The 114,767-nt window shown below is 60.2% G+C and carries 102 protein-coding genes and 10 pseudogenes; 44 read left to right on the top strand and 68 right to left on the bottom strand.

All coding sequences use genetic code 11. The features are described 5' to 3' along the window. Nucleotides 1–180, top strand: a 180-nt coding sequence (locus P3T25_RS32840; protein ID WP_429361120.1) for a hypothetical protein, incomplete at its 5' end; no start/stop codon positions are given. A 38-nt stretch (nt 181–218) separates the two neighbouring features. On the opposite strand, the gene P3T25_RS32835 is transcribed toward P3T25_RS32840, so the two are convergent. The 3 genes from P3T25_RS32835 to P3T25_RS32825 form a co-directional block, all read right to left on the bottom strand. Further along, the gene (locus P3T25_RS32835; protein WP_429361118.1) at nt 219–923 is read right to left on the bottom strand and encodes a LuxR C-terminal-related transcriptional regulator; all 705 of its coding nucleotides are present in this window, start codon (nt 921–923) and stop codon (nt 219–221) included. 399 nt (nt 924–1,322) lie between these two features. Beyond that, nucleotides 1,323–1,496 carry a hypothetical protein gene (locus P3T25_RS32830; RefSeq protein ID WP_429361116.1) on the bottom strand — a complete coding sequence of 58 codons (174 nt, stop codon included), beginning with the start codon at nt 1,494–1,496 and terminating at the stop codon, nt 1,323–1,325. A gap of 446 nt (nt 1,497–1,942) precedes the next feature. After that, nucleotides 1,943–2,749 (bottom strand): transglutaminase-like domain-containing protein, encoded by an 807-nt coding sequence (locus P3T25_RS32825; protein WP_429361114.1) that lies wholly within the window; start codon nt 2,747–2,749, stop codon nt 1,943–1,945. 345 nt (nt 2,750–3,094) lie between these two features. Here P3T25_RS32825 and P3T25_RS32820 point away from each other — a divergent pair, with 345 nt between their 5' ends. Then, nucleotides 3,095–3,379, top strand: a complete 285-nt coding sequence (locus P3T25_RS32820) for a CsbD family protein (RefSeq protein ID WP_429361112.1) — start codon at nt 3,095–3,097, stop codon at nt 3,377–3,379. A 126-nt stretch (nt 3,380–3,505) separates the two neighbouring features. Further along, a complete protein-coding gene (locus tag P3T25_RS32815) occupies nt 3,506–3,856 on the top strand; it encodes a phage holin family protein (RefSeq protein ID WP_429361110.1) in 351 nt (116 codons plus the stop codon). A gap of 210 nt (nt 3,857–4,066) precedes the next feature. Here the strand turns inward: P3T25_RS32815 and P3T25_RS32810 are convergent, their stop codons facing one another. The 5 genes from P3T25_RS32810 to P3T25_RS32790 all read right to left on the bottom strand — a co-directional run bounded on the left by P3T25_RS32810 (nt 4,067) and on the right by P3T25_RS32790 (nt 9,789). After that, nucleotides 4,067–6,277: a sialidase family protein gene (locus tag P3T25_RS32810; protein WP_429361108.1), complete on the bottom strand. Its 2,211-nt coding sequence runs from the start codon at nt 6,275–6,277 to the stop codon at nt 4,067–4,069. 546 nt (nt 6,278–6,823) lie between these two features. Continuing rightward, nucleotides 6,824–7,132 (bottom strand): topoisomerase DNA-binding C4 zinc finger domain-containing protein, encoded by a 309-nt coding sequence (locus tag P3T25_RS32805; RefSeq protein WP_429361124.1) that lies wholly within the window; start codon nt 7,130–7,132, stop codon nt 6,824–6,826. Nucleotides 7,133–7,254: 122 nt separating this feature from the next. Beyond that, complete coding sequence (locus P3T25_RS32800) at nt 7,255–7,437, bottom strand: hypothetical protein (RefSeq protein ID WP_429361106.1); 183 nt, start codon at nt 7,435–7,437, stop codon at nt 7,255–7,257. A 246-nt stretch (nt 7,438–7,683) separates the two neighbouring features. Then, nucleotides 7,684–8,247 (bottom strand): hypothetical protein, encoded by a 564-nt coding sequence (locus tag P3T25_RS32795; protein WP_429361104.1) that lies wholly within the window; start codon nt 8,245–8,247, stop codon nt 7,684–7,686. A gap of 1,134 nt (nt 8,248–9,381) precedes the next feature. Beyond that, a complete protein-coding gene (locus P3T25_RS32790; protein WP_429361102.1) occupies nt 9,382–9,789 on the bottom strand; it encodes a MarR family winged helix-turn-helix transcriptional regulator in 408 nt (135 codons plus the stop codon). Nucleotides 9,790–9,874: 85 nt separating this feature from the next. On the opposite strand from P3T25_RS32790, the gene P3T25_RS32785 reads away from it, so the two are divergent. Further along, complete coding sequence (locus tag P3T25_RS32785; RefSeq protein ID WP_429361100.1) at nt 9,875–10,957, top strand: aldo/keto reductase; 1,083 nt, start codon at nt 9,875–9,877, stop codon at nt 10,955–10,957. Nucleotides 10,958–11,323: 366 nt separating this feature from the next. Here P3T25_RS32785 and P3T25_RS32780 read toward each other — a convergent pair whose 3' ends face one another. Beyond that, nucleotides 11,324–11,752, bottom strand: coding sequence for a hypothetical protein (locus tag P3T25_RS32780; protein ID WP_429361098.1), 429 nt, complete (start codon nt 11,750–11,752; stop codon nt 11,324–11,326). A 443-nt stretch (nt 11,753–12,195) separates the two neighbouring features. Further along, nucleotides 12,196–12,801 carry a TetR/AcrR family transcriptional regulator gene (locus tag P3T25_RS32775; protein WP_429361096.1) on the bottom strand — a complete coding sequence of 202 codons (606 nt, stop codon included), beginning with the start codon at nt 12,799–12,801 and terminating at the stop codon, nt 12,196–12,198. A gap of 173 nt (nt 12,802–12,974) precedes the next feature. On the opposite strand from P3T25_RS32775, the gene P3T25_RS32770 reads away from it, so the two are divergent. After that, nucleotides 12,975–13,745: an alpha/beta fold hydrolase gene (locus P3T25_RS32770; RefSeq protein ID WP_429361094.1), complete on the top strand. Its 771-nt coding sequence runs from the start codon at nt 12,975–12,977 to the stop codon at nt 13,743–13,745. A 377-nt stretch (nt 13,746–14,122) separates the two neighbouring features. On the opposite strand, the gene P3T25_RS32765 is transcribed toward P3T25_RS32770, so the two are convergent. From P3T25_RS32765 to P3T25_RS32755, 3 genes are all read right to left on the bottom strand, one after another. Then, on the bottom strand, nt 14,123–14,524 hold the full coding sequence (locus tag P3T25_RS32765; protein WP_429361092.1) for a GFA family protein: 402 nt from the start codon (nt 14,522–14,524) through the stop codon (nt 14,123–14,125). Nucleotides 14,525–14,693: 169 nt separating this feature from the next. After that, on the bottom strand, nt 14,694–15,488 hold the full coding sequence (locus P3T25_RS32760; protein ID WP_429361090.1) for a hypothetical protein: 795 nt from the start codon (nt 15,486–15,488) through the stop codon (nt 14,694–14,696). Further along, nucleotides 15,485–16,120 carry a hypothetical protein gene (locus P3T25_RS32755; protein WP_429361088.1) on the bottom strand — a complete coding sequence of 212 codons (636 nt, stop codon included), beginning with the start codon at nt 16,118–16,120 and terminating at the stop codon, nt 15,485–15,487. Before P3T25_RS32755 ends, P3T25_RS32760 begins: the two co-directional genes overlap by 4 nt. Nucleotides 16,121–16,374: 254 nt before the next feature. Here P3T25_RS32755 and P3T25_RS32750 point away from each other — a divergent pair, with 254 nt between their 5' ends. Beyond that, on the top strand, nt 16,375–16,581 hold the full coding sequence (locus P3T25_RS32750; protein WP_429361086.1) for a hypothetical protein: 207 nt from the start codon (nt 16,375–16,377) through the stop codon (nt 16,579–16,581). 377 nt (nt 16,582–16,958) lie between these two features. Here the strand turns inward: P3T25_RS32750 and P3T25_RS32745 are convergent, their stop codons facing one another. Further along, nucleotides 16,959–18,263, bottom strand: coding sequence for a purine-cytosine permease family protein (locus P3T25_RS32745; RefSeq protein ID WP_429361084.1), 1,305 nt, complete (start codon nt 18,261–18,263; stop codon nt 16,959–16,961). 35 nt (nt 18,264–18,298) lie between these two features. Next, nucleotides 18,299–19,759, bottom strand: coding sequence for an amidase (locus P3T25_RS32740; protein ID WP_429361082.1), 1,461 nt, complete (start codon nt 19,757–19,759; stop codon nt 18,299–18,301). Between the two features lie 223 nt (nt 19,760–19,982). On the opposite strand from P3T25_RS32740, the gene P3T25_RS32735 reads away from it, so the two are divergent. Then, entirely contained in the window at nt 19,983–20,720 is a 738-nt protein-coding gene (locus P3T25_RS32735; protein WP_429361080.1) for a response regulator, read from the top strand. On the opposite strand, the gene P3T25_RS32730 is transcribed toward P3T25_RS32735, so the two are convergent. From P3T25_RS32730 to P3T25_RS32705, 6 genes are all read right to left on the bottom strand, one after another. Continuing rightward, nucleotides 20,657–23,077: an ATP-binding protein gene (locus P3T25_RS32730; protein ID WP_429361078.1), complete on the bottom strand. Its 2,421-nt coding sequence runs from the start codon at nt 23,075–23,077 to the stop codon at nt 20,657–20,659. The two genes, P3T25_RS32735 and P3T25_RS32730, sit on opposite strands and share 64 nt — an antisense overlap. Further along, nucleotides 23,077–24,369: a cytosine permease gene (locus tag P3T25_RS32725; RefSeq protein WP_429361076.1), complete on the bottom strand. Its 1,293-nt coding sequence runs from the start codon at nt 24,367–24,369 to the stop codon at nt 23,077–23,079. The genes P3T25_RS32730 and P3T25_RS32725 overlap by 1 nt, the downstream gene beginning before the upstream one ends. Before the next feature lie 602 nt (nt 24,370–24,971). Further along, entirely contained in the window at nt 24,972–25,868 is an 897-nt protein-coding gene (locus P3T25_RS32720; RefSeq protein ID WP_429361074.1) for a hypothetical protein, read from the bottom strand. Nucleotides 25,869–25,879: 11 nt separating this feature from the next. Then, complete coding sequence (locus tag P3T25_RS32715; protein ID WP_429361072.1) at nt 25,880–26,092, bottom strand: hypothetical protein; 213 nt, start codon at nt 26,090–26,092, stop codon at nt 25,880–25,882. Nucleotides 26,093–26,097: 5 nt separating this feature from the next. Beyond that, nucleotides 26,098–26,421 (bottom strand): hypothetical protein, encoded by a 324-nt coding sequence (locus P3T25_RS32710; protein WP_429361071.1) that lies wholly within the window; start codon nt 26,419–26,421, stop codon nt 26,098–26,100. A gap of 427 nt (nt 26,422–26,848) precedes the next feature. Beyond that, nucleotides 26,849–27,082: a hypothetical protein gene (locus P3T25_RS32705; protein ID WP_429361069.1), complete on the bottom strand. Its 234-nt coding sequence runs from the start codon at nt 27,080–27,082 to the stop codon at nt 26,849–26,851. Nucleotides 27,083–27,189: 107 nt separating this feature from the next. On the opposite strand from P3T25_RS32705, the pseudogene P3T25_RS32700 reads away from it, so the two are divergent. Next, nucleotides 27,190–27,291, top strand: a pseudogene (locus tag P3T25_RS32700) (tautomerase family protein); the annotation flags it as partial. Between the two features lie 213 nt (nt 27,292–27,504). Beyond that, nucleotides 27,505–27,714, top strand: a complete 210-nt coding sequence (locus P3T25_RS32695; RefSeq protein ID WP_429361067.1) for a hypothetical protein — start codon at nt 27,505–27,507, stop codon at nt 27,712–27,714. Nucleotides 27,715–27,757: 43 nt separating this feature from the next. Here the strand turns inward: P3T25_RS32695 and P3T25_RS32690 are convergent, their stop codons facing one another. Continuing rightward, nucleotides 27,758–28,237, bottom strand: coding sequence for a MarR family winged helix-turn-helix transcriptional regulator (locus P3T25_RS32690; protein ID WP_429361065.1), 480 nt, complete (start codon nt 28,235–28,237; stop codon nt 27,758–27,760). A gap of 171 nt (nt 28,238–28,408) precedes the next feature. On the opposite strand from P3T25_RS32690, the gene P3T25_RS32685 reads away from it, so the two are divergent. The 3 genes from P3T25_RS32685 to P3T25_RS32675 all read left to right on the top strand — a co-directional run bounded on the left by P3T25_RS32685 (nt 28,409) and on the right by P3T25_RS32675 (nt 29,597). Then, nucleotides 28,409–28,828, top strand: a complete 420-nt coding sequence (locus P3T25_RS32685) for an organic hydroperoxide resistance protein (protein ID WP_429361063.1) — start codon at nt 28,409–28,411, stop codon at nt 28,826–28,828. Nucleotides 28,829–28,900: 72 nt separating this feature from the next. Beyond that, complete coding sequence (locus P3T25_RS32680) at nt 28,901–29,173, top strand: hypothetical protein (protein ID WP_429361061.1); 273 nt, start codon at nt 28,901–28,903, stop codon at nt 29,171–29,173. Between the two features lie 94 nt (nt 29,174–29,267). Continuing rightward, a complete protein-coding gene (locus P3T25_RS32675) occupies nt 29,268–29,597 on the top strand; it encodes a DUF4148 domain-containing protein (protein WP_429361059.1) in 330 nt (109 codons plus the stop codon). Nucleotides 29,598–32,217: 2,620 nt separating this feature from the next. On the opposite strand, the pseudogene P3T25_RS32670 reads toward P3T25_RS32675, so the two are convergent. Continuing rightward, nucleotides 32,218–33,548 (bottom strand): annotated as a pseudogene (locus P3T25_RS32670) (epoxide hydrolase family protein). Nucleotides 33,549–33,560: 12 nt separating this feature from the next. Between P3T25_RS32670 and P3T25_RS32665 the strand changes: the two are divergent. Together P3T25_RS32665 and P3T25_RS32660 are read left to right on the top strand one after the other, a co-directional pair. Beyond that, nucleotides 33,561–33,779 carry a hypothetical protein gene (locus tag P3T25_RS32665; protein ID WP_429361057.1) on the top strand — a complete coding sequence of 73 codons (219 nt, stop codon included), beginning with the start codon at nt 33,561–33,563 and terminating at the stop codon, nt 33,777–33,779. Between the two features lie 446 nt (nt 33,780–34,225). Further along, complete coding sequence (locus tag P3T25_RS32660) at nt 34,226–34,423, top strand: tautomerase family protein (protein ID WP_172172408.1); 198 nt, start codon at nt 34,226–34,228, stop codon at nt 34,421–34,423. A gap of 19 nt (nt 34,424–34,442) precedes the next feature. Here P3T25_RS32660 and P3T25_RS32655 read toward each other — a convergent pair whose 3' ends face one another. The 3 genes from P3T25_RS32655 to P3T25_RS32645 all read right to left on the bottom strand — a co-directional run bounded on the left by P3T25_RS32655 (nt 34,443) and on the right by P3T25_RS32645 (nt 37,405). Then, nucleotides 34,443–35,378 (bottom strand): SMP-30/gluconolactonase/LRE family protein, encoded by a 936-nt coding sequence (locus P3T25_RS32655; RefSeq protein ID WP_408519015.1) that lies wholly within the window; start codon nt 35,376–35,378, stop codon nt 34,443–34,445. Between the two features lie 16 nt (nt 35,379–35,394). Next, a complete protein-coding gene (locus tag P3T25_RS32650; protein ID WP_429361054.1) occupies nt 35,395–36,249 on the bottom strand; it encodes an SDR family NAD(P)-dependent oxidoreductase in 855 nt (284 codons plus the stop codon). A 241-nt stretch (nt 36,250–36,490) separates the two neighbouring features. Then, nucleotides 36,491–37,405 (bottom strand): LysR family transcriptional regulator, encoded by a 915-nt coding sequence (locus P3T25_RS32645; RefSeq protein ID WP_429361052.1) that lies wholly within the window; start codon nt 37,403–37,405, stop codon nt 36,491–36,493. A 206-nt stretch (nt 37,406–37,611) separates the two neighbouring features. On the opposite strand from P3T25_RS32645, the gene P3T25_RS32640 reads away from it, so the two are divergent. The 3 genes from P3T25_RS32640 (at nt 37,612) to P3T25_RS32630 (ending at nt 41,456) form a co-directional block, all read left to right on the top strand. Further along, nucleotides 37,612–38,667: an aldo/keto reductase gene (locus P3T25_RS32640; RefSeq protein ID WP_429361050.1), complete on the top strand. Its 1,056-nt coding sequence runs from the start codon at nt 37,612–37,614 to the stop codon at nt 38,665–38,667. Between the two features lie 281 nt (nt 38,668–38,948). Beyond that, nucleotides 38,949–40,028, top strand: a complete 1,080-nt coding sequence (locus P3T25_RS32635) for a Gfo/Idh/MocA family protein (protein ID WP_429361048.1) — start codon at nt 38,949–38,951, stop codon at nt 40,026–40,028. Nucleotides 40,029–40,109: 81 nt separating this feature from the next. Further along, a complete protein-coding gene (locus tag P3T25_RS32630; protein WP_429361046.1) occupies nt 40,110–41,456 on the top strand; it encodes an MFS transporter in 1,347 nt (448 codons plus the stop codon). Between the two features lie 673 nt (nt 41,457–42,129). On the opposite strand, the gene P3T25_RS32625 is transcribed toward P3T25_RS32630, so the two are convergent. Continuing rightward, nucleotides 42,130–42,672: a DUF3331 domain-containing protein gene (locus tag P3T25_RS32625; RefSeq protein ID WP_408518809.1), complete on the bottom strand. Its 543-nt coding sequence runs from the start codon at nt 42,670–42,672 to the stop codon at nt 42,130–42,132. Nucleotides 42,673–43,167: 495 nt separating this feature from the next. Continuing rightward, nucleotides 43,168–43,848, bottom strand: coding sequence for a response regulator transcription factor (locus P3T25_RS32620; protein WP_429361043.1), 681 nt, complete (start codon nt 43,846–43,848; stop codon nt 43,168–43,170). 381 nt (nt 43,849–44,229) lie between these two features. Here P3T25_RS32620 and P3T25_RS32615 point away from each other — a divergent pair, with 381 nt between their 5' ends. The 7 genes and pseudogenes from P3T25_RS32615 (at nt 44,230) to P3T25_RS32585 (ending at nt 54,345) form a co-directional block, all read left to right on the top strand. Further along, nucleotides 44,230–49,827: a trifunctional serine/threonine-protein kinase/ATP-binding protein/sensor histidine kinase gene (locus tag P3T25_RS32615; protein ID WP_429361041.1), complete on the top strand. Its 5,598-nt coding sequence runs from the start codon at nt 44,230–44,232 to the stop codon at nt 49,825–49,827. 208 nt (nt 49,828–50,035) lie between these two features. Further along, nucleotides 50,036–50,398: a response regulator transcription factor gene (locus P3T25_RS32610; RefSeq protein WP_429361039.1), complete on the top strand. Its 363-nt coding sequence runs from the start codon at nt 50,036–50,038 to the stop codon at nt 50,396–50,398. 682 nt (nt 50,399–51,080) lie between these two features. Further along, nucleotides 51,081–51,296, top strand: a complete 216-nt coding sequence (locus P3T25_RS32605; RefSeq protein WP_429361037.1) for a hypothetical protein — start codon at nt 51,081–51,083, stop codon at nt 51,294–51,296. Nucleotides 51,297–51,402: 106 nt separating this feature from the next. Then, a pseudogene (locus P3T25_RS32600) lies at nt 51,403–51,534 on the top strand (3-oxoacyl-ACP reductase); the annotation flags it as partial. 319 nt (nt 51,535–51,853) lie between these two features. Continuing rightward, on the top strand, nt 51,854–52,801 hold the full coding sequence (locus P3T25_RS32595; RefSeq protein ID WP_429361035.1) for an aldo/keto reductase: 948 nt from the start codon (nt 51,854–51,856) through the stop codon (nt 52,799–52,801). 151 nt (nt 52,802–52,952) lie between these two features. Beyond that, a pseudogene (locus tag P3T25_RS32590) lies at nt 52,953–53,105 on the top strand (3-phosphoshikimate 1-carboxyvinyltransferase); the annotation flags it as partial. 367 nt (nt 53,106–53,472) lie between these two features. Next, nucleotides 53,473–54,345 (top strand): IclR family transcriptional regulator, encoded by an 873-nt coding sequence (locus P3T25_RS32585; protein ID WP_429361033.1) that lies wholly within the window; start codon nt 53,473–53,475, stop codon nt 54,343–54,345. Here P3T25_RS32585 and P3T25_RS32580 read toward each other — a convergent pair. The 8 genes from P3T25_RS32580 to P3T25_RS32545 all read right to left on the bottom strand — a co-directional run bounded on the left by P3T25_RS32580 (nt 54,342) and on the right by P3T25_RS32545 (nt 62,883). Continuing rightward, nucleotides 54,342–55,460, bottom strand: coding sequence for a porin (locus tag P3T25_RS32580; RefSeq protein WP_429361031.1), 1,119 nt, complete (start codon nt 55,458–55,460; stop codon nt 54,342–54,344). The two genes, P3T25_RS32585 and P3T25_RS32580, sit on opposite strands and share 4 nt — an antisense overlap. 293 nt (nt 55,461–55,753) lie before the next feature. After that, nucleotides 55,754–56,740 carry a fumarylacetoacetate hydrolase family protein gene (locus P3T25_RS32575; RefSeq protein WP_429361029.1) on the bottom strand — a complete coding sequence of 329 codons (987 nt, stop codon included), beginning with the start codon at nt 56,738–56,740 and terminating at the stop codon, nt 55,754–55,756. Between the two features lie 52 nt (nt 56,741–56,792). Next, on the bottom strand, nt 56,793–58,244 hold the full coding sequence (gene hydA / locus P3T25_RS32570) for a dihydropyrimidinase (RefSeq protein WP_429361027.1): 1,452 nt from the start codon (nt 58,242–58,244) through the stop codon (nt 56,793–56,795). A gap of 365 nt (nt 58,245–58,609) precedes the next feature. After that, entirely contained in the window at nt 58,610–58,960 is a 351-nt protein-coding gene (locus tag P3T25_RS32565; protein WP_429361025.1) for a RidA family protein, read from the bottom strand. A gap of 39 nt (nt 58,961–58,999) precedes the next feature. Then, a complete protein-coding gene (locus tag P3T25_RS32560) occupies nt 59,000–59,872 on the bottom strand; it encodes an ABC transporter permease (protein ID WP_429361023.1) in 873 nt (290 codons plus the stop codon). Next, nucleotides 59,869–60,666, bottom strand: a complete 798-nt coding sequence (locus P3T25_RS32555; protein WP_429361021.1) for an ABC transporter ATP-binding protein — start codon at nt 60,664–60,666, stop codon at nt 59,869–59,871. Before P3T25_RS32555 ends, P3T25_RS32560 begins: the two co-directional genes overlap by 4 nt. Before the next feature lie 4 nt (nt 60,667–60,670). Then, nucleotides 60,671–61,423 carry an ABC transporter permease gene (locus tag P3T25_RS32550; protein ID WP_429361019.1) on the bottom strand — a complete coding sequence of 251 codons (753 nt, stop codon included), beginning with the start codon at nt 61,421–61,423 and terminating at the stop codon, nt 60,671–60,673. 137 nt (nt 61,424–61,560) lie between these two features. After that, complete coding sequence (locus P3T25_RS32545; RefSeq protein ID WP_429361017.1) at nt 61,561–62,883, bottom strand: hypothetical protein; 1,323 nt, start codon at nt 62,881–62,883, stop codon at nt 61,561–61,563. A gap of 869 nt (nt 62,884–63,752) precedes the next feature. On the opposite strand from P3T25_RS32545, the gene P3T25_RS32540 reads away from it, so the two are divergent. The 8 genes and pseudogenes from P3T25_RS32540 to P3T25_RS32505 form a co-directional block, all read left to right on the top strand. Beyond that, the gene (locus P3T25_RS32540) at nt 63,753–64,817 is read left to right on the top strand and encodes an ABC transporter substrate-binding protein (protein ID WP_429361015.1); all 1,065 of its coding nucleotides are present in this window, start codon (nt 63,753–63,755) and stop codon (nt 64,815–64,817) included. Next, a complete protein-coding gene (locus P3T25_RS32535) occupies nt 64,814–65,647 on the top strand; it encodes an ABC transporter ATP-binding protein (RefSeq protein ID WP_429361013.1) in 834 nt (277 codons plus the stop codon). Before P3T25_RS32540 ends, P3T25_RS32535 begins: the two co-directional genes overlap by 4 nt. 12 nt (nt 65,648–65,659) lie before the next feature. Next, nucleotides 65,660–66,490, top strand: a complete 831-nt coding sequence (locus P3T25_RS32530; RefSeq protein ID WP_429361011.1) for an ABC transporter permease — start codon at nt 65,660–65,662, stop codon at nt 66,488–66,490. A gap of 70 nt (nt 66,491–66,560) precedes the next feature. Further along, the gene (locus P3T25_RS32525) at nt 66,561–67,493 is read left to right on the top strand and encodes an acetamidase/formamidase family protein (protein WP_169488530.1); all 933 of its coding nucleotides are present in this window, start codon (nt 66,561–66,563) and stop codon (nt 67,491–67,493) included. 188 nt (nt 67,494–67,681) lie between these two features. Then, nucleotides 67,682–67,945: an FmdB family zinc ribbon protein gene (locus tag P3T25_RS32520; RefSeq protein WP_429361122.1), complete on the top strand. Its 264-nt coding sequence runs from the start codon at nt 67,682–67,684 to the stop codon at nt 67,943–67,945. Further along, nucleotides 67,894–68,523: a GlcG/HbpS family heme-binding protein gene (locus P3T25_RS32515; RefSeq protein ID WP_429361008.1), complete on the top strand. Its 630-nt coding sequence runs from the start codon at nt 67,894–67,896 to the stop codon at nt 68,521–68,523. Before P3T25_RS32520 ends, P3T25_RS32515 begins: the two co-directional genes overlap by 52 nt. Nucleotides 68,524–68,581: 58 nt before the next feature. Further along, nucleotides 68,582–69,568, top strand: a complete 987-nt coding sequence (locus P3T25_RS32510; RefSeq protein WP_408518824.1) for a 2-hydroxyacid dehydrogenase — start codon at nt 68,582–68,584, stop codon at nt 69,566–69,568. 52 nt (nt 69,569–69,620) lie between these two features. Then, nucleotides 69,621–70,016, top strand: a pseudogene (locus P3T25_RS32505) (NAD(P)-dependent oxidoreductase); the annotation flags it as partial. A gap of 138 nt (nt 70,017–70,154) precedes the next feature. Here the strand turns inward: P3T25_RS32505 and P3T25_RS32500 are convergent. From P3T25_RS32500 to P3T25_RS32470, 7 genes are all read right to left on the bottom strand, one after another. After that, nucleotides 70,155–70,532, bottom strand: a complete 378-nt coding sequence (locus tag P3T25_RS32500; protein WP_429361006.1) for a BON domain-containing protein — start codon at nt 70,530–70,532, stop codon at nt 70,155–70,157. 30 nt (nt 70,533–70,562) lie between these two features. Further along, on the bottom strand, nt 70,563–71,687 hold the full coding sequence (locus P3T25_RS32495) for a porin (RefSeq protein ID WP_429361004.1): 1,125 nt from the start codon (nt 71,685–71,687) through the stop codon (nt 70,563–70,565). 80 nt (nt 71,688–71,767) lie between these two features. Continuing rightward, nucleotides 71,768–73,405, bottom strand: coding sequence for a 3-(methylthio)propionyl-CoA ligase (locus tag P3T25_RS32490; protein ID WP_429361002.1), 1,638 nt, complete (start codon nt 73,403–73,405; stop codon nt 71,768–71,770). Between the two features lie 242 nt (nt 73,406–73,647). Further along, nucleotides 73,648–74,484: an SDR family NAD(P)-dependent oxidoreductase gene (locus P3T25_RS32485; RefSeq protein ID WP_429361000.1), complete on the bottom strand. Its 837-nt coding sequence runs from the start codon at nt 74,482–74,484 to the stop codon at nt 73,648–73,650. A gap of 5 nt (nt 74,485–74,489) precedes the next feature. After that, nucleotides 74,490–75,764, bottom strand: a complete 1,275-nt coding sequence (locus P3T25_RS32480) for an MFS transporter (RefSeq protein WP_429360998.1) — start codon at nt 75,762–75,764, stop codon at nt 74,490–74,492. Between the two features lie 83 nt (nt 75,765–75,847). Continuing rightward, the gene (locus P3T25_RS32475) at nt 75,848–76,903 is read right to left on the bottom strand and encodes a 3-keto-5-aminohexanoate cleavage protein (protein ID WP_429360996.1); all 1,056 of its coding nucleotides are present in this window, start codon (nt 76,901–76,903) and stop codon (nt 75,848–75,850) included. Between the two features lie 45 nt (nt 76,904–76,948). After that, on the bottom strand, nt 76,949–77,356 hold the full coding sequence (locus tag P3T25_RS32470; protein WP_429360994.1) for a carboxymuconolactone decarboxylase family protein: 408 nt from the start codon (nt 77,354–77,356) through the stop codon (nt 76,949–76,951). Between the two features lie 141 nt (nt 77,357–77,497). Here P3T25_RS32470 and P3T25_RS32465 point away from each other — a divergent pair, with 141 nt between their 5' ends. Continuing rightward, the gene (locus tag P3T25_RS32465) at nt 77,498–78,586 is read left to right on the top strand and encodes an AraC family transcriptional regulator (RefSeq protein WP_429360992.1); all 1,089 of its coding nucleotides are present in this window, start codon (nt 77,498–77,500) and stop codon (nt 78,584–78,586) included. A 376-nt stretch (nt 78,587–78,962) separates the two neighbouring features. On the opposite strand, the gene tnpC is transcribed toward P3T25_RS32465, so the two are convergent. The 5 genes from tnpC to P3T25_RS32440 all read right to left on the bottom strand — a co-directional run bounded on the left by tnpC (nt 78,963) and on the right by P3T25_RS32440 (nt 83,570). Further along, nucleotides 78,963–79,334 (bottom strand): Tn3 family transposase post-transcriptional regulator TnpC, encoded by a 372-nt coding sequence (gene tnpC, locus P3T25_RS32460; RefSeq protein WP_429360990.1) that lies wholly within the window; start codon nt 79,332–79,334, stop codon nt 78,963–78,965. 7 nt (nt 79,335–79,341) lie between these two features. Next, nucleotides 79,342–82,338, bottom strand: coding sequence for a Tn3 family transposase (locus tag P3T25_RS32455; protein WP_429360988.1), 2,997 nt, complete (start codon nt 82,336–82,338; stop codon nt 79,342–79,344). A 132-nt stretch (nt 82,339–82,470) separates the two neighbouring features. Next, nucleotides 82,471–82,596 (bottom strand): hypothetical protein, encoded by a 126-nt coding sequence (locus tag P3T25_RS32450; protein WP_429360986.1) that lies wholly within the window; start codon nt 82,594–82,596, stop codon nt 82,471–82,473. Nucleotides 82,597–82,944: 348 nt separating this feature from the next. Continuing rightward, nucleotides 82,945–83,286, bottom strand: a complete 342-nt coding sequence (locus P3T25_RS32445; RefSeq protein WP_429360984.1) for a type II toxin-antitoxin system RelE/ParE family toxin — start codon at nt 83,284–83,286, stop codon at nt 82,945–82,947. Beyond that, nucleotides 83,286–83,570 (bottom strand): type II toxin-antitoxin system Phd/YefM family antitoxin, encoded by a 285-nt coding sequence (locus P3T25_RS32440; RefSeq protein ID WP_211607566.1) that lies wholly within the window; start codon nt 83,568–83,570, stop codon nt 83,286–83,288. The genes P3T25_RS32445 and P3T25_RS32440 overlap by 1 nt, the downstream gene beginning before the upstream one ends. A 398-nt stretch (nt 83,571–83,968) precedes the next feature. On the opposite strand from P3T25_RS32440, the gene P3T25_RS32435 reads away from it, so the two are divergent. After that, nucleotides 83,969–84,235 (top strand): BrnT family toxin, encoded by a 267-nt coding sequence (locus P3T25_RS32435; protein WP_169489985.1) that lies wholly within the window; start codon nt 83,969–83,971, stop codon nt 84,233–84,235. Beyond that, entirely contained in the window at nt 84,219–84,518 is a 300-nt protein-coding gene (locus P3T25_RS32430) for a BrnA antitoxin family protein (protein ID WP_169489984.1), read from the top strand. Before P3T25_RS32435 ends, P3T25_RS32430 begins: the two co-directional genes overlap by 17 nt. Nucleotides 84,519–85,018: 500 nt before the next feature. Here the strand turns inward: P3T25_RS32430 and P3T25_RS32425 are convergent, their stop codons facing one another. The 6 genes and pseudogenes from P3T25_RS32425 to P3T25_RS32400 form a co-directional block, all read right to left on the bottom strand. Continuing rightward, a complete protein-coding gene (locus P3T25_RS32425) occupies nt 85,019–87,232 on the bottom strand; it encodes a TOTE conflict system archaeo-eukaryotic primase domain-containing protein (protein ID WP_429360980.1) in 2,214 nt (737 codons plus the stop codon). Between the two features lie 115 nt (nt 87,233–87,347). Next, nucleotides 87,348–87,548, bottom strand: coding sequence for a hypothetical protein (locus P3T25_RS32420; RefSeq protein ID WP_266261042.1), 201 nt, complete (start codon nt 87,546–87,548; stop codon nt 87,348–87,350). 7 nt (nt 87,549–87,555) lie between these two features. Next, nucleotides 87,556–87,894, bottom strand: coding sequence for a hypothetical protein (locus tag P3T25_RS32415; RefSeq protein WP_266261041.1), 339 nt, complete (start codon nt 87,892–87,894; stop codon nt 87,556–87,558). 213 nt (nt 87,895–88,107) lie between these two features. Beyond that, nucleotides 88,108–88,302, bottom strand: a complete 195-nt coding sequence (locus P3T25_RS32410; RefSeq protein ID WP_266261079.1) for a hypothetical protein — start codon at nt 88,300–88,302, stop codon at nt 88,108–88,110. A gap of 7 nt (nt 88,303–88,309) precedes the next feature. Beyond that, nucleotides 88,310–89,353 (bottom strand): PDDEXK nuclease domain-containing protein, encoded by a 1,044-nt coding sequence (locus P3T25_RS32405; RefSeq protein ID WP_429360978.1) that lies wholly within the window; start codon nt 89,351–89,353, stop codon nt 88,310–88,312. Nucleotides 89,354–90,432: 1,079 nt separating this feature from the next. Then, nucleotides 90,433–90,954, bottom strand: a pseudogene (locus tag P3T25_RS32400) (IS6 family transposase); the annotation flags it as partial. Between the two features lie 58 nt (nt 90,955–91,012). Here P3T25_RS32400 and P3T25_RS32395 point away from each other — a divergent pair. After that, nucleotides 91,013–91,732 (top strand): IS6 family transposase, encoded by a 720-nt coding sequence (locus P3T25_RS32395; RefSeq protein WP_408518838.1) that lies wholly within the window; start codon nt 91,013–91,015, stop codon nt 91,730–91,732. Nucleotides 91,733–92,503: 771 nt separating this feature from the next. Here the strand turns inward: P3T25_RS32395 and P3T25_RS32390 are convergent. From P3T25_RS32390 to P3T25_RS32360, 7 genes are all read right to left on the bottom strand, one after another. Next, nucleotides 92,504–93,373, bottom strand: coding sequence for an alpha/beta fold hydrolase (locus P3T25_RS32390; protein ID WP_429360975.1), 870 nt, complete (start codon nt 93,371–93,373; stop codon nt 92,504–92,506). Between the two features lie 84 nt (nt 93,374–93,457). After that, nucleotides 93,458–94,702 (bottom strand): 3-(3-hydroxy-phenyl)propionate transporter MhpT, encoded by a 1,245-nt coding sequence (gene mhpT / locus P3T25_RS32385; RefSeq protein WP_429360973.1) that lies wholly within the window; start codon nt 94,700–94,702, stop codon nt 93,458–93,460. Between the two features lie 98 nt (nt 94,703–94,800). Next, nucleotides 94,801–95,817, bottom strand: a complete 1,017-nt coding sequence (gene dmpG / locus P3T25_RS32380) for a 4-hydroxy-2-oxovalerate aldolase (RefSeq protein WP_429360971.1) — start codon at nt 95,815–95,817, stop codon at nt 94,801–94,803. 13 nt (nt 95,818–95,830) lie between these two features. After that, entirely contained in the window at nt 95,831–96,772 is a 942-nt protein-coding gene (locus P3T25_RS32375; protein WP_429360969.1) for an acetaldehyde dehydrogenase (acetylating), read from the bottom strand. Nucleotides 96,773–96,796: 24 nt separating this feature from the next. Next, nucleotides 96,797–97,603 carry a fumarylacetoacetate hydrolase family protein gene (locus P3T25_RS32370; protein WP_429360967.1) on the bottom strand — a complete coding sequence of 269 codons (807 nt, stop codon included), beginning with the start codon at nt 97,601–97,603 and terminating at the stop codon, nt 96,797–96,799. A gap of 18 nt (nt 97,604–97,621) precedes the next feature. Beyond that, the gene (locus P3T25_RS32365; RefSeq protein ID WP_429360965.1) at nt 97,622–98,572 is read right to left on the bottom strand and encodes a 3-carboxyethylcatechol 2,3-dioxygenase; all 951 of its coding nucleotides are present in this window, start codon (nt 98,570–98,572) and stop codon (nt 97,622–97,624) included. A 1-nt stretch (nt 98,573) separates the two neighbouring features. After that, entirely contained in the window at nt 98,574–100,424 is a 1,851-nt protein-coding gene (locus P3T25_RS32360) for a bifunctional 3-(3-hydroxy-phenyl)propionate/3-hydroxycinnamic acid hydroxylase (RefSeq protein WP_429360963.1), read from the bottom strand. Nucleotides 100,425–100,673: 249 nt separating this feature from the next. Here P3T25_RS32360 and P3T25_RS32355 point away from each other — a divergent pair, with 249 nt between their 5' ends. Both P3T25_RS32355 and P3T25_RS32350 read left to right on the top strand, forming a co-directional pair. Further along, entirely contained in the window at nt 100,674–101,486 is an 813-nt protein-coding gene (locus P3T25_RS32355; RefSeq protein ID WP_429360961.1) for a DNA-binding transcriptional regulator, read from the top strand. A 579-nt stretch (nt 101,487–102,065) separates the two neighbouring features. After that, a pseudogene (locus P3T25_RS32350) lies at nt 102,066–103,216 on the top strand (IS3 family transposase); the annotation flags it as partial. A 994-nt stretch (nt 103,217–104,210) separates the two neighbouring features. On the opposite strand, the pseudogene P3T25_RS32345 reads toward P3T25_RS32350, so the two are convergent. Then, nucleotides 104,211–104,503 (bottom strand): annotated as a pseudogene (locus P3T25_RS32345) (phage portal protein); the annotation flags it as partial. A 173-nt stretch (nt 104,504–104,676) separates the two neighbouring features. Further along, on the bottom strand, nt 104,677–104,973 hold the full coding sequence (locus P3T25_RS32340) for a TM2 domain-containing protein (RefSeq protein ID WP_266259031.1): 297 nt from the start codon (nt 104,971–104,973) through the stop codon (nt 104,677–104,679). Nucleotides 104,974–105,679: 706 nt separating this feature from the next. On the opposite strand from P3T25_RS32340, the gene P3T25_RS32335 reads away from it, so the two are divergent. Next, entirely contained in the window at nt 105,680–105,898 is a 219-nt protein-coding gene (locus P3T25_RS32335) for a hypothetical protein (protein ID WP_429360959.1), read from the top strand. 108 nt (nt 105,899–106,006) lie between these two features. Here P3T25_RS32335 and P3T25_RS32330 read toward each other — a convergent pair whose 3' ends face one another. Then, the gene (locus P3T25_RS32330) at nt 106,007–106,498 is read right to left on the bottom strand and encodes a hypothetical protein (protein WP_429360957.1); all 492 of its coding nucleotides are present in this window, start codon (nt 106,496–106,498) and stop codon (nt 106,007–106,009) included. Between the two features lie 223 nt (nt 106,499–106,721). On the opposite strand from P3T25_RS32330, the gene P3T25_RS32325 reads away from it, so the two are divergent. The 3 genes and pseudogenes from P3T25_RS32325 to P3T25_RS32315 form a co-directional block, all read left to right on the top strand. Continuing rightward, nucleotides 106,722–106,943: a helix-turn-helix transcriptional regulator gene (locus P3T25_RS32325; protein WP_429360955.1), complete on the top strand. Its 222-nt coding sequence runs from the start codon at nt 106,722–106,724 to the stop codon at nt 106,941–106,943. Beyond that, nucleotides 106,940–107,188, top strand: coding sequence for a hypothetical protein (locus tag P3T25_RS32320; protein ID WP_429360953.1), 249 nt, complete (start codon nt 106,940–106,942; stop codon nt 107,186–107,188). Before P3T25_RS32325 ends, P3T25_RS32320 begins: the two co-directional genes overlap by 4 nt. Nucleotides 107,189–107,845: 657 nt before the next feature. Next, a pseudogene (locus tag P3T25_RS32315) lies at nt 107,846–108,028 on the top strand (IS6 family transposase); the annotation flags it as partial. Between the two features lie 69 nt (nt 108,029–108,097). On the opposite strand, the gene P3T25_RS32310 reads toward P3T25_RS32315, so the two are convergent. The 4 genes from P3T25_RS32310 to P3T25_RS32295 all read right to left on the bottom strand — a co-directional run bounded on the left by P3T25_RS32310 (nt 108,098) and on the right by P3T25_RS32295 (nt 112,463). Further along, on the bottom strand, nt 108,098–108,880 hold the full coding sequence (locus P3T25_RS32310) for a response regulator (protein ID WP_429360951.1): 783 nt from the start codon (nt 108,878–108,880) through the stop codon (nt 108,098–108,100). A 386-nt stretch (nt 108,881–109,266) separates the two neighbouring features. Continuing rightward, a complete protein-coding gene (locus P3T25_RS32305) occupies nt 109,267–109,875 on the bottom strand; it encodes a hypothetical protein (protein WP_429360949.1) in 609 nt (202 codons plus the stop codon). A 71-nt stretch (nt 109,876–109,946) separates the two neighbouring features. After that, nucleotides 109,947–110,549 carry a hypothetical protein gene (locus P3T25_RS32300; RefSeq protein WP_429360947.1) on the bottom strand — a complete coding sequence of 201 codons (603 nt, stop codon included), beginning with the start codon at nt 110,547–110,549 and terminating at the stop codon, nt 109,947–109,949. Nucleotides 110,550–112,235: 1,686 nt separating this feature from the next. Continuing rightward, nucleotides 112,236–112,463, bottom strand: a complete 228-nt coding sequence (locus tag P3T25_RS32295; RefSeq protein WP_154567571.1) for a hypothetical protein — start codon at nt 112,461–112,463, stop codon at nt 112,236–112,238. 1,010 nt (nt 112,464–113,473) lie between these two features. On the opposite strand from P3T25_RS32295, the gene P3T25_RS32290 reads away from it, so the two are divergent. Further along, the gene (locus P3T25_RS32290) at nt 113,474–113,764 is read left to right on the top strand and encodes a hypothetical protein (protein WP_429360945.1); all 291 of its coding nucleotides are present in this window, start codon (nt 113,474–113,476) and stop codon (nt 113,762–113,764) included. Between the two features lie 486 nt (nt 113,765–114,250). Next, nucleotides 114,251–114,514: pseudogene (locus P3T25_RS32285) on the top strand (site-specific integrase); the annotation flags it as partial. Between the last annotated feature and the right edge of the window lie 253 nt (nt 114,515–114,767).

Here is a 114,767-nt window from a genome sequence, read left to right as displayed (position 1 = left end):
GTCCGTACCGCTGTCGACGCATCGATTCCTGCGATCCTGTGGTCGGGGGACACCTCGTCAGCGGTGCTCAAAAAAGTCGCCGCCAGTGGCATGCAGCTTTTGTCGAAGCCGGTTTCGGAACAGACGTTGTTGACCATACTTGCAAAACATAACCCGCAGAAATCGTCCGAAGGCGGATGAAAGTGATGCCAAGGGGAACATCGAGTGGTCAGCGGAGGTCAAGACAGTCCCTTATCTGCAGCCTCCCTCCCAAGGGCCAGCTCGGCATTGACTCTGAGTGCAGCTTCAACGCGATTTCTGACTTGTAGCTTGTCGTAAATAACACAGGAAACCTGTCGGACATGTCCCTCGGAGACGTTAAGCTCTCTTGCGATCTGTTTCCCTGAAAGGCCACGTGCAATGCAACGCGCCAAGTCCCATTCTCGCGGAGACAGTCCAAGATGACGCTGATTCGGGCTAGCTGAGGGCGCTTGCGCCGAGCAGGTAAAGCGCAGCAAGACTTCTTCCGGAATCCAGAGTTCACCGCCTAAGATCCTGCTCAGTCCAATGAACATTTTTTTGTGCGCGCCTCCTTTCAAAAGGATTCCTCGAGCGGCGTAGTCGCGCATGCACATTCGCAAAATTTCAATGTCGTGATCGTTTCCAAGACCGAGTCCCGTGCAGATCACCACGGGAACATTGGATGAATTCCCAGCTTGGAAACGTTCAAGTGTCGTGGCGCCACGATTATCACCATCCAGAGTAAGATCCAGGAACACCAGGTCAGGGGGAGGCGCCTTGGTTACTTCTTCAAGTGCGCTGGCAAGCGTAAATACGGGCGTGACTTCGATTGGAGTCGCACCCAACTCCGACGCGTGTGTTTGGACGTATTCGGAGAGAGCTACACAAAGAATCTCGTGATCATCGACCCATAGGATTTTCATGCTCGCTTCTCCTCTTTATTTCCCTGGAGAAAAGCATTCGTAGCGCGCTGCGCTTGTGCGCAGCATCGCTTTGTAGCTTAGAGCATATCGGGCGAGGTCGCATAAGCCGAAGAATGGACAGGGTACATCAAATCGGCCCTCCGCGGCGATCTTGGACAGGACGGTGAGCCGCAAATGGTGGTGGCGCGCCGACAGCTTCGCGGCGAGATGTTTGCGAAGTACCGACAGCTCGGTGCCCCAGATATGCGACGTACACCCCGGGACCATAGTGTATGACTTGCCCTGCCTGTCCGGTTCACGCACGGCGTTCAGGCCAGAATCGCTAGTTGCTGAAACGCCTCCTTGTAGCGACTGCTGGCACCACCGCGTCTTGCTCGCCTGATCTCAGAAGGCACGTTGTCAGCGTCGATCGAGCCAGTGAGGCAGTTGGAGCGGCGTAAATGCCTTGTGGTATGCGGTCTCCTCCGTGCTTCCAAAGAAATGTTGCGCAATCCAAGCGATGACCAAAATGATCGCGGCTGAAATTACCTTGCTCCATACCGGGTCTTTCCATGCCCGTTTAACTAATTCCATGCGTTGACGCTCCTTTACGTGCGCTATTCAGCAGTCCCGTGGTGATGGCAGGATGTTCACACGAAAATCGTATCCCCGTATCGCAAGCCGCCTTACGCAGTTTTGGCCGTTTGGAGCAACGAAAAATCCCACGTAGCGAGATGGCTTTTTCGACCCCTAATACTGTTTTTGCCAGCGCTTTGCGCGCGCCTCGTTGAGTGGTGACTCTTTTGCAATCATAGCTAGCGCGGTGGTAACCGTGCCGGCAATCGGCGCGGTATCAACTCTTACATTAGCGTAATCTACGGACACGATTAGCGGTTTTGAAGGGCTTCAACAGCTGCGGAAACCCGTTTGGCCCGTACGCTTTGTTTAAGGCGCTGACGTGACCGGTGTTCGTGGATTGCGTTCGCGCTCGGATTCGAGGACGTCTCAGGCGCCTAACGCATCTTTAACCCGCCAACTGATCAGAGATCCGGCTCGCAGACGACCATAAATCTGCTGAGCACCGCCGGTCCGAAGGTATTGCTGATTGCAACATCGGCCGCATCCCGGCCGCGTGCCATCAGGATCCGGCCCGTGCGCGGCGCGTTGTTCCGCGGGTCAAAGGTCTCCCACCTGTTGTCCAGATACGCCTCGAACCATGCGCAAAAGTCCATCGGCGGGTAGGGAGGAGGAAGACCCACATCGCTGATATAGCCCGTGCAATAGCGCGCGGGAATGTTCATCGCGCGGCACAGCGCGACCGCGAGATGGGCGTAGTCACGACATACGCCCGCACCGTCCTGCCAAGTTTGCCAAGCCGTTTTGGTCGGCCGTGCGCAGTTGTAGTCAAAGCGGACATGGTTGTGAACATAGTCGCAGATCGCCTGCACGCGGCTTTGCCCCAGGGGCGTGTGGCCAAACAATTGCCACGCGGCCTCGGAGAGCAGATCTGTCTCACAGTAACGACTGCCGAGCAGGAACATCATGCATTCATCGGGTAGTTCCTCGATCGTGTGCTGATAGCCATTAGACTCGCGGCGCTCGTGATCGGGAGGCACCTCGAATACGCCGCGCGCTGACAGCGTCAGCAGGCCCGGCGGCGCCGTGATGCGCGTGCAGAGGTTGCCGAACGAGTCCTGATATTGCCGGAGCGGAACCCACGGATGGGTGTTGATGCGATCAGGAACGATCATGTTCCGCGCGCGGGAATTGTGCGCACTCAACATAAGAAGCATCGGCGTCGCTTGCGGACACTCGTACACTAATTCGTAACCCACGCGAAGTCTCATCTGAACACCTTTTTCGGCCGCACTACGGGCTTCGATCGAAGGCCGTCGACTAATTCTCTAGCTCTTTAGCAATGACCGTTCCACGGGCCGCAGTGGTGCGTTTGCCACTGAAGCGTTGTATCTCGCCTACCGGACTGCGCTGCGACTGCCACTTCGTGGAACTGCAGAGACATTCTTTCTTGTGCGCGGCTCAATGATTTTGTCGAGTTGGGCCCAGGTTTTGCGCAGCATTCCGCACCGCGCCCCACTGCCGATTCAGCGCTTTGCAGAGGAGCGTGGTTTTCGACTTTCCCGCCGGCACTAATTCCCAGTGCGGCCGGATTGCACTCACTTGAGGAGCAGACAATGGAATCGACGAAAGGAGAAGCAACACTACGGGAGGCTGCCGGAGACGTGCAGCAGGCCGTCGTGGATCAGTTGGGCAATGCCAGTGCGCAAGTCAGCGGAACGGCGAAGGAACTCAGTGGCAAAGCACGGCAACTCTATGCCGATTTTGCCGAAGTCTTACGCGAGCCCACCGTGGAGCGGCCGTTCGAGGCGCTGGCGATTGCCGCCGGCGTCGGCTTCATTCTCGGCACGTTACACGCAGCAAATCGCTCCAGGCCCGATAACGTCCCGCACGACCGGTGAGATTGGGAGTAAGGCTAGTCGCGCCTTGCCTTCGAGACAGAAGAGGTGCAGACGAGGTGCAGACGGCAAGCACCTGGCGGGCCGCCACGGCGTTGCCGCAACGAGCCAGCCCCGAGGAGTCCAGTAATGTCCATGCGTTCGAAAGTCACGAAGTGGCGAAACGTCGGCAGATTCTGTGCTGAGCGAGCCACTGATTATGGTGAACTCCTTGGTGTCGAACTCGAGGAGACCCGAAAATGTCTGGTACGCGAGTTGAGCGCACTGGTTGCCCTTGCGGTCGCTGACCTGTTCGGCGGCCAGAATGAAGTCGTAATTGTGAATGTCCCGGAACTTCTTCGACCCCCCTACGATCTGCGTCGGGTTGTTTGGGTTGACGGCGATATTGCTTTCGCTTCTCGCATTATTCACGCTCGTATCGTGCGTGACCTGGATATTCGACATGATCCCACCTTATCGATTATTCGAAAGGTCGAGTGATCGCCCGGCGCGAAACCTTCATTCATGGGCTGGTCACGAAGACACGACCAGCAGAATTAAAAGGCCCCGGGCGGTAACAGCTGGCCGATGGAGCTCGACAGCCCAGCTCGGAAAAGGTGCCTCGCAAAATCACGTGTAAGCAAAACGGCGCAGGCAGGCCGATTTTGTAAAGTGCGTGCAGTAAAAGCTGGAGTCCGATGGTGCGCGGCGTCATCGCCCCGATTTGCGCGTCGAAGAAGCACGTTGTTTCCGTTCGGGGTTCGCGTGCCTGACGTGGCCGCGAACGAGTTCGAGGATGGCGCTGCCGGTGGTGACATGGCCGTCATTGCGCTGGAAAATGGTCAGCTTCGTCGGCGCGTCGAGATCGAATTCTTTGGGAAGCTTGACCGACAGCTTCAGGCGAAGCGTCTGCCCTGGTTCAACCGCAAAGCCGACTCCAGCCACTCGATGGGTCAGGTTCCAATGCTTGCCAGTAAGCTTGGCGCCGTGCATGTGATTCCTGTCAGGTACAGGCGGCTTCTCCCCCTTCCTGGGCGGAAGCACTTCGAGAATCATCGGAACGTCGTCGAGCCGGTAGTCCTTGTGGACGATGACCTCGACGAGCTTTGCGTGACTGTACGGACTGCCGATGATGAAGGGCAACTCGATCAGGCTCTCGGCATCGGCGAAGACATGTGCGTATGACAGGTTGCGCTGACAGACGTTGTTGTCGCCCCAGAAGTAGCTGCCGTAATCGCACGTACCGGGCGCGACCAGCAGCGGCGCACCATCAAGGCCGCCTGCGGAGTCGTTGTTGTCCCCGCGCGCCTCGGCCAGGAGGCATGGGTGCCAGGTGCCCTCCTGAGGAATCTGAGCGGCGGACCAGCGAATGGGTTCGAAGATACGGGTGGCGCCCACCGCCAGATTGTTCGGCGCACTTTCACCGAGATACAGGTGTCTCTGCTGGACCGCAGCCGTCTGCCAGTCGCCCGGATACCAATCCTGCGGATAACGAAATTCCAGCCCAGGCAGCGCATCGAGCGCGGGATAGTTGCCAACGGTGACAGCGAGCGTGACATTCTCCGCGGGATTGGGCCCGAGGTTGGTGATCTTGCCGTAGATGAAATGGTCCGTCACCCCGTCGCGCAGCAGATCCTGATCGACCCAGACAGCGTTGCCGTCCTGCTGCCGGCGCACGATCAGATCCGGAGCCTCCCAATGATTGCCGGGTGACGGTACCGTTCCTGTGTCGCTCGAGGAGTCCCTGATGTAGACGTTCGCGGGCCGGACCGCGACACGCGCAGTGAACATTTCCTGGGTACCGGTGCGAGTGTCCATCCAGAACGGGAAGAACCCGAGCGGGCTCGCGGCCAGACCGAAGTAATCGCCAATGAAGGTGACGTTGGGATCTCCGTGCGCCCAGACGGCATCCACTGTGGGGTCCCACGGCATCTCGGTCACCGTGGCCCGATCCACGAAGGTTGCCGCGTTGTCGGCCGACGCTGTCAGGACAACGTCGATCAGCGGTGTCGTGCCGCCGCCCTTCGGCCCGAAGAGATAGAAATCGCAGCCGACGTCCCCCTGTGGCGTGCAGGCAAGCTGCGGCTGGAACTCGTGCTGATCAGGGGCAGAGACAGCGCCGCCGCTCATCAGCGGCATGCCGGAGCCACTGCCCGCCTGCCACACGGCGCCGCCATTGTTGGAGCGCGCATAGTAGATGCGGGCGACTCCCTGTCGATAGTCGGCCCAGGCAACAACCAGGTCGGTCGCATTGACCCCAACACACGCCGTCGCGACCGTGGGCGTCCGGAACGTCCCACCGGGTAGCTGGCCGGGCAAGCCCGTGATTCCGCTCCCAACGGTGGCCGGGTTCGAGAACGAATCCCCGCCATCGGTGGATTTGACGAACTGAATGTCGGTGCCGGCGATGAAGAAGATGTAGACGCTACTGTCCGCGGCCACGACGACCTGAGGTCCGAACGAGGCCGGAGCAAGCGACGTTCCGACCGGGTTCGCTCCGGTCCCGCGCCAGCTGGCCCCGTAGTCGATCGTGCGCCCGAAGAGCATGCCACCCGGTCCGTCCCAGGCGGCGTAAACACGGCCATGATAGGGGCTGCCGGGATTGGTATCGCCTGCGGCCGACTGCTTGTCATCGCCAGGCGCCGAGTGAATGAGGTTCGGAGCGGACCAGGTCAAACCGCCGTCCGTAGACTTGTACACCGCTATGGCCATCGGCTCGGCTCCCTGAAACGGCAGAGCGACGAGATACGCGCCTCCGACATCATCGAAGGCGACCGTCGGATCCGAAACCCCGTCCCAGCCCGCGAGGAGCCCGAGGGGCGCAGCCTCCTGCCACGATCGGCCCGCGTCGAATGTCGAATACGCGGCGAGCGAGAACGCATAGGTGTGCGGGTCGGTGAATCGTTTGGACGACGCGACCATGTTGTACGGATTGGTCGGATTGACTCCTATCGTCGATTCACTTCGGTCATTGCTGGGGCTGGCATCGCAGGTGACGCGGATGTTGTATCTTGGTCCAAGAATGAGCGGGAGCATCGTTCCTCCTACGTAACGCCATTGGCAGTAGCCCTGCTATTTTCTTATCCACCTCGGGAAATAGTTTTGCATCCGTGGTCGACACTCGGAGAGGGATTGGACTACGAATCCCCGTTGTTGTTAGCTCTAAGACGAACTGACCCGGCTGGATTCGCAGTCGACCACCGCAAATTTTTCGATGACCCGGGCGACCCCGATAGGGGAGCGGTGGTCGGCAGGCATCACGCACGGTGCGGGCGTTCTCGCGTACGCATGTATAGCGTCTTGCGCCGGCCCGCCCATTCCCTGTATCGGTGTGGTCGAATTCGGCCCTTCGGGGGTCCAACAGAAAGCCCCCTCTGCGACATTCATTGAAAATGGCGGCGCCTATGCCATTTCCATTCAGCGTTGACAGGATGTTGCCCATGGTACGCGCGCCAATTGGCGAAGTCCTCAATAGCCCGGCCAACTGAAAAACCGGCACCGCGGAAAACGCGTGCATCCGATGAAGGGCTTGCCGGTGCGACTCAGCGTCTTCAGGACCAGAAAGCCTTTGCCGCAGTCGGGACAATGATCCCCGACCCGTGCCGATGCTACCAGGCGTGGCGACGGGTTCTCCGGACGTCGACCCGCAGCGCCTGCATTGCCAGCCACGCCCGGCGGCGGGGCCGGTCGGCCATCGTCATCCGCCTGCGTGTACGAACAGACTGGCGCCGTCGAACATTCCCACCGTGGCGGCACAAGATCGTCGAGCCGGCGCATTGGTTTGCGGCACTTTGGGCACAGATAGATTCCGCGTCCCGGTGGCTGTGCCATCGCTGCATGCTCCCGGGCCCGGTCCAGGGGGCACGCTTCGCTAAAACAGTGTCGCGATCGGCATCCCGTCACTGCGCGCCGGCTGCACCGCCTGCGATCGCGCACGGCGCGTTGGCGAGCAATGAGCGCACCGACCAGTCGGCTAGCTGCAGCGACGGCGCGCGGGCCAGCACAGGCAGTGCTGTTTCGAGCTGGTCCAGCAGCACGGAAAGCCTTGCCGATGCCGCCACTTGCCGAAGATCGCGATTCATCAACGCCTCCTCCTTTGATGCAGAATCCAGCAGGCCGTCGCGCACACGCGCGCGACGGTGGCAGGCTGATTCTTGCGGAGATCTTCGATCAGCTTCTCCGCTTCGCTGTGTGTTTTCATTCGCGCCACCTTGTCCTCCATTGTCCACCTGTCGGTGGTGCGGCAATCGGGCGGAACTAGCGCGGGCATTCAAATCAAGGTAAAAACGCGACTTTCGACGGGTGACCTACGAATTCCACCTCAGTTGCTATTTAATGAACTTGACGCACTGCCGATGGATTGAGGTGATTTCGTCCGTCGTGTGATGATTCAGAACAACTGCCTTCAGGTCGGCTTCCGTTCGTGAGCTTCCGAATACATCAATCTGGTAACCCGCCTCTACCGCGTCGCCAACCTCAACGTCATCACCATTCGACTTGGTGAAGACGATGGTCTTCATCACGCCGTCGGTCTGGGGGTTCGCCGAGTTCGTACCAGGGCACAGTCTTCTGGAAAACTGGCCACCCAGCAACTCCCCTGCCATGGTGTACCGGGTACGTCCATTGGGCTTCAGCGTATCGCGGTCGCAACCACAGAATGTACCCTGCGAATCAAAGAAAGCGTATTCGAGAGTGAGCGTCAACGGCGTCGGGTTGAGGAACACGAACTCGGTATTGTCAGTCACTATCGGAGCTGGAGGGCTATTGAAGTCCGTAAAACTGTCGTTGAGCTTCCAGTGTCCAACCAGATAAGGACCAGAATCTGCTGCTGATGCCACTCCTCCATAAACCAAAGCCACAAGTAATCCCGCCATCACTGACAGCCTTTTCATGTCAACCTCCGCGTCTCCAGTGGGTACAGCGAGGCCCCGCCCTTTCAACAGGACAAGGGGTGTGTAACAGCTTATTGGAAAGAATGCTGAGATTCTTCAAGACTGAATCGCGTCGAATGTTGCCAAGGCCGGTTGAGCACCGGAACTGCGGCATGATTTACCCAAAATTCCTTTGGGCATGCCTGAGGCGCGTTCGACGTTCGCGAGCAAACGCTTCGCATCTGTTGCGTAATCTTAGGAATCAGCGACGTGCTTTTCAAGCGTTGAAGGCCGATAGACTCCATGCAGAATCATCAGCCGCGTTTGCTCGTCAAAGTTGGAGGCTCTTCGTTATCGCGCTTGCCGGCGCCGCATACTAGAGCTGGCGCCAACGCAAGGTCGCACAACATCACTGGCCGCACTGCGTCACAGTGATAGGGACATGACGCTCGCAATGTGAACGTTGCGTGACACGCCCTCGGTTGCGCTCACCAGAATGTCTTTCGCGCCGTGCAGGGGGTGGCTTCAGAATTCGGAAAAAATCGTACGCTAAGCCGGCTCAGCGCTTAGCGCGTCGCGCTGTGGGTGGATGAGGTCTGTTTCAGCACGTTGCCTCCGCGTGACGCTCACTTCGGTCTCGGTACGCCGCAACGCGTCCTGAAGGTACGATCGAGCCTCGGCCAGTTCGTCAGTTAGCCGTGGCCTGATGCGGACTGGCGGCGATTGCGGCACGCCGCTGCCGGCGGAGCGGCTCGTCGCCGTGCCGGCGACGCCTCACAGATCGCCTGCGCAGCACAAACGGTACCGGCGATCGTCGCAAACCGACCCTGAGCCGTCGCTTGATCCGGCGCCACTTCAACGACGGCTTCCGAGGTCCAACGGTCCAACGGCCATCTCATCCGGCCGAGCTTTTTCATGGCCGCCATTCAGCAAGGTCAGCCTTCTCGCACGGTTAGCTGGCGCTTTCGACCCCGGCGGACGTCGCCGTAGCAGTAGGTCCGCGCAGCTGCCAGCGTTTCAACGCTGAGGGATGCAGCAGTTGTCAGCGGCGGTCCATTGCACCTTGCGTATCTGCCAAGCCGGCCTTGGAGCTAGAAAAGAATCAGGGTTATCAGATGCGTGTTCAACGGCGCAAAGCGGATTCGCGTGGGTACCTCAGATCAGCTTCTCAAGCAGTGTCGCGAGCTCCGACTGCTGCGCTGGGTTCAACCGTGCCAGCCGGGCGCCGAACGCGTTCGACAGGAGCGCAAGCCCGCGCGCCATCGTCTTACGCCCGTCGGGTGTAAGGATGAGTCGATGGCGACGCAGATCCGCGCCATCGATTTCACGGCGCAGAAAGCCCGCAGCTTCGAGCCGCTTGACGTACATCGTCACGGTCGGCTTCGGCATGCTGAGGACGCCGGCTAGCTCCGCGGGGTGCGGGTGCGCGTCCACCTCGGCGAGCACGAACAGCTCCTTCGTCTCCAGCCCGAGCTCGGTAATGTCGGGCGCGACGCTGGTGACCACCGACATCACGAGCCGGTAGTTGAGGGACCAAATCTTTCCGACATCGATTCTTGGCATGGGTACTTACTATTGGTTCAAAAATAAACTATCGTAAATTGGAACTAACGAAAAATTGTACCATTGTACGAACTCGGAGAGCACCATGTCCCTTGATCACTATATTACCCTCGGCCGTTCAGGGCTGCGTGTGAGCCCGTTCTGTCTCGGTGCGATGACCTTCGGTGAAGTCCTCGGCTGGGGCTCCAGCGTCGAGGAGTCTCAACAGATCATCGACCGCTTTATCGAGTTAGGCGGTAATTTCATCGATACTGCAAACTTCTATACGAGGGGTCATTCCGAAAAGATCATCGGCGACCATGTGGGGCGCCACAGCGACCGGCGCGACCGGCTCGTCATCGCGACGAAGTTCAGCGGCAACTTGTACCCCGGCGATCCCAACGGCGGCGGATCTGGCCGGAAGTCGATCATTGCGGCGTGCGACAACTCGCTGCGCCGTCTGCAGACGGACTACATCGACCTGTACTGGTTGCACAACTGGGACGTGAACACGCCGATTGAAGAGACGATGGCCGCGCTCGAGGATCTCGTGCGGGCCGGCAAGGTACGCTACATCGGCGTCTCCGACACACCTGCGTGGAAGATCGCCGAGGCAAACGTCACGGCGCGCTTCCGTGGCTGGTCCGCGTTCGTCGGGCTGCAGATCGAATACTCGCTGCTCGAGCGGACCGTCGAGCAGGAGCTCGTGCCGATGGCTCGCGAGTTCGGCGTCGGCATTACGCCGTGGTCGCCCCTAAAGGGCGGCGTACTCAGCGGCAAATACACGCGACACAACGCCGGCCAGACCAAGCCAGATCGCTTCATCGCTGACACCGTCTTCAACGAGAAGACCTATTCGATCCTGGAAGAGCTGGACATCATCGCCAAGGCGCACGAGAGCACGGTCGCGCGCGTCGCGCTAGCCTGGGTTCAGGCGCAGCCCGGTGTGACCTCGACGCTCATTGGCGCGCGACGGCTCGCACAGATCGAGGACAACCTGAAAGCGCTCGACGTCAAACTCTCGGCCGAGGAACTCGGCCGGCTCGACGCGCTGACGAAGCCGACGTTCAGCTTCCCCCAGAGCATACAGCCCTGGTTTTCGGCCTTCCACAACGGCGGTACCTCAGTGAACGGCTTCTACGCGCCGCCGACGCCTTTCGAGCTAAAGAAGGGCGACAAGATCTACTAACTCTCAGCGCACGGGCGCACAACTCGTGCAATCCCGCCGGGTGCGACACCTGGAAGTTAGTCACGCCGCTCAAGAGCAGCCGGCTGCGGATGTCTGCTGTCAGTGCGGTGCGAAGGTCTCCTTCGGCCGATCAAGCAACGTTCAACATCGCGAACTGAATGGCCGCATCCTGGGAGGAAACGACGCCTGAATGTCCGAGCGACGGTGCGGGCGAATGACGCCTCCTGGCCGATTGCCGGCAATTGGACCGGCGAGTTCTGATCCGACTCGGAGCGGATATACTCGGTGGTTCTTTGTCACGACGGCGCCTGAATTCCCTAGGTAACCCCTGCGGCCAGACATTTTGTCGCCTGACTAAACGACCAGTCACGTCTCAAGAATTTCGATGCCGTTTTCGGCACACCATTGCCTCAGAGCGCTTTCGACAGAGTCGGCTTCAAACGTATACCAGGCTTCGAGAACGCCTTCGCGCTGCAGCAGATCCTTGAAGCGCGAGTAAGCGCCTTGTCGTCGGAAAAATCCTTCGACCTGGTCGTAACGCGCAGGTAACTCTTGTGCGACAAAGCGCAAGGCGAGACTGCTTCCGAGATCGAGATCGTTCTTATGCGGTATCGTAAGGTAGCGATCCGAAGTTTCAAGGTCGTCAGGAATATCCTCGTCGAATGCGTCGTTGGAATCAGATGTCCAATAGACTTCGCCCGTATCGAGCGAGACATACGCGTTGTGTTCCATCGGCGATGCGGAGCTAATGAAGTCGAAGGCCATAGAGAGATCGTCGTATTTGACCGCGACCATGGCTTTACTCCCATAGGTTGTACCGTCCGAGTTGAACGGGCCTCAGCGATCGATATGCGGCGACGCCCGTCCAGCAGCGATCATTTCGGCCCTTAGTTCGTGACGCAGGAAGGTATCCCTGGCGTGCTTACCATCGCGGTCAAGTCGGAACGCGCGCGGAACTGCGATGCCCGCTCCGCGTTAGAGCCGCGCTGCATCACCCAGCGAGCGTCAAGCCGATGCGTCTCCTGTAAATTCTAGGCTATTTGAACGTCCGCTCACGGCGCACGCCAGGAAGAGACATTCGCCGGTCGCGATGCGCAGATGTTCAGACGTCGCCTCCACCCACCAAACAGCCGTTCGAGTGACCAGGATGAACGTCGCGTCATCGACCTTCGATGATGTCCTCAAGCGCTCCCAATCAGGAGATGTGGAACGCACGCCAGTGCGTGACACCGCGTACTTCAGGCTGAGCTGGTTCGCCTGCGCGGTTTCACAAGTCTTTCGACTGCGCCGTCGGTGACCTCTTTAAATAACGCGGCATTGCCATAAGCCCGTGCAGCGAGCATGGCACCGTAGACCACCGACACGAGCGTTGCGGCCTCGGTTTGAACCGAGGAACCCAGTTTGATGAGATCATTTTTCGCGCCCGACTCGAGCACCTGCTCAAGCCACGCCGTGAGGTTATCGAAAAACGCTTTCACCACTTTCGCTACTTCCTCGGGCAGCGAGGGGCGTTCAGCGCCGAGCATGCCAGCTACGCAGAACGGAGCGCTATCGTCCGCAATGCAGCGTTCCCAATGGCCGATGTAGGCACGCAACTGCGCAAGAGCGTCGGCACCGCTCGCCTGAAGTGAGGCCATGTCGGCGTCAAACGCTGCCCGCCACTCGTTCACCACCGCCATCACGAGATCATTTTTAGACGGGAAGTGGTGATGAATGCTCGCCTTACGAATGTTGATTGCGTCGGCGACGTCGGCATAGCTAAACCCGCTGTAGCCGCGACGCATGATGAGTTGCCGTCCCGCTTCAATGATCCTGTTCGCAGTAATATCCCCAGTCGCCGTCATTTTGCCTACCATCTAGTCGGTTGGATGCCGACAGTCTACGCGGAGCGGGCACTGATTTCCAGTCGTGAAGATTTTCTTGCCTTTTAGCCATCCTACTAGTAGGATGGCTAAATCGACGAGGGAAGTGCCCTGTGTCGACTTCTCTAGCTATCTAACTTTTTGGAGCATGAAAAATGAAGATTTCCTCATACGCAAGCCGTGTCGCCGCCGCAATCGCCCTCTCCGCCGCGGCCTTGGGATCACACGCAGCAGTGGCTGCACCCGTCAAGAATATCGTCCTGGTGCATGGCTTTTTCGCCGATGGCTCGGGCTGGCAGGCGGTGTCGAAAATCCTGGCGCGCGACGGCTACAAGGTCTCCGTCGTGCAAGAGCCGGAAACTTCGTTCGAAGATGACGTGAAGGCGACCACGCGAGTGGTCGATGCGCAGGACGGCCCGAGCATCCTCGTCGGCCACAGCTATGGTGGCGCGGTGGTGACCGAGGCGGGCAACGACGCGAAGGTAGCTGGCTTGGTTTATGTGGCTGCGTTTCAGCCCGATGCCGGCGAAAGCCCGATGGATCTGACAAAAAAAATGCCGTCCGCGACCAAGGCGATCAAGGCAACCGCAGACGGCTACCTGTATCTTGACCAGGCCCAGTTCCATACGGATTTTGCCGCCGACGTACCCGCCGCCGAAGCGAAGTTCATGGCGATCTCGCAGGTGATGCCGGCCGCCCAGTCGTTTGGCGTGCCGATCACAAACCCGGCATGGAAAACGAAGCCGAGTTGGGCAGTCGTGGCGACGGCAGACCGCGCAATCAATCCCGATCTCGAACGCTTCATGACGAAGCGCGCCGGGAGCACGGCCGTCGAGATCAACTCGAGTCACGTGGCCTATATTTCGCATCCGGCCGAAGTGGCGAAGCTCATCGAGCAAGCCGCAGCAAAGTCCAGCAAGGAATGATTGAAGGCGATACGCCGTCTGAGAGTGTGGTGATTGTCAGGCGGCGTTCACGGCGGTCTCACGGTGAACGTTGTCGTCGCAAAGCCATGCGCCTGCGGGGCACGACGCCCCCTCCGGACTTCCGTCGATATCCAGGCAGGCCAGTTGTGAGTTGCGTTGCTTTGACTGGCGACCGCTTCGCATTAAAAACCGGCCTTTGACACAGTACTTCATTCAAAGACTGCAACGGGTCGCGCGCTGCCGATCGCGATTTTGCGAAGCTTGGGCTGCGTACGCAACCTGCATGGGGTACTGACCGGCCAACAAGGGACGGTCGATGCAAGCATCCAAATCGTCGACAATGAAACTCGGGTAGCTAAGACGACTGCTGTCGCTGGCTATTCCATGTGCTCGATGCCCGGGGGCATTTCAACCCAGGAGTGCATGCGTTCTTCGTACACGGAGAAGTTCGGGGCGGGAAATGTCGGGTCTGCGAATGCCCCAACGGTGATGATGATGCTGTCTTCACGTTCCTCATTGGTGTAGTACACCGTGGCACCGTATGTAGGGCGGAAATGGAACGTGCTTTTGCTTCCGCCGTCACCAACCCGGACGAATGTGTTTGAGGTACCGGCAATGGCCACCGACCTTGCGAGAAATCGTGCCTGTGCAGCGAACACGCTACCGGTTCTGCGTTGGCAATCCAGGCAGTGACAAACGGAGACACCAACCGGCGTATCCGATGTCGTAGCTGTGAGTTGGCCACAAGCGCAACTGGCGGTTCGGTTCGTTTCGGTCATCCTATGCGCTCCCTAGACTTGGCGTTGTACACATCTAGTGTCAATGCTTCGGCGTAACCCGGTGTGAGAACCTCTGCCTCGTCGCGGGCAGGCATCTAACGAGATGCGCGTTATCTTACCTTTTTAAAAAATCGATTTTGCGTTAGCGAATGACCGCTTCCGGAAAAGCTTAAAGGCCGTTGAGGGTCGAAAAGAGACTTCCGCGGACGAGACACGCTGGTGCACACCTCGCGTGATCCATTCGCGGCGCGCTTCGCTGACCATCGAATTCGACAACCTGATAAGGCCGCGTCGCTGCGGGAGCACGTACATCGTCGGAACGTGGTAGTCCCTTCAGGTGCGAGGCGCCTGCAGCAGCCGCTACCATTCCAAAACCGCGCAAAAGCTCCGCCTTCACCCGCGAGGACAGCGACCGGATCGCTCGCCCCGCGGTGTTGAACGGATAATCGGCGGCTGTCAAGCCCAGCTGCCGGCATTCCTGCAGAAATCTTTCGTGCAAAGCCTGCAAACCGTGCAGCCGGATCCGGATGCCGTCGTTCGAAGGTATCTGCTTGAGTGTCACGCGGCGCTGTCTGATCTGCAGCACGAGCCACGCAGCGAGTCTGGGATAACACTCAAACAGCAGCGAAAGCGCACCGACGGCACCGCTTCGTTCGCCGCGCATGGTAACGGGCAGCATGCGTGTATATTCCGTCACGCGGGCATGAGCAACGAGCGCACGGAAGCCGTATAGCCGCCCGTCGGCATGCAGCGAGAGCGCCCTGTCGAGAAGCCGGTAGAGCTGTCTGCGGTTGACTCCAGTTGCGGCCTCAATACTTCCGACAGGCTCATCTTTGGCGTAACGCTCAATGGCGTCGATTTGCCTCTGGACGCGACTGCGCGCGGTGGCGTCGAGTTCTGTCCATGCGATTGTCGGCCACGAGGCGAGATCCAGCGTCTGAAATTCGGGTCTGCGGCGGCTCATGATGTGGCCTGTATCGCAACGAAGCGCGTCAGAAACGTCAGGCTTTCAGTGTGTAACTCCAGCGCCTGGATGCGACCGCGATGCAGCAGTTCGAAAACGGCCGCCCGGACGAGTGATGGATCGCCCGTGGAGAATTCACGCTCTACGGTCATCAGCGATTGGGGCGATGCGACAAACCGCTCGATCGCACCGAGCATCGAAGGCTTGACTAGGCCCCGAGCGGCGACAAGTACGGGCAGCATGCGCTGCCAGTTACCGGTCCACACACGCGCAGCTGCCCTTTCGGCTGCATCAATGTGCCGCACGGCGAAGGCTTCCGGGTCGAAGTCAAGACGACTCCGCGGGCGATCCGCCGCCGATGTTGCCTCCGATAGTATTACCAGGCATTCGTGGTCATTAAACCTTGCCCAGAAATCGACGACGCAGCGTTGCCCGTCGACTGCCACGAAGCCAGGCCGTTCACAGAATGTCTTTGCAGCAGGATCCGCTTCGAGCATCAGCCATGCTTCGAAAGCGCTGCGCCTGTATAGGGTCAGACGTCGCCCCAGTTTCGGACTGAAGACGTCATAACGGTGCGCGCCGCGAGAACGCGGCAGCGTGAGTGGCTCGAAGCTTCGCAAAACGTCGACCATGTGTACCACCTGCCTGAGGATTTCATGGTCTAGGACGAACGTGAGTTGACAATTTTAATTCGCGCTAACGCGAAGTGACGACTTTACTTCGCCAGTTAGCGAAGCAATGTTGTCAATTCAATGACTAAACCGTTGCCCCCGCGAGCACAGTCCAGTGACAATTTTCCTTCGTTTTACGCGAATTGATCCTGCTCGTGAAGCGAGTACAACGGATCAGGTTGCCAGCGAAACGCAGGTGTAGCCAGGAGACGGAGATGCTCGGTCCACATGAATTCGCCACGCTCATGCTGCTCAAGGATGCGCCGGACCCAATGAGCCTGGATCGTGCAGATCTGGAAACGTTTCTTGAACGACAACTTGTCACACTGGAGCAACTCGCCTCCGGTCAACAACGCCCTCGCGTTACCGACGACGGCCAGCTTTTTCTCAAAGCTGCTGCTCGCATGCTTGACGACAAATGACACTTACTGGGTGATCCAGTTCTTCAGCCAAGGGAGCCTTCCTTGAGTGACTCGCGGGCGGGAATTGTCGTGGGGGGTTTTGGGACTGGCCGTCGCCGCGGTGCTGGTTGCCAGTCACTACCGTCGCGAATTGATACGGCGGAGGATGCTCGGGCAGATGGGCCCACGCCAGTGTTGGGACGTGATGCGTCACCGCCGATGAAAAGCATATTTTCAAAGTTGCAGATGGTCGCGGCTTAGGGGGCCTTAAGCGAACCGGCGAGGCGGTTCGGGGCGACCTGACGAGACGTTCGCGCGGTGCGGTGACCTGAGCTCGACGGAGCAAACCTGAAGACAGGCCGCCCCGCCCTTTGCCGAAGCGCAGCGCCCGCGCGCTCCTAAAGCAAGCTGTTGCGCTGACGCACCGCGCGCCTCGCCCCCTGGGACAGCGCGTAATACGCGAACCCACCCACCAGCATTCCGGCGACCGCATCGGAGAACCACGGCGCCGTCGCGTGCACGAGCACCGCAACGAACGCGCCACATGCCCACGCCGCGAACGCACTGCCACGGAAGTTCGGCACGTCGTCGTCGTACGAGTAATGCCGCACGAGGATCTGGTCTACGATGATCACCGCGCCGATCGGGGGTACGAGCACGCCGAGCAGGTTCAGCCAGTTCAGGAACAGACTCCACACGCCTGCCACGGCCAGCACTCCACCAAGTAACCCGAGAAGGACGGTCATCGTTCTCATCTTCCTGTTCGCGATGCGCCCCCAGCCCACCGCACCGTTGTACAGGCAATGTGTGCACACCGACCCGAGGTTCACGAAGACGAAGATCAGCGCAATGGCCGACAGCACGCCGCCATGGCTGGTCAGAACCGACATGAAGTTGCCACCCTCGGTCGCCGGCGCTGCGGCGGCCCCTGCGCATACGATCACGACGCCGAACACCTGCGCGACCATGTTGGCAAATGGAAATGCGGTGAGGGTTGCATAGACCGCACTCTTTCCGTCCTTCGACCAGCGGGTGAAATCCGCGGTCATCGTGCCAGAATCGGCAAACGTCGCCACCACCAGCGTGATGGCGGCGCCGAAGGACATCATGCTGTTCGCGCCGAGCCCGTCGTACGCAAGCACACCCGACAGCGAATGCTCAGATCCGATCAGATACAGCGCCGCAAATCCGAGGATCAAATAAAGCGGCGCGGCGATCATGCCGACGATCGAGAGCGCGCGAATACCGATAAACGTCACAGCTGTATAGAGCAGCGTGGCCGCTACGATGGTCGCCGTTTCGTTCCACCCGAACGACGCGTGCACCGTCGTCCCGGTGAGACCGGTCTGAAACGCAAACCATCCGACAACGACACTCGCGAGAAAGCCGGATGTGATCGCGTAGCCCTTTTTGCCGAATGTACGCTCGGCCTGCAGTGCAAAACTGCGGCCGGTATTACCGGCGATGAAGCTTAACGTGCCCACGTACGCAAGCAGAATCGCGTTGCCTATCAGGATCGCGAGCAGTGCTCGCGAAAAGCCGAGGTTGTAGGCGATGATGCCGGCGAATACCGCGTTCGTGATGATCATTGGAAAGCCGAACCACACCGCCGCCACCGAAGACAACCGGTGACGATGCGAGAGTGGAACGGGCTTGTGCTCGAACTCTTCGTCGAGCCCGTGCTGTTCGGTCGAGCTGGTCATGATGTCCCCCTGGGTTTCCTGGCTGGATAGGCTGTTCACTGGACGAGGCCGAGGTCCTTGAGCAGCGGCGGCACCGTATTGCGCCACGGACGCGCCCGCTCGAACGCCGCCGACGCGCGCAGCACCAGCGGATCGTCGAGATGGCGCCCAACGATCTGCAGGCCGATCGGCAGGCCGTCGCTTGTGAAGCCCGCCGGCACGGAGGCCGCCGGCTGGCCGGTCAGGTTGATCGGATAGGTGAACGAGAGCCACTGCGTTGGCGCGACCATGCGGCCGTCGGTTTTCTCCGGTCCCTGGCAATGAACGGGGAAAGGCGGGACCGTCAGCGTCGGCGTCAGCAACAGGTCGTAGTTCGTCATGAAGCGCCACATCTTGTTGACCACGCTCTTGCGGGTCACCATTGCGTTGGTGAAGTCCTCTGCGGTCCACGGATGATTCAGAAACGCGACCAGGTGCGGCGACATCTCTTTGCCCCACCGAGCCACCATTTCACGCATGCCTTTGAGGTCGGTATCCATCGCGACGATCGCCCAGAACGCGTCGAAGGGGTCGCTCCACCCGGGATGCGCGATCTCGACGCTACAGCCCAGATCGCGCTCGAAGACACGCACTGCGTCATCGACTACGCGGCGCACCTGCGGGTCGACAGCCGCGTAGCCCCAGTCCGGGCTGTAGGCAACACGCAGCCCTTTCAGGTTGCCGTCGAGCGCTTTCAGCCAGTCGAAACCGGCGGACGGCAGCGAATGGCGGTCGCGCGAATCAGGCCCTGCAATCACTGACAGCATCAGTGCGCTATCCGCGACGGTCCGGCTCATCGGGCCAATATGCTCCAGGCTCTCCCAACTCGATACGCCTGGGTAGCGTTCATCACGGCAGCCGGGATAGAGCGGCACGCGCCCCATCGACGGCTTGATGCCGTAAATTCCCGAATGCGCCGCCGGAATACGGATCGATCCGCCGCCGTCGCTGCCGATGGCAAACGGCACCTCGCCGCTCGCCACCGCCGCGCCGGAACCCGCGCTGGAGCCACCTGGCGTCATGTCCAGATTCCATGGGTTCCGGGTGGTTTCGAATACCGGGTTGTGGCCAACACCGCTGTAGCCGAATTCCGGCACGTTGGTCTTTCCGACGATGATCGCGTCGGCCTTTTTAAGGCGCTCGACGACCACGTCGTCTTCGTCGGGCACAAAATCCCTGTACGCAGGCGAGCCGGACGCGGTCCTGATGCCCGCCGTGCTGACGAGGTCCTTGATGCCCACCGGCACGCCGGCCAGTGCACCCACCTCGTCGCCGCGCAGAATGCGTGCTTCCACTTGGCGCGCCTGCTCGCGCGCCGCTTGCAATGTAATGGTGCAGAACGCGTGAATCGACGGCTCGAGTGCTTCCATTCGCGCCAGGTGTGCCTCGACCACTTCGACGGGCGAAAGCTCCTTGCTGCGAATGGCCCTCGCGAGGGCGACCGCGTCCATGCCGCAGATCTGTTGCTTGACGTCCATGCTCATCTCCTGATCCGGTTTTTGGGTGGTGCGCTAACTATCCATCGATGTTGTGAACGAATCTCCACCATCCGTTGAACAGGCTGTGTCGGTTTGTTAAAATTTGTGAACAGGAGGACGCGGGAGTGCTACAGCCCGGGCTGGGCGGCGGTCGGCCCAATCGCGAAGGACTGGCCGCGCGCGTCCCGGATGGGTGGGGGCAATAAGCATTCACGAGGAACCTATGCAGCAGAACCGGACTGATCAGCGAATTGCCGTGGTCGATGACGACCCGTCCATACGCGAAACACTTGAAGGGTTTCTGGAAGCGGAAGGCTACGAGGTCTGCTGCGCGGCCGATGCCGACGAACTCGACCGGATCATGCGCGTCCGTCCGGTGGACCTCGTGCTACTCGATATCCGGCTGCCGGGGCGCGACGGCCTGTCGTTGACGCGCGATCTGCGCGAAAAGTCCGAGATGGGCATCATTCTGATCACGGGCCGAAACGACAAGGTCGATCGCATTCTCGGCCTCGAATACGGCGCGGACGACTACATCGCGAAACCGATCGATGAACGTGAACTGCTGCCGCGTGTGCGCAATCTGCTGCGGCGCGTGGAACACAGCCGTAGCGTCACCGCGCCTTCCATGCTGTCGTTCGGCCGGTTTCAGCTCGACACGCGCGGGCGCAGCCTGACCGACCCGGCGGGCCAAAGCGTGCCCCTCACGACTGCGGAGTTCGATCTCCTTTCGGTATTCGTCCGGAACGCGGGCCAGGTGATGTCCCGGGAGCGGCTGATCCTGGCCATCAAGCGGCGGCACTTCGAGTCAATGGACAGAACGATTGACACGCTCGTGCGCCGCTTGCGTCGCAAGATCGAGGCGGATCCTGACAATCCACACCTGATCAAAACCGTTCATGGCACCGGGTATCTGTTCTCGGGTCCGACAGGCGCAGACGACAACAGGGTGCGCACGTAGGACTCCACATCCCGGTAGATGATGACCACAGTCAACGCCGCGTCCGAAACCTGTATCGCGCTTCCTGTCCGGGCAATCTGCTCCAGATCCGCAGCGGCGTCCGCCAACTGCTGAAACCCGACGTTCGACGCCGCGCCCGCGAGACGATGTGCGTTCTCCGCGACCTTCTCGAGGCTCGCGCGGGCGCAACCGTTCACGATTCCTTCAAGGGCCTCGCTGGCGGTTTGCGCGAACGCCGCGACGATCCGCAGGGTTCGATTGTGCCCCAGCTTCTGGCGTAGCCGTTCGATGCGCTCCGGTTCTTCGGTCACGACGGTTTGCGCCGGCAGCGTCGCCTGCCTCAACGCCGAGCGCAGCGTTTCCACCTCGACCGGCTTTTCGATGATCCCGTCGATGCCGCGCAGCAAATAAAGTGGTTTGTCAATCGGCAGAGGATTCGCGGTTAGCCCGAGTATCGGGCCCGTATGCCGGTGCGGCTCGCGGCTCGACCGGATCGCTGCAGTGGTGGCGAGCCCGTCCATCACGGGCATGCGGATATCCATCAACACCAGGTCGAAATGCTGCGTCTTGAGGATATCCAGCGCTTCCTGCCCTGAGCCGGCGGACGTCACATCGCACCCTTCGGCGCGCAGCAATTCGCTTACGACGTCGCGATTGAGCGCCACGTCGTCGACGACCAGCACGCGCGAGCTCAGCGCGACCTTCGGCACGCTTTCCTCGCGCTCCGCCAGTGCGAACGGCAAGCGCACCGCGAAGGTCGAACCGTGCCCGATGTCGCTGCGTACCGAAATCGAGCCGCCCATTGCTTCAGCGAGACCTTTGCTGATCGCAAGACCCAGACCCGTTCCTTCGAAGCGCTTTTCATGTCCGGTTTCCGCCTGCGAGAACGGACGGAACAGCTGCGGGATGACGTCGGGGGCAATGCCGATCCCCGTGTCGGTCACTTCGACGACGATCTCGATCCAATCGTCACGGCGCGCGGCGACATCCGTCTTGACCTCGATATGCCCTGACTCGGTGAACTTGATTCCGTTGCTGACCAGGTTGATGATGATCTGCTGCAAGCGCGCAGGGTCACCGAATACGGCTGACGGCAGCGGCGTAAGCGCGCTCACGCGGACCATCAGGCCCTTCTCCACGGCGGCGGCACTCGCCAGTGTGGCGGCGCCCGTGATCACTTCGCGCAAATCGAAGCGACGACGGTCCAGCCGGATGTGCCGGACTTCGAGCAAGGCGAGGTCGACGATGTCGTTGATGATCGCCGCCAGCGTCTTACCGGCCTGAATCATCCGGCGCACAATCTGCGCAGCGCCTTCGGGAAGCTCATATTGGACGAGCAGTTGCGCGAGTCCGAGCACCCCGTTGACAGGCGTTCTCAGCTCATGGCTTATCATCGCAAGCGATTCGGACTTCATCCGCTCGAGCGCCTCGGCCGCGTTCTTTGCTTTGACGAGCGCGGTCTCTGCGTCGTGCCTCACCGTAATGTCCGCCGCACTCGCAATGATCATCCGCTTCGAGCGCACCGGCAACGACTGCCGCGAAACCAGCAGGTGGCGGACGGCACCGCCGCTATCGGTTTCGAACTCGCTCGTCTCGATTGCGCCGCCCGTGTCCTGTTGAGAGATCAGCCACGTGAATAGATGCGCCTCTCGCCGCAGCGCTTCCTGCAATTTGCCGAGTGAGCGCAACGGATTGTCCGGAAAGAGATCGAGCGCCTGGCGATTGGCGAATTCAATCTGCCCTTGCGCATCAATCAGCAGAAGCGGAATCGGCGACGCGTCCAGTAAGCGGTGCACCGAGTAGTCGCTCAACCGGCTCTCGCGCACGAGCAGCAACAGGCATCCGAGGAAGAACACCCCGGCAATGTCCATCGTGATGCGGCCGAACAGTCCAGCCGCCAGCGCGGAAAGCGGCGCGGACGACAAAACGGCGACCTTGCTGCCACGAAGCTCCGCAAACAGCCCGCCGTTGCGGATGATGAACTTGCCTTGGGTGTCTTCGTTCTGCGCGTCTGACAGACCGCGGCAGACAGGACTATCTGCGCAACCCGATGCGAGCGGAATCGAAATCGTCTTCTGTCCCGGCCATGCGGCGATGCCTGCGAGCAGGTTGCTCGAATGGCGTACATCGTCATCGATGAGCGTTACAGCGTCTGACGTATCGGCATGGGCTTCCGCAGAAGCAAACTGGATCGCGAGGCGTGCCTGATGCACGAGAAGATTGTTGAGCGCATCTTTGCGTGCCTGAAAAAGCAGAAACGCGAGCGACGAAATCAGAACGATCACCACAATGGCGGTTCTCGCCTCGGCTGGAGGACGCGGGGTGAGCGCTCGGGTACGGGTGCCGAACATGGACATCAGTCAAGTGCTTCCGCCCCGGCGGTAGACGCGCCGAGATCCGTGCCGAGACGATGCGACGCCAAGGCGGATAGAACGAGATACAGGCAGCCGGCCGCGGGAGCACTAATCAAAGGGGTGATCACATCGGGGAACATCCGGTGGCAAAAAAGCGCCACCGTCAGGCCCGCCCCCATCGCAAACAGCGCGGCAAGATTGATGGGCGCCGCCCTCGTGCGCGAGAACCCCACGCGCACACGCAGGACGTAATAGTCCGCCACGATTACACCGCCGATCGGCGACACAATGGCCGTGAGCAGCAACGTCCAGCCGGACACGTCGCCGACGGTGTTGGTAATGGCCATTAGCAGGCCCAACAATGTGGCAGCAGCCGTGATCGCCATCCACGGCAGTGTCGGAAAGGCGCTTTTGAACGTCGCCCCGGCGTTGGTGAGGCACGCATCGCAGGTGGTCCAGTTGGAGACGATGACGAGCACCAACAGGAGCCACGAGAGGGCGTTGCCCGCGGTGAACAGGTCGTTCACGCTGATACCGGCTGCAGCGACCAGCACACCCAGAATCAGGAACGGGAGATTCGACAGGAGGAAGCCGAATGCGGTCGCCTGCACCGCTTCGTTTCCGGTGCGGCAGTAACGCACGATGTCACCGGTCATCGTGCCGCTCACGACGAAGGTGCCGAATGCGATGCACACGCCCGTGCCGAACGGCAGCGTTCCGCCGATCGGGCCGTCCAGCAGTACAGCCCATCTGGGTGCGAGGTGATGCGCGATGACGATAGCGGCGAATAGCACCATCGCGGGGATCGCGATCGCTGTCATGTTGAAGCCGCGGCTGATGCGGAGAATGGCCGGTATCGCGAAAAGAACGCCAATCACGCAAATCGCGAGTGTCGAATCGCCCGGCAGATGCAGTATGCCGGCCAGGATCGAGGCGGTAAGCGCGACATGGAAAGCGAACCAGCCCGTTACGAGCGACCCGAGCAACGCGCCGGGGATGACGGCGCCCCAGCGGCCGAAGACTGCTTCGAGCACGAGTTGAGAACTCAAGCCCCAGCGGCCGGCTGCGAAACCGATCGCCGCCGAATAGATGAAAAGGATCCAGTTGCCGAGGATTGCGGCAAACAACGCGTCGAGCGTGCCTTGCGACGCCTGCAGGTGACTGCCGACGACAATGGAGGCGAACGCGGATGAGAAGCCGGACCACGCAAAAGCGGGGAAAATGAGCCCGCGCCGCCGCGGTAGCGGGATCGGCTGGGTGCTGGTACCGTCGTTTGCTTCGCGCAGAAGGTCCATGATTGCTGCTGACCCCTCGATAATGAGGGCTGATTTATACCACTATAGTCTGGCGCAAACGTGAAACGACTATGTGTCACACCGAGTGCCGACTAAGAATGCGCTGCCAAACAGGTCTGGAATCGCGTCGGCCGCCTGCTGCCGCGACGGCATCGTGTCATCGCGGACCTGCGAGAGCACATCCGGCGGCAGCCAAGTATCCTCCATCGCGCCGATGCCGCCCCCGATCATCTGCTGCAGGAAAAACGACTGCCTGCGTCCCGTCAATTCTGCCAGTAGGTGCAACCTTTGCCCGATCTGTGGTCGACGCGTACCGCGACCACCTTCAGCCTGTTTTCGGCGGTCCGTTTCACCGCATGCTCCTGTCGTGTTCTTCGTGCCGCCAACGGGCGCGTTCGTGCGGAGCTTCTACCATGGTGAATCGCGGTGCGCAACGCTATCGCGGGGACGGGGCTCCTGAACCCGGCTGCGCGCATTGCCACACCTGAACGAAGAACTATGGGAGCAACCTGTCAGGCCCTTCCCGGCCGACAATCCGGTGCAGCCAGGGGCACTCACGCGGTGGCACAGCAACGTGCAATAAAACCCCGACGTCGCGCCCCTCACCGATGCTGCACTTTCCGTGTCGCCATATACGCGTCGAACAGGCCCGCATGCAGGCGCCTGAGTTCCTGGCGCAGCCCGATGAGTTCGTGCTGGTCGCCTTCGTGCTCCCGGCGCAGGATCTCGCCCAGCAGGACCATGGCCCGCGAGGCCGCCTGGTCACGTTGCACGCGCGCCTCGCCCAGCCGGCCCGCGAGCGCCGGCTTGACCACCAGCAGCCAGGCCGGGAACCAGGCGTAATCGTCGAGCTCGCCCGAGCCGGGGAACTGCGCATCGAAGCGCTGGCGTAGCGCGTCAAGCGACGCGTCGCCCAGTCCGGGCAGCAACGCCACGAACCGGGCGGGCGCCAGCCACGCCAGTTCAGCGAGCAGTGGCCATGCGCCATCCAGCCCAACCGCCCGGTAGCATGCCTCGACCATCCACGCAAGCGGTGCCGGGATGCGCCACCAGGATTGAATGCCCTCGACCGATTCGCGGGCGGCCGCCCAGTCGCCGGCTAGCAGCCACAGGGGCGCGGCGTGGCTGTCGGTATCGGTACCGGCGCCGCGAAAGACAAGGGTTCCGGCCCGCCGGGCGAGCGACCGCCAGCACGGTGCGAGCCATGGCTGGATCGCATGCACGGGCAGCACCCGTCGAGCGGCGAACATGACCTCGTCCTCGAGGTAGCGGCGCGCGATGGCCAGCGCCGCATGGTCAGCCAGGGGTGCGGTCGGTCCGCGCCCGAGTTCGAGAACCAGCACCGTCATCGCGGGCAACGCGCCGTCGTCCGGGTATTCGCTGGCCAGCTGTTCCAGTGCCGTTCGCGCGGCCGCCGCATCACGCCGCTGCAGCGGCTCCAGCACGTCGTTGCGCAACATCACGTCACGGCTGTCGGCAAAGATATCAAGCTGCTGCATGGTCATCGCACTCAGAAGAGCTGATCGTGAAGAGCGGTCAGACTAGCCCATTTCACCGTGCTGCGGAAGGTGCGGCCGTCCTCGTCCACCGACTCGATGATCACGCGCTGCCCGCCCGCTTCGGCGACCACCCGCACGATCCGCTCGCCATAGCGCATCAGCGCGCCGATCGGCGGGCAGGCCGGGGCTTTGCGCCCTTTCCGTGGGCGGTTTTTCCGTTCCATCGGGCCTACCCGCGCTTGCGGCGCCCCGCGGTCTTGCTGGCCGTCGCCGGTGCCGCGGATGCCTTGCGCGACGTGCCCGGCGTACGCGAGGGGCGCGTCACCGCCGGGCGTGCTGCGGCTATGCGTGCGGGGGCGGCGGCCTTCGTGCGGGCCGGCCGGGCTTCGGCCTGACGCAATACCGCCAGCTGTTGTTGCAGCGTCATCACGTCCGTCTGCAACCGCGTATTCTCCGACGACCGCCAGATGACGCGCGTCGCCCAGTTGCGCCTGCATGGTTTCAGATGCGCGGCGATGGTCGGCGTCCTTCCGGTCCGAGCGACGCGTGGCATCGTCGAGCTCCTTCTGCAGCTTCGTTGCGGTACTTCGCTCGCGGTCGATCTCCAGCAGCGCGCGCTTCCCGGACGCACGCAGCCGATCCTCCGCGCGTTCAGCCGCTTCCCGCTGCCTCTCCAGATCGCGCTAGAACCCTTTGCGCACCTGCGCCAGTTCACGATCGCGCACCGCCGCCTCGTTTTTCAGCCGTGCCTGTTGGGTATTAGGCGTCCATTTATGGCTTTGAGTGACATTTCTTTTCAGGCATCTCGATGCTTTCGAGACATTGAATTTCGATCATGCTGTAACCATCCGTCTTTCGTCGCAGCAATCCGGTTAGGGTTTTGGACAAGGGCTGGCAAGCACACGACCACAGCCGCGGACTCTTCACCGCCACTTTGCCGTACACGGTGCGCAGCATCGTCGAGCGACTGTCCTTGTGGCTCACGGCCGCGCCGTAGCGCCGACAATGGGTCTGGCCCGAGAGCCACACCACTCCACCTGTTTCGAAACCAGCTCGGCCTGCGCCCTGGCCAGCAGCGACCGCCCTTCCGCGAGGGTCAGGCCCAGTCGGGCAAGACGGCAATCAGGGCGCTCAACCACGGCCAGAACTCCGTCACCGTCATTGACCGTGTCGCTGTCCCCATCGGCCAACCTTGCTTCGATGACCAATCGCATGGTTTGCTCCCACCGTTGCGATACCGATCAGCGTAGCCCGCACGATGCCGGTGCCGCGCCCGGCTGCTCGAGCGGCCTTCCCTAGGAGCCTCCCCAACTTTTGCACGCTCTCAGCCACGTTTGTCGTCATCGAAGAGGTGGAGACGGAGAACTGGGGCTGGGGCGGACTGCCGGTTCCCGAGTATCCCAGGCAGCAAGCACTGAAATAACCTCGACCTTCGAGATGCGGGTGGCGCGCCGGATTGAGCACGCGCCGTCCGAAGCAGCGACGAGGCGCGACCCGAAGCCGGTCCCTACCCAGGACCGGCGGAGGCAGCCTGCGAGGCAGCACAGCCATGAATCATGGGCATCACAGGCCAGTCTGTGGGGAACCGTCGAAACAACATGCCAGACGTCGCGGCAGCCCGGGGAAAGGAACGAAAATGAATGACGACTCTCTGGATATCTGCGACATCGACATCCTGAACGATGTGAGCGATCGGTGCGATGCGGAATCGTTATTGAACGAGACTCCTCGAGCGGACCGCAGCGCACCAGCGCCAGCAAGCAACTGGGCGTGGGCGCGCCGCGGCGAGGCGTACGGCTGGATGGACTCGCACGGTCCGTTTTCCACGGAAGGCCTGTGGGGCTGAACACGATGAGCACGAACTCGCCGCATGCGCCGCACAGCGCGGCTTATTCCTTCTGCTGCGCCGCCTTGATGAGATTGTCGCGCAGCTTGACGACGCCATTTTGCATGCTGGAGAACTCATCGGCAGTCAGGCCGGTGGCGTCGAAGAGACTTATGCTCAACGCGCCCTCCCGTAGTTGCCGGCCGGCGTCCGTCAAGGTGACCAGCACCTGCCGTTCATCTGCCGGATCTCGCTGTCGCTGAAGGTAACCCATCCCTTCGAGCTTCTTGAGGATGGGCGTCAGCGTGTCGGACTCGAGAAACATTTTCTCGCCCAGCGCGCTGACGGTCTGACTGCCACCTTCCCACAGCACGATGAGGGCAATGTATTGTGTGTACGTGAGCCCAAGTTCATCGAGAATCGGCCGGTAGGCCCGGCCAAAAGCGAGATTGGCCGAATAGATCGCAAAGCACAGGAAATCCGAGAGTCTCGGGCTCGCCGTGTCTGCCGCTGCGATGCGAGCGGTAGAGGAGGTCTTTTTCATCTGCATATCCTTCCAGGGCTATGACACGAAGTCTCGTGTCGAAACATTATACATCGCATACGATTTAATCGAAAGCGCTTGACATCGCCCGGAGCTTGCCACACAATGCATCTCACACGATTTACTCGCATACGATTTTAAATACTCTCGCCACCCACCAAGGAGCGCAAAATGAGCCAGATCGAAAAAGTCCTCTACACAGGCAAAACCCACGTCTCGTCCGGCGGCCGGAACGGCACGGCACGGAGTTCCGACGGCCGTCTTGACATCAAGCTCTCGTCGCCCGGCAGCGCGGGCAACGGCACCAATCCGGAGCAATTATTCGCCGCCGGTTGGTCCGCGTGCTTTATCGGCGCAATCGGGCTTGCGGCCAGCGCGATGAAAGTCGAGCTCCCAGCGAACCTGGCGGTCGACGCCGAAGTGGATCTCGGCACGACGGACGGCGCCTATTTCCTCCAGGCGCGCCTGAATGTCAGCGTGCCGGGTCTGGACCGCGATGTCGCCCAGGCCCTCGTGGACGCCGCGCATCAGATTTGCCCTTATTCCAAAGCCACGCGGGGCAACATCGACATCGCGATCAATCTGGTCTAACCCCCATCTTTCACCGATCAGATCAACGCATACACCTCTTTTCAAGTTTCAACTTTTTTTTGGAGCTCTACCATGAAGACCAAACTTGTCACCGCTCTCCTCACGGCGCTCTGCGCATCACTGACTGCGCCGGCGTTTGCCAGCGGTTACGGCCCGGCGCCTTCCTACCGGCCCTCGGTCGGCGCACCGGCGTTGCAGCGCGGTCAAAGCGCAGAAACGATCGCCGCCGAGCGCCAGGATTCGGCCGCCACGCAACAAAACTATGGCGGTGTGACCGTCCAGTCCTCGCAATCGGGTGGCCCTGCGGTCACGACTCTGCGAGGTGATTTGTTCGCGCACCACTAAGCGCGTCAAGAGTTCATTGCGCAGCACCGCATCACCCGTTTTAAAACTAACCCGTTGAATCAAATTATCCTCAATTTGTTTCGGATTACATATCATGAACAAGAAACTCTTTGCAGCAGTCGTTGCGGCCGTTCTGAGCATTCCCGTGGTCGCATCCGCCCAGCAATCGAACGCCGGTGTCACGCGCGCGCAGGTGCGTGCGGATCTGGTTCAGCTTGAAAAGGCTGGCTACGATCCGGCGCGCGCCAACGGTCCGCATTACCCGGACGGCACCCAGGCAGCTACCGCCAGGCTACAGGCGGCCGACCGCGCGAGTCAACAGGCCGCAACTTCGGGTTACGGTGGCGCCGTGGAGGGATCCTCGCAGTCGGGCCACAGTGACAGGATCGGCACGGTGGAGCGTTCAATCTATTTCGGCCATTGAGCCCGATATTCCTTCATTAATTCCCTTTGATCGCATGGGTGTTATTCGCTTGCGCTTGACTCCGTCCGGTATCCCCATTATTTTTTATCGTATGCGATGTTATCTCATGCGATATTTACACCTGGGTCTCTTGTCCACGAACCCATCCACGATGACCACGAGCAAGAGACCGGAGTACCGCCAGAATGCGATTTTATTTGATACGAGTTTCGTTCGTCCAACACGATCGATGACAACCAGGACGCAGGTGCCACACGCCTGTTCGCCCCCCTTTTGTTCCACTACCCTGAAGATTGATATGAACAGCACCCGCGCGGCCCTCGCCGCCGCTCTCGCTACACTCCTTCCATCTAAATGGAGTGCCAGTCTGCGTCGGCGGCCGGTGTGCACTGTTCAACCCTCTCCGGCCGCTGTACCAAGCATGAACGTAACGGCAGCTTCCAGACGTTACTGTTGAAAAAGTCGCTGTCCGTCTCTGTCGGGAGGTTAGTGGGTAGCCGCGCTCCCTCCCGGAAATGCGGCCCCCGAAGAACCGTACATGCGAGTTTCCCCGCATACGGCTCGCGCACGGCATTAAACATCACATTGATGCCGGTTGCGTCATCCCACACAACCTTCGCCAGCGTCACATCATCGATTCGTCCCGTTACCGGGACAAGGACGCTGAACCGTAGCCCAACCGGTCTCTCACAAGCTGTCCTTTGTTGAACCTCAGGTGCTGGCTAACGACAGCCGCACCACGCGCACATCAGCACCCTTTCAGGCCGGAGCAAATCTTGAACTCCTATGTCGCCCATTACAGGCAACCCTTCGCTTCTTGCGCGTTCTCATTCCCGCTTCCCCAACAGCGTTCCTTGCGGTCCACCTGCCATCGCTCCAATGAACCCGAGCGAGGGCGAGGAATCGGGGTTTCCGCGTTCCCATCCCTGCCGACCCGAATGTTCCCGGGCCTGTCCGTTTTGCACCTGTCTATTCCCCGATGGCCTCGTGACGACGTGCACCCACTTGAAAAAGGTGCAACCGGCCATTTACCATTTTGGCCAGAGCCTCTCAGCAGCTTTGGCTCTTCGAAGATAACGAGGATTCCATCGACAGTTCACGTACGTTGTGAGCGGGTAAGGAGACGGCATTGCTGCCGCCCCCTCCCCAAAGAACCGCCCAAGCGACTTTCACCGCAAGCGGCTCAGGCACAGCCAAAGCATCATCTGTCGATGCCGGTCCTGTCATCCAGCACAGGCCCTTCGCAGTCGTCATATCGTGGGTCCATTCCGTCGCCGGGACCTGGGCGCTGAACTGCAACGAGGCAGCCTCTCTCAAGCTTCCCAGTCTCGAACTTCAGATACTGGCCTGCGACAGCCGCACCTCGCGGAAGTCTGCACCCTTTCAGGTCGGGGCAAATCTCGAACCCCTATGTGAGCTATTACGGCCCACCATTCGCTTTTTCCGCGTTCTCATATCCACTCGCCCACCAGCTTCCCTTGCGGGTCACCTGCCTTAGCCAAACCACTGGCGTGGGCGGACAATTGGACTTACCACGTTCCCGTTTTTGCCGACCCGAATGTTCCCGGGCCTGTCCGGTTAGTGCCCGTCTCTCCCCCGGCAGCTCTTTTGACGACGTGCCCCCACGCATGAAGAGGACAACCGGCTGCGCACCGTTTTGGTTCGGGCCTGCCAGCCGCTTTGGCCCATTGCAAGTGACGAGGTTTATCGGCGGTTCACATTTGTTGCACGTACGGAACTTGCCTAGCCTTCACGCCGCACTGCGGCTAGCAGCGTCGCCCCTGATCTCGTCGCCGAGCGGGCCGGCTTTCGCGAAGTGCATTGTTCGTGGAGCTTCACACCCGATCGTTACCAATCACGCGTGTCCAGGTAGGCAACTGCTGGTCGCACAACAGGTCACAGCTCCCATCGTCATACTTCGGCGGTGAAAGTGTGACAAGACAAAAACGAGCTTTGCTGCCCTTTACTGCTTGACGTTCGACACGCCGCGGGCAGCAGCACGTGTCGCACCATGCGGAACTTGCCTGGCCCCCACACCGCACGGCGGCTGGCAGTGTCGATCCCTGCCCGGTCGCCCGGGTGAATCGCCCATAGGGAGAGTACGTTGTCCCCGGAGCTTCGAACCCGACCGTTACCGGTCGCGCACGTCCGGGTAGGCAACTGCTGGTCGTACAGCAGGTCACGGCATCAATCTCCGATGTTCAGGTCGTTGAATGTGACAAGGCAGAGAAGAGCTTTGCCATCCACTACGTTGCCGATTTACGTCCGGCGGACGGCGACACGCGTCGCACCTCAGGAATCTTCTTACCCTTGACCGATGTCTGCGAGCGGTTTGTAGGCCGATTTGAGAGGTCGATTTTCCTGCGAGCGACTTGAAAAAGCCACGCAGCGACTTTTTCAACAGTATCAGGCTATAACGGTCATTCACGCGGTCATCTCTACCGGCGCGTGCTCGACACGGGCACGGGCGTAACGGCGGAACCGGCGCCAGTCTCGCGCGGCGGCAGCAGTAAAGCGAAACAGCATGCGCCATTCGCGGGAGCCCTGGAGTCAGTAAAGTCTGCTATGAATTACCGAACGACGCGGACGACGCATAGCGGTGTCATCCGCGTCTTTGAGGTCAGCGCAGCGTCCGGAAGCTCACGCGAACTTCTTCCGTGAACGCCTGCGGTTGCTCCCACGCCGCGAAGTGACCGCCTTTCGGAAGGCGGTTGTAGTGAATCAGCTTCGGATACGCCTTCTCTGTCCAGCTCTGCGGGGCCGCATAGATTTCATCCGGAAACACGCTCACGGCAACGGGAATCGTAACGTGCTTCGGCGCAAAGAAGTTGAGCTTGTTTTCCCAATACAGCCGCGCCGACGAAATACCTGTATTCGTCAGCCAATAGAGCGTGACGTTGTCGAGCACGTCATCTCGCGTCAGGCCCTCGGTCTGACCGTCAAAGACGCGAGCGATCATTGCCTGGCTCGCAGCGTCGTGATCGAGCATCCATGCAGCGAGGCCGATAGGCGAATCTTCGATCCCATACAGCGTCTGCGGACGGTTCGCCATCTCTTGCGCATAGCCGAGACCGTGCTTGTAGAAGTAGTCGAGCTGATCGAACGCGTGCTTCTCATCCGGCGAGAGGCTGGCCGTCGGCGCGTTTCCGTACTTCAGTGCATTGGCAATGTCGTCCGGTACGGTGGCCGGCATGTTGGTATGAATGCCCAGCAGTTCCGGCGGCGCGATGAGCGCCATCTGTTCCGTGACCGCATTGCCCCAGTCGCCTCCTTGCGCCACGTAGCGCGTGTATCCAAGGCGCTTCATCAACACGATCCACACGCGCGCGCGATACGTGCAGGATCCCAGCCGGTCGCAGTCGGCTTGCCTGAGAAGCCGTAGCCCGGCAACGAAGGGATCACTACGTCGAAAGCGTCCGAGGCATTTCCGCCATGAGTCGTTGGATTGGTCAGCGGATCGATGATCTTCAACTGCTCGATGATCGAGCCAGGCCATCCGTGCGTGACGATGACGGGTAACGCATTCTGATGTTTCGAACGAACGTGGATGAAATGGATGTCGAGCCCATCGATCTCGGTGACGAATTGCGGCAGCGCATTCAATCTCGCTTCGACCTTGCGCCAGTTGTAATCTGTCGACCAATACCGCGCGAGCTTTTGCATCGTCGCGAGCTGCACGCCTTGCGACGCATCCGTTACGGTTTCGCATTCCGGCCAACGTGTCGACTTGATGCGTCTGCGCAAATCGACGAGTTGTGATTCTGGCACATGCACACGAAGTGGACGGATCGTGGTTTTGTCGCCGCCCCCCGCTGGGGCAACTTCAGTAATGGATTGACTCGTTTCCGCAAAGGCGTAACGGCTCAATGAGGCCGCAGCAAGGGACGCCGTTGCGATACCAATAAAACGACGACGCGACGGCGCAGGGAGATCGATAATGTCTTTAGTCATTTCATCGGCGCCGTGCTGAACACCGATTACGCGGGCGCCCTGCCGACCCTATACGCGGCTACTTCGCGTGACGTCAATGGCGGTGGCTACTATGGTCCACAAGGCTTTCTGGAGGTACGCGGAAGCAGGATTGGCGAGGCGAGCGTCGCCAGGCAGGCAAAGGACGCTTCGAACGTCGGCCGTTTGTGGCAGGTGTCCGAAGAGCTCACTCAGGTACGCTTCCGTCCGTAGTGCGGGCCCAACCAGATCTTGATAGCAAGGATCAGGAACAGGGTGCCTCACGCGGATGCTCGCGGATTTGGTGACCTCACTTGGTCGCGTCGCGGCCTCACCCACCACCTGCCGAAACGTGCATGACATCTTCGGCGCCTGGGAATGGGGCGATAGGCTGCAGTCGATCACGCGCCAATTCAGCCTCAATTCCGACCGACTTACGAACGCTGCGTGAACCTGCCATGCTGATAAGGTCGACCGGGAAAAGTGGATGCCAACGTTCCGTAAAATTGAGGAATGAAGGTATCGATGAACCGAATCCCCAAGGCCACCTACACGAAGGAATTTCTTGAAGAAGGCCAGCAGCATTCACGCTACGCTTCTATTGCACAGGCTCAAGCGCACGCCGTGCAGTGCGGCTATGATTCCAGTTGCAATTCCTTGCCAACCCGTCGGAGCACGTTATGCCAGAAGTCATCGTTTACGCAGTAGCAGGACGCTCACCCGAGCAAAAGAAAGCGCTGATGACGGGGATTACCAAAGCTGTGGTTGACAGCTTTGGTGTCGCCGCTGAACAGGTTGTCGTGCAGATCGTGGAGTCTTCACCAGACTCCAAGTCAAGAGGCGGCATTCCGTTCAGTGAGCGCCAGCGCACGTCTTGAACCCGCATGGCGGACGCGCTCAGGTTGCGACCGCCGCAGTCGCATCGACGTATAGCGCGTACAGTGACTGCCCAGCCGCCATGAACAGCCGGTTATGCGCTGCGCCACCGAAGCAGACGTTCGCGCAGCGTTCGGGCAGAACGATGCGGCCAATCGCATTGCCGTCCGGCGCGAATATCATCACACCGTTGAGTCCCGGTCCAGTGCCCCAACCGGCCCACAGGTTACCGTCCGTGTCGCAACGGAAACCGTCTGGCGCGCCGTTTTCGCCCGCATCGACGAATACGCGCCCGTGCACGAGGCGCCGACCGTCCTCGACATCGTACACACGGATGCGCCGCGGCTTCGAGCCCGATTCGACAATGTAGAGGCGGCGTTCGTCGGGCGAGAAGCAGATGCCGTTCGGATTGACGATGTCGTCGGCGACCACCTCTGCCCGGCCGGTGGCCGGGTCGAAGCGGTATACGTTGGTCGGCAGTTCGGGCTCAGCTTTGACACCCTCATAGTTGTTAGAGATGCCGAACGGTGGATCAGTGAACCAGATGCTGTCGTCGCTCTTCACGACCACGTCGTTCGGTGAGTTCAGCCGCTTGCCGTCGAAGCGGTCGAGCAGCACGGTCAGCGTGCCGTTGTACTCGGTGCGCGTCACGCGCCGGTTGCCGTGCTCGCAGGTGATGAGCCGACCCTGGCGGTCGCGTGTATTGCCGTTCGCGTACCCCGATGGCTTGCGAAATACCGACGTCGCGCCGGATTCCTCGTCCCACCGCATGATGCGGTTGTTCGGGATGTCGCTCCACAGCAGGAAGCGGCCGTCGCCGAACCACACCGGGCCTTCGCCGAAGCGCATGCCCGTCGCAAGCCGCTCGACCGCCGCGTTCGTGATCCGGTATTTCAGGAAGCGCGGATCGAGCACTTCCACTGCGGGATCGGGATAGGTTTCACTTTGTTGCCACATAGTGCTGGCCCTTGAGTCAACGGGGCTGCTTGATGAACGCTTCGAATGCCCTGGCGTAGTCCGGATGCCAGCGCGACAACGGGGGCCGGTTCTCGACGATATCGCCTGCCGCCCATAGAATGCGCAGTTCGTCGAGCGAACGCGGCACGTCGTTGTCGGGACACAGTATGTAGAAGTCGCCGGCGTCGAGACGCTCGAACATGAAATCGACGGTCTGCTCGGGCGTCCATGCGGCGACGGGCTTTTCCACGCGGCCGTTCCGCGTCAGTTCCGTGAACACGAAGCCAGGAATCAGCAGATGAGCGCTGATCTGGCAGTCGGCGGTGTTGCGCAGTTCGTGCTGCAGCGCTTCGGTGAACGCTTTCAGACCGGCCTTCGCAACGTTGTATGCGGGGTCGCCCGGCGGCGTCGTGATGCCTTGCTTTGAACCGGTGTTGATCACGAGCCCCGGACGACCGCGCTTGATCATGTCCGGCACAAAGACCTGCGTACCGTGGATCACGCCCCACAGATTGACACCCAGCACGCGCTCCCAGTTCTCGGCTGGACCGAACATCCCGCTGCCGGGCTGAATGCCGGCGTTGTTCATCAGCACATCTGTTCCGCCGAAGCGTTCGACGACGGTTGCGTGCAGGCGGCGAACTTCGTCGGCGACGCTGACGTCGGTCTCAACCGCGAAGACGTCTTGTGTGCCGTTTGCGGTCAGCGCGGCGATTTCCTCCACCGCCCGCGCGACGCGGTCGGTGCCGAGGTCGGCAATGCAGATGCGCAGCCCAAGCTGCGCTAAGCGTTTGGCAGCAGCCAGGCCAATGCCAGCGGCGCCGCCGGTGATCACGGCGACGGCGCCCGGAGTCAGGGCAGAATGAGTCATCAGAATCCTCGTTAGCGCCGGAATCGCGGCGCCACCTAGCGGTCGCGATCCCGATCCATTCGAACAGTGAGTCGACGATCGTAGCATGAAGGCTTTTTTTGCGTGACCGACAGGGGGCACCGCTGGGGAGCGGTCCGAAGCATGGCGCGGACGGCTGTGACCCGCTAGCGACATTCGGCCACGTTCACTGGATGTCCGCTTACCGCCACGTTCAGTATCGCCGCGCGGAGCCAGTCGAGCGTCAGGTCGCCACCGCGGGCAATTTGAGCAAGTCCAGGAAAGCACGGGCGACGGGTATGAGCGGTTCTCCCGCACTTCCCTTAAAAACAGCCGCGAGTTCCCAGCAGGGCTCCTCGGCTTCGCACAGGCTCGCCGTTGCGACCGGCGCGCCGCGCGTGTTGCTCCCCCTCGCGGCGGCCACAGATTCGGGCACCATGCTGATCGCAAGCCCCTGTGCGGCCAGTTCAAGCAACATCGGCATGTCGTTGACCTCGAAGCTGGTCCGGCGTTGCAGCCCTGCCGCCGCAAAGCATCGATCGACCAGCCGCCGCACGCTCCACTCCGGGCGCAGGTCGGCGAATGTTTCGTCGATGAGATCGGCCAGCGCCAGCCCGCTGGCGCCCGCAAGGCGATGATGCGTCGCGCAGACGACGACCATTCCTTCGCATGCGAACATGTGCGATCCGACACCATCGAGCGACGTATCCGGTGGCTGTGTGAACGCGAGGTCGAGGCGCCCTTCCCGCACCTCGTCGATCAACGCGCGCGACCCGTCCAGTGTCAATTCGATATCGATCCCACCGAACGCGGCCCGAAACTGTCCTAGCGATGCGGGCAGGTCGACGAAAGGCGCGAGACCGTGAATCGCACCGATACTCAGCCGGCCGCGTGCGAGCCCGTGAACCTGCGTTACGGCGTGCCGCGCGTCGCGCGCGGCAGCCAGTACCCGCTGCGCCTCTGCGAACAGCACTTCACCGGCAGGCGTCAAGGCGACTCGCCTCGTGCTGCGATTGAACAACGGTCCGCCCAGGTCTTCTTCCAGCGAGCGGATCGACGCAGACAATCCGGACTGCACGAGGTTGAGGCGCCGCGCCGCGCGCGTGAAATGCCGCTCTTCCGCGACCGCCACGAAATGTTCCAGCTGCTTCAAATCCACGTTGACACTCTTTCTTGCAGAGACGATTAATCACGAAACCCGCACAATTGAATCATATCTTTCTATTGGAATGGTAACTCAATCTCCGCTATCGTCGAACGTCTGGGGACGTCAAGGAACACTGGGCACGAAATGCGGGCGCAATCGGGCTTAACGACCGCACGCCGGCTGTAAATCCTCGCAACATACATGGAGATTGCTTCATCATGGACTACCGTCAACTTGGCCGTTCGGGCCTCAAGGTGTCGACCATCACGCTAGGCACGATGACGATGGGCGGCAAAGGCAAATTCGCGAGCGTCGGCGAGGTTAGCCTCGACGAGGCGCACCGGCAGATCGACATGTGCATCGACGCGGGCGTCAACCTGATCGATACCGCGGACGTCTATTCGAACGGTGCGTCGGAGGAAATCGTCGGCCAGGTGCTCGGCGGCAAGCGCAAAGGCGGCGTGCTGATTGCGACAAAAGCCCGCTTTCCCATGGGTGACGGCCCGAACGACCGGGGTTTGTCGCGGCATCATTTGATAGAGGCCTGCGAGGCGAGCTTGCGCCGCCTCAAGACTGATGTGATCGACCTCTACCAGGTGCACGAATGGGACGGACTCACGCCGCTCGAAGAAACGCTTGAGGCGCTCGACCTGCTTGTCCGGCAGGGCAAGGTCCGGTATGTCGGCTGCTCGAACTACTCAGGCTGGCACCTGATGAAGGCGTTGCATGTGAGCGAACGCGATCGTCTGCCGCGCTTCGTGAGCCAGCAGATCCATTACACGCTCGAAGCACGCGAAGCGGAATACGAACTCGCGCCGATCGCACTCGATCAAGGCCTGGGCATTCTCGTCTGGAGCCCGCTCGCAGGCGGCCTGCTGTCCGGTAAGCACCGCCGCGACGCGACGCCCGAGGGCACGCGTCAGCTCGCGGGCTGGACGGAGCCGCCGATCCGTGACGCCGAACGACTGTGGTCGATTGTCGACACGCTTGTCGAGATCGCCAGCGAGCAGAATGTCTCAGCCGCTCAGGTCGCGCTCGCATGGACACTCGGGCGCCCCGCCGTCACGTCGGTCATCATCGGCGGGCGCAACGAGAAGCAACTGCTCGACAACCTCGGCGCGGCGAATCTCAGGCTGACCGACGAACAGCGCGAGCGGCTCGACAAGGTGAGCGCGCCGCCCCTGCTCTACCCGTACTGGCATCAGGTGCAGACCGCGCACGATCGTCTTTCAGTTGCGGACCTGTCGCTGCTGGGGCCCCATCTCAAGGCGTAGAGGGTGATGCGGCCGAGATCGACCCCCGGCCGCTCTGAAAGATCGCAGGTCATACAGAGATGTCCACCTTGGCCGGATCGCAGTAGTTCTATCGCGAAGTCGACTTGCGCTTGCAGCGACTTCACTTGACCATGGCGCGCCGTCATGAGCCTGCCGTGCAATCAAGCCGATCGATGCCCCTTCACTCCTCGCGTCACGCAATCCGCGATCGACATCGTGCGCTGCCACCGGACCGGTGGCAGCAGCGCCTCGCTCGCATTCACGACGTACACCGAATCATCATGAAAAAACTCAGAACGGCCATCGTCGGTTGCGGAAAGGTAGGTCATTTCCATGCCCGGGCGCTCTCGAACCTCGAGAACTCGGACTTCGTGGCGGTATGCAGCACCTCTCTCGATCGAGCAAAGGCCTTCGGTGAACAATACGGCGTGCGTGCGTTCGATAGCGTCGAAGAGATGGTGGAAGTCGCGCAGGTCGACGTTGTATGCATCTGCACTCCGCATCCTCAGCATGCTCCCGTTGCGATCGCCGCCTTAAAAAGCGGCTGTCACGTTCTCGTAGAGAAGCCCCTCGCTTCTTCGCTCGAAGACTGCGATGCCATTCTTTCATGTGCGGAAGAACACCGGCGTACGGTTGGCGTCGTGTGCCAGCGGCGCTTTTATCCGTCCGCGATGCGAATCAGGCAGGCCATCGATGCGGGCAAGATTGGCCGCCCTGTCATCGGTAACGTCGTCATGCTCGGATGGCGCGACCGCCAGTACTATGAAAGCGATCCCTGGCGTGGCTCGTGGGCTGGCGAAGGAGGCGGCGTGCTCGTGAACCAGGCACCTCACCAGCTCGATCTGCTCCTCTGGTATCTGGGCGATATCGACGAGGTCTACGGAGTGTGGAAGAACGTCAACCACGACTACATCGAAGTCGAAGACACCGCGGTGGCCGTCATCAAGTTCCAAAGCGGCGCGATTGCCAACATTCTGGTCAGCAACTCACAGAATCCTGCTTTGTACGGGAAGGTTCATATTCACGGAGATAACGGCGCGTCGGTCGGCGTGCAGACGGACGGCGGCGCGATGTTCATCGCCGGCGTCTCGACCATCACCGAACCGCCTTACAACGATATCTGGACGATCAAAAGCGAAGAAGGAATGCTCGCCGAGTGGAGAAACGCGGATGCGGAGTATTTCAATTCCGCGGATTCCCTGTACTTCTATCACGAGCAGCAAATAGATGATTTCCTGACTGCCGTCGGCAACTGCACGAAGCCTTTGATCGACGGACTGGACGGCCGGAAGACCGTAGAACTGTTCACAGCTATCTATCGCAGCGCGCAGAAGAATGCGGTTGTAAAACTCCCACTCTGAGCAGGACGACGAATCGCCGGTGTTCCATGCCGGCAATGCATGTTTGGGCGAGCGTCCAGACGGCATCTTGAATGCGAAATCATGAAAACAACAAAGACCCGATATTTCATTATCTTTTTACTGTTTGTAGTCACCGCCATCAACTACATGGATCGTGCGAATCTCTCGATCGCGGGCAGCAGGATCCAGGGGGAATTCGGCCTTTCGCCGACCCAGCTCGGCCTGCTCTTTTCGATGTTCACGTGGACGTATGCGGCCGCCCAGCTTCCCGTCGGGTATCTCCTTGATCGAATCGGATCGAGAGTTCTATACGGCAGTGCAATAGTCATCTGGAGCACATGTACGTTCGCAATGGGCTTTGCATCCCATCATCTTTTCGCGACCCTCGGCGCCTCGTTTGCTGTGCTGCTGGTCTGCCGGGCCCTGATTGGCCTCGCTGAAGCGCCGTCGTATCTCTCGAATACGAAGATCGTCGCGAACTGGTTTCCGAAGAACGAACGCGCACGGGCGACGGCGACCTATATCAGTTCGCAATACATCGGTCTTGCATTGTTCACGCCCGTCCTGACTTTTCTGACGAGCCGTTACGGCTGGCAAATGGTGTTCTATGCAACGGGCGGAGCGGGGATCGTCTTTGGGGTCTACTGGCTGATCGTTTATCGTGACCCAAAAGACAGCAGGAAAACCGGTCAGGCCGAGCTCGACCTTATCAAGGCCGGTGGCGGCTACGGATCTCAGGATCAATCCACGGTCAGCACCGTGGTCGAGAGAGACGGCGTCCTGTACTTCCTCAAGAACAAAACTGTCTGGGGCCTGTTCATCACGCAGTTCGCCTATAACTCGACGCTGATCTTCTTCATGACATGGTTCATCGTCTACCTTGAAAAGGCATTGCATCTCACGCTTTCCAAAGCGGGACTGGGCGCATCCATTCCCTATCTCATGGCGATGGTCGGCATGCTGGTGGGTGGCTTTCTCAGTGACAGCCTCCTGAAAAAGGGTAAATCGGTCACGCTCGCACGCAAGTTGCCGGTGATCGTTGGCCTCGTGTTGACGGCCATGATCGTCACTGTCAATTTTTTCGAGGACCAGCCCGTCATCGCGATCGGGATCCTTTCGCTGGCCTTTTTCGGAAACAACGTCGCGAATCTCGGCTGGGTGGTGTTTACGGACGTCATTCCTCGCAATTTCATCGGTACGATGGGGGGCTTCCTCAATCTGTTCGGCAATCTGTCCGGCATTACTACGCCCATCGTTTTCGGCATGATCCTGCAGCGCACGCATAACTTCCACTATGCGATGTGGTACGTCTCGATCGTCGCCGTTCTGGGCATCCTTTCGTATATTTTCCTCGTCGGCAAAATCGAAATGATCGTGCCGCCGAAGAAGCGGGAGCGGGACGCGTACCGGGTCATGCAGTCGAACTAGGCTCCTATACGAGGACTTACACTGCCCGAGCGTCTGCAGAACTGATTTTGACTTTTGAGGGCTACCCGATCGATCCTTGACCGTTAGCTGCGTTTAATAAGCCGAAGCATAACGCCTCCGAGGTGAGCTTTTGCAGGAGTGATTGAGCGCGAAATGCGGCCGGCTCGATTCGAAGCGCAAGTGAGACGCCAGTGCGCATTCTGGATGGAAAAATCCAGACGATCTCCGCGGAATTTCAGTCGATCGGGGCGTTTTCACACGCCCTCGCCGCCTCGCTGCCGTTCGGATGCAACTTGCGACCGTCCAGTTCCGAGCAAGGAACGGACGCGCTTTAGCCCCAGGAGTCAGGCCGCTGAGCCCGCATGATGCGCAACCAAAGAAAACGCAAACGCCACCTTACGTGATGGCGCCAATCTGCCAAGGCACGAATTCATTCTGGCCGTATCCGTGAATCCCGCTTTTCGCCTGGCCCGACGCGGTGGCAAGCATGAGCTGAAAGATCTCTCCACGACAGCGATCGCGAATCGCGCGCATTGCACGCAATCCTCGATACGCGTTCTGGTTTCATGTTGAACCGCGTGTGGCCAAACGGTGGCATGCACCCGAAGAGGGCCAGTACGCCAACGTTGCTTTACCGGTGAGCTTGAGTCAACATCGCCAACTCCAGCGCTTCTCAGTCGCGTGTGCTGGCCTTGTGCAGTTCGCTGGCCAGAATCACTGCATCGCTGTTAAGTGGGATGAACCGTCCGCGGATTCGGGGACGGTAGACCGGGTCACCCTTGTTGATGTGCTCGCCGGACAGTGCGCAACGCCCCGCCGCGGGAGCGAGGCACGGTGCCCAGATTTGCTCCTCGTAGTTGCAAAACGTCGCGTCGTGCCAGCGCAACGCGAAGAGCGAATTGGACAGCGCCTCCACGACCGTCACAGTATAGGTGCGCACGTCACCACCGTCCGGCTTGCGCGAATTGAGCGGCTCGCCACCCAGGCGGGAGCGACCGGACAGGTCCGGAGAATTCCGCATCGGGTCTGGCGGAGAAAAAAATTGATCGATGACTGCGAGCGTCGTCGCCCACGGGTCTCGAATCTCAGGCGCCGAAGTGAGTCGGTCCGGCCGATGCGATGGAAGATGGGATGAGGACAACGCAGGAAAAGCAGGCGCATGACAAGATTCACTTTCTGACCGGATGTCAGCATTCGTATTGATTTCCACGTTCACGATCGTTTCCTATCCCTGGCAAATAATGAAGCAGCAGTCGAACAACCGTAGAGGTCGAACAACGCCCGACTTGCGGCTACTGGATGCATATGGCTGAGAAGTCGACCGTACGGCGATAAATGGTCCTGCCGAGCCACGGCACGAATGTGTACTCGTTATATGCGTTGCTGCCGATATGAATCCAGCTGCGTAGAACATGTGACACGATGATTCCTTGCTGACGTTGAGAAGGGAATCGGTCGGGCGGCCATCCGAGAGTGCCATGTGGTCGTCGTGCCGAACCGCGAGCTATACGCTGCAATACCAGCGAGCGTGTCGCGTTGAGATAAGAGTAGGTTTAGCCGGAGGGCGCGTCTACTCTACGGTTGGATATGTCGATGCCGCATTAGCGTAACCGCCTTATACGGACGTATAAGCACGGCAAGCAAACTTCACCGAGCTTGCCCCCCTTAAGGCGCGCAAATAGTCTGCAGGAGCGCTCGCGTACGATGGCGCTCAGCAATGACGGCTATCGGGCAGACAGGGCTTGATACCAAGCGATTCCGCCTTGCGAACGAGGTCCGGCATCGAACGCGCGTTCATTTTTCGCATGACTTGTCCACGGTGGACCTTGACCGTGATCTCGCTCAAGTTCATCTCAGAGGCAATCTGCTTGTTCAGCAGACCGGACAGGACAAAGCCCATCACCTCTTTCTCGCGCGGCGAAAGAGACAGGTACGCAGCGCGCAGACCGGATAACGCGGCTTCTGCCGCGAGCCGCGCGTTGTCTCGCGCCAAGGCCTGAGCAACCGCGTCGAGCATGTCCTGGTCTTTGAATGGCTTCGCAAAGAAATCGAGCGCGCCAGCCTTCATCGCCTTCACCCCCATCTCGATGTCTCCATGACCGGTCATGAATACGACGGGAATATGCATACCGCTATTGACGATTTCCTGGTGAAAAGCCATGCCGCTTTTCCCGCGGAGTCGCACGTCCAGGATGAGACAGCTCGGTCCCGCGGAGTGAGGAAACCGGAGAAATTCGTCCGGGGACTCGAACGTTTCCACACGCAAGCCTACGGAGCGCAACAGCAAGTCAAGGGCTCGCCGGATTCCCTCGTCGTCATCGACAACGTAGATGACGGAACCGTCGGTTGCTTCGGGTTCATCCGTCATTCGGCGGGTCGGTCTAGTAGTCATCTGGACACCTCGCGAAGCCGGAATGCAGTCGCACCCCGCTGGTATGCGCCTATTTTACGCCCCACTGTTGCGCGCGTCACCGCATCCCAAACAGCTTGCAGCAAGGCTTCGTTGCCTGGCGCGGATTCACCGATCTCACCCAGAATCCGTTGATTGCTTTCTGAACGATTGTCGCCCCCTGATGGCGTCTTGTCTTACGCTCATCAACTTGCCATTGCTCATGCGCCTCATTGGCGACCGAGTAAACTAGATGTTAAATCGTTGCGGATCACGAAGTGATCACTTTGGCGAAAGCCAACATCATGCGGGCCTACGCCCCATTCAACGACGGGATGCAACGTGCAGGTGTCCGGCCGGATCGCCGGCAGACAAGGGGGGGCAATGATTATCGCGAATTGTCAGACCATTGATCGGGTCTACATGACTGCGGGCTCGACCCTCTACCGTGCCCGCCGCTTGTCGGACGGCATGCCGGTGCTTCTGAAGCTCCTTCCTGAACACGCCAGCGCAACCCAATCCGCTCGTTTTGAACGCGAATACCTGCTCCTTCGAACGTTGGAAGTTGCTGGCATTGCCAAACCGCTTGCCCTGATCGATGACCGCGAACGGCAGGTGTTGGTTCTGGAAGACTTCTCAGGCAAGTCGCTCGAAACCGTTTTGTGCCACGGCCCGCGCCTAGACCTACCTCGCTGTCTGGCGATCGCCCATCACCTGGCCGATGCATTGGCGGGCATCAATATCGCCCATGTCATCCATCGAGATCTGCGACCGGCCAATATTCTGGTCGCGCCAGAAACTGGCCATGTCCTGCTGGTGGATTTCAGCCTCGCGACGACCCAGGAACACACCGTCTCGGTAGAGGACGTTTTCGCATCCGTGGGCGAGTGGGCGTATATGTCCCCCGAGCAAACCGGTCGCATGAATCGTCCCGTAGATTACCGGACCGATTGCTATGCGATGGGCGTGTTGTTTTATCGCATGCTGACAGGTCAGTTGCCGTTCCAGGCGAGCGATCCGCTGGAATGGACGCATTGCCATATCGCCCGTATGCCACCGCCGCCGTGCGACATCGCGCCCGCGGTGCCGCAACCGGTGTCGGACATCGTGATGAAACTGCTGGCCAAACTACCGGAGGATCGTTATCAAAGCATGCGTGGAGTGCAATCCGATCTTGACCGCTGTCTGGCGCAATGGCGCACCTCCGGCCGGATCGAGCCATTCCTGCTCGCCACGGACGACTTGTCGGATCGATTCCAGATTGCACACAGACTGTACGGGCGCGATCAGGAATCAAATACGCTCCTCGGTGTATTCGAATGCATGGCGGCCACCGGCCGGGCGGCGCTTGCCACTGTATCCGGGTACTCAGGCATCGGCAAGTCGTCGCTGGTCGACGCCTTGCGCAAGCCGATTGTCGCGAAGCGTGGGTACTTCATTTCGGGCAAGTTCGATCAGTACCGGCGAGACATTCCCTATGCCACCCTTACGCAGGCGTTTGGCGAACTGGTGCAGCAATTGCTGGCCGAAAGTGCCGCACGCATCGCCGACTGGCGGCAACAACTGCAGGCTGCGGTCGGGGTCAATGGCCAGCTCATTCTCGATGTGCTGCCCAAGGTCGAGTTGATCATTGGCCCGCAAACTCCGGTACCGGCGCTGCCGCCAACGGAGGCTCAAAACCGGCTCCGCCTGGTTTTCCGGCAATTTGTGACAGTGTTCACGAGCAAGGCACACCCGCTGGCCCTCTTCCTGGACGACCTGCAGTGGATCGACGCGGCCAGCCTTGCGCTCGTCGAGCACTTGCTCACCCACCCAGACACCTGTTATCTGCTGCTGATCGGCGCCTATCGCGACAACGAAGTGAGCGGGGCGCATCCGCTTATGAGGAGTCTCGGTGCGATCCATCACAGCGGCACGCCCGTGGTCGACATCCGGCTCGCGCCGTTGTCCGCTACGCATCTGAACCAGTTGGTGGCCGACACGCTGCATGCGCCACCCGCGTCCTGCGAGCCGCTCACCCACCTCATTTGCGAACGCACCGAGAGCAACCCGTTTTTCTTTATCCAGTTCCTGGATGCGCTCCACAAGGAGGGGTTGCTACGGCGTGATGCACAGATCCAGGCATGGCGGTGGGACCTGGACCAGATCAAGGCGAAAGACTTTGCCGACAACGTCGTCGATCTGATGTTGGGCAAGTTACGGCAACTGCCGATCCCGGCACAGGAAGCGCTGCAGCTGGCCGCTTGCCTCGGCAACAAGTTCGACCTGCGGATTCTCGCGCTGGTCAGCGGCCAAGCCAAGGTTGAGCAGCACCTTGCGCCTGCGGTGCGCGAAAATTTGATCTTGCGCACCCACGGCAGCGGCAAGTTCCTGCACGACCGGATCCAGCAAGCGGCTTACTCACTGATTCCCGAAGGACGCCGCTGCGAAGTACACCTGCGCATCGGTCGCGTGCTCCTCTCGAGCATGACGGCCGACGAGCTCGCCGAGCATCTGTTCGACGTGGCGAACCAGTTCAATCGGGGCGCCGCGCTAATCACGGCGCAGGCGGAACGCGAGCGTGTCGCTGAGCTCAATCTTTCCGCTGGCATGCGTGCCAAAACAGCCACGGCTTACGCATCGGCACTGGCCTACTTCACTGCCGGCGACGCACTGGTGGCAGAGGATGGTACGAACCGGCACGATGCGCTCACGTTCTCGCTCGGTTTTCAGCGTGCCGAATGCGAATTCCTGACCGGCTACCTGAGGACGGCGGAACAGCGACTGTCGATGCTGTCACACTGCGCCGCGAACCTCATCGATAAGGCCGTCGTCGCGTGCCTGCGCATGGCACTTTATATGAACGCGGGACAAGCCGACCGTGCCGTTGAAGTGAGCCTCGAATATCTCCGTGCCGTCGGCGTCACGTGGTCGGCGCACCCGCGGAAAGAGGAGGTGCAACAGGAATATGAGCGATTGTGGGAACGGATGGGCAACCGCTCGATCGAGCAACTCCTCGATTTACCTTTGATGACCGATCCCCTCTGCCGCGCCACCCTGGACGTGCTAACTGCCGTCCAGCCACCAGCCCACGCCACCGACATGAACCTGTATTGTCTTATCGCCGGCCGCATGGCGAATCTGAGCCTCGAGCACGGAAACAGCGACGGCTCGGGATTTGCCTATGTCATGCTCGGCGTGACCCTCGGGCCGCAATTCGGCGATTACGGGGCCGGGTTCCGGTTCGGCAGGCTCGGCGTCGATCTGGTCGGGAAGCACGGGATGGATCGCTTCAAAGCTCGCGTCTACGCGTGCTTTGGCGCCTTCATCGTCCCCTGGACGAGGCCCATACGTTTGGGCCGCGACTTCCTGCGGCTCGCCTTTGACGCAGCCAACCAAACCGGCGACCTCACGTTTTCGGGCTATTGCGGCAACAACCTGATCACCAATCTTCTAGGTGCCGGAGATCCGCTCGGCGATGTGCAGCGAGAAGCCGAAAGCGGCCTCGAACTCGCACGCAAAATGCAGTTCGAATTTGTCGCGGACGTCATGACTACGCAACTCAGGCTGATCAACGCACTCCGCGGTCTGACGCCCGACTTCGGCTCCTTCAACGATGCGGCGTTCGACGAAGACCGGTTCGAGCAGCATTTAGGCGCAGATCCGGGGCTGGCACTCGTCGCTTGCTGGTATTGGATTCGCAAGTTGCAAGCGCGTTTCCATGCAGGTGACTACGTTAGCGCCATCGCGGCGGGATCGAATGCCGAGCTGTTGCTGTGGACGTCACCCTTCTGCTTCGAGGCGGCGGAATATCATTTCTATGATGCACTGGCGCGTGCAGCACACTGCGATTCGTTATCGGCTGGCGAACGACCCAGGCATCTCGAGGCGCTGTCCGCTCACCATAGGCAGCTCCAGACGTGGGCGAGCAATTGCCCCGAGAATTTCGCGGACCGCACCGCGCTGATTGCCGCGGAGATTGCCCGACTCGATGGGCACGATTCCGACGCCATGCGGCTGTACGAACAGGCCATTCGATCGGCACGCGAACGCGACTTCGTCCAGAACGAGGCAATTGCTTATGAACGCGCGTCGGCGTTTTACCGGACGCGTGGATTCGAGACATTTGCCGACACATATATGCGAAAGGCACGTGACTGCTTTGCGCGCTGGGGCGCCGACGGCAAGGTCAGGCAGATCGACGAGCGCGCGCCACAACTGCGCGAAGAGCCGGCTTCATCAGTCGCCTCTGCGTTCGGCAACGGCGCGCAACTGGACCTGCGGTCGGTCACGAAAGCCTCGCAGGCCATCTCGGGCCAGATCGTGCTCGAGGATCTGGTCGACACGCTGATGCACATCCTGCTCGAAAATGCGGGAGCTCAGACTTGCCATTTGCTGCTCGCACGCAACGAGAGTCTCGTCCTCGCAGCCGAAGCGAGCGTCGAGCAGCAGACGATCCAGGTACAGCGGCATCTGGGCCGGGCGCTACCCGTACGGGCGTTGCCGGAATCGTCCCTACACGAATCGGTATTGCCCGCGTCCATCACCAATTACGTGCGGCGCTGCCAGGAGCGGGTATTGCTGATGGATGCGATGCAATCGAATCCCTTTGCGGCAGACGACTACTTCGCCCGCCGGCAACCGAAGTCAGTGTTGTGCATGCCGATCATGCGGCGCTCCGCGTTGATCGGCCTGTTGTATCTCGAGAACAACCTGACCACGCATGCGTTCACGCCCGAACGCGTGTCCGTGCTGGAGCTGCTGGCCTCCCAGGCGGCGATCTCGCTGGAGAACGCGCTGCTCTATGCCGATCTGCAGCGGGAGAACAGCGAGCGCAAGCTCGCGGAGGAGGAGCTGCGCAAGCGGGAAGCACGCATCCGGCGACTCGTCGAGTCGAACATCATCGGCGTGTTCTTCTGGAACATGGCGGGTGTCGTCAACGACGCTAACGACGCGTTTCTTCGGATCGTAGGCTATTCGCGACAAGATCTGCTGTCAGGCCAAGTTCAATGGGCCACCATGTCGCCACCGGAATATCACACCGCCGATGAGCAGGCGCTTGAAGAAGTCCGGCAGCGCGGGAGTTGCCAGTCCTATGAGAAGGAATATATCCGCAAGGACGGTCGCCGCGTCCCGGTTCTGCTCGGCGGCGCGCAGATGGAAGGTTCACAGGAACACGGCGTAGGGTTCGTACTCGACCTGACCGAACAGAAGGAGGCGGAGACGGAACTCGCAGCGCGGCGGACTGCGGCCACGCGAGCGGAGGAGCAGTTGCAGGCGCTGCAGGTGGAACTGGCTCATGCAACTCGCGTAACAACGCTTGGGGAATTGAGTGCATCCATCGCCCACGAAGTTGGCCAGCCGCTCGGTGCGATCGTGACCAGTGGCGAAGCCTGCCTGCGATGGCTCGGCCACAGGACGCCGCAGCCGGAAGAAGTGCGGGCCTGCGTGGAGCATATGATCGCCGAAGGCAGGCGCGCGAGCGAAATTGTCCGGCGTATCCGCGCACTCACCACGAAGGCCACCCCGCGGAAGACACAGCTGGAACTCAACGATGTAGTCAACGACGTTGTATCCCTGGTTCAGCGCGAACTTTTGAATCATAGGGTTTCGTTGCGCCTCAAGCTTGCCTCTGACTTGCCTCCGCTGCTCGGCGATCGGGTGCAGCTTCAGCAAGTACTCATCAATCTGGTCATAAACGGTATCCAGGCGATGGCTGACATTGGCGACGATCCACGTGAACTACTGATCGAGTCTCATCGGGATAATGATGGGCACGTGGTCGTCGCTGTACAGGACTCTGGCCCAGGCATCGATCCGGAAGACGCAAATCGGTTGTTCGACGCTTTCTTCACCACGAAGGCCGACGGAATGGGCATGGGATTGTCGATCTGCCGTTCGATCATCGAAGCCCACGGAGGACAGGTGTGGGCGTCCAACAATGCCAGGCACGGGGCCATCTTCCAGCTTAGCCTGCCCTGGATTGGCAGCGGCGCATCCTGAAGGGCGAGCCGGCGCGGCAAACAAGGCAAAAATCGCTAGTGTTAGAGAGCACGATCGAGACGCATCCGGACCGACACTACGCTCATGAACCGTTTATACATTCGTATCATTTCCGCGCGGTGGTTTCCGAGCTACGATTGATTTGAGTCGCATGCCACACGATTCCGTTTGGCACGTTCCGATTCTAGTGTGCCGAGGCCCGTCGCTTGTGTCTTCTCAAATCATTTCCATCGTCGATGACGATGAGGGAGCCCGGGTGGCGACCGCGAGTCTGGTTCGTTCGCTAGGGTGGCAGGCACGAGTGTTTGCATCTGCGGAAGAATTTCTGGAGTCAGAGTTAATCGACGAAACGTCATGCCTGATTTCGGATATACGCATGCCGGGCTTGTCCGGAATCGAAATGCACGACCGTCTGCTGGCCCTCGGATACGCAATTCCGATCATATTCACCACGGGATTCCCGACCGCTTCCCTTGAGGCCAAAATCCAGGCCAGAGGTGCACCCCCTTTCATCGAGAAGCCCGTTGATGCCGCTACTATCGAGCGACTGCTCAATCTCGCGCTGGATTAGCCATAGCGCGTTGCCAGTTCGTCAGAAGACTGCCGTCATGCCGGGCCGCGCAATCCTTGCCGTCACCGCTTCAGTTCCCCTCGCCGTCAGGACGACTTCGGCCCGCATGGCGTCACGCCGGCAGCTATTGCCATTTGAAAAAGAGCTTCATTGCGAAGGACATATTTCATCGCCTTCAGCAATCGCGCAGGTTATACGCTGGTATGGGATTCCTATCCATACGCGCCGGCGTTCGAATCGTTCGTAGAATGGTTTCATGCGCCTCGGACCTGTACATTGTTTTCAAGGCCAATGTGCAAGCGCGATGCGCCCGACATGGTCAGTCTTGTTCATCACTAGTTCGTTCAATCAATACGCGAACCTGCATCCGGTTTCTTGACGATTGAGTTCACCGTGCGTCTCGCGGCTTAGACCGTGGACCCGTTGCGCGATCGTCGCCCATGCTGTCAGCCGGTGGTGGCCGCCGCAATTGCGGCAATCTGAAGAAGGAGCAAACGATGCTGACCATCGTGCTTATTTACATGCTCGGCTTCCTTGTCGTCGTGGCGACTTTGCTTGCCGTGATGATTAAGACCATAGCGCATCCCAATCGTTGAAACGAAGAAATGTCGTACCTATTCACGGCCGTTATCCGCATCCCCGGGATTTCACCACGTACATTTTCGATGTTGTGGAGGTCGTCATGTTCATCCCATCCGATCAGATAACACTCCCTTCTTCCCACGAACTCGACCTGTGCGCATGGGCGAAAGCCGTGTACGAGAAAGCCATCGAAGAGGGCTTCATTCGCGCGCTTTGGGAACCGGACGATACGATCGTCCGCCGATTGCAGGCTTACTTCCACACTGGCCTGTCGCCTGCCGAAGCTGTGAGCGCGTGCTTCTGTCTGAACCACTGATACAAAACCCCCCGAGTTCATCAGCACGTGGCCGATCCGCGTGGACTGCGGCGCGCGCACAGCTTCATTGGCGAACTGACACGGCACGGCAATCCCGATTCCCTTCGTTGGCAATGCGCTAACGGAACTGTCCGAGCGCATGACGCGCGGCGTACGCCAGGCAAATGGAACGATGGCACCGGAGCCCATGTTTGATGTGAAACACGTTGCAGAATCTGTCGGTTACATCGCCAGCCTTGAGGCTGTTCCAGTCATGTAACGGGCCTCGTCCTCGCGTTGCTGGGCATGCACAAACGACCTATTACCGCGGCGGATGGCGAACTCCCGTACACGACAATTTCATTTAAAAATTCACGTAAGTGTCTGAAATATAAGAAGTTGTGTCCAAAAAATCCACTGTGTGAAAAGCCGCCTGAGCGGCGTTATTGACGCGATACCTTTGTTGCCAGCCGCGAAGCTCCATTGCTAACCGGTCTTACGGCCGGTATTTGCCGGCCATTCGCGGGTGCGCACAGCGCACGCCGACACCATACTCAGCAACTCCGAGGAAAGCGAAATTGGATCAGCGTAAGTTAGGACATACAGGTATCAGCGTCGCGCCATTTGCTTTGGGCGGGAATGTTTTCGGGTGGACTGCCGACGAAACCACTTCGTTCAGCATTCTGGACGCCTTTTCGTCGTCGGGTTTCAACCTCATCGATACGGCCGACGTCTATGCGAACTGGATTCCAGGGCTAAAGGGCGGCGAGTCCGAGACGATCCTCGGCAAATGGCTAGCCCGCAGCGGCAAGCGGGACAAGATCGTGCTTGCTACCAAGGTGGGCATGGAGATGGGACCGGGCCAAAATGGGTTGTCGAAACGATACATCATCGAGGCCGTTGAGGCGTCATTGCGGCGGCTGAACACGGACTACATCGATCTCTACCAGTCGCATGAGGACGATCGCGGGACACCGCTCGAGGAAACCCTCGACACGTACGATCGCCTGATCAAGCAAGGCAAGGTGCGAGCCATCGGTGCTTCGAACTATTCGGCGGCGCGACTCGAAGAGAGTCTCCAGGTCAGCAGCAGCAAAGGCCTGCCTGCATATCAGACGCTCCAGCCGCACTACAACCTTTACGATCGGGCCGAATTCGAAAGTGTTGCTCGGGGTGTTTGCGAGAAGTACAACGTCGGCGTGCTCTCGTACTTTTCATTGGCCAACGGCTTCCTGACGGGCAAGTACCGCACGTCCGGGGACCTGGGTAGCAGCGCGCGCAGCGATGCGGTCAAGCCCTACATGAACGCGCGAGGCATGCGCATTCTCGCGGCACTGGACGAAGTTGGACAGGGTCTGCGCAAGACACCCGCACAGATCGCGCTGGCCTGGTTGATCGCGCAGCCAACGGTTGCTGCACCGATTGCCAGCGCCACCTCGCTCCGTCAACTGGACGACCTGATGGCCGCCGCACATGTGCGCCTGCCTTCCGAGGCCATTGCGATGCTCAGCAAGGCTAGTGACTAGTACGCAGAACTGTTCGAATCGGGCACACGACGTGGAACTGTCGGGCATCCGTTCGGCACGGCTCGGGTCGGGCCCAGAATTGCGCCCTCGGGTTCGCCGCTTTAAAGCCGTCGTGAACACGTGGACATTTCGTGTGTCACGCGTTCCGACGGCGATCGACACCTATGATGATCACCGTATTGCGATGTGTTTTTCGCTAGTGGGCCTAGGTGGCGTGCCAGTGGGCATCATTGAATCAGGATGCGTCGGCAAGACATTACCCGACTATTTCAAGTACTTTACAAAAATCGCAAATAAGGCCTGAGCCGCAACTCGCTCACCACCACGTTCGCCGTGGTCTATTCCCCCCTTCCGCGACGCTCCGCATCACAAGAGCCGGTCTGACCGTAAGCTCCGGGTTGTGTAGATGTTGAGCCCGATACGCCGCTGGCCCGCACGCAGCATAAACGACTTGTTACGGTGCACTCCTCGCTTCCAAATGGTGAGGTGCGCCGAAACCGTGCACCATTGCCACACCGTATCAAAAGCGATTGACCACGAAAGGTGATCGCCCGGCTGTCTGCACCAAGCCAAACATTGGCACGTAACTTGCGACTCCAGGACCTCCCGAAGTATGCACATCATCGCGATGAGAGTACGCGCTCCCTTCCGCTGACAGGAGGTCTCAAAAAATGCAACGAGGATCACAGACTCGACGTAAGAGTGAGGTCAATGTACATAGCATCGTTCGCGAGGATAAAAGCTCCGTTCAGGTTTTGCTGCGTGCGCTTTCGCTGCTTGAAATCCTTGCCGAAGATGATCAGGGTTACAGATTAATTGATCTGTCGGAACGAACCGGCCTGCCGGCATCGACCGTACACCGATTGTTGACCACACTGGAGCAGAAGCGCTTTGTCTGCTTTCAACGCGACAGGGCATTATGGTATATCGGTGCGCAGTGTTTCTCGGTCGGGGCTGTGTTCGGAGGGCGCCGCCACTTGACCGAACTGGCTACTCCAGCGATGCGCCGCCTGCGCGACGTCAGCGGCGAAACCGTCCAGCTGGGCTGTGTTGATGAACACGACATGCTGTTACTGTTGCAAATGCAAAGTCGCGAGATGATGCACGCGTCGTCCAGACCCGGAAATCGGACTCCGTTAGCATGCACGGCGATGGGCAAAGCCGTTCTCGCTGCGATGTCAGACACGGAAATTGCATCGTTCGTCCAACGCGGTGGTTTACAACGGCTCACCCGCCAATCGATTGCCCGCCCGACAGCACTGCATAGTGAATTGCAGGAAGTACGCCGTGTGGGCTATGCCATAGATAATGAAGAGACCTCTATGGGCGTGCGCTGCGTAGCTGCGCCCATTTTTGATGAATTGTCGATACCCGTAGCTGCCCTTAGCGTGGTGGGTTCGACGCTGCGTGTGACGATGCAGCGCATGGAAGAACTCGGCCAGAACACGATACTTGCGGCGCGAGAAATCACGGCCGCCTTTGGTGGCAGGCAGCCAGCCGACGCCGTGTTGTCTTCGTCGGGGCTGCCCGCTAGTGCGCGTTAAAACACGTGCTGTAGACCAGCACGCAGTGCGACCTGCCGGTTCGTGCTGGAGGCGTTAAAGCCTGTGATCTGCGCCTGCTGGGCGTCGCCCACCGCAAGTTGATACACCGCCAGCGCATACACCGTGGTCCGCGCCGAGAGAGCATAGCTCGAAAACAGATTGAACTGATGGTAACGCGGATGCTGCCCCGTGGCGTCCACCTTGCCCGTCACATAGCCATAGTCGGCAGCAACTAGCGCCGCGGGTGTGATCTGCCAGCCTGCGCCGGCTTCGGCCGTACCGAAGCTGACATCCTGGCCGTCGCTACCGTCCTTGAACACCACACCCGACACATTGCCAAGCATCTTGAGCTTGCCGATCGTGTAAGCAGCCCCAAGTGCCGCAATCTTCTGGCTCGTCGCCGCAGCAACATAGTTGCCGTAGATCACGTTGGTAAAGGTGGGTGTGTTCTGGTTGCCCTGCACCGCGGTCTCAGGATTGCGAATGTCGAGATAGGCACCCCCGATATGCAGCGGACCGCCGTCATAGCCCGCAGCCACGCTCCAGACCTGGTTCTCGCCATACTGTCCCGGCACCCCGCCCAGGCTGTACATGCCAGAGAACCGGAAGCCGCCGTAGTCGGTGCTGGCGAACTTGATGCTACGGTCGACCACGAAGCTATTGTTAATGTTGTCGACGTCCTCCGCGTGCGAGAAGTACGCACCGCCCCAAGTCCCGTTGGCCGCCAGCGGCTGCACATAGTCGACTACCAGGTCATACTGGCGCCCGAGAGTCAGGGTGCCGAATTTACCGGCCAGACCCATGAATGCTTGCCGTCCAAACTCTCTCCCGCCCTGACCCAGCTCGCCCGTGTTCAGGTCGAAGCCATTTTCCAGCGTAAAGATCGTCTTCAGACCTCCGCCGAGATCTTCCACACCGGTGAGTCCCCAGCGGCTGCCGGTGGGCATACCGCTGACGGCCTGAAGACTGCTTTTGCCGCCCTGATTGTTGGCGTAGGACAGTCCATCGTCCGCGGCTCCATATAAGGTGACACTGCTTTGCGCGTGTGCAATGCCGGTGCTCAATCCCAGCAATGCGATCATGTGAAACGACGCTTTCGACAACAGATGTTTCATGATTGAGGCTCCAGGTGAGAAGTTTTTGATGACTTTAAAGTCCTCCTAAGTTATCTCGCCAGAACTACCGCAATAGAGCAATTCTGCGCCGTGGAACAGCATCGATAAGGCTTTTAAAAACAGCGACATAGAAGAACAATCCGACGAAATACCAGACATCGGAGACAGGCTTTTCGGGTGTGCCACCTGGTATCCTTCACGTTCTTCCCGATCGCTCTACTCACTAGTAGACCAAAATAAAAAAGCCGGGGATAACCCCGGCTCGTTTGTCTTCACTCGCTGTGCTCTTTCAATCAAAGGCCTTCACTCTTCAATACCTTTTGTTCGATGGGGCCGAAGATCGAATGCCCTCCACTGTCCAGCATCTCAATGCGAATCGTCTCGCCAAACTGCAAGTACCGAGTATGCGGTGTGCCGGCGTCTGCGGTTTCGAGCGCACGCCTCTCGATGATCGTGGCCGAACCCGCATCCCGTTGCGAGTTCGAGAACGTGCCGGAGCCAACGATCGTGCCCGCTCTCAGATTGCGCCGGCGCGCCGCGTGCTCGATCAGCATCGGAAAAGTGAAGTGCATGGCTTCGCCACCCGGATGGCCGAACCACTCGCCGTTGCGCGATACCCGCATGGGCAATTCGATGCGCCCGTCGCGCCACGCGTTACCGAGTTCGTCCGGCGTGACCGCAACCGGTGCGAAACTGGTCACGCCCTTCGCATTGATGAAACCGAACCCGCCCGCACTTTCGCGAGGCGCATACGCTCGCAAGCTGATGTCGTTGAGCAGCATCACCAGCTTGATATGCTTCTGCGCGTCCTGCGCGGGAACCCCCATTGGCACATCGTCGAGCACCACGGCGGCCTCGCCCTCGAAGTCGATTTCGTCACTTTCGGCAGGCAGGTGCACCGGGTCATGCGCGCCAATGAAGTCATCTGACGCACCCTGGTACATCAACGGAAATGCCGGCAGTGCGACTGGTGCCGAAGCGTTGCTAGCACCGTTGATAACCCGCATGTGATTCGGAAATCCCGAGCCATCCAGCCATTGATAGGCGCGCGGCAGCGGCGCAGTGCAAGCGTGTGCGTCGAAGGCAGCGGCATTTTCCAACTGCCCCTCGTTGAGCTGCCGGTACAGCAAATCAAGGACGGGGGCCGCGTCACTCCATCGATCCAGAGCGGACTGCAGCGTCGGCGCGGCCGCCCCGGCTACCACCGCGCGTTGCAGATCGCGCGACACCACGAGCAGCGTGCCGTCTCGGCCGCCGGCCTTTAGCGAAGCGAGTTTCATACAGATCCCGGGAAGAGTCGGAGATTATCGAAGCTGACCATCACGCAGCCGGTCATTTGGCGTTGCCTGAACTGGTTGCAGCGCCTGCGGCTCGGGAGAAGCGACCAAGGACGTCAAAGCCCGCGGTGAACGCCGGCCGCTTCAGGTAACGCCCTGCCCCGCCCCTGGCTCGTAACTCGCCCTGCTTGAAGACGAGTTCGCCGCGGGATATCGTGTGGGTCGGAATGCCCGTTACCGTCCGCCCCTCGAATACGTTGAAGTCGCTCTTGCCAAACTGCGTTTTCGCCGAGAGCGTTTTGGTGCCCTTCGGATCCCATACCACCAGGTCCGCGTCGGCGCCCACGGCAATCAGTCCCTTGCGCGGGTAGAGATTGAACATCTGTGCGGCATTGGTCGAAGTGATCTTGACGAACTCGCTCGGGCTCAGGCCGCGTTGGTTCACACCCTCGTCCCACACCGCGAGCATGCGCTCTTCGACACCGCCGCAGCCGTTTGGTATTTTCGTAAAATCGCCGAGACCAGCAGCCTTTTGCGCCGTGCAAAAGGAGCAATGGTCGGTGGCAGTGGTTTGCAACGTCCCGCTTTGCAGTGCTTTCCAAAGCGCCGTCTGGTGCTCCGGCGCACGAAACGGAGGGCTCATCACATGACCTGCGGCAAATGTGAAGTCGGGATTGCGATAGGCCGCATCGTCCACGCACAAATGACCCGCCAGCGCTTCGCCAAACACTTTCTGCCCGCGTGCTCGGGCCCGCGCGATCGCATCCACACCGTCGCTGCTCGAGACGTGCACGATATACACCGGCACATCGAACACTTTCGCGATGGCAATGGCGCGCTCAGCGGCTTCACCTTCAAGCACGGGCGGCCGCGATAGAGGATGGCCCTCGGGGCCGGTGATGCCGCTTGCCAGCAGCTTTTGCTGCAGCACGAACACCATCTCGCCGAATTCCGCGTGCACGGTAGGCATTGCGCCGAGTTCAAGGCAGCGCTGGAAGCTATTGGCGAGGACACCATCGTCAGCCATGATGCTGTCCTTGTAGGCCATGAAATGCTTGAAACTGTTGACTCCCTCGTCGCGGACGAGCGTACCCATATCGTCATGCACGCTCTGGTCCCACCAGGTCACCGCCACGTGAAACGTGTAGTCACACGCGGCTTTGGTAGCCCAATCTCGCCAGGTCCGGTAAGCCTCCATCAGGGGTTGCTGCTGACTGGGTATGACGAAATCGATGATGGTGGTAGTGCCTCCCGCAAGGCCCGCTGCTGTGCCGGTGTAGAAGTCGTCCATGGTAACGAACCCCATGAACGGCATCTGCATGTGGGTGTGCGGGTCGATGCCGCCCGGCATCACGTACTGCCCGCCTGCGTCGACGATCTCGGCGCCGGCGGGCGCATCGAGGTCGGGCCCGACGGCAGCGATGACCCCATCGACGCACAGCACGTCGGACTTGAACGCGCGATCATGATTGATAACCGTGCCGCCACGGATGACTGTTGCTTGCATGACGCTCTCCAGGTGTGGTTACTGCCGCCCCGAGCCTGCCAATGGCAAGTTCATCGGGCGGAACTCTCTCGAACCGGAAACGGCAGGGCGTTCAGCGCCGACTGTTCTCCGGCATGTGCCAGAGATCGAAAATAGCTGCTCATATCTGCAACGCGAAGGAAATCCCGGGCGTCGGAATGGACATAAAAAACCGTTTGTAAACCGTGCGTTAGCGCTTCCAGGCGGTGGAATCTCAAGCACCCCGCGCGGCCGGTTCGAAAGACGGACAGCGGCGACAGAAAAGCAAAAGGGGCCACGTGGCCCCTTTGACTCCTGTGTAGCATCCGCACGCTTGCCGCAACACCCGGCCGCGATCGCCGTGAACGTCAGTCGACAACCGCCGTGGCCATGATCTCCACGAGCGTGCCTTCTATCGCTAGCCGTGATTCCACGGTCGCACGCGCCGGCGGACATTGCGGATCGATCCAACTCTCATAGACCTCGTTCATGGCATCGAAGTCGCGCATGTCGTCGAGCCAGATGTTGATGCGAACCACTTTTGATTTTGACGTAGCGGCTTTGGCCAGCAAGTCGTCGATTTGCGCCAGCACGTCGGCGGCCTGCGCCCGGACGTCGCCCGGGGTCACTACATTGGCAGTAAAGCCCGAGAGGAATGCAAATCCGTTGGCGATCACGACCTTGCTCAAGCGTTTGCCGGAATCGATGCGTTCAATCATGTCGTACCTTGAAGTAGCTGGGGGTTGAAAACGACTGCGTTAAGCGACGCGCCGGCGTGGCTGGGCTCCCGGGGTCCACACGAGCAACCTCGACGCCAGCCAGTTGAACAGCGCGTAACTGATCGATGCGTAGACAACGATCACGAGCGCGATCAGGAACATGCGATCCACATAGCCGAACTGGCTCGCATACTCGATTATGTAACCGATGCCGGACTGGGCGCCGAGATACTCGGCCCCAAGCACGGCCGCCCAGGCGGTGCCCAGACTGAGCAGGATAGAAGAACGAAGTTCGGGCAGGATCGCGGGAATGATCACCGTGCGGTACAGGCGCAAGCGAGAGGCGCCGAGCGTGCGTGCATAGTCGATATACAACTGCGGCACATTGCCCACAGCGTTGACGACCCCCGCAAAGAAGATCACGCCGACTCCATAGGCGACGAAGAGAACTTTGCCAGCGAAGTAAGTACCGAACCACAATTCGAACAGCGGCACCATTGCAAGAAGAGGCAAGGTCCGCAAGAACTGCAAGGGCAAGTTCACCAGCCGGCGCGACCAGTTTGACCACGACACCGCGAGTCCAAGGGCCGCGCCGCCCAACGCACCGCACGCGAACCCGGTATAGAGGCGCAGCATGGTGTCCCAGGAATGCAGCAGTACCGCGAGCGCGGCGGCTGTGTAGCTGCGCGGTGCACCTTCGGCCACCGACGGCACACCAAGCCCGCCGGGCCAGTAATCGGACAGCGACTGGAACGTGTGCGTGAATAGCACCTGCCAGCCAGGCACCAACGGCTCACCCGGTGCGGCCTCGGCAATATAGATGAGTGACAGCACCTGCCAGCCGCCCGCCATGGCAAGCAGGACAAGTACGGAGACAGCCAGTTGGCCGCCACGCGAAAGTTGACGATTCATGCATGGCTCCGCTCAAGGCCGAGATGATTCAGCAAGGTATGCCGGGTATGCACGAGATCTGCCCGCAACAGGCTGTCGGTATTGCGCGGACGTGGCGCGGCAACCGCGAGGTCGTCCACCAGTCGGCCGCCACGCAACACCAGGATGCGGTCGGCCAGCAGCAATGCCTCATCGACGTCGTGGGTGACGAAAATCACCGTGCGGCGATGGCCGCTTCCGGTCGTCTCACCCCACAACGTGAGTAGCACCTCCTGCAACTGCCGACGCGTCACGTAGTCGAGTGCGCCGAATGGTTCGTCGAGCATTAGCACATTCGCTCCGTTGGCGAAGACCGTCGCGATCGCCACCCGCTTGAGCATACCGCCCGACAGCTCACGTGGCCATGCACGACTGACGTGGCTCAAGCCCACTCGTTCGAGGTAATGTTCGGCAATCTCGCGGCGCTTCCCATTCGCAACACCAGCGCACTTCAGTCCGTACTCCACGTTGTCGATTACGCGCAGCCACGGAAACACGCTGTCTTTCTGGAACACGACGCCGCGCTCAGGTGCCGGCTGGGTCACGCGTTTATTGCCTACCTCCAACGTGCCGTCGGTGGCCGCGAGCAAGCCCGACATGACTTGCAGCAAGGTACTTTTGCCGCAGCCCGACGGGCCCACCAGACATACGAACTGGCCCTCCGGGATGGTGAAGCTGACCGAAGCGAGCGCATTCACCAGTTGCCCGTCGGCGCGCCTGAAGCGCTGTGACACGTTGTTGGCCGTGATCGTCGAGCCATCAATAAGCGAAGACATTTCCTTACTCCTTATGCCGGGCTGCAGCGGGGCTCCACGGGGCCAGGCGCTCGATTACCCAGGCGGTCAATACATCACATGCGATCGCCACAATCGCTAACATCACCAAGGCGGCAAAGATGCCTTCTATGTCGATCGACTGGGCGAGTACTGAAACAATCTTGCCGATTCCTTGTTGCGCGCCAAGCAGTTCGACGATCGCTTCAATGCCCCACGCGCCCGCCAGCGCGATGCGGATGCCCCCGAGAATCTGCGGCACGGTGCCTGGGATCAACACATCGCGAATCACGCGCCGTGGGCTCGCGCCGAGCGTTCGCGCGTAATCTTCGAATACCGGGTCCAGGTTATCGGCAGCGCGCTGGGCAAACACATAGAGGATCACGGCGCAATACACGAGGACCAGCAGGATCGAGCTACCCCGCCCCACGCCGAACCAGATCAGGAAGAACGGCGCGATTACCAGCGTCGGCACGGTGCCAACGGTCATCATCACCGGCTGCACCAGCGGGCCCAGCCATTTCGAGCGGGCCCCCAGCAAGCCTATCGTGATGCCGATAAGCGAGCCAGCGAAGACGGCCACAAGCACATTGACACCGGTAAACACCAGGCTGTCGAAGAGCCCTGTGTTGCCCAGCCCGTAATAGGTCAGCTCCCGAGCGACCCAGAAGTCTGCAGCGATGCGTCTGGCGACGTTCAACGGCGAGGGCAAAATGGACCCCGCCACGAAGCGACTGGCGATATGCCAGCCAACGACCATGAGCACGATCCCGAGAAGTGCCAGCGGGTCGAAGCGTCGCCATAACGCGCGACTCGAGGCTCGCGGACGCGAGAGCTTCACCCGGTTGCCTGCCCTTGTCACTTGTGATGCCGTACTACGAAACATCGCAATACTCCTTACGCCTTGCTGCTTGCGGCACTTGCGAAACGATAGGCGTCCAGGAAATCGAACCATGTGTAGTACTGATGTGCCTGCTTGAGAAGATTCGCCTTGTCAGCCGGCAGACTCTCGCCATCAAGCGTCTTCAAAAGGGCATCGGTCCTGGTTTGATAATCCTTCATCTGCTGCCAGATTGGCGCGGCCCAGACGACATCTTCCGGCGTGACTGAGCCCTTGCCGATGATCCCACTGGTGGCAATGTCGTCGATGATCGCTGACCACGCGTTCTTGTAGAAGTACACATTCTTTTCGTCGGTGAAATACGTGGCGTTGTAGTCATACGTCGAGAACGGATCGAGCCGGTCCACCGCGTTCTGTACGTCCTTCGCATTCAGCGACGTGCCCGCCACGCTGTTCAGATACGGCGCCTGCAGCGCGAACAGCGACGGATCCTTCTTGACCGCGTCGAGGGTACGCCACACCACCGACATGAACCGCAGGATGGCATTCGGGTGGCTATTGACAAAGTTTCCGTTGGCGCCAACTCCGACGACCGTCACCAGATGCTCGACCGGCGAGCCCGCTCCGGCAGGTGCGTACTTGTTCATGTCGCCCACGTCGAGGATATCGGTCCATCCTGCCTGCTCGAGCGAGTAGACGATCGGTGCCCCGTCGGGGTTGACGAAGTCTTCGCGACCCGCACGGGCGAGTACCACCGATTTCGAATCATCGAGCACCTGCAGGTTCCAGTTCACCTTGGACATGCTGGAGGCGAGGATTTCGAACGGCCGGTCGGTCACTTGCGGCGGACCTACCAGCGTCTTGCCCTCGAGCGGAGCCAGTGCCGCGTGGAGCGCGGCATCGAAACTCATGCCCTGCGCGATATAGTCCTTAAATGATTTGAGGTGCAAGCGCGGATTGGCCAGGATCGCGTTGCCGAGGAAATTGTCCGTGAAGCCAACGCATTTGAGCGTCCGTGCCGATTTGTAGGTCGGCAGCATGTTGGGACAGTTTTCGCTGATCACATCCACCTGCCCGTTGAGCAGCAGCGCAGTGGCATTGGTGTCGTTGACCTTGAGCCCTTCGGGTGCGGGGTCGATCCCGATGCCGACATCCTTGAACCAGCCCTTCTGCATCGCAATGACGTAGAACGTGTTGTCGGCAAATGGACGCATCCCGAACTTCACCTGCTGCTGGGGGATGCTCGTCCCTGCTTCAGGCGCCGCGGGCACGAAGCGGTCTGCGGCGAATGCCGCGATGCTCGTGACGAGTCCCAGACTGGCCAGCGCGATCGCCACGCCCGCCCGCTTGAAGGGATGGAAAAGATCTGATTTCGACATCGTCAACTTCCTTATAAGTGATGACATACCGTATGTGTGCGTTACGCGGGGCAAACGCTCGGCCACCGTTACGTGACGCATTTGTCGCACCATCACTTCGTGCAGTGACCGGGCGATGTTGTGTTTCGAATGTCCTGGTGTTGCTTGCTCGTTTGTCGCGTCCAGCGTTTCGAGGACCTCGTGCTGCATGACTCGCAATCAAGATATCGCGTCAATAATTGCCGCGAGGCGCCGTTCCCGCACATTGGAAAGACAAAAAAATAGCTATATTTTTCATTGCCTTATCGTTTCTACGGGGTGAAATGGGTTCTGCCGCATTAAGCCACTCTGCCGGGGTGCGCGTCCCAGGACGAACGACGTTTCGATGATGCCGATCCAATTCGCGACCTATCGCTGCGCGAGTCCGGCATCCCCACTCGCCGTATCTTCGGTCGGCGCACAACAATAAGTTGAGGGTATCGGGATGAGTTTCGGAAAACTATCGAATGCCAGTTTCCCGTGCGTTGCTGCACCATTGGCGTGCTGTGATGCGAAGAAATACGGGAAGGAGTACGCGAGGTGGTGCACGCCCGGCGCTTGCGCAAGTCGTTCACGTGGCCTTGTTTGCTTTGCGTGACAGGTAAGCGATCCCACTTCCATTGGGGGTTCGCAAGGATCGGTAAACTCCGCACCTACGGCGTCGCGCAAACTGGCATGGCCGTTGCTTAATGAGCCACTGAGGTTCGCAGTGCACGGCGATCATCAAACAGCATTCCCGTTGTCCGAGACAAAGGCGTCTTGGATAACACCGGCCAAAAAGGTCCGACATCAGCGCGTCTGATGCCGGACCTTTTTCGTTTTGCGCTCTCATTATTGTCGGAGTTGAAGCAATGAAAAGACGTACGTTCTCAGCAGACGGTTCGGACTCTGCTACCAGTGCTGTGCCCCAGCTTGGGCGTGTCCTGCTCGCCGCGCTCAGCGCTTTCGGGTTCGCTCACTCCGCTGCCGCGGCGTCGCTGCAACCCATCGAGTTTTCCGAGGCCGTCCATAACCTCGGTTACATCGACCTTTACGTTGCACAGCACGCGAAGCTGTTCGAGAAGTACGGGCTAACGGTGCACCTGACCGCGGCCGGTGGGGACACGCAAGCTTTCGCCGCGGTGCTCGGCAAGACCGCGCAGTTCGCCGTCGGTGATCCAACCATGGTGGAGATGTCTCGCGAGCGCGGCGGACCAGGCATGGTCGTCGGGACGCTGGTGCAGCGTGCGCATTACTTTGGCGTATCGAAGACCGTGGCGCGCATCACCGATCCCAAGGCCTTCAAAGGCCTGACCCTGGTCACGTCGCCCGATCCGAATACCGAGTACAGCGTCACGAAGAAACTGCTGCAGGACAATGGCCTGAAAGTCGGCACGGACGCGAAGATCGTCGAAGTCACCCCAGGTACGGAAATTGGTGCCATGCTCGCGGGTCGCGCCGACATCGCGTTCGCGCAGCAGCCGATGGTGGCGGCTGCGATGGCGCAAGGGGCGAAAGTGGTATTCGACTTCTCGAGCTATATGGGTCCGTTCTGCAATACGGGGATCATGGTGCTGCCCGAGTATGCCAAGGCCCATCCCGAGGTCGTGCAGTCGCTCACGAACGCATTGGAAGAAGCCGCGCGTCTTACATATGCCAAGCCCGACTACGCGAAGGAGGTTGCCCGTGCCGAGTTCCCGGACCTGCCGCCCGACGTGGTGAACGAGGCAATCGACATGGAGTTGCAGTACAAGATCCCGGCGCAGACGCTGCCGGTCGACCGGCAGCAATGGGACAAGCTGATATCAATGCAGAAGTACCTGGGCAACGTACAAGGGACACTGTCCTATAAGGACGTGATCGACAACACCTTTTCTAACAAGGCGGCCAAGACCGCTGCAGCGGGCGCGGGCGTAACGGTGGCGGTGTCCAAATGAATGTAGCGGGCGCAGTAGTGCCTGCGGCGCAGCCGGGGGGGACCGCCCACCCGCACGCCCCGCTGGTTGCGCGCGGGGTCGGCAAATCGTATGGCGAAGATGAAGGCGAGTTGAATCAGGTCATCGGTGACATTTCCTTCAGCCTGCGCGCTGGGGAAATTGTCAGCCTGGTGGGCCCATCCGGTTGCGGCAAGACCACGCTGCTGAACCTGATGAGCGGTCTTACGCAGCCGACACGCGGCGCGGTGCTGTGGCACGGTCAGGCGCTGGACGACGTCCCCAAGGGCATCGGCTACATGTTGCAGAAGGACATGCTGATGCCATGGCGCAACGTGTTGGCCAACGTCACGCTTGGCCTCGAACTGACCGGGATGTCGCGCGCGCATCGCGAGAAAAAGGCGCATGCGATGCTCGGCAAAGTCGGACTCGCTCCGTACTACAACTACTACCCGTCGGCTTTATCGGGCGGCATGCGTGCGCGCGTTGCACTTGCGCGCACGTTGGTGACGGACCCCGAAGTGATGCTGCTCGACGAGCCGTTCGCCGCGCTTGATTTCCAGACGAAACTGGTGCTGGAAAGCGATATGGCCCGGCTGGTCAGGGGCCAGGGTCGCTCAGTTCTGCTGATCACACACGACGTCGAGGAGGCAGTCTCGTTGTCGGACCGTGTGATCGTCCTCACCCACCGTCCGTCCCGCATCAAGGCGATCCACGAGATCCACCTGGATTGCGACCGCAACGACATGATGGCCGCCCGCGACGCTGCGGTCTTCACCGCCCACGTACGCGAGATCTGGTCTCAGCTCGACGTGCGCATGGGCGAACGTTGAAAAGGAACCCGCGTGCAAGAAACCCGCTCCCCTGCGCCCCCGTATGCCCCGGCATCCCTCAAATGGCGCAGGCTAATTCGCCGCTGGCGCGGCAAGCTCATCGTGGCTGCCTGCCAACTCGCGCTACTCGCCGCGCTGCTCGCCCTGTGGCAAGTTGCGACGTCGAGTCAGGCGCTGGCCTTCCTGTTCGGTTCGCCCAGCCAGATCGGGGGTTACCTGGTAAAGATGCAGCAGGACGGCAGTCTCGTGCACGACGCCGGCGTGACTGGCATGGAAACGCTGCTCGGATTCCTGTTCGGCAATGTCATCGGCACCGTGCTCGGCTTGTCGCTATGGTATTCACGCTTCGTCTCGAAGGTCATGCAGCCGTTTATCGTTGCGCTGGGCTCGATTCCGATCGTCGCACTCGCGCCTATCGTGATCATCTGGTTCGGTACCGGGCTCGGGTCGAAACTCGCCATGTCGACGCTGTCCGTCGTGGTGGTGGCACTGGTCACCGCGTACAAGGGGGCGACCAGCGTCGATGACGATCAGATCAATCAGATGCGCACGCTCGGCGCGACCAAGCGGCAGACTTTCCGCAAGCTGGTGATCCCCGCCTCACTGCGCGACATCTTCGCGGGCTTCAAGCTCACGGTCGGCTTTGCGCTGATTGGCGCCATTGTGGGCGAATTCATGTCGTCAGACGATGGGCTAGGCCATGCGATCTTCAAAGCGGGCAGCCTTTACATCATTCCCAAAGTATTCGCCGGCGTGGTGGTGACCATCGCGCTCGCGCTCTTCCTGTCGTTTCTCGTCGGTCGGCTCGAGCGATTCCTCATGCCCTGGCACAAGTTCGATTGATTTAAGCCATCCGCCGCGACGTTGCCGGCGGGTGGCATCTAGCAACCCCTGAAGGAGTAGGCAGCATCCTATGAGCACGCTATCCACACATCACCAGATCATCCGCAAGGATGACCTGAAGTACGCACTGACGGCTACCGATGGTTTCATCGCCGAAGTCTCGCCGGGCGAGACCTTCGAGGTCGAGACCGAATTGAACATCGGCGGCCACCTAATTACGCAGCTCGACGAAAAGCTGGACGAGTCGAAAGTGAAGCTCCCGTTCGTCAATCCGGCCACCGGGCCTGTGCGCCTGCGCGGCGCGAAGCCTGGCGATATGGTCGTGATCGACGTCCTCGAAGTTGGCGTGCACGGCCTCGGTTATACCGCGCTGTGGCCAGGCATCGGGATTTTTCCGGATTGGGTCCGTAAGAAGGAATTCGGCATCCAGAATCGCAACGTCGTCGTCGAAAATGGCATCGTTCACTGGAGCGACTCGCTCAAGCTGGAAGCCAAGCCGATGATCGGCGTGATCGGCGTGGCCCCGGTGGCGGGCGGCACGCTCACCGTCGACAACGGTACCCACGGTGGCAACCTGGACATCCAGGAAGTCACGAACGGCAATCGCATCATGTTTCCGGTGTTCCATGAAGGCGCGTACCTGTATTTCGGCGACGTGCACGCGTTGCAGGGCGACGCCGAGTGTAACGGCATGGGGGCAATCGAAATTCGCGGCCACCTGAAACTCAAGGTCGATCTCGTCCGCGCGCCGAGCCGGATGACCTGGCCGCGCATCGAGACGCCGACGCACATCTGTACGGTCGGCTGCGCGCGGCCGCTCGACGATGCGCTGCGTATCGCGTTCGAGGAAATGGTCTATTGGCTGGAAGAAGGCTACGGCATCCCCGGCGCCGAAGCCTACATGCTGCTCGGCCAGATCGCGGAAGCGCGCTGTACCCAGATGGTGAATCCTAAATACACCTATATCTGCAAGGTCGACAAAAAGTACTTGCCCAAGCGTTGAGGGAACGGCATCGGGCCGCGGATTCTGTGCGCGGCTGACCGGTACCGTTACAAGGCATCGAGACCGGACTCCCCGGTCACGATGCTGGCACCGGTTGGTGCGGGCACGGTGAACATTCCGTGGCCGACGATGCTGTCGGTCACCGCGCAAATCATTTATTGATTTCGAAGAAAGAGGAAAGAAAGGCAATGCCGATTTATCCCTATCGTTGTGAAACCTGTGGCTCGTTCTCCGTCATGCGCCCTGTCGCTGAACGCGACGCGAGCTGTGCTTGCCCAACGTGTAGCGCTATCGCACAGCGCATGCTGGCCATGCCAGCGCTTGCATTGATGCCGTCGTCCGGGAGTGCCGAACGTCGGGTCAACGAACGTGCGGTGTACACGCATCAGCATAGCTCGGGGTGCGGCTGCGGGTCGCGCGCACAGCCAAGCACCGAATCGCCGGTAAGCTGAATGGCGTCGCCGCGGGCGTCTTCGGGCGCCCGGCACAAAACACGGCGCTGCCCACCGTCCAGAACGGCGAGCAGCGGAGTGACGCGATGGACTTTAACCATTCATCTCCGCCCACGTCCTCAACGCACAAAGACCAGGTGAACCTATTGAGCCATTTGAACCTCCAGTTGGCGCAGGCACTGCTTGCACGCGCCGTCGATAAAGTGCATCAGCAGTTTGGCAAGCCGGTGTGCATTTCCGTGTGTGATAGCCACGGCTTCCTGGTTGGATTTTTCCGCATGGACAATGCTCCCGTGCGCAGCATCCAGTTAGCGCACCAGAAGGCTTACACGTCTACCCGTATGGGTGTGACAACGGAGGCATTCCATGCGCGGCTGCGTCGCGAGGAAATTCCGATCAGCTATTTCTGCGATCCATTGTTGACTGCGTTGCCCGGCGGTGCGGTGCTAAGCGACGCGCAGGGCACCGTGATCGGGGCGATCGGTATCAGTGGCCTCACGCCGGCCGAAGATCAGGCTGTCGCCGACGAACTTGCCGGCTTCGGGACTCCATGCAGCTTGCAAGGTGAAGCGCCATGAGGTGTGCGCGGGCAATCTTTTTGCAGTGTTGTATCGTGCTTTAACAAGAGAACAATCAATGAAACGGTTTAACGTTTATGTAACACGCATGATCTCGCAAGAGACAATTGACGATCTGCGTCAGTTCCACGACGTGGAGGTCAATCCGCATGATCGGGCACTCACGCGCGATGAACTGCTGAAAGCAGTGCAAGGTCGGGATGCCGTAATCACCCTGCTGACCGACACAATTGACGGCGAAGTGCTCGATGCCGCCGGCCCGCAATGCAAGATCTTCGCGAACTACGCTGTTGGCTTCAACAACTTCGATCTGCAGGCGGCGACCCAACGCGGCGTGATCATGACCAATACGCCGGGTGTGCTTGACGACGCCACGGCAACACATGCATGGGCGCTACTGCTTGCGACAGCACGGCGCATCTCTGAGTCCGAACGCTTCGTGCGCGCGGATAAGTGGCAGGGGTGGGCGCCGATGGCATTTATCGGCCAGGACGTCGACAACAAGACGCTGGGGGTCGCAGGCGTGGGTCGGATCGGATCGAAATTCGCACGCAAGGCGGCCGCCTTCGACATGAAGGTGATCTACACCGACGCACAGCGCAATCCCGAAATCGAACGTCTGGTCGGCGCGACATTCGTCGACAAGGAAACGCTCCTGCGAGAGTCGGATTATCTGTCGTTGCACCTGCCGCTTCTGCCGGAAACGCAGCATTACATCGGCGCGACCGAGCTTGCGAAGATGAAGCGGACAGCCATTCTGATCAATGCAGCCCGCGGTCCGCTGGTCGATGAAAAGGCACTGGTTGCCGCGCTGCGCGACAAGGTGATTTGGGGGGCCGGGCTCGACGTGTTCGAGCGCGAACCCGAACTCGAACCAGGATTGAGCAGCCTCGATAACGTGCTTGTCGTACCGCACATCGCTTCCGCAACGATCGAGACGCGCCTTGCGATGGGTAAGATCGCGACGAAAAACGTCATCAGCGTGTTGAAAGGCGAGAAGCCGCAGACCTGTATCAACGCCGAAGTATTGCGCTCCCCGGCGTAATAGCTTGTCGCTGCTTTCAACGATTTACGAAGAACTCATTGAAGAGGAAGTCATGGCAAAAGTTGGATTCATCGGTCTGGGTGTCATGGGTGCGCCGATGGCGGCCAATCTGCAGCAAGGCGGCCATCAACTATTTGTGCACGATCGGAACCCTGCGCCGGCGGGCTTGATCGAGAATGGCGCGACGCTCTGCGAGTCCGGCAAAGCGGTGGCACAGCAAGCCGACATTGTTATCTTGATGGTGCCCGATACCCCACACGTGGAGTCCGTGCTCTTTGGGGAAAACGGCGCAGCAAGCGGACTCCGTGCGAACCAGATCGTGGTCGACATGAGTTCGATTTCGCCGATTGCGACGAAGCAATTCGCCAGCAAGATCAACGAACTCGGATGCCAGTACCTCGATGCGCCGGTATCGCAGACGCTCGCGGGCAGCGAAAAGGTTGGGCTGCCGCATCGACAGGTCGACCGGCGGGCGCATGGCCGCTTTGACGCCGACGACTTGCCGGACTGCGTCTGTACCCAAATGCCCGATACGGTGAGCGTTTGTTTATAGACGGCTGCCACCATGCCCCCGGCTCAAGCGCATTTACTGGCCGCCAAACGGCTTCCTGACAGTCAGCCTGCTGGTCACGGACATCACCCCGGTAACGCCTTTCGCGATCTCGGTCACCTTGTCAATCTGTGGCGCGTCCGCCACTGTCCCGTTAAGCGTCACCGCGCCGTCCATCGCAACAACGCTGATGTTTCCGGCGTCAATCTCCTTGTGCTTCACGATGGCAGCGTAGACTTTCCGGCGAAGCGCGCGATTCGCCTGTCTGGTCGTTTTCGCCGTCGCGGCACCCGATGCCGCCATGCCGGATCCGTTCGGCGCAGCGGTGGTTTCGCTGGTCTGTGACCATGCGTGCATGGAAGCCAGAGCGACCAATACGGCGCAGGCCAACCTGAGTGTCGATATCGCCTTCATTGAATTCTCCATTCGTTATGGGTCACGGGATCAGAAGCTGTGGCGGATGCCGATCATTGCCGCAGTGGTCGACACGCCCGGCGCAACAGGCTGGCCGTACACGATCGTCTGGTTCATGGTGCCCTTGTTGTTGACGTACCCGACCTGTGCGTAGGCCAGCGTGCTCTTGGACAGGCTGTATTCGGCCCCCACCGCGAATTCATCTGAATGATTGGCCGAATTGTTCCGGTCCTTCAGGTAATAGAAGCCCGATGTGACCTTGAAGGCCGGGGTGAACTTGTAGCCCAGACCGGCGGAAATCAGCTCATAGTTGACGTGACTGCTGTTCGCGGGATTCTTGCCAATGCTGTATGACGTCGACACGGAAAAATCGTGAAACGTATACATCGCGCCCAGATAGTAAAAGCGGTTATTGTTCAGTCCGTTCGGGACTGTCGTGGCCCCAGGGTTCGTATCGTGCCCGTTGTAGTACACGGCGGCCAGATTGAGGCCGTAGTTCGAGTACTTCAGCACGGCCGACTCGCGCGTTCCGCCTTGAAACTGGCCCGCGACACCCCCCGGTGCATATTCGAGCGCGAGGGATGCACCATAGAACTTCGGCGACTGGTAGACCAGCGCGTTGTCGTCATACAGCGCGCCGATCGGGCCGTTGGTGCTGGTGCCCGGCCAGCCCGCCGCCTGGTTCATGCCAAGCCACGCGGTCAGGATGCTGCCAAAATATTGGGCGCCACGTACGTCGGTGTCATACATCGCATAGATCATCGGCACGATCTGCCGGCCCGCGTCGAAGGTGCCGAACGGACCCGACACGCCAACTGTCGTTTGCTGATTGAAGACCGCGGAAGCGCCCGGTGCGTCGGCCAGTCCCAGTTTCCCGGTACCGCTGTTGAACACCCCCTGCAGCTTGAAGTTGATCTTGTAGCCGCCCCCGATGTCTTCGACGCCCTTGAGACCCCAGGTGCTCGCATAGATGCCGCAGTCCTTGAACGCGTACACCTTCCCGGTATTCGGCGCCTTCGGCGAGAACGAAGCCGCCGACGTGCTCTGATACAGCAATCCAGAATCGATGGCGCCATACAGCGTGACTGACGATTGCGCGTATGCCGCGCCTCCTGTAGCAACCAATGCGGCCGCCGCGATGCATTTCAATTTCATTGCGTCTCCAGTTTTTGTGCTTTAAACAACCCGTAACGACATACGTCGCTATACAACCTAAAAGATCGCGAGCTGGCTTATCACGCCAGCAGGTAGTCCTGAAACGCTTCGCGCAGCTGGTTCTTCAGCACCTTGCCGGTGGCGCCGAGAGGCATTGCTTCGACGAACACGACGGCGTCGGGGGTCCACCACTTCGCGATTTTTCCTTCGAAGAAGGCCAGCAATTCCTCAGCGGTCACATGTGCATCGGGCTGCTTCACGGCGAGCAGCAGCGGGCGCTCATCCCACTTCGGATGCTTTGCCGCAATGCAGGCCGCGGTCGCTATCGCGGGGTGCGAGCTTGCGATGTGCTCGATTTCGATCGAGCTGATCCACTCGCCACCGGACTTGATCACGTCCTTGCTGCGATCGGTGATCTGCATGAAGCCGTCGGCGTCGATGGTCGCGACATCGCCGGTCGGAAACCAGCCATGTGCATCGGTATCGATCTGCAAGGGGTTTCCCCCTTCGTTCCGGAAGTAGTTGCGCACCACCCATGGTCCGCGTACGAGCAGTTCCCCTGAGGTCACACCGTCCCAGGCCAGTTCCTGACCGTCCGCGCCGACGATCTTCATATCGACGCCAAACACCGCGCGGCCCTGCCTGGCTTGCACGGCGCAACGTTCCTCCGGACGCATGGCCAGGTGTCTGGCTTTCATCGCGCCGACGGTCCCAAGCGGACTCAGTTCGGTCATGCCCCATGCGTGCAATACTTCCACGCCGTACTCGTCCTGGAACTTGCGCAGCATCGCGGGCGAACAGGCCGCACCGCCAATGACGGTGCGCTTCATGCTCGAGAATTTCAGGCTGCCTTGTTCGAGCCAGGTCAGCAGGCCCTGCCATACGGTCGGGACACCGGCCGAGAATGTGACCTGTTCGGCTTCGAAGAGCTCGTACAGCGATTTGCCGTCCAGCGCGGGACCGGGGAAAACCAGCTTGGCCCCGACCATGCACGCAACGTACGGCAGACCCCACGCGTTGACATGGAACATCGGCACCACCGGCAGGATCACATCGCGTGCCGAGCAGTTCAGCGCGTCTGGAAGCGCGGCCGCAAAGGTATGCAGCAGCGACGAGCGATGGGAGTACAGCACGCCCTTCGGGTTGCCGGTCGTGCCCGACGTGTAGCACAGCGTGCAGGCGGTATCCTCGTCGAAATTCGGCCACGCGTAGTCGGGGGAATGCCCTTCGATCAGGTCTTCGTAGCACAGCAGGTTGGCAATGCCTGAATCGGGTGGCATGTGCGTGCGGTCGCTCATGGCGATAAACGCTTTGATCGACCTGCAGCGGCTGGCAATGGCCTTCACCAGCGGCAGGAAGGTCAGGTCGAAGAACAGGTACTGGTCCTGCGCATGGTCGGCAATGTAGGCGATCTGATCCACGTGCAGGCGCGGATTGATCGTATGCATCACCGCGCCCATGCCGGAAATGCCGTAGTACAGCTCCATGTGGCGATAGCCGTTCCACGCCAGCGTGCCGATACGATCGGACGCCCTGACGCCCAGGCTGACGAGCGCATTGGCCATCTGACGGGCACGGCGGTGACAATCGCGGAAGGTGTAACGATGGATATCACCCTCTACCCGGCGTGACACGATTTCCGTATCGCCATGATGGCGATCCGCATGCACGATAAGCGAGGAAATCAATAACTGTTTCTGTAACATCAAGCCGTTCATTCGGTCGTCCATTCTCTGATACGGGGTTCCGGGACGCTGCGGCACGTCACAGTTTTTCCCTGCGGCGGCGTTCGAGTCATGCCGCGACGTACGCCTTTTGCTGACCCATCATCTGGCCCAGGCGAGCCATCTCCAGCAGCGCCATCCATAACAGTTTGCATAACTAATGGTTATGATTGAGCCTGCACAGATTGATGGCAGGATTTCCTACGGGATCGCCTGGTGTCGGGAAGCTCCTCCCGTCATATCACCACGCCGCCGTTTGGGCTGATGATCTGGCCAACCAGGTAGTGGTCGCCGGCCAGGTAGGTCACCGTCGATGCGTATTCCTCCATCGTGCCCATACGCCCGGCCGGGACGACCTGCCAGAACTGGTTGCGCTTTTCCTCACCGGCGGCCTCAAAGTATTTCGTAAATTCGGGAGTCGCCACGCCTCCTGGCGCCATCGCGTTGACAAAGATGTTGGCTCCCGCCACTTCGGCCGCGACCGACCTGGTGAAGGCAACCACGGCGCCCTTGGTGGCGCTGTAATTCGGGCTATGCGCGCTCATCGCCGAGATGCCGGCGATCGACGCGATGTTGATGATCCTGCCGTCGCGCTGCGGCTCCATCAGCCTGAGCGCTTCACGTGTGCAATAGAACAGCCCGTGCACGTTGACATCCCAGTAGCGCTGCCACTCGTCGTCGCTCATGTTGCTGGTGAAACCCAGCGACTGCCGCGGCACCGGCGTGGTGATATAGGCGTAGTGCCTGTTACGGCGCTCCGTATCCTCCGGCCTGTTCGGCACGAGGGCAGCATTGTTGACAAGGATGTGCAGCGTGCCGAAGCGCTCGACGATGCTGGAAAACATCGTGGTGACTTCGCTGCTGGACGATACGTCGCAGCGCAGCGCGAGACACGGTGCGCCGGCCGCTTCCACGGCCGCACGTGTCTCTTCCAGCGCCGGCATGTCGATATCGCAAATCGCGACACGTGCGCCGGCTCTGGCGAGGTCGATGGCGATCGCACCGCCCAGGCCGCGACCGGCACCGGTGACGAGGGCGACACGGCCTTTCAGATTCTGACGTTGATTTTGCATCTTCATTACCTCACAGGTTGTACGTTTTCCATTGCGACCGCGCGCTGCCTGCGTGAGGCGCGCGCCGCGAGTGCGAAGAACAGTGCTGAGCTGATCGCCAGCGCGTCGGTGGCGATCAGAACGCCAGTCAACGGAGCGGTCGCGCCAGCCTTGATGAAATAGTCGGCGGCCATACCGACGGCCACGGTGCCGATGGCCAGAGCGAATACATTGATCGAGAGCATCGTGAAGCCTGTGACCGTCGAGCGCATGTTCTGCGGCGTCATCCCCGTGATGGCCGTAAGGGCCGGGCCGTACACTGCCAGCGGCAGGAAGAATCCGGCACACATGCCGATGTAGAACAGTGGCGACCCGGCCGGTACAAAACGATATGCCAGCATCAGCGGCGCACAGATCACGACGAGGAGTGCCATGAAGCTCGCGTGTCCACCTCGCAACTTGCCTGCCACGCGATCGCCCATTACACCGCCCACTGCCGCGCCAAGCGTGCCGAACACCAGTTGCAGCGCGCCGATCCTGGTGGCAATGCCAGCCGCGTTCATGCCGCGTTCGTTGACGAGCCACAACTGCGTGAAGGAGAAGCTGGCAAAAACCAGATGGACCAGCACGAAGCCAATGATCGTGAAGCGCAGCGCGTGGTTGCCGCTAACGGTGCGCAACGCCGCGCGCACCTGCGCCAGGAAGGGAGCGCCGCGTTCCTGCGGTGCGAGCTGGCTGCGGTCTTCCTTTAGCAGCGCCAGCGGCAAGGCGATGACGACGCCGATGACGCCCAGTGCATGGTACGTATTCCGCCAGCCGTGCGTGGCGCCAAAGCTGCCGGCGAGCAGGAAACTGCAGCCGACCCCCAGGGGAATCCCCATGAAGAACAGCCCCATTGCCGTGCCTCGCCTCTTCCCCGAGAAAAGTTCAGCCAGCAGGGCCACCGCCGCAGGTACCAGCGCCGCCTCGCCGCTGGCAACGAAAAAGCGCGCGACGACCATCTGCTCGAAACTCTGCGCCTGACCGGAGGCCCAGGTGCACAGACTCCAGATCAGCACGCCGGCGGCGATGACGCGGGTACGGCTGAAGCGGTCCGCGAGGGTTCCCATCAACACAGCCATCACGCCGAAGCTCAGTACCCACACCGCACCAACCAGAAAGCCATACCGGGCATTGCTGAGCGCCAGATCCCTGATGATCTGCGGCGAGAAGCCGAGCAGCATGTTGCGGTCGATGTGCGCCAGCAGGTGGATCACCAGCAGCACCGCCAGAACGGCAGGGGGGTATTTTTTCCAGAACATCGTCTTGTCTCCATGCCTGAGGGGCGTGGTTGCCAACGAGGCGCAATGCCGTACGCTGCTGCGTTGCGCCTCGTGACCCTCTTTCAGGCAGCCTTGCGTGCGGATCCGCCTCGCTGCACGGGCGTCCGGTTAGCGACCATGCCAAGGTGCTTCAGCGTCTCGTCGACGGAACCCCATTGGGTGCCGATCTGGTAGATGCGATGGGCATCCTCGCCGGTGGCGATGTCGCGGTTAAGTTCGCGCGCAATGCGAACCATCTTCTCGATCTGCTGCACCGAGGTTGCGCGTTCGCCGTCCGGGCCGAACAGCGTGTCCTCGATGCCGACACGCACATGCAGGCCCAGCGCGATGGCCATCGTGGTCATCGGCACCACGTTGCGGTTCAGCGTTTCGAGCGTGAGCACGGCGCCGTCAGGGGTGCGGCGGACGAACTCGAGCATGTCGGCCGGGTGCACCCAGACTCCGCCGCCACCCAGCGCCACGTAGTTCAGGTTCAGCGGGCCCGTGTAGTCGCCGCGGCGAATCAGGCGTTCGACCGTTTCCAGTTGCCCCACATGCCCCAACATGAACTGCGGCTGGATGCCGTTCGCGACCAGGCGTCGGATGTGCTCGACGTGCCAGGACGGATTGGATGGCACGATCATGTCGCGGTAGGCGGCCTGTAGCGCCGGATTCATCAGCGAGGTTCCGGCGATGTCAGCCTCGGTCATCACCTCCATCACGTTCATCTGGCTGGTGTTGATCGCGACGGTCACCTGGTCCGGTCGCGGATCCAGTTCGGCAAGCATGTGGCGGGTGTCGTCGGTCATCCACTTGGCGGCCTGGCCTTCGTCCTCCGGTGCGAACGAGATCGAACCGCCGACCTGGAGAACCATCTTCGGCACGGCTTCACGCAGACGGGCCAGCATCTCGTTGAACTTCGACAGACGCTTGCTGCCCTTGCCGTCCTCCTCGCGGACATGCACGTGCAGGACGGTCGCACCTGCGTTGTAACAGTCGACAGCTTTCTGGACCTGCTCGTCCATCGTGACCGGGATATCGGTCGAATCGCCAGGGATCCATTGCGGGCCGTATGGCGCGACCTGAATTACGAGTTTTTCCTGATTTTCAGGCAGGAGGGAATCGTCCAGAAAATGCATGTTTGTCTTCCTTTGTGGTGGGTGGGTAGTGCCGGGTTTGACCAGTCAGCCGACAGCCTGGGCGGCGGCCGTTTTTGCATGCTCGATGACCGCCAGTTCCTCCAGCAGGATCGGCGCGCCGAGGCTGCTGGAATGGATACCAAGAACGCTTACTGCCTGCAGGACTGCCGCAATTTCTTCCCTGGTGGCGCCCAACTCGAGCGCCTTGCGGATGTGCCGCCGTGTGCCCGGCGCATACATGTGCGTGCAGGACGCATCGACCGCGATGGCGAGGAATTCCAGTACCTTCGGCTCCAACACGCCCGACATCACGGTGTGCATGCCCATAACCATGAATTTCTCGGCCCAGACCGGATCGAGTTCGGCAAGGGCGTCCCAGGCAGGATTCCAGTTGCCGGTGGCGCGCAGTCGATCGCAGACCGGGGTCGCGCTGTGGCTCAGTTCATTGCTCATCGTTCGTCTCCTCGACATTCTCGAATCGCACGGTGCCTGAACGCGTCGTGCATCTGTGGAGAGGAGTATCGGTGAATGGCAAACTGCCGTTTGACATTCCGGGACAATGAATTTACATTTTGGGACAACAGGGAAAACCTTATGTCCTATCTGCTTCGTAGTGCGGCCCTAACCAATTACGTCGAAGTGGCGCGATCTGTTGGGCTGGACCCCTACCGGCAACTGAGCGACGCGGGAATCAGCCGGTCCGCGTTACTCGACCCCGATATCATGATTCCCGCCGAGGCGGTGGGACGCCTGCTGGAGACATCGGCCGAGGCCGGAGCAATCGAGGATTTCGGGCTACGGATGGCCGAAACGCGGGAGCTTTCCAACCTTGGCGCGCTCGGTTTTGTCGTGCGGGAACAACCGACGTTGCGCAAAGCGCTGGAATCGATGGCGCACTATCTGCGCCTGCAGAACGAAGCGCTCCATATGCGCGTCGAGGAAGCGGAGGGCATCGCCACCATCCGGCAAGACTTGATGGGCGGGCCTCCCGGCTCGGTGCGCCAGGCAGCGGAACTGGTACTGGGCGTCCTGTACCGGACGCTGGGCATGATTCTCGGCCCCGCATGGAAGCCGCGGAGCGTCTGCTTTACGCACGATGCGCCAGCCAGTCTCGCCGTGCACGAGCGGGTATTTGGTGCTCCCTGTGAGTTCAACCAGGATTTCGACGGTATCGTGTGCCTCGCATCCGATCTCGACACCGCGATTCCAACCTACGATCCGGTCATGGCGCAGCTGGTGCGTCGCTACCTGGATTCAATGCTGATTCAGTCCAACGCGACGATGTCGGACAAGGTCAGGAAGCTGGTCATCGCGCTGCTTCCGTCTAGTCGCTGCTCGGTCGAGCGGATAGCGCAGCACCTGGGCGTGGATCGCAGGACCGTACATCGCCACCTCGAGCAGTACGGCGACAGCTATACGTCAATTGTCGATTCGGTACGGGTTGAACTGGTGATGCGCTATGTCGCGAGCCGCGATCGACCGCTGTCCGAAGTTGCGACGCTGCTGGGCTTCTCATCGTTGAGTGCGTTTTCCCGCTGGTTCAGCGGGCGTTTCGGCTGCAGCGTTTCGTCGTGGCGCAGCAAAACATCATCACGAATAACTGATGCCAGCGAAGTGGATTCCCAACCCGTCAGCGCATTGATCCGCGAGCTCTCCCATTACGATGATCCAAACCAACCCTGACATGCGCCTCATCGCCGAGTGCCGTAACCCTGTTCCGTGGTCCATTTGATACTTACGGGGCTATCATGCATCCCGATCCGCCATAGGCCCGCACCTCAACGGATATGTGTACGCGATTCAGCAGTTCGTTCAGCCACCTCTTTGTCGTGTTGTTCGCCGCGCTCCTTGAGGCCCGTGAATCCACTTGCTCCGACAATGACTGACCGCTATCGGGCATGAGCCCCGATGACTGACCGCTTTCGGACACGACTTGCGGGTGACCGCTGTTGTTTAGATTTGTGGGATGCCTGCCCTCGACCATGAGCATGGATGTGCGCCACAGGCGCATGCGGGCAGGCGTCATCCTGTGGCCGCGATGTGCCCGTCGGCGAGCAACTCAGCGGCCGTCGAAACAGTCCGTGTCATCAGGACGAAGTGCCTCCAACGGCTGCAGTACGTCGCGAATCGCCAGCAGATCGGCAACGTATCGGTCGATCTGGTCGATTACGTCCGAGACCTGATCGACGAACGGCTCGTCCCGCGCGCCGACCGTCAGCCCGGCGCCGTTGACGAGCGTGTGGGCGATGCTGTGCAGGCGCAACAGATCGTCTCGCAGGCCTTCCGGGTCGTAAAGGCTGGTACGTACTTCGTCGAGCGTACTCACGGCGTCCAACATTCGCGTCGTGTCGTAGCCCGATTCCAGTGCTTCCAGCGCGGCGGCGTCCACCTCACCATAGGGCGTCGCGGTCACCGCGGCTCTTGCGCTCATGCAGTCGTTACCTCATCGCGTCATCAGGGCGTGCCGCCTGACCAAACAGCGCATCGTTGATCCAGCTCTCCGGCGCACGATCCAGGTGTAGCCGGTAGCGCCCGAACCGGCGGATATTGTGCGTCGGATACGGGCTCAGGAATTCAATATCCTCGGGGCGGATTTTCTCGCCTTCGGCCACCATGTCGCGCAGCGCGCGCATCATGTCCGCAGTGTTCTGCAGGATCACGGCCGATGCAATCAGGTCATTGTAGCGCAGCCGTTTTTGCTGCTCTTCCGGCTCGTTCTCGGCGATCACGTCGCCGCCGAACGACAGCCACTTCGCGAAGCCGTTGTACGACTCGATCTTGTTGGTGTTCGCGGTCACTTCCTGGCGCAGCTCGCGACTGCCGATCCATTCGAGCAGGTAGACCGTGCGCACGACGTTACCAAGTTCGCGCGCCGCGAGATAGAGCCGGTTCTTCCTGCTTTCCGAACCGAGACGGCGCAACAGCAGCGGTGATGAGATCGTGCCCGCCTGGATCGACAGTGCGACCTGCATCAGTTCCTGCCAGTGGCGCTGGATCAGCTCCCAGTCGATGGTGGCCGTGAAGAGCTTATCGATGTGCCTGTATTTCGCATCGTCGCCCGGACGATAGAGCATGAGATCTTTCCAGTTGCGGATACGCGGCATCAGCTTGATCCCGAGCAGATGCGTGAACGCAAACACAGCAGCCGACTGGCCCTGCGTATCGGCATGAACCGTGTCGGCCTTGACCGACAGGCCCGCCTTGAGCAGCCCCTCGATCACATAGATGGCTTCCCACACGCCGGGCGGGATGAAATGCCGGAACACCGCAATGTAGTTGTCGGCAACGTGCCGGTACGCGACGGCGCCCATTTTCCGATAGCGGAAGTGATAGCCTGCGAGCAGGTTGTTGTCGTAGAAATCGTACTGGGTGCCATCGGCAGCCACCGTCTTGCCATCACCCCAGTGCTTTGGCAGATCGAGCCGCAGGTACAGTTCGATCAACTCGCGCTGCGCGGTTTCGAGCTTCTCAAGGCTCATGTGCCGTCGGTTGACGAACGAAAGCATATGCGCCGTCACATCGGTGTCGAGATGGCGTGCCGCCTGGGTCGACCCCAGATTGCAACCCATCGCGAAAATCGTCAGCAGGTACCGCTCGGCCGCCTTGCGTATCTGTGGATCGATACCGGAGAGTGGTCCGAAGTGCCGCGTGAAATGTGTCCAATGCTCTATGTTTGCGAGTATGTCCAGCACGTTGCGGGTTGGCAGCCGCGCGTTGAGCCGCTCTTGCAGCGCGATCGCGCTGGCCGGAATGTCGCGGGCCACGGTCTTGCGCAGGATCGGCTCGTCGTTCTGACCGATCGTGACGTGTTCGCGTTTGTGCGGAAAATCGTCGTCCAGCTTGCGCGCCGTCTCGCTCAGCCACTGGCGCAGTTGGGCAACGAAGTCCTGCCCATTTTCGGGCAATCCGACCTTCGCGCAATAATCGGGCAGTCGCTGCTCGCATTCCCGCCACGGCAGCAGGTGCGCCCGATAGTCGGCATAGGCATCCGAACCGGACACGCACAGGTCACCGACGCGTAGTTCCTCGGCCATGTACGAAAACACGCATAGCTCGAGATAGCGCCGGTTAGTCGGCGCGCCATCACCATGCGAGCGCCGTACAAGCTTGCGCCAGCGCGGCGCTGCAAAGCTCATGTCGACGTCGGCACCGATCCATTCGCGATGCCGTGTTTCGTTCTCCAGCACGACCGCGAGCGCATCAAGTAACGTTCGCACGGGGCTGGTCGAGTCCCACTCAAGCGTGCGGGCAAGACGCAGGATGACCGAGCGATGCGCGCGGAAATGTTTCCATAGGAGAGGCAGGTAGTTGCCGCCGCTGACTGCGCGCACTGCGGCACAGCTCTCGCGCAACGGTTCGAGGTCACCCTTCGGCGCGAGCCATTTGCGGATCGACTTCGCGATGGTCGTCTCGTCGGACTGATCGACGAGAATGTCGACCACGCCGTCAAGGAGGACCACGAGGTCTTCCACCTGCGTGCGCTGCCGGCGCTGGATCACCTCCAGTTCTTCGCTCGCCCGTTTGTGAATCGCCCCCATGCGGCGCACGAACATGTCCGCGAGATCGTCACGGGCACGCACCCGCATCCGGTTGAGCAAGGCCGCGATCAACGTGTAGCGCTTCTCGGGGAGGGTGTCCTTTTTCAGGTTGGCGGCGTCCAGGCTCATGGCCTGGGTTGCCAGCGAGCGCAATTTCGACGCAGGGATCCCAGCGATCGCGGTGGTGAAGTCACCGAGTTCATCAAGCCAGGTGATCTGGTCGATCAGCAGGTCGAGATGCTGACGGGAGGGGCGTTTCGCATGACGCTTGATACGGTTGTAAGCGCTCTGACGGCTCGCCAGATCTCGCGCAAGGAGGCGATCGACGTCGCGCTTCTGCACGTCAGTGAGGCGCCGTGCAACGCGCCGGAAGAGCCGCATTTGGGTCTTCGCATGGATCTGCTCCGTGATGCGGTCCAGCGTCGAGAACGCTGGCAACTCGACGTTCTGCGCGATGAGCTCATCGATCGTGGCGTTGATGATGTCGACCGGCTGGTCCATCGACAGGGCCGCCGTATGCGCCGCGCGTGTCGCGATTACATTGGCGTCGGTCCCATAGTAGGGTTTCACGCCGAGATAGTCGCGAATCGTCAGGTAATGCCGGAACAGGGTCGGAGAGGACTGCGTGTCATAGCCGAACTGAACCGCAGAACCTATATCGGCCGCAGCCCGCACGTGTTCGACGACCGAAGCCGGAATGTTGTCGAGTAGCGGGAAATGATGCATCTGCTGGAAGACTTTGAGCAACACGAGCAGACCCAGCCGGGGTCGCTCACCCCGCGTCGAGCGGCGCGCCCATTCGAGTTCGTCGGTCTGCGGCGTGTAGCATGCGTGCAGGTCCTTCGTGGCAAGGACCTTGGGAAAACGCGGATAGGCGGTGCGCTCGATGGTGGCCATGCGAGTCATCCTGATCGCAGAGGGCCGCTCAGATTAGCGCAAGAAAAATCCGAAGTTACCAGGTCACGTTGAAATGATCCGGACTGTTTTCATAACCAAAAGTCTTATGATAGGAATTTACGCTTACCTTGTTCATACCCCCTCTTCGAGTGCGTCACGCGCAATTGCGCCTTTGACCTCGCGGCCGCGGATCGACAGCATGAAAACCACGGCGCGTCCGTCCGGCGAGACGGCGGGCGCGCGATCAAGAACTTCCATGACGTACCTCGACAATGTCATTCGCGGACTTTGTATTTGTCCTGCGCCGCTCAGCGATAAATCATTCAGAAGTTGAAAGCAGCGCGATCGTCAATGACGCAACGGTTCAGCCTCACCAGGTGTCCGTTATCGATAATCGCCAGGCGACATACGGGCTCGTTATTTTTCAGGCGCCCGTTGTGTTGTAGACGGGTTTGGGTTCTGTGGTGTACGTAATCGGGATAGACGGTTAGTTGCGTATTGGAAGTCAACATTCCTCGTTATGGTGAGCTTTTTCGGGAGCAAGCGTGTGCCACCATCTGGCGAGTGGTCCGGCACTACAGCGTGAAAACACCAATAAGGCTGAATTTACCAGCGGGAACGCAATAGTCGTTTCTGAAGAAGCGTTCGTAGATCACGGCGCGTATCGGTGACGACGTGAATGTAAATCGTGTCGTCGCGCACCTCATATATAACCCGGTTCTGGCCGCTCAATGCTTCCCGGAAATTCAGACCGCCGAAATCTGCAAGCTCAGCCGGGACATAACCGCTCTGCGGGAACTGCCGGATATTGCCAAACGTGACAGCCAAATCCGCGGACGTCTGCTTCCACGTTTCGGCACCGAAGCTTTTGAGGATGTAGCGACGCAAATCCTTCGCATCCTCCTGCGCCTCGTCGAGAGCCAGGAGCTTGGACTTCGTCTGCCCCATCAGCGGATTTGCTCCTTCCGATCAAGGTCGTCGAGTTCGGTGAGAAACTCGTCGGCATCCTTGAATTTCCCCTGTTCGATGTCCTTCTGGCCCAAGGCCAGAATTTTGAGCAGCGCCAGCGTTTGCTGGGTGTCCTCATAGCTTTGCACGTCCTGAACGACGAGCTTTGCTTCGCCATTCTGCGTGATAAGCAGTGGCTCGCCAGAAGCCGTCAAATCCTTGACGATCTGCGCTGCGTCGCTTTTCAGGTAGCTGATTGGCTTTACGTGGTCTGCCAGGCGCATGTCTGATCCTCCGTTTGCCGCCTCATTCAGACCGAATATAGACTAAATTCAGTTTTATGCAAAGTCCTGAATCAGGCTGGGCCGCTCGTGATCTGTCATCGGGGCTCGATTTGCCCTTCAACAAAATACGCTGCAGTTCGACACCATTCATTGGTCGCCATGAATGCGTCGCCCTCTCCTGCATCGCCCGCCTCGCAGGCCACGGGCGATGCAGCGCGCTGGTCCGACCTACGTGTTCAAGTGGCGAATTACAGACAAGCGGGTCGCAACCGACAGCTGGGAACTTGAACTAAAGCGTTCACGAAAAATGAATTATGTTATGTCATCGTAAGCGGCATATTTTGTGTAGATGCGGAAAGTACTTGCGTCCATGACTTTTTGCATCTACAATAAGTAGCATGGAAATTACATTCGATCCCGCCAAAGACGCCAGCAATGTCCGCAAGCACGGCGTGTCTCTCGTCCTGGCGAGCGAGATCGACTGGTCCGACGTGATAGCACGGCCCGACAACCGCAGAGACTATTTCGAGCTGCGCGAGATCGGCTACGCCGTGATCCAGGATCGCCTGTACTGCGTTGTGTTCACGCAGCGTGGCGAGACCATGCACATTATCAGCCTGCGTAAGGCAAACCGCAGAGAGGTCCGTGATGTTCAAGAATCGTAAGCTCATCCCGCCGACGCCTGAAGAAGACGCGGCAATCAATCGCGGCATCGCCGCCGACCCTGACACGTACGAACTGAGCGCGCGTGAGATTGCCGAATTGAAGCCACTTGGTGCGACGCGACGCATGGGTCGTCCCCCGAAGGAAAACCCGAAAGAACAGGTTAGTGTTCGCTACGACGCTGACGTGCTCGAAGCGTTCCGCGCGACTGGCGACGGCTGGCAGACCCGCATGAACGACGCCCTGCGAACCTACCTGAAAGAGCATCCGCTCAAAGCCGCGTGAACTGGACTAACGAGCTCCCAACCGCGCTAGGGGGCTGTGATGCAAATGGCGCAGGCGAGCGAGAAGACCGGCGGTCTTAACCAGCTGAAAAACCCACCTCTCCGGCACAATCGATCATCTGGACGGGTTCGAGCCGCACGTTATTGAAGTCAGCGCCGTACGCTTCGCGACCTCTGCACTGAAACATTAGGTGCGAAGCAGCCTTTCCTGCACGTCCTTCGCAAACCGACTGGCCGCTCCAAGCTCGCTCCACCGGAGCCATAGGGTAGTCAATCCCGCAGGTTGCCGATCGGCCCTTGCGCGCATGTCGGCTGCCGTATTGACTGGTAACGCGGTGAAATCACGCTTGGGCATATCGCTGGACGACTGCGGGAATGGCAGATAGAGTCGCACGACCCATCGGCCGCAATCCTTGTGGCCCGCGTACGGACGCAGGATCTCGCCGTCTGATCCGCGCCGGTCAAAGCTCAACACGTCATCTCTGCGATGGTGGATATGGTTTAAGCACCGTCGGTGATTCTGTAGCCCATGGCGCGATAGCCGCGTTGCCGCTTCTCCCACATTCTCTGCAATGCCGGATGTCCGACATCGACAATATCTGTGATCCGGACATCCGTCTTTGTCGCGTGCTCCCGATGAAGGCGGCCTGCGTACTGCTGAAGTGTGCCTTTCCAGGAGATTGGCATAGCGAGTATCAGCGTGTCGAGCGCCGGGTGATCAAACCCCTCGCCGACCAGCTTCCCGGTCGCCAGCAACACTCGCGGACTATCTGTCTGCAGCGCGTTCAGCGCGTCAATCGCCAGAGCGCGCTGCTTCTTTGACATGCGGCCGTGCAGCGTAAAAAACTTTTCAACCTTCCCCGCCAGTGCTTGCGCAATGGCCTCCAGATGGTCGGTGCGTTCAGTCAACACGAGAATTTTTCGACCATTCGAGAAAGCCACTTCAACTTCATTCGCAATCGCCTCTGTCCGGTCGGCATCGCCCGCGATATGACGGAAGACATCCTGAATCCCTGCGTCGTCGGGTAGCTCTATCCGCGCCGATCGAATCTGTGACACAACTTCCAGATCGTGAGGTGCCGTGTCGGGTCTGGCCGCGGTAAATCGAATCGGCCCGCACTGCATGAAGATGATCGCGTGCTGGCCATCTCGCCGTATCGGTGTCGCCGTCAGACCGAGCACGTATCTGGCCTTGACCCGTTTCAGCAGTGCCTCGAATGACACGGCTGAAAGATGATGGCATTCGTCGACGATGACGTGCCCATAGTTCTCGACCAGCCCGCCCGTCTCGCCCTGACGTGACAGGGATTGCATGACGGCAATATCGATCTTCCCGGTTGGCCTCGCCTTCCCGCCGCCAATAGTGCCAATCATTCCTTTTCCGACGCCCAGGAATGCCTGTAGCCTTTCCTGCCATTGCTTCAGCAACTCGGTACGATGGACCAGCACCAACGTATTGACACCGCGGCGGGCGATCAATGCCGCCGCCGTTACAGTTTTGCCGAACGCGGTAGGCGCACAGAGCACGCCGGTGTCGTAGCGCAGCATCGCCGACACGGCGGCTTCCTGATCAAGGCGAAGCGTGCCGGCGAACGACACATCGAGCGGCTCGCCCGGAATGCGTTCATCATGAACCTCGCAGTCGATTTCGTTTTCGCGCAGCAGATCCTTCGCAGCATCCAGACAGCCTCGTGGCAATCCGATGTGCCTTGGATAGTTCTCCGCGCAACCGATTACACGTGGCTTGTCCCAAACAGGAAAACGCATCGCCTGTGCCTTGAAGAACTCCGGGTTCGGAAAAGCGGCCAATCGAATCAGCCGGTTTAGCAGTGACTGCGGGATCTGCTCCTTTTCAAGGTACACAAGATTCGCCAGGGTAACCGACAGCGACTTCGGCATCGGACCCGGCAGCTTGTTCCGGACCAGGGACGGCGTCCGCCACGGCTCTGCCTGATCGTCGTCAGTGGTGAACGCCACGTCGAGCGGGTGTGCCCCTCCGGTGCAACGAAGGATGGCCGATTCGATCTGCTCGGGGGGAAGAGGCTGGAGTGCCGCGAGGAATGCCCACTGATCCGCGTACGGCTGCAACGTGTCATCTACAAAGACGCTATTGCCCTGCTCACGGGGCTTCTTTTGCAGGGGCAACGCAATCAGATTCCCGAATCCGCCTTTGGGCATCGAGTCCTGATTGGGAAAAAGCCGATCATAGGAAGTCAGCTTCAGCTGACGCGTCCGCGCACAGGTGTGACTGATAATTGCCGTGCCCAGGCGGCGCGCGTCCCGGGCCGGGACCCTCGATTGAAAGAAAATCCATGCGTGCGCACCGTTTCCCGAGCGCGAGACTTCCAGTGCCGCCGGGACATCCAGCTCCCGGCAAGACCGAACGAAAGCGCGCGCATCGTCTCGCCAGTCTGCGTCATCGAAATCCACGGCGAGAAAGTGGCAGGTGTCATCGGCCATCAGCGGGTAGACACCGACAGTGTGACGGCCGGCAAGATGGTCGTATATCACATCGTCGGATAGCGGAATAAGCAGCCGGTTGCCGCAGTCCGAACACTTGATGCGCGGTTTCTCGCAGACCCCGGCGCGCCATTCGTTCGCACACGCTGGCGAATAACCTGACTTGCCGGCCTTACTTTCCCACCGTATCGGATATACATCGGTTCGCCCCTGGAAGATGCGCCTGAAAAGCGCGATCTTCTCATCCGTGGTCAATGGAGAGGGCTCAACCGTGTGCGCAGCGACATCCGGGGGTGTCGCGTCAATTCCATGCGACGCGAGCAGTGCTACGAGCCGGGCGTTTTCCGCGCGCAACTGCTCCACCTCGCGATCAGCGGTCATCGGAGACGTACTCCGCAAAAAACATGTTCATGTCGTCGCTGACCTCGTAACCGAAGTTGCAGCTGACGCGGCGTACTGAGTCGAGCCGCGCGACAAGAGCATCGCGTTCACCGTGTGGCAGGGCGACCGCCGACTTCAGCGCCTGTTCATACATGCGCACCAGCGCCGCGAGGAAGGCTTCGTCGTCCATCCCGATGTCATCGCAAAAAACCGGCGGCCCGCTCGCAATAAAAGACCTGGAGCTCCGCCAGTCCCTCTGGCCGTCCGATCGCCTTCCTGTAGTCCGAGATCGCTTGCTTCGCCTTCGAGACCGACGGGGTTTGATTCTTGAAAACATCCGGCCACAGGCACCTGCCTATTATGCTCTTGTAAGGCTTCAGGACATCGTCGCCTATCCCGAAGCGGGCGTGCAGGAACGCCTGGTTATCCTTGCTCGCAGCGCACAGGTCCTGGACAAGGCGCAGCAAGCCGGCACGATCGAACGCTGAAAGCTGGCCCTTGATATCGGCCCATGCGGGATTGGTTGTCTTTTTCACGGTTACGGAGACTGCGAATAGAGCTATTCTCTTACTGGCGTGATGGCGGTAGAACCAATGTCAGGCGAGGCTATGCGCAGACTGACTGCCTGACTCGAATGTCAATCTCCGATCGTTAAACGACTACTCAGAGGCAGGCTACCACGTGTAAAAGGAAACGCCCCGAGGAGTGCGCGTACAACGAAGTTTCATGCCGCGGCAGGCCGGAGGAGTCTACGAAAGAATCCGTAAATTGCGGATGCGACCGATCGACGGCGACCGTTCAAGGATCAGGCTTGTGACGAACTCGGGCAGCAATGCCCGGGGCACAGTGGCGGGCACCCCGCCGATCATCTGCGAAGGAACGTGTACGATGAAATCGTCCGGTGCGGCTGCCAGACTGTGTTCGTAGGTGACTCGATAGTCCATTTTATTGCTATTCGGGTAGTTCAGATCCTTCATCCGGTCCGAGTTCCGCCTCGATCTGCTCAATCGACGGCAGGTCAGGCATGAGCGGCGCAGGAATGTCGCGCAGCAACTGGTATTCAGCGACGCCCATCGGATTGGCAATGCCGCGCAGCGCGTACTCGGCGACAAGTCGATTGTTCTCCTTGCAGAGCAGCAGTCCTATCGTCGGCTGGTCGTCTGGCGCCTTCACCTGCGCGTCGACCGCCGACAGATAGAAGTTGAGCTGACCAGCATATTCAGGCTTGAACGGCGTCGCCTTCAGCTCGACCACGACGTAACACCGCAGCTTCAGATGGTAAAACAGCAGGTCAATGAAGAACTCATCGCCTGCCACCTCGAGCCTGTATTGCCGTGCGACGAACGCGAAGCCGGCGCCAAGTTCGAGCAGGAAGCGCGTGATGTGCCGGGTAAGCGCGTTCTCGATGTCCCTTTCCTGGGCGTTTTCGGTCAGGCCAAGAAAATCGAAGATGTACGGATCCTTGAGCGCGTCGCGGGCGAGATCGGACTGGGGCGGAGGCAAGCGATTGGGGAAATTGGTCACCGCGTTGCCCTGGCGTTCCTGCAGGCGATTCTCGATCTGCATCACCAGCACATTGCGAGACCAGCCGTGTTCGATCGATTTGGCGGCATACCACTCGCGTGCTTCGGGCGCCTTCAGCTTGTCCAGCAACGTGACCACATGGGACCACGGCAATTGTGCAACAGGCTGTTGCACAAATTCATCGCCGGGCCAAGCCTCGGCCAGCGTACGCATGTACTTCAGGTTCCGCGGAGAAAACCCGCGCATGTCCGGAAACGCCAGGCGCAGATCGCGCGCCAGCTGGTCGACGACCTTCGCGCCCCACCCCTGCCGCCGCTGCCGCTCAAGAATCTCGCGGCCTATCTGCCAGTACAGCGATACCAGCTCCCGGTTGACCGATAACGCGGCACGCTGCCGCGCCTGCTCGACGCGGGACTTGAGGCCGGTGAGCCAGGCGATATAGTCAGCGGTGGTGAAAGACACTTCGGTCATACAGTCCTGCGAAACATGGGTGCGGCAACTGCCGACGGATTACACCGATTATCAACGGTCACCGTCGAGGCGGCAATTGCTTCTGAAGCGCACGAGATCCCGACGGCACACGGTCATCAAGGATGTGTACCCTCCTCCTCAGTCCTGCCAGCAACGGGTGCGACAGCCTTCGCATCGACAATCCGGATTTCTGCGCCCACTGCTGGATGCAACCGCATTGCCGCGTGTCTGCTGATTGAAACCTCTCAATATCCTAGAAAGACAAATTCTACCTACGACGCCGAATCGAAGTTTGTGCCGACCGGCTCTGCAAGCGCGAACCTCGGCCTTTTATTGGAAGCCCAGTTGCCGCTGCATAGCAGCGGTCGGATGGGAAAACGTAGACATTGACCGTTAGTTGCGTTTTATGGTCAATCGAACGCCAAAAAATCGAACTCCCGCACCTTGCACCTGATCATCTGAAACCGTTGCGAAGGCATTGATAACTTGCCGTGCGGTAATCGGGGCATCCCCAGACGTCCGCCGCCACGAGATATCTCATTGACCACATTGAATCTGCCGCCCTTTGGAACAAGTTGGTCGGCACTCATCTGATCGCCGCACGTGTCTATCGTCATCGAATTCTTCGCGTGGCTCGCTCGGGGACGCTCACAAAAAAGCTACGCATCTGATAACGGAGTTCGACTACCGGCTGAAAATCCTGCTTCCCAGGTTCAGGCCCGGCACTGCCATTCATGCGGTGGCAGCCTGACTGGCGGAAGTTGGCTAGATCACAGCGTGATACGTTTTGAAGGTGCACTGATTGTTGCGGCGACGCCAACATGAACAGAACCCGGCAAATTGGCCCGGTACCCGTTGCCCGAAGCGAAAAGCCCGCTTCCGGCTCGACTACGCGAAGTAGCTGATCCCCGAGGCGATCATTAGCAAGTTCACGGCGCGAGCGAAATGATTGTCTGACAGCCGCTTGTAGAGCGTCATGCCAACAGCGGTTCCGAGAAGCACAGCGGGTGTGCAGAGCAAGGGCACGGTCAAGTTGACGAGCGTAGGCTACGTGTCTGTCTCGAGAGTAGTTATCCTTATCAGATAACTCGGTTGGCTGCGGTTGAGACAGTCCAGTCATGCCATCTGGCGAGGCGTTCTTTTAGTATGGCGCGATGACATGCCGCGCTCATCTGATGTCTGGGCAACGCGAAGTGCTGCCGGATCGGGCCGAAGCATGAGAGAAACGCTTGCGTGCGCCGCGCGTCGCGAAAGTCGCACATCTGGCGTTCGCGCCTGCGGGTTGGCTGGTGGCTATTCTCGGCGCGGTTGTTCACGCGAGCAGCCGCTTTGACAAAGACGTACTTCACCTGAGCGAGTTCAGGAATATCAGCCTTCGCCGCCGGATAGCTGCGCAGTTGATCGGTAACGATCTTGTGCGGCACCGGGTTTGATCGCAGCACCCGCCGGAAGAAGCGCTTGGCCGCGGCCTTGTCGCGCCGCTTTTGTACCAGCACGTCGAGCTCGGCGCCATGCTCGTCGACCGCACGCCACAACAGATACGGCTCGCCGCGCAGTGTCACGAACATCTCGTCAAGGTGCAAGGTGCTGCCCGGGGCTCTGGTGCAAATCGGAGGAGCCGGTAGGTTACGCTCGGGTTTTGACGATCGCGAGCACGCAATGAGTAAGCAGATAGACATTGACCGGCTGTTCGACGGCCGTCACTTTGACCGCGAAGTCATCGTCCTGTGTGTGCGTTGGTACCTGCGTTACAAGCTCAGCCTTCGAGACCTTGTCGAAATGATGGCCGAGCGCGGCCTGTCGATTGCGCACACGACGATCATGCGCTGGGTCAAGCGGTTCACGCCGGAGTTCGTCAAGCGCTGGGATCGCTTTGCTACGGCAGCCGGTCGGTCGTGGAGAGTCGACGAGACGTATGTGAAGGTCCGTGGCAAATGGGTCTATCTCTACCGTGCAGTTGACCGGGCAGGAAAGACTGTCGCTTTCAGGCTTAGCGCCAAGCGCGATGTCGCCGCGGCCAAGGCCTTCTTCGCGAAGGCGATCAAGAGTCAAGGGCGCGCTCCGAAGACCATCACGCTGGACGGCTACGCGGCGTCTCACCGCGCGGTGCGAGAAATGAAGACTGACGGGTTGCTGCCCGAGGACACGACGTTGCGATCGTCGAAGTACTTGAACAACTTGATCGAGCAGGATCATCGCAATATCAAGTCCAGGGTCAACGCGATGCTCGGCTTCAAACGCTTCAGGAATGCAGCCGTTACGATCTCCGGCATCGAATTGATGCATCGCATTCGCAAAGGTCAGTTAAACCTCACAAAGCTGCCTCTCAAAGATACCGCTGCGCCTGCTGTTTGGAAGGCGGTCCTCTCAGCACGATGAAGTAACGGTGAATACGCCGCGTTTCGCTCGCGCCCGTAATTTGCACCAGAGCCCATTTTTCGAGAGATCCGCGTTTTCGATTGCATCGCGAGCAGCCCACAGCCGCGCGGAGTTCCGGCGAGCGGCGCTAAACCAGGGCGGCACCGTGCACCGCTCGTCGAACAGAAAGGCCGTGAAGCGGGACTCGACAAGATCGGTCAGGTGCGCTCGCGCATGACCTCGGTCAGATCTTGAGCGGAAACGTCGACGGAGGAAGGCCTCGTGCAGCGTAGCTACGGTAGAGGTCTGCTCCTGTTGACTTCAGGTGTTCTCGTTGAAAAGGATTTACGGGTGACGAAAATATCGTCACAATCGCGCCAACGATCATGGGATGTTTATTGCAGCGGGGCGTGACCACGCCGGACGGCGACGCGATGATCATCCGCGAGACCACGCACCGATTCGGCCCGCCGTCGTTTCACCGCTCCATGATAGGCCGGCGGGCTAATTACACGCATTCCCGATTTGCGCGAATTTACTGCAAATATTTCCGCCGATTTTGCGAGTGCACGCTTCGTGCTCGGCTTCTGCGCATCTTGAGCGGACTGGCCATGTCGCAAGAAGTGGGCAGATCAAAAGTAAAGAGAACTGCGATCGTAGCGTAGGATGTTTGCAGGTCGTATCAGCAATCTGCCCTCCGCTGTGCCCGAAGTAGCGACAGGTCGTCTATCACATCAGCGCCGAGGTGCCCATGAGTGGGCAGCCACGTTCGCAGTCAGATGTAGTCGCGACTCAATGCGCCAGAAAGTCCATCACCATGCGATTGAATTTCTCCGCATGTTCCCACTGCGCCCAGTGCCCGCAACGGCTGAAAATATGCATCTCGGCATTCTGCATGCCGCCAACCAGACGCAAACCCACATCCATCGGCACGAAGCGATCGTCGCGTCCCCAGATCACCAGCGTCGGCGCCGCGATCTCGCCAAGCCGCGGGCCGTAGTCGTTGAACTGCTTCGGATTGGCCGCGAGACTCTTCACGAAGTTTTCCAGATGATCACGACGTGCCAGCATATTGTCGAGCCGCGCCTGCATCAGATCGTCGGTCAGCGCGCTGGTGTCGAACACGAACACATTCATCATCCGCTTCAGGTTTTCAATCGTCGGTTCGCGATACAGGCCTTGCAGTAGCTTGATGCCTTCTGTCGGCATCGGCACGAACTGGCTGGGACCGCCCGTGCCGCCGCCCATCAGGATAAGCTTTCCGACGCGCTGCGGATTGGCGAGCGCGAACGCCACGGCGCTATGGCCGCCCATTGAATTGCCGATGATGTGCCCGCGTTCGATATCGAGCGCGTCGAGCAGGCTTTTCAACGAACGCGCGTTGAGTTCGGAGCGCGAGCCATCGCATACGACCGGATCGCTTTTGCTCCAGCCCAGGCAGTCCATCAGGATGACCCGATAGCCCGCCGCGACGAGCGGCTCGACATTGCGGTTGAAGTTCGCCCAGCCGCTCGCGCCGGGGCCCGAGCCGTGCAGCATCACCACGGCTTCTCCGCCCTGTCCTGCGTCGTTGTAGTGCAACTGCACTTCGCAATCACCTTCCTTGATACGCACGAATTTGCTGGTCGACGCTTCGGTGATGGCCGATACATTTGAGGTCATGTTGCTTTCCTTTATCTGAAGAGAGTTGATTGACCGCGCACGCCGCTCAGTCGCGCGCGATTAGCATTCGGCGGCGTACCAGCGCTATTGCGCAGTAGCCGGCGCATAGGCAGGCGCCGACTTGCCGACGACGAGCCACGCCGCGATCGCCGCAATGGCGATCAACGGAATGCTCGCGCTCAGCAGCACGGATGCGCTCTGCCCGATCGCCAGCAACTGGCCGGCGATCAAAGGTCCGAGAATCGAACCCATGCGCCCCACCGCCACCGCGGCGCCCACGCCAGTGCCACGCACGTGGGTCGGATAGATGCTGCTCGCGAGCGCATACAACACCGACTGTCCGCCGACGAGAAACAGCCCCGCGAGCAAGCCGCCGCACGCCATCGACGCGCCGCCGTTCGCCGCGACGAGCGCCGCCAATGCCGCCGCGATGCCCAGATACATGCCGGTCACCGTGCGACGCCGGCCGATCCGATCCATCAGGCTCGCGATCACGATCGCGCCGATGCCGCCGCCGACGTTGAACATCATCTGCACGACGCTCGATTGCACGCGTGAGAGTCCACGGCTAAGCACCAGCGACGGCAGCCAGTTGATCAGGAAGTACAGCACGATCAGCGTGCCCAGATAGCTGATCCACAACGCGACGGTCGTGCCGGCCCGCCCTTCCTTCCACAATGCCTGCGCGATGCCGGACTGCGCTTCGCCCAACCCACGCGAGCCGCCCACTGCCGAGCGCGCGGCAATGAAGTGCGCCGACTCACGCATGAAGATCGCCAGCAACGGCAACACCAGCAGCGGTCCAACGCCGCCGACATAGAAGATATGCCGCCAGCTCGCATCACCCGGACTCACGATGCCGATCACCGCCGCGAGCGCGGCACCAAACGGCATGCCGCAATACATCGCGCCCACCGCCGTGTTGCGTTGATCCGGCGACGCGGCTTCCGAGCACAGCGCGATCAGGTTCGGCATCGCCGCGCCCAGACCGAGCCCCGTCAAAAAACGCGCGGCCAGCAGACTGTTCAGGTCCCACACCTGCGTGGTGGTAATCGAAAAGATGCCGAACAGCGCGACCGACAGCATCAGCACGCGCTTGCGCCCGAGCTTGTCGGCGAGCCGTCCGCCGATCGCCGCGCCGGGCAATAGGCCGAGTGCGCCGATGCTGAAAGCCCAGCCCATCTGCGCGACGGCGAGATGAAATTCGCGCGCCATACGCGGTGCGGCGACGCCGGTCGATTGCAGATCCAGCCCTTCGAGTAACGCGACAATCAGGCATAGGCCGATCGTGACGGTGCCGCTGGTGCGGGTGTTGGTTGATCGCTGCATAAAAAGTCTCCAATGTATTTTCAGCATCGCTCTTGGCGGCGATAACGCTGGGTGGTGTCGATGGCGGCGCAGGCCGCCGGCAGGCTTCGAAAAATGCGCTAGACGCTGGCCGCGCGTTTCAGGTCCAGCGCCACGTCGACGATCATGTCTTCCTGACCGCCGACCATCCGCCGCCGGCCCAGCTCGACCAGAATGTCGACAGCTTTCAGGCCGTACTTCTTCGCGGCCACTTCGGAATGCCGCAAAAAGCTCGAATACACACCCGCATAACCGAGTGCCAGCGTTTCACGGTCCACGCGCACCGGGCGGTCCTGCAAGGGCCGTACGATGTCGTCGGCGGCGTCCATCAGCGTGTAGAGATCGGTGCCGTGATGCCAGCCGGCGCGTTCGGCCGCGGCAATGAACACTTCCAGTGGCGCATTGCCCGCACCCGCGCCCATTCCCGCGAGGCTCGCATCGATGCGGTCGCAGCCTTCTTCCACGGCGACGAGCGAGTTCGCGACGCCGAGGCTCAGATTGTGATGCGCGTGCATGCCGGTTTTCGTCTCGCGTTTCAGCACGGCCTTCAACGCGCGAAAGCGCGCGCGCACGTCGTTCATGTTCATCGCGCCGCCGGAGTCGACCACGTAGATGCACGTCGCGCCATAGCTCTCCATCTTTTTCGCTTCGACTGCGAGGTTCTCCGGCGTAGTCATGTGGCTCATCATCAGGAAGCCGACCGTGTCCATGCCGAGTTCGCGTGCGTATTCGATGTGCTGCTTCGAGATGTCCGCCTCGGTGCAGTGCGTCGCGACCCGCACGATGCGTGCGCCCGCCTGGTACGCGGCCTTCAGATCGTGAATCGTGCCGATGCCGGGCAACAGCAGCGTGGCGATCTGCGCGTACTCGACCACGTCCGCGACCGCTTCGATCCATTCGAGATCGCTATGCGCACCAAAGCCGTAGTTGAAGCTCGAACCTTGCAGGCCGTCGCCATGCGCGACCTCGATGCTGTCCACTTTTGCCTTGTCGAGTGCGTGCGCGATCTGCTGCACGTTGTCGATCGAGTACTGATGACGGATCGCGTGGCTGCCGTCGCGCAGCGTCACGTCGGAGATATAGAGTTTCTTGTCCATGCGAAGAGTCTCCTTAGGCCTGCACGAGGGATTGCGCCATGCGCTCCGCGGTCGCGAGCGCGGCCGAGGTCATGATGTCGAGATTGCCCGCGTACGCCGGCAGATAATGCGCGGCGCCTTCGACCTCGATGAATACCGAGGTTTTCAGGCCGCTAAAGCGGCCAAGGCCCGGAATATTCAGCGGTGCATCGGCGGAGATGACGTCGAACTGCACCTTCTGCTTCAAACGATAGCCCGGCACGTATGCATGCACGGCGGCGGCCATCGCTTCGATCGATGCTTCCACGCGCGCCTGATCGGCGAGTTCGGACAGCACGTAGACCGTGTCGCGCATCATCACCGGCGGCTCGGCCGGATTGAGCACGATGATCGCCTTGCCTTTGGCCGCGCCGCCCACCGCTTCGATCGCCTTCGACGTGGTTTCGGTGAACTCGTCGATATTCGCGCGCGTGCCGGGCCCGGCCGATTTGCTGCTGATCGACGCGACGATTTCCGCGTAGTGGACCTTCGCCACGCGAGACACCGCTGCGACCATCGGAATCGTGGCCTGGCCGCCGCACGTCACCATGTTGACGTTGAGGCTGTCGAGGTGCGTGTCGAGATTGACGACCGGCACGCAGTACGGACCGATCGCCGCGGGCGTCAGGTCGATCAGGCGGATGCCCGGTTTCAGCGCGCGCAGAAACGCGTCGTTCTTCACGTGCGCGCCGGCCGAAGTGGCGTCGAACACGAAGTCGATGTCGTTGAACACCGGCAGACGCGTCAGTCCTTCCACGCCTTCGTGCGTGATCGCGACGCCGAGCCGCGCGGCGCGCGCCAGACCGTCGGATGCCGCATCGATGCCGACCATCGCCGCCATTTCCAGATGCTCGCTATGCCGCATGATCTTGACCATCAGATCGGTGCCAATGTTGCCGGAGCCGATGATCGCGGCCCTGAGTTTTTCGCTTGCCATGTCAGTCCTCAATCGGGTGAATGCTTATACGGAGAAAATTGCGCGAACGCTGCCAAGACCCTCGATCTGTGCGCTGAAGGTGCCGGGCTGCGTGACGGCGACCATTGGGCCGAGCGCGCCTGTCATGAGGACGTCGCCCGCTCGCAGCGGCGTGCCGAGGTGCTGCATCCGGTCCGCGAGCCACACGGCGGCGTTCAGCGGATTGCCCAGACACGCCGCGCCGTTGCCGCGCGAAAGCGTTTCGGAATCGTTCGAAAGCGTCATCGCACAGGCCGCGAGATCGACATCGCGCAGCAACACTGGCCGGATGCCCAATACGAAGCGCGCGCTCGACGCGTTGTCCGCGACGGTATCGACGAAGCGGATATTCCAGCCCTCGATGCGGCTGTCCACCACTTCGATCGCGGCGACCGCGTAGGCCGTCGCGCGAATCAGGTCGGCGTAGGTATGCTTTTCATGCGTGAGGTCGTGCTCGAGCACGAGCGCGATTTCCGCTTCGACTTTCGGCTGAATCAGTTCGCCAAGCGCGATGGGCTGGTTGTCGCCATGAGCCATCGACGCGAACAACGCGCCGAAGTCGGGTTGTTCGACGCCAAGCTGGCGTTGAACCGCAGGCGAGGTCAGCCCGATTTTGCGTCCGACGATGCGTTCGCCAGCGGCCACGCGTGCGTCGACGTTGATCTGATGCACGGTGTACGCAAGATCGCCGGCGTCGGCCGCGCTCAAATGGGCGAATAGCTCGTCGTCCCGCAGCGGTGCAACGGTCTGCCGAGTGCGTTCGGATTCGCGCAGCCGCAGGGCGAGCGCTTCGGCATGGGTTCGATGGTTCATGGTGACTTCCATAAAGCGTTAGACGGTTTCGGCAACGGGTTGCGCGTGCATCGCGCCGAAGCCCGCGATCCATTCGGGGATTGGCCGGTAGTAATCGAGCGTCGCACGGTACGGTCCGTACGCCTGCAGCGCGCCGAATGCCGCGATCCAGGTCCGCACCTCGTGCGCGGACTTGCCGGCGTCGCGTGTGATCGCAGTGTCGGTGAAGCCGTCGAGCGCGGGCAGTTCGCCCTCCTCGAGCAGCTTCAGGAATGCGCGGTCCCACTCGGGATTGAGCGGATGCAGGCGGCTGTCGCCCGCCGCGAATGCGCGAGCAGCCGCGACGGTGCGAGCCTGGCGCGCCGCCCGTGATTCGGGCGACGGATTGCGGCCGGCGATCAACCGCTCGGCGACTTCGTCCGTTGCACCTGCAAGTTCAGGCACTGGAGGTTCGTGCGAAATGCCGCCGGAGCCGATCACCAGCACGCGCTGGTTGGAGCGCGCGAGGCGGTGGCCCAGCGCGTCGCCGAGCAAACGCGCGCGGCGGCATGACGCCATGGGTGGTGCGACCGAATTGATGAACACCGGCACGACCGGATAACGATCCAGTGCGCCTGTGAGAATCTCCAGCGCCTGCGCGCAGCCGTGGTCTACCTGCATCCGATACGAGACAGCGACGTCGACATCGGCCGCGAGCGCGGCTTCCGCAAGATCGAGGGCGGTGTCGGCGGGGACGGCAAGCTGGCCTGCCAGACTGCCGAAGTCGCCGATCGCGCTTGCCGACGCGCCGATGCAGAACGGCGGCATCACGTCGTAGAAGAAACCGTTGTAGTGATCCGGCGCGAACACGACGACCAGTTCCGGATCGAAGGCGGCAACGCGTGCGCGCGCCGCTGCATGAATCCGCTCGACTTCAGCGACGATGTCCGGCGCCGGGTCGTAGTAGCCGCTGAGCGGCGTATGGGAAAGACATTCGAGCAGTATTGGCATGTCAGGCTCCGGCTACGATCGCGGTGACGCTTTCGGATGCGACGGCCGGCTCACGCGCTGTAACCGCTGCGGCGGGCTGTCCCGCAGCCTTGAAGCTCAGCTTGACGGCCAGCTCCCCAATCGCTGCAGACACCTGCTGCGGCGTACACATACCCGCAACGAAACGATCTGGCCGCAGCAACACGACGGACTCCGGCACGCGCGAAAACCATTCCTTCAGTCGCCCCTGCACGTCGCCGATGGCGATCACGCCTTCGGGCACATCGTCATGAAAAGCCAGCTGCGTATCGGGCTTCGCGATTACGAAGCATCCACCGAGGCGCTGCCACGTTTCGCGCGCGAGCGGCGACAGCCCGAACGTGGGATCCGAACCCCAGCCGATGATCGCGAAGCGATTACCGAGCGCGTCATCCAGACGCACGACACTGCCGTCCACCGTACGCACACGGGGCTGAATGAACATGCGGCCGATCGGCGAATGACACTGCGGGTCACGGCCATACACGAGGCGGCCGAGCAGAGACTCGCGCTTCTCGCTCATCAGGCCGAGCAGCCGGCCAGGTGCGGAATGACCGGAGCGTTCCAGCACGCGCGCCAGCACGCCATGCCTGCGATTGCGCTCCGCCAGCAAGACGACACCCGTTTCGTAGCGCGGCATCGGCTTGAAACGCATCTCCACGAAGTAGCGTTTCATGGCGGGCAACACATTGAAGGTCCGCACGAAGGCGTCGCGGAATTTGATGCCGAAGCGGCTCGTCGGCGCGAAGATGTCGCCGGCCACTTCCGAGAGATGGATCATCGAGCGGGCATGCGCGCGGCGCTCCGCCGTGTACGTGTCGAGCAACGCGTCGCTCGCGAGCTGCTTGACCACCATCGCCAGCTTCCAGCCGAGATTGCTCGCGTCGCGAATCCCGCTGTTGTAACCCTGTCCTTGCCAGACCGGCATGATGTGCGCGGCGTCGCCAGCCAGTAGCACGCGGTCCACGCGGAAGGTGCTCGCGAGCCGCGCATTGTGCGTGTAGACGCGCTTGCGGATGTAGTCCACTTTCTGCGGATCGGCTACCACCTTGCGGATCAGCGCGGCCATGTTCTCAGGCTTCGACAGTTCTTCTTCGGTTTCGCCAGGCATCACCATGAATTCGAAGCGGCGAATGCCATGCGGCAACGCTGCCGACACGTAGGGCCGTTTCGGATCGCAATGCATGTAGACGTGCGGCGAGCCGATCGGATCGTTGCGTACGTCCACCACAATCCATTGATTCGGCTTCGTGCGTCCCTCGAACGGCACGTTGAGCATGCGGCGCACCAAGCTGTTTCCGCCGTCCGCGCCGATCATGTACGACGCGCGCACTGTGCGGCGGCGGCCTTTCTGATCTTCCGCTTCAATCGTCATGCCGGCCGGGTCCTGCGTGAATGCGCTCACGCTCGTGCCGAACAACACCTCGACATGCGGGAAACGGCGCAGCCCTTCATACAACACGCGATCGGCGAGCGGTTGAATGAATGCATTGCGGCGCGACCAGCCGAACTCGTCGGTGCGTGGTTCGATCGACGCAAAGCAATGACCCGTGTGCGTGACAAAACGCATCCAGTGGTCGGGCGTGGTGTGCGGCAACAGGACGTCGGCGAGGCCGACCGACTGGAACACGCGTAACGCTTCGTCGTCGAGACCAATGGCGCGCGGATAGTCGATGATCTGTTCGAGCTTTTCCAGCAGCACCACGCGAACGCCTTGCAAGCCCAGGTAATTGGCAATCATCAGACCGACCGGGCCGGCGCCGACAATCGCCACATCGGCTGACACGGTTTCGCAGCGGCCGCAGGCGGCTGCCGGATCATTGGCTGGGAGCATACTGTCTCCTTTCTCGCGAGCGGCGCAGCGCGCCGTCGCTTCAGATAGCGGACTTGTTTGAAATATCCACGGAGAGCACGGTGTGACGATTGCGTATCGCCGTGGCGAAAAAATCGCTCACGAGATGCGGCATCTCGTGTCTCCTTGAATCGTTGATTTGCTCGCAGTCTATGGCTCGTGCCGTGTCGCCTCAACAATTTGTGAAAAATGTGCATAGAATGCACATAATTGATTCAATGAGGTTTTTCGGTGACCAAATACACGAGCGTGCGGGGTCTCGCGCGCGGCCTGCAGGTACTGCAGGCGCTCAATTCAATGGAAAGCGGCCGCGCCACCAGCCAACAGATCAGCGACCTCACTGGCTTGCATCGCACCACGGTGCGGCGCCTGCTGGAGACGCTGATGGAAGAAGGTTTCGTGCGACGCAGTGCGTCGGACGACAGCTTTCGTTTGACACTTCAGGTGCGCTCATTGAGCGAAGGTTTTACAGATGACGAACGAATCGCGACGATCGCGCCGCCCATCATGGGACGGCTTTTGCAGCGCGTAGCGTGGCCGTCGGATCTGACCACACCGGACGGCGACGCCATGATCATCCGCGAGACTACGCACCGCTTCAGTCCGCTGTCGTTTCACCGTTCGATGGTTGGGCGGCGCCTACCGATTCTGCTCACGGCCGCCGGTCGTGCTTACTTCGCGATGTGCCCCGAGGGCGAACGAGAGGACATTCTCGAATTGTTGCGCTCGGGCGCGGGCGGTGAAGAGCAGAAGGCGCTCGCCTCCAATGACGCTTTGATCAAAAGCCTGGTCAAGCGGGTACGCGCGGACGGCTTCGGCTCCAATCACGGCGACTGGGCTGCGCAAAGCAAGATCGGTGCGGTTGCCGTCGCGATCGTCTCGCATGAGCGTGTGCTGGCGAGTCTGAATGTGGTGTTCCTTTCGCGAGCGGTCACGCTCGCGGAGGCCAAACGGCGTTACGTGCCCGAACTTCAAACCGCGGTGCGCGAGATGGTTGATGTGCTCCAGTCGCAGGATGAGTTGTGTGGGAAGAAGCAGGAGTGAGAAACGTTGCGCCCTGGTCGCGGCGATAGAATTCGCCGACGCATGACATCGTCGCACTGCCGTCGGAGATTATGTTCGTAGCCGGGCTACTTTGGGTGACACGCATCGCCTGTGCGCTCGGCACGGACCTACAGGGCCACCTCGCCACAGTGCTCTTTCGTCCCCGCTCCCGATCCCTCCGGCGCACTGTGCCACTCGACGGTGACACCAGAAGTCATTCCGTTGCAACCGTAGCAGCGAGGTTTCGCAACCTCTTCCGCCGATAGAAAACGGACCCAGCCACACTGGTCGAGTGCAGCAGCGATAAGCACGCGTGTCAGGCTTGGACGCTGGAGAGCACAAGCGAATCGTCGAGCTGCTATGCCCTCACACTCAACACGGCCCGCGATAGCTTCGAACCTGCGCACCTCTTCCAGCGGCACCGCCGTGACTACTGTGCCGTCAATTGCGAGACGCAGGTGCTTCGCTCCACCACGGTGTTGGGTTCCCGCAAACCACCCAACGTGGAACTGGTCGTTTTCAAAGTGGAGTTGACCCGGTTTCGTGGATACCGATCCTTTGGAATAGGAGGTGCCCACCATGGCGAAGCATCGCACCCCGTACCCGGCGGAATTCCGGGCCCAGATGGTCGAGCTGGTGAAGGCCGGGCGAACACCCGAGGACCTGGAGAAGGAGTTCGAGCCGACTGCGCAGACCATCTACAACTGGGTGGCCCAGGCCGACCGTGACGCAGGCAGACGGCACGACGGACTGACCACGGCCGAGCGCGAGGAACTGACGCGCTTGCGCCGCAAGGTTCGCCAGCTCGAGGTTGAGCGGGATATCTTGTCAAAAGCGGCGGCCTGGTTCGCCCGGGAGACCGGGACCGTGCCCGACGAGGGTTCGAGTTCATGAAAGCGAATCAGGCCACCTGGCCCGTTACCACCATGGCGCGGCTGCTAAAGGTCTCCACCAGCGGCTTTTATGCGTGGCTTGGACGCGGACCATCGAAACGGGCACGCAGCGATGCAGATCTGCTGGCGCGCATTCATGCAATTCACACGAGCTCGCGCGGCACCTATGGGATGCCTCGCATTTACGCCGAACTGGTCCACCAGGGCGTTCATGTGGGGCGCAAGCGGGTCGCCCGCCTGATGCGTATTGCGGGTCTGTGCGGCGTGAGCCGGCGGCGCTGGATCACCACCACGCGGCGCCAGCCCGATGCGCGGCCGGCCTCCGACCTGGTACAACGCCACTTTAGCGCCGACGCGCCAGACCGGCTGTGGGTCGCCGACGCGACCTATGTACCGACTGGCGAAGGGTTTCTGTATCTGGCCGTGGTGCTGGATGTGTTCAGCCGTCGTATTGTGGGCTGGTCGATGTCATGTCATCTGTACACCGAATTGATGCTGCGGGCACTGGACATGGCGTTGTCGCAACGCCGTCCCGACGGTGTCATCCACCATTCCGATCAGGGGTGCCAATACACGTCCATTGCCTTCGGCCGCCGCTGCCGTGAGGCTGGCGTGCGTCCGTCCATGGGCAGCGTTGGCGACTGCTTCGACAACGCCATGTGCGAAGCCTTCTTCGCCACACTTGAATGTGAATTGCTTGCGCGCTCGCACTTCGCCACGCATGAACAGGCGCGGCGCGAGATCTTTCACTTCCTGGAGGCGTGGTACAACCCGCTTCGCCTTCATAGCGGGCTTGGCTATCGCTCGCCGATCATTTACGAACAGCTGCATGCAGCACAAAAGCCCACCTCATCGGCATGCGAGTTGCCCACCGCCGGCCGGCGTCGTGGTCGTGACAGGCGACCCGCCGACCGGCCGTGGACAACTCGCAGCAGCTCTTCAAACGGAGATAACTATCCTCTCAAAATTCAACTACGTAACCGTCCACTGAAGCGGGTCATCCCCACACCGACTGTTTGCCGGATGCGCGGTCGAGGCAAGTGATCGGGGACGCGTTGGCTTGGGCCGACGCCAATCCGCGTGAACTTTCATACAACGTGTCCAGCAAGAAAGACATGCTTCAAGTGACCCCGAATGTAGTCGCGTTTCAGGCCGTGATGCACGGAATTGCTGACCGCCTAAAGGCCACAGAGACGCGGGCCTCGCGCATCGTAGTCGACCAGCAGTCACAGTTCAACAAGGCGCAGCGTACACTCGCCGAGTTCTATCGCGATGCCCGTGGGTTCAAGGCGTCGTTGGGACCGGGGCTGCCACTCGTGGATCATACGCATGCTCCAGAGGTACCAATCGAATTCTCGACCAGCACCGACAAGCTGCAGACTCGAACTCGTCGATTTGCATTTGTGGGTATTCAAACGGGCGATGGAAGGCGCCAAACTTCCACCGGAATTGAGCGCCCTCGTATATGCACATATGCACCGAACTAGAACCGACGAGATCTCGCTAAGGGCTATCGAGCATCGGTGGTCTAAGTGGTTTGACCAGCTTCCGGAGCTTAAATAGATGTCTCCCGAAAAAGTCGAGCGCGGGAGGGAGATCCTCCAAATCGACGAAAAGCGGCGGCTCAAGGCTGTCATGGGCACGCTCCAGAACGGAACTGTCTGAATTTATGTGCAATGGGCATCAAAAGATCGACGCTTGTGTGGTGCCGAGCCATGGGCAGCCACGCTAACGATTCCGGCGTGTCACGCTCCCGTTTGGTGTTCGGCACAACATCGATTGGCTGATTTGAGGGAGGTAGCCTTTTCATATCAAGGACTCCCCGGGTCGCTTACACCGCGGCCTTCGTCGTCTTGATCGAATACGGATTGAAGCGCACAACCTCGTCACCGATCCACTCTTTGATCTGTGCAAATCGACGTTGCAACGGCCGATTTCATTCCACGCGAACACCTCGGCGGCCGTGCCGTCCGCCCCGAAACCGCCGGTATTGCTCGCGACGATCCCCATAAGCTGCGGAGGGATACGATGCGCCGCGAGCAAGTCGTCGCGCGTCACATTCTCGATGTTGAAAAACTCGTCCTTCGCCGCGACCTCGGAAACGTGAATGAACTGCATTCCGTCGACGTCGAGGCGCGTAAGCTATGCCGCGTCGTACTCGTGCTTCGGGCCGGAGAACTTTGAATTCTTCGATCGAGCTGGCTTGGGGCTCTTTGCACGCACTACCTTAGCTGCGCATCTTTAGTACCCGGGCCAACGCATGATGGCTTACCCCCTGATTGCCATTCCACGCGGCTTCACTCTGAAAGCCGTTGCGCCAGCATCGTGTTGTGTTCTCGCACGCCTCCGGAGATGCAGAACACGTCTATCAAGAGCCACACGTATAGCGCCAGCAACAGGAACACGCCGATGTAGGCGAACGCCGTGGTCCAACCGAAGATAAAAAGCAGCAGTTGAAGGACAGCAGTGCCGGTGAAGCCGAGATAAAACCGGTGCGCGCCAAGGCTACCGAGAAAGAGCCAAAGCAGAAAGGCCACCACGCCACTCTTTTTCTGAGCGTCGTACATCATCATGCTGCGTGTCGAGTCGTTCATTTTCAGAATTTCCGAAAGGTTTTGGGGGGAACGAGGGGGCAATCACGTCGGAGTGCGACGCGGGCTGTGTTCTACTGCGGGCCATGCGAGGACCAACTGCGTTGAGTCGTCAACGATCGAAGCGCAACCACAGGGGACAGCAGTCCCTGCACCACCCATTTCGATTCCATAGATTTCGCCGTTTTTTTGTGCCGGCCTCTTGGATAGGCCGTCTCTTCGCTATCAAGGAGCGATTTGCTATGCGGCTATTGCTTGTCCGCTGATTCCGTCTTCACTGAGTCGCCGCGCAGAGCACACAGGCACTAAGCATGCCATCACCTTCAAGCCGCTGTCGCCATTGGCCAACGGCCTGGAAAGGTTTTGGGACACGCAGATGCGGTGTCGAAGTGATTCAGGTTTGAACGGCGATCATCGATAACGAAACGATTTCCTCGTTCGTCTCGCACGCGCAGTCTTTTCTTGTAGTCCCGTTCTTGCAGAATGTAGTAGCGCTGTGGTGCCGCTTATGCGGAGCCCGCCGCACGTCGAAGGATCTGTGGGGTGTCGTCACACGAGTATTTGCGCCAATGCAGGCTTTCTTAGCGGTCCGGATTGTCACAAAACTGAACTTTACGTCCCCACGGCGGGTCGCTGCGGCGCGCCCATACGCGAAGTCAGGACACGCCGGTCTGCTGGTCCAGTTGACGTAGTACGCCGTCAACGCCATATGAGCCACCATATCGAGCGGGAGTTTCGCCTCGCCGTTTCTATTGCCCATGCCTTCGGCCCGAGTGCGCCGGTAGCGAGTGACCTGCTTGCGTGGCCCGGCAAACAGACGGCGAAAAAGATGCCGCCGCACGTGACATGCAGCGGCATTCACAAGCCGCAAGTAACGGGAATCACCGTTGCTTACTACATCGATAACGGCAAGGGCGGCGAAATCTGAACCCGCCTGAACCCTACAGGACCCACCTATCCGTGAAGTGCCTGGGCACGCCGAGCAGGAAGCGCGTCACGCCGTCGGCCATGCTCACCGGCGGAGTCAGGGGTGTGCTCAGCGCGCCATCGCCGGCGTTGCTGCGAACTGCGCGCTGGCATACGAAGTGCCGATCGGGCGGTGTGCGGGGACGACGGCTGGCGGTTCGGCGTCCAGCCAGACCCGGGTGATGGTGGCCTCTGGCCAGCGACGTGCAACGAAACACTCGATCTCTGGCCGGCCCGAGCGCAGGTCAATGTCGCGGCGTTGCCGTTTGCCGTGCAGATCGATTTCTACGTGTGCCCCGCGCAGGCCGTTCCACTTGACCGGCGGCGCACCTTTTGCGTTTTTACCGGGTAGAAGCTCCCTCTCAGGGTTGTAGCAGGACACGGACAGCGTGTGGCTTCTAACCAGCCGGAAGCGCCCGAGCAGACGCGTGGCAGCAGTTGTGCCGTTGCGCCCGCATCGCACGCAGGCAAGTGGAGCGCGGGTTTCCTGGCGGGAGACGCCGCGCATCAGATCCGACGTCGCATGGTCGGCGCCAGCGCATCCTGTCGGCTGGTCGGACAACCCACGCACGCGAGGCAAGTCACCCCCTGAAGTTCCGGGCGCATGTGGTCGCCGATAGCGTAGCTCGCAGGGGAATGCATTGGAACATCCCTCCGTTTTCAAGGAATTTCGCTGTATCGACTTCCATGCCGAGAGCGTGCTGTCACGACCTCTCGCGCGGCGCGGGTCGTGACGGCATGCTGGAAACCAGTCTGCGGCCACGCGGATTCATGAAGGATCACCCATGCCCATGTCAAGCCAGTCACCACCGGACCGAAACGGCATCAGCCGGATGCGGGCCGTGATTCGACGGACAGGCCTGTCGAAAACCAGCCTCAGCCGGCCGATCAAAATTGGCGCGTTTCCGTCACCCGTTCGCCTATCCCACCATTGCATCGGATTTCGGGATTCAGAAGTCGATCACTGGATCGCAACGCGCCCTCGCACGAAGGAGATACACACATGAACCAGCACCCGAAAGCGCAGCTGTACGTGAAGAATCCCGAGCCGCCGATCTCGGCGTACACGCCAGCGCAGCTGAGGCAGGCCGTTCTTGCCAAAGCGATGTCGGCACTGTCGGCGAAACGCATCACGGGAGCAGAAGCAACGGCGATCGAGGTAGCGCTGAGCAGGGATCTCGCCCCGCAAAAGGAGATTCTGCAGCGCATTTTCGGGAGCGAGCTGCTCTCGAAATCACTGGGTGGCCAATGACAGCGTGCTGTCGGCGCACGCGCGAGCCATCCGGCACCGATCAGGACCACGCGGGACTTCGGTACCCGAAAACATCACGGAGCGTTTGACCGACTGGTGAGAGAGCTGGCGATGCAATCGCGGAGGAACCGTTGAGAACCCAACTGGAAAACGCGCGGCAGCAACTGCATCGGGCGCTGGCGAGCGGAGTCGATACAACCACTTTGCATGCCGAACTGCGACAGCTTGAGGCTAGGGCCGTCCGCATCGCCAGCGACAAGGCTCGCGCCGCTCAGGCCGCGGCTGGCTCAGCCGCTGCGCGGATCAGCGCCGAGGCCCAACGTATCGTCGGCGATGCCGATGAGCGGCAGGGAAACCGGCTCTTCCGATTGACATTGAGGATCTCTGATGATGACGATGAGTCAACAAGCACACCGGCTGGCGAGCGCCCGCGCAACGCTGCAGACCGTTGTACCCGCTACCTGGAATGCATCCCCCTCGGTTCAATAAGATATCCTATATATAGTTATAACGTCGATAGACCGGCTATTTGCACCAGATCCGTCATACACTCTCGCAAGGAGATGTGGAGGAAGTTGATCGACGATTCGCTGGCAGCCGTGACAAATTACTGCTCATAGAAGGGGGCAGCAGCGCAGCAATGCACTGCTGCTACCCGACCATGACCATCGGGCGATCAAGCGACGCACGCGACCCGTGCTGGGATTCAAAACTTTTCGCTGTGCACAGATCCTTCTGGGCGGCATCGAACTGATGCACGTGATCGCCAAAGGACAGATGAAGTGTGCTCGAGTTTATCATCCGTCCGCCGCTGATCAATTTTACGATCTCGAAATGTAAGCAATACTTTGCATATCGAATTCACTCGCTTCTTGACCACTACTGCGACAAAACCATTTCCGTTCGCGCTCAGCGCGCCCCTCCCGGCCCGTACTTGGGCTCTCCCGTGTATTCAGGCGACTCCGGCGGCCCATCCGGCTCGGCCGACAAGCGGCCAGGCGTATCGTCAACGTTCGGCTCGGAGCACTTCTCGGCCAGAGAAGTCAGCAGACCCATACTGATGGCGACCAGAACCAGTTCCGTCAGATTGGCGATATTGAGCTTGTGCATCATGCTGGCTCGATACTTCTCGATCGTCTTCGGGCTGAGATTCAAGTACTGCCCGACCTGCCGGTTGGTACGCCCTTCGGCGATCAGCTTCAGCACACTGCGCTCCCGCGCCGTCAGAACGTCCCACGCCTTCTTTGGCGCAGGCGCTTCGCGGCCCGTGACGAACGAGTCGACCATGTACCCGTACACGTCGGCGCTCAGATGCTTCTTCCCCTGCATCACCATGCGCATGGCGGCCAGGAGTTCATCGAACGAGACATCTTTCAGCACGTAACCCTCGACGCCGGCGCGTAGCGCCTCACGCACATACTCTTCGCTCTGGTGAACCGTGAGCACCACGATTCGTACGTTCGGCGATCGTCGTTTGATCGCCGCGCTGGCATCGATTCCGTTCATGCCTCGCATCGACAGATCCATCAGCATCAGATCGGGATTCAGCGTCATCGCCATTTGACAGGCTTCCTTGCCGTCCCTCGCTTCACCGATGACGTCATAGCCCCCTTGCGCTGAAAGCATCGAGCGCAGACCGTTTCGTAGCAGATCGTGGTCTTCGGCGATCACGACGCGGCAGTTGCTATTCATGTTTTTACCCCTGGCAGCCAGGAACCGGTCGCGACAAGGCCGTGCCGCCGTTAAACGGCGCCCACCGCATGTCTCGTCTTATTTACATCCCTTATCTTCGAATTCCTAACCTTCTCTTTCACTTGCCAGGCAGCCACACTGCGTTCGCCCCCCGTCGAAAGGTTCGCGCCATGTCCTGCGAGCCAGTATTGATCTGTATGCGAAATTCATACGACATTTGAAATGGCCGGAAAAAGCTACGTGCATTTTTCAAATTTGAACCGATTTGCTCCGGACTGGAGGTTAGTAGCAGTACCGATGGAGTAGACATTACACGCGAATTGGCCAACGAGAAGGGATTCGCTGATTGTCGGTCAGAATCACACTTTGGCATAGTTGAAGTCGTATTATTTTGAGGGCGGCGCATGCGGAGTTTCCGCCACTTTGTATTGCATCATGTCAGGAGCGTTTGCGACCGGAACAAGATTTTTATCGGTTTCCGGTTTCGCGTCGTTCGCCGATACCTTCGGCACGTCAATATCGCATGGGGCCTTCGTCGTCGCAGCAGCAGCGCGGAACGAATCATCCTGACACATGATGTTGAAAGAAATGTCCTTGCGGTCCATCCGCCAGGCAACTGCAGCGTTCAGACGGCGATTACAATCCTGATCCTTGATGGTGGCCGCACCCGTGGCACCGACGCCGACAACCGACACAGCGGCGGACACTGAACCCCAACACGTTTCGGTCACCGATGCGGTAAGCGATGGGGCGTATACAGTCGGTGCGCTCTTTACCGTGTAGCTGCCGGTATAGCCGACTTCCGATTGAGTCGGAACTTGCTGCGCGTTTGCGACTCCGCTAGGATTTGACCCAGCACCGGTGCCGACGTTCACATTCACCTGGTTTGCCAGTTGAGCGGTCGATTGCGTACCGTTGGTGATGGTACCAGTCGCTTGGGCCATTGCGCCCCCGCTCAATAGCATCATGCCAACGACAATAGCGTATTTCATCATCAGGTCTCCGTTGTTTTGAGAGGCGGGGTCATCCCCCGCCTTACACGCGCAGATCAGTTACTGCCCGCGATTTACCAAGGTTGGAAACCTTGACCCGACGTCGCCGAATTGGACGAGCCGAAGCCGCCAACGCCAGCACCCACTTCGCCGACCCAGCCGTCCGCTTTTGCCGTCGCATTGCCGTTCGCGCTAACCCAGCCACCCTGATTCGAACCGTAGCCCGAAGCGCTGTAAATGCTCGAGCCGAAGTCCTGCGAACCCGTGCTGCTAGCGACCGAGAATCCGCTGTTGGTGAAGTTGTTCAACCCGTTCGACGCCGACGACGTGTTGTTCCCGTTGCCTTCGTTTGTATTCGCGGTGTTGCTCGTGTTGGTGAAGCCCGCATTCGTGCCGAAGGTGACTGACGTGTTGGCGAAGCTTTGATTACCCGCGTTGAAGGTACCCGCGTTTGAGCCGGGGCCATTGAGCGATGCGGCATAACCGCCATTCACCGTCGAAGACGAGTTGTTGGTCACGCCGAAACCGGCAACCCCCAACGCGCCACCGATACCGCCGGTCGCATTGGCAGTAGACGAGGTAGTGACCGGAGTCGGTGCCGGGGGCATGCCGCCGCCCGCGACAGCGCCAAATGAGATTGCAAGTGCTGCGACGCCGAGTGCGATTTGCTTCTTCATGATGAAAATACCTAAAAAATGAGCGCCGAGAATATGGTCGAGGTCGCGCTCATACACCCCGTAGTACTCCTTTTCAATGCGCGACAGGCTCCACGTGTTTGCAACCAAGCCAAGTGACTACCAATCACGCACAGTAGCTATTGTTAAATCAGGTACGCCACCCTAATTGACCAGCATATAAAACCTATGTTCGATGAGTAACAAAGCTAAATAATTAGTACTACGTTGCATGCGTAATTATTCAGCTACTGGACTGCGGCGCAAGCATCTTTCGCGGCGCGCAGGCAGTGCGGCGGTAACTTTCAATGGCAGTGCGACGACGAAATCCAAGACACGACTACGCTCACGCCGGCGCCCAGGACCGGAAGCCTTCAGGCACGGCGCGCTCCTGGAGCGTCGGTTGACCGCTCGCTCCTTCGAGGCATCGCCGCCGTCACCCGCACAACAGGTAAGACTGCGCGTCCGGCTGCGACCGAGGCGAACTGCCGACGAGTCTCGTTGTTTGATGTAGAAAATGGAAGATTGCCGCGTCCGTCGTTTCGTCAGTGGCGTTGCCGACGCGAGCGATCTTGCAGTGGCGGCGTACCTGAATGGACCAGGAGCCAAACACATCCTCGTGATACCTGCACAGCAGGCGGCGACCAAACGATATTGCTGGCGCCGAAGATTGGCCGAGCCGTGACCCGTCTCTTGCCGTTTTTGTTTTCACCTCGTGTTTCCTTTTTTGTGATTTTTGTCGCGCAGACGCCTCTTTCGGCGCCCGGCTTTCCTTAGCAGGAAGCGCGCCATCTCAGCGTCAGTAAAGGCTTGCTTTCGTTTTGCGCAGACGATCCTGGCTGATTGCGTGGATAACGTTTCAGAATTGCAACACCGTTGCGGGAGACGGCGCCTAACCGGCGCTGTTTTGGTCAATGGGCGAAATTAAGTGTGCATGCACCAACCTCGCGCCAGGGACCGAGCTCCGCCCCTTTTCTTCTTTACCGCCATGTAATCGATGAATAACAGCGAGGTAGCGGTGAGGATGTTTCATTGTTGCAGTCGCGATACATCGCAACGATCCGGGGGAGCGGACAAAAATTGGGGGAGTCCGCCACTTTGTACTAATCTGCCGCTGGCATCCGTGAGCCGAGGTGACAAATGGATATGCATTGGACGATTTACCTGCAGCGGGACGGTGCCGATGAGAAAGTGCCGTTAGCCAGGTTTCAGCGCCCGCTCGAAGGAGCTGCGCAGGGTGACTTGGGTTATTGATGTCCGAGGGAAAACGCCTGCGTTCCAGCCTTCAACACGTAGTGGCCCAGGACCAGATCCATGCCTGCGACGCCCAGCGTCGACGCTGCAGGCATTGCGGGCCTCATATCCGCTTCTTGTTCATCGGCTCGCAGTTTCGCTCCACGCTTCCTCCCCACACCCGGTCTCCCTCATGCAGTTGCGCTTCGCTTCGTTCGCTGTGGTCAACTTACGGTGGGACTTGCACCCACTGGGGCGCGCCCATGCTGGGCGCACTGTAAAAAAGGCCGCAGACATTGCTGCGGCCCGAAACACACACGTCGCGCAAGGAGCGCCGACGTTCGTTCCATCGTACACATCTGCCTTTCTGACGCAATCAGGTATTTCATCTGAGTATGTGCGAGAGGACGCAGGGCTGCATCGACCGTGGGCCTATAGGCCTTCACCCAACGCCGATCAGTCGGGCTTCGCGTAGTCGTGCCTGCTGCCCTCGTCCTTGCACGCCCAAAGCCACGCCACGACGAACACGCCGAGACTGGCGCCCAAGGACGTCCCTATTGCCAAGCCAAGCAAGAATTCCATCGCTTCCGCCAGTTTTGTGTGATTGCCAAACTGTGCACGAGCGTGGGTGGGTGATCGTCTGCCTGCATAGTGGATCGGCAGCATGAGATAGATGCGCTTCATGATCACTTTTCCGGTCGTGGCCAGCGGGCATCGAAGCCCATGATTTCATTCTCGTACACTTCGACACAGCCTCGAAGTAGGAAGGCTCGCGGAAAAGGATGGGTAAAGACCCGCAAACGTCTTTGGCCACGGCTGCTGCCAACTCCGCCTCGAGTCACCGATGCGCGTAATCATTCTTCCTACCGCTTGCCGTGGCTGTGCAGCCCCGAAGGGTACATGCGGAGGTCATAACTGGCGATCGGTTCTTTGCGTTGCGTCAATAAATGTGTCTGCGTCGACGCATGCTGACATCCGTTCGGCCTTGGCAGACAAGCGTTTGCAGGCGCAAATTAAACGTGTCACCGGGCGATGGAAAGCCGGTGGGAGTGACTCCGGTCAGCGTTGGGGCGTCCACCTCGGCTCGACTGACTGCGCGGCCGTGCGTCGCGAGCGCGAGGCGGCTCGGTCGCACAGTGCGCTCAGCTCACACAAAACATATTCCGATGCGGATCGGTACCGGAGCCCGTACACATATGAACGTCTCAATATTGAGCCAGCTCGGGCGGTGCGCTGGCCCGTCACCGCAAAGTGCATTCCTGTGACCGCTCTATGTCTTTCTTTCAATTCCATGTCGCCGTACTCATAGGTCTCGCGGCCGGCTGCTTCAAGTGCAATGGGATTTGCGTATTGTCAGGATTGGGCTCACTTCCGTTGCGTAGCAAACATACTCCAACTTCATTCGCCGGCTCGCAATTGCCTCGCCGCATCGTGTTTGCCACGCCAAGGAGTCTTGCACACCAATGTCGCAAGAGGCGCTGTTTCAGCGAGGAAACGTTTCGGAACTTAAGCGTATTCGCCGCAAGCGCCTTGGCGCAGGCAACCGATATCAGGCGTGAATCTTCAGCGAATGGCACGACTCTCGCATAGCGTCCTTGCGCGGTTAGACGAACATACTGCGGCGCGATAACGCCGCATGTCATGTGCCGCTCCGCGTGCCCGGGTTCATCCAGATAATCAACAGGAGTCAAGACATGAGTGTCCTGCGCCCTCCGCTTAACTCGGTGTGGGAGAACGACGAGGGAGACCGACTTGTCGTGATCGGGCTGAGCAGACTATTCACCGAAAAGGAAACGACAGCGGCCAGCATCATCGCATGGCGCGAACAGGCGCCGAAAGCCGACCGCAGGCGTGAGCTCTTTGTCGTCAGGTACGCGGAATATGCCGACGGCCATGATATAGGTTGCGAAATCGACAACGAGCAGTGGGCCGACCTGATCACATCTGCGGGTTTTCGCATGACCGGCATTGAGCGACGGGGTTGACGCTGCTGGTGCATCGGCTAACCAGGAAACCTGAGAGAAAAGCACGCGGGCAGGAAGCCCGGTGTCCAGCATTAGGGGGAAAACGCGATCAAACTTGCCCCAAGGATGCTGCCTTCGAGCGGCCGCCAACGAGCGGGGCGGCTGCCACGCTATCGGCAACGCGATTGGCGTCCGGCCGCAGTTCAGCGGTGCTGACGCGAAATGTCGTTTATACATTCAAAAACGGTAGCATGCTCGGCCACCTCAAGGGTCGTCATGGCCGAGAAGTCGGCGACAGCCAACAGTCCACGATCTTCAATGCCTTTTGTGGATCCGATAGCGGCCGGTCTTGACTTTCGGTAGGCTGACCGGGTTGGGTCGAAGAACGAAACCGCTCGCGCGGAAGGGGGCTCCGGCCAGCGTGTGTGGTTCATGGGAGGTCCGCCGCGCGGTTCCGTATGTTGGCGAATGAGGCAACCCGCCTCGTTCTCCAGCAGGAGCCCAATCATGACCTCCCCACAGGCAAACGCCAGTCCACTGCGCCAGCGCATGACCGACGACATGCGCATGCGCCAGCTTTCGCCGAAGACGCAGGACACCTATCTGCGCATCGTGCGCGAATTTGCCCGGTTTCCCGGGCGCTCACCGCACACGGCCACCGTCGAGGACCTGCGGCGCTACCAGCTGCATCTGGTCGATCACGGCACCTCGCCCGTGTCCTTGAACCACGCCATTACCGGCCTGAAGTTCTTCTTCGAGGTTACCTGGGACACGTTGTCGGGACACGTGGCGCAAAAAGAAAGCCGGCGCGAAGCCGGCTTGAAAGGATCTAGCGTCCGAGTGAGCTAGAACCTGAGAGACTTGCACTATATGCGGAGTAGCTTAAGAAACACTTACGCCCGGGACACGCTTAGAGGCCAGTTCAAAAACCCCTGAGGGGGCTGTTTACTTTCTCGGCAAGCTGTTAACCTTGGATGTCTGAACAACGGAACCCAAGGGATGGAAGCGCCGATCATTGATGACG

The organism is Paraburkholderia sp. GAS32, assembly GCF_050434225.1.
GTDB lineage: Bacteria > Pseudomonadota > Gammaproteobacteria > Burkholderiales > Burkholderiaceae > Paraburkholderia > Paraburkholderia madseniana.
Note: the sequence above shows the minus strand (reverse complement) of the source record. Positions and strands in the feature narration are given on the sequence as shown.

Excerpts from the sequence above, each read along its gene's own strand:
- P3T25_RS32835 (WP_429361118.1), bottom strand. The coding sequence starts at position 923 with ATGAAAATCCTATGGGTCGATGATCACGAGATTCTTTGTGTAGCTCTC.
- P3T25_RS32830 (WP_429361116.1), bottom strand. The coding sequence starts at position 1,496 with ATGGAATTAGTTAAACGGGCATGGAAAGACCCGGTATGGAGCAAGGTA.
- P3T25_RS32825 (WP_429361114.1), bottom strand. The coding sequence starts at position 2,749 with ATGAGACTTCGCGTGGGTTACGAATTAGTGTACGAGTGTCCGCAAGCG.
- P3T25_RS32820 (WP_429361112.1), top strand. The coding sequence starts at position 3,095 with ATGGAATCGACGAAAGGAGAAGCAACACTACGGGAGGCTGCCGGAGAC.
- P3T25_RS32815 (WP_429361110.1), top strand. The coding sequence starts at position 3,506 with ATGTCCATGCGTTCGAAAGTCACGAAGTGGCGAAACGTCGGCAGATTC.
- P3T25_RS32810 (WP_429361108.1), bottom strand. The coding sequence starts at position 6,277 with ATGGTCGCGTCGTCCAAACGATTCACCGACCCGCACACCTATGCGTTC.
- P3T25_RS32805 (WP_429361124.1), bottom strand. The coding sequence starts at position 7,132 with ATGCGCCGGCTCGACGATCTTGTGCCGCCACGGTGGGAATGTTCGACG.
- P3T25_RS32800 (WP_429361106.1), bottom strand. The coding sequence starts at position 7,437 with ATGAATCGCGATCTTCGGCAAGTGGCGGCATCGGCAAGGCTTTCCGTG.
- P3T25_RS32795 (WP_429361104.1), bottom strand. The coding sequence starts at position 8,247 with ATGAAAAGGCTGTCAGTGATGGCGGGATTACTTGTGGCTTTGGTTTAT.
- P3T25_RS32790 (WP_429361102.1), bottom strand. The coding sequence starts at position 9,789 with ATGCCAAGAATCGATGTCGGAAAGATTTGGTCCCTCAACTACCGGCTC.
- P3T25_RS32785 (WP_429361100.1), top strand. The coding sequence starts at position 9,875 with ATGTCCCTTGATCACTATATTACCCTCGGCCGTTCAGGGCTGCGTGTG.
- P3T25_RS32780 (WP_429361098.1), bottom strand. The coding sequence starts at position 11,752 with ATGGTCGCGGTCAAATACGACGATCTCTCTATGGCCTTCGACTTCATT.
- P3T25_RS32775 (WP_429361096.1), bottom strand. The coding sequence starts at position 12,801 with ATGACGGCGACTGGGGATATTACTGCGAACAGGATCATTGAAGCGGGA.
- P3T25_RS32770 (WP_429361094.1), top strand. The coding sequence starts at position 12,975 with ATGAAGATTTCCTCATACGCAAGCCGTGTCGCCGCCGCAATCGCCCTC.
- P3T25_RS32765 (WP_429361092.1), bottom strand. The coding sequence starts at position 14,524 with ATGACCGAAACGAACCGAACCGCCAGTTGCGCTTGTGGCCAACTCACA.
- P3T25_RS32760 (WP_429361090.1), bottom strand. The coding sequence starts at position 15,488 with ATGAGCCGCCGCAGACCCGAATTTCAGACGCTGGATCTCGCCTCGTGG.
- P3T25_RS32755 (WP_429361088.1), bottom strand. The coding sequence starts at position 16,120 with ATGGTCGACGTTTTGCGAAGCTTCGAGCCACTCACGCTGCCGCGTTCT.
- P3T25_RS32750 (WP_429361086.1), top strand. The coding sequence starts at position 16,375 with ATGCTCGGTCCACATGAATTCGCCACGCTCATGCTGCTCAAGGATGCG.
- P3T25_RS32745 (WP_429361084.1), bottom strand. The coding sequence starts at position 18,263 with ATGACCAGCTCGACCGAACAGCACGGGCTCGACGAAGAGTTCGAGCAC.
- P3T25_RS32740 (WP_429361082.1), bottom strand. The coding sequence starts at position 19,759 with ATGGACGTCAAGCAACAGATCTGCGGCATGGACGCGGTCGCCCTCGCG.
- P3T25_RS32735 (WP_429361080.1), top strand. The coding sequence starts at position 19,983 with ATGCAGCAGAACCGGACTGATCAGCGAATTGCCGTGGTCGATGACGAC.
- P3T25_RS32730 (WP_429361078.1), bottom strand. The coding sequence starts at position 23,077 with ATGTCCATGTTCGGCACCCGTACCCGAGCGCTCACCCCGCGTCCTCCA.
- P3T25_RS32725 (WP_429361076.1), bottom strand. The coding sequence starts at position 24,369 with ATGGACCTTCTGCGCGAAGCAAACGACGGTACCAGCACCCAGCCGATC.
- P3T25_RS32720 (WP_429361074.1), bottom strand. The coding sequence starts at position 25,868 with ATGCAGCAGCTTGATATCTTTGCCGACAGCCGTGACGTGATGTTGCGC.
- P3T25_RS32715 (WP_429361072.1), bottom strand. The coding sequence starts at position 26,092 with ATGGAACGGAAAAACCGCCCACGGAAAGGGCGCAAAGCCCCGGCCTGC.
- P3T25_RS32710 (WP_429361071.1), bottom strand. The coding sequence starts at position 26,421 with ATGCCACGCGTCGCTCGGACCGGAAGGACGCCGACCATCGCCGCGCAT.
- P3T25_RS32705 (WP_429361069.1), bottom strand. The coding sequence starts at position 27,082 with ATGCGATTGGTCATCGAAGCAAGGTTGGCCGATGGGGACAGCGACACG.
- P3T25_RS32695 (WP_429361067.1), top strand. The coding sequence starts at position 27,505 with ATGAATGACGACTCTCTGGATATCTGCGACATCGACATCCTGAACGAT.
- P3T25_RS32690 (WP_429361065.1), bottom strand. The coding sequence starts at position 28,237 with ATGAAAAAGACCTCCTCTACCGCTCGCATCGCAGCGGCAGACACGGCG.
- P3T25_RS32685 (WP_429361063.1), top strand. The coding sequence starts at position 28,409 with ATGAGCCAGATCGAAAAAGTCCTCTACACAGGCAAAACCCACGTCTCG.
- P3T25_RS32680 (WP_429361061.1), top strand. The coding sequence starts at position 28,901 with ATGAAGACCAAACTTGTCACCGCTCTCCTCACGGCGCTCTGCGCATCA.
- P3T25_RS32675 (WP_429361059.1), top strand. The coding sequence starts at position 29,268 with ATGAACAAGAAACTCTTTGCAGCAGTCGTTGCGGCCGTTCTGAGCATT.
- P3T25_RS32660 (WP_172172408.1), top strand. The coding sequence starts at position 34,226 with ATGCCAGAAGTCATCGTTTACGCAGTAGCAGGACGCTCACCCGAGCAA.
- P3T25_RS32655 (WP_408519015.1), bottom strand. The coding sequence starts at position 35,378 with ATGTGGCAACAAAGTGAAACCTATCCCGATCCCGCAGTGGAAGTGCTC.
- P3T25_RS32650 (WP_429361054.1), bottom strand. The coding sequence starts at position 36,249 with ATGACTCATTCTGCCCTGACTCCGGGCGCCGTCGCCGTGATCACCGGC.
- P3T25_RS32640 (WP_429361050.1), top strand. The coding sequence starts at position 37,612 with ATGGACTACCGTCAACTTGGCCGTTCGGGCCTCAAGGTGTCGACCATC.
- P3T25_RS32635 (WP_429361048.1), top strand. The coding sequence starts at position 38,949 with ATGAAAAAACTCAGAACGGCCATCGTCGGTTGCGGAAAGGTAGGTCAT.
- P3T25_RS32630 (WP_429361046.1), top strand. The coding sequence starts at position 40,110 with ATGAAAACAACAAAGACCCGATATTTCATTATCTTTTTACTGTTTGTA.
- P3T25_RS32620 (WP_429361043.1), bottom strand. The coding sequence starts at position 43,848 with ATGACTACTAGACCGACCCGCCGAATGACGGATGAACCCGAAGCAACC.
- P3T25_RS32615 (WP_429361041.1), top strand. The coding sequence starts at position 44,230 with ATGATTATCGCGAATTGTCAGACCATTGATCGGGTCTACATGACTGCG.
- P3T25_RS32605 (WP_429361037.1), top strand. The coding sequence starts at position 51,081 with ATGTTCATCCCATCCGATCAGATAACACTCCCTTCTTCCCACGAACTC.
- P3T25_RS32585 (WP_429361033.1), top strand. The coding sequence starts at position 53,473 with ATGCAACGAGGATCACAGACTCGACGTAAGAGTGAGGTCAATGTACAT.
- P3T25_RS32580 (WP_429361031.1), bottom strand. The coding sequence starts at position 55,460 with ATGAAACATCTGTTGTCGAAAGCGTCGTTTCACATGATCGCATTGCTG.
- P3T25_RS32575 (WP_429361029.1), bottom strand. The coding sequence starts at position 56,740 with ATGAAACTCGCTTCGCTAAAGGCCGGCGGCCGAGACGGCACGCTGCTC.
- hydA (WP_429361027.1), bottom strand. The coding sequence starts at position 58,244 with ATGCAAGCAACAGTCATCCGTGGCGGCACGGTTATCAATCATGATCGC.
- P3T25_RS32565 (WP_429361025.1), bottom strand. The coding sequence starts at position 58,960 with ATGATTGAACGCATCGATTCCGGCAAACGCTTGAGCAAGGTCGTGATC.
- P3T25_RS32560 (WP_429361023.1), bottom strand. The coding sequence starts at position 59,872 with ATGAATCGTCAACTTTCGCGTGGCGGCCAACTGGCTGTCTCCGTACTT.
- P3T25_RS32555 (WP_429361021.1), bottom strand. The coding sequence starts at position 60,666 with ATGTCTTCGCTTATTGATGGCTCGACGATCACGGCCAACAACGTGTCA.
- P3T25_RS32550 (WP_429361019.1), bottom strand. The coding sequence starts at position 61,423 with ATGGTCGTTGGCTGGCATATCGCCAGTCGCTTCGTGGCGGGGTCCATT.
- P3T25_RS32545 (WP_429361017.1), bottom strand. The coding sequence starts at position 62,883 with ATGTCGAAATCAGATCTTTTCCATCCCTTCAAGCGGGCGGGCGTGGCG.
- P3T25_RS32540 (WP_429361015.1), top strand. The coding sequence starts at position 63,753 with ATGAAAAGACGTACGTTCTCAGCAGACGGTTCGGACTCTGCTACCAGT.
- P3T25_RS32535 (WP_429361013.1), top strand. The coding sequence starts at position 64,814 with ATGAATGTAGCGGGCGCAGTAGTGCCTGCGGCGCAGCCGGGGGGGACC.
- P3T25_RS32525 (WP_169488530.1), top strand. The coding sequence starts at position 66,561 with ATGAGCACGCTATCCACACATCACCAGATCATCCGCAAGGATGACCTG.
- P3T25_RS32520 (WP_429361122.1), top strand. The coding sequence starts at position 67,682 with ATGCCGATTTATCCCTATCGTTGTGAAACCTGTGGCTCGTTCTCCGTC.
- P3T25_RS32510 (WP_408518824.1), top strand. The coding sequence starts at position 68,582 with ATGAAACGGTTTAACGTTTATGTAACACGCATGATCTCGCAAGAGACA.
- P3T25_RS32500 (WP_429361006.1), bottom strand. The coding sequence starts at position 70,532 with ATGAAGGCGATATCGACACTCAGGTTGGCCTGCGCCGTATTGGTCGCT.
- P3T25_RS32495 (WP_429361004.1), bottom strand. The coding sequence starts at position 71,687 with ATGAAATTGAAATGCATCGCGGCGGCCGCATTGGTTGCTACAGGAGGC.
- P3T25_RS32490 (WP_429361002.1), bottom strand. The coding sequence starts at position 73,405 with ATGAACGGCTTGATGTTACAGAAACAGTTATTGATTTCCTCGCTTATC.
- P3T25_RS32485 (WP_429361000.1), bottom strand. The coding sequence starts at position 74,484 with ATGCAAAATCAACGTCAGAATCTGAAAGGCCGTGTCGCCCTCGTCACC.
- P3T25_RS32480 (WP_429360998.1), bottom strand. The coding sequence starts at position 75,764 with ATGTTCTGGAAAAAATACCCCCCTGCCGTTCTGGCGGTGCTGCTGGTG.
- P3T25_RS32475 (WP_429360996.1), bottom strand. The coding sequence starts at position 76,903 with ATGCATTTTCTGGACGATTCCCTCCTGCCTGAAAATCAGGAAAAACTC.
- P3T25_RS32470 (WP_429360994.1), bottom strand. The coding sequence starts at position 77,356 with ATGAGCAATGAACTGAGCCACAGCGCGACCCCGGTCTGCGATCGACTG.
- P3T25_RS32465 (WP_429360992.1), top strand. The coding sequence starts at position 77,498 with ATGTCCTATCTGCTTCGTAGTGCGGCCCTAACCAATTACGTCGAAGTG.
- tnpC (WP_429360990.1), bottom strand. The coding sequence starts at position 79,334 with ATGAGCGCAAGAGCCGCGGTGACCGCGACGCCCTATGGTGAGGTGGAC.
- P3T25_RS32455 (WP_429360988.1), bottom strand. The coding sequence starts at position 82,338 with ATGGCCACCATCGAGCGCACCGCCTATCCGCGTTTTCCCAAGGTCCTT.
- P3T25_RS32450 (WP_429360986.1), bottom strand. The coding sequence starts at position 82,596 with ATGGAAGTTCTTGATCGCGCGCCCGCCGTCTCGCCGGACGGACGCGCC.
- P3T25_RS32445 (WP_429360984.1), bottom strand. The coding sequence starts at position 83,286 with ATGGGGCAGACGAAGTCCAAGCTCCTGGCTCTCGACGAGGCGCAGGAG.
- P3T25_RS32440 (WP_211607566.1), bottom strand. The coding sequence starts at position 83,570 with ATGCGCCTGGCAGACCACGTAAAGCCAATCAGCTACCTGAAAAGCGAC.
- P3T25_RS32435 (WP_169489985.1), top strand. The coding sequence starts at position 83,969 with ATGGAAATTACATTCGATCCCGCCAAAGACGCCAGCAATGTCCGCAAG.
- P3T25_RS32430 (WP_169489984.1), top strand. The coding sequence starts at position 84,219 with ATGTTCAAGAATCGTAAGCTCATCCCGCCGACGCCTGAAGAAGACGCG.
- P3T25_RS32420 (WP_266261042.1), bottom strand. The coding sequence starts at position 87,548 with ATGGACGACGAAGCCTTCCTCGCGGCGCTGGTGCGCATGTATGAACAG.
- P3T25_RS32410 (WP_266261079.1), bottom strand. The coding sequence starts at position 88,302 with ATGGACTATCGAGTCACCTACGAACACAGTCTGGCAGCCGCACCGGAC.
- P3T25_RS32405 (WP_429360978.1), bottom strand. The coding sequence starts at position 89,353 with ATGACCGAAGTGTCTTTCACCACCGCTGACTATATCGCCTGGCTCACC.
- P3T25_RS32395 (WP_408518838.1), top strand. The coding sequence starts at position 91,013 with ATGAGTAAGCAGATAGACATTGACCGGCTGTTCGACGGCCGTCACTTT.
- P3T25_RS32390 (WP_429360975.1), bottom strand. The coding sequence starts at position 93,373 with ATGACCTCAAATGTATCGGCCATCACCGAAGCGTCGACCAGCAAATTC.
- mhpT (WP_429360973.1), bottom strand. The coding sequence starts at position 94,702 with ATGCAGCGATCAACCAACACCCGCACCAGCGGCACCGTCACGATCGGC.
- dmpG (WP_429360971.1), bottom strand. The coding sequence starts at position 95,817 with ATGGACAAGAAACTCTATATCTCCGACGTGACGCTGCGCGACGGCAGC.
- P3T25_RS32375 (WP_429360969.1), bottom strand. The coding sequence starts at position 96,772 with ATGGCAAGCGAAAAACTCAGGGCCGCGATCATCGGCTCCGGCAACATT.
- P3T25_RS32370 (WP_429360967.1), bottom strand. The coding sequence starts at position 97,603 with ATGAACCATCGAACCCATGCCGAAGCGCTCGCCCTGCGGCTGCGCGAA.
- P3T25_RS32365 (WP_429360965.1), bottom strand. The coding sequence starts at position 98,572 with ATGCCAATACTGCTCGAATGTCTTTCCCATACGCCGCTCAGCGGCTAC.
- P3T25_RS32360 (WP_429360963.1), bottom strand. The coding sequence starts at position 100,424 with ATGCTCCCAGCCAATGATCCGGCAGCCGCCTGCGGCCGCTGCGAAACC.
- P3T25_RS32340 (WP_266259031.1), bottom strand. The coding sequence starts at position 104,973 with ATGAACGACTCGACACGCAGCATGATGATGTACGACGCTCAGAAAAAG.
- P3T25_RS32335 (WP_429360959.1), top strand. The coding sequence starts at position 105,680 with ATGAGCCACCATATCGAGCGGGAGTTTCGCCTCGCCGTTTCTATTGCC.
- P3T25_RS32325 (WP_429360955.1), top strand. The coding sequence starts at position 106,722 with ATGCCCATGTCAAGCCAGTCACCACCGGACCGAAACGGCATCAGCCGG.
- P3T25_RS32320 (WP_429360953.1), top strand. The coding sequence starts at position 106,940 with ATGAACCAGCACCCGAAAGCGCAGCTGTACGTGAAGAATCCCGAGCCG.
- P3T25_RS32310 (WP_429360951.1), bottom strand. The coding sequence starts at position 108,880 with ATGAATAGCAACTGCCGCGTCGTGATCGCCGAAGACCACGATCTGCTA.
- P3T25_RS32305 (WP_429360949.1), bottom strand. The coding sequence starts at position 109,875 with ATGATGAAATACGCTATTGTCGTTGGCATGATGCTATTGAGCGGGGGC.
- P3T25_RS32300 (WP_429360947.1), bottom strand. The coding sequence starts at position 110,549 with ATGAAGAAGCAAATCGCACTCGGCGTCGCAGCACTTGCAATCTCATTT.
- P3T25_RS32295 (WP_154567571.1), bottom strand. The coding sequence starts at position 112,463 with ATGAAGCGCATCTATCTCATGCTGCCGATCCACTATGCAGGCAGACGA.
- P3T25_RS32290 (WP_429360945.1), top strand. The coding sequence starts at position 113,474 with ATGAGTGTCCTGCGCCCTCCGCTTAACTCGGTGTGGGAGAACGACGAG.